Origin of the sequence: Rickettsia endosymbiont of Thecocarcelia acutangulata (assembly GCF_964263195.1) — a bacterium.
Lineage (GTDB): Bacteria > Pseudomonadota > Alphaproteobacteria > Rickettsiales > Rickettsiaceae > Rickettsia > Rickettsia felis.
The window spans coordinates 1324371-1439713 of record NZ_OZ181652.1 but is presented as its reverse complement, the minus strand read 5'-3'; the positions used below and the strand labels follow the sequence as shown (position 1 = coordinate 1439713).

Here is a 115343-nt window from a genome sequence, read left to right as displayed (position 1 = left end):
GATTTAAGTATGTTTTCTACTTCCATTATATCACTTTGCTTAATCTTGGTCAAAGTATAGAATAAAATTAGCTCTATATAATCAATGCCAATATTAACTTTAGCAAATTTAGGTAAGAGATCAGCTATCTCTTCCCATCTTTTCAATAAATCACGTTCATGAATATGCTTCATGAAAAATTGTAAAATTCCGGACCAAGCATTTTTTTTCAATTCTTTATCAGATACATCATGCACGTTTATAAGTTGATAATCATTAGTCCAAGTAGCCTTTACCAATTCACTATTTTCAAATAATTCCCATAAATTTAAAGGAACATTATATTTTTGTATGCCGTTATAAAACACTAACGGATATATGAAAGGAAATTTCTTGCTTTTTGTTGTTTTCATATGATATTCGGCAATGTTTAATATATATACTCCGAAGTAAAATGAAGAGTCGGTAGACGAAGCTCAATTTGAAAAAGAGCAAGGAGTCTGTAAGCCGAGGAGCGGAGCATATACTAAATACGTGAGCATCCGAGGTCTTATAAAGACGACATAGCCAGTTTTTCAAATTGAGCGAGTATACTTAAACAAGCGAAAAGCTATGTAATAATCAGGTGTACTTTGATGTTCTAATAATAAAAATAAGTAACCGTCTTCACTATTAAATTTAACGGAAAATAAAATATCTAATATGGATTTCTTAAGTGTTTTATCTACAAAACTATCTTTTTCCATTTTAAGAGTTTTAAAAGAAACCAAACTTTGTATATGAGGCGGTAAGTGCATTTGAAAAAACTCTTTGGCAACTATTGGATTTTCAAATGCACTACGTATAATCTCATCGTGCTTAAGATTTTTAGACATAAATGTTAATGATATACTGCACTATAAATACATCATTAATAATACTTTTACAATTATAAATTGAGGTAAATTAAGCTTTACAATTTTTGTTTATTAATCCAATATATATCACTCAAATATAAAATTCTTGTACCAGAAGATTATAAGGATAAATATATTATGTACATAGAATAAAATTGATTAGCCGAGATTTCAATAATCAATATTTTTAATTTAAGAGATATTATTAAAATAATGAAAAAACTTACCTGTTATTTTACAATTATTTTATTAACCTTTTGCGTTCAGGCTATGGGAAATAATAATGAACAAATATATAACTCAAAAGACACTAAATTTTTAGAAGGAGCTGAAGCTCTAAAATGGGCAAAAGAGCGTACTGATAAAACAGAAAAAGCTTTCCAAGCTATGCCGGAATATAAACCAATAAAAAAAGAAACAGAATCTATTTTCTATGACCAGAGAAAAACTCCATATGGTATTATACGTAAAGGTTATGTGTATAATTTTTGGATGGATGATAAGAATCCCCAAGGGTTATGGCGTAGGACGTTAGTTGAAAATTACTCTAAAGATAAACCAAATTGGGAAGTTCTAATCGATTTTGATAAATTATCCAAAAAACTCGGTAAAAATAATGTATCGAGGTGGAAGTGATTGTTTTCAAAACCCTAATCGTTTCTTAATTACCATGTCATTTGGCGGTAAGGATGAGACTTTCTTTAGAGAATGGGATTTAGAGAAAAAAGATTTTGTAAAAAATGGTTTTGAGCCAAAAACAAGTAGCGGAAAATTACTAGAAGGTAAATTTACTGTCCCTAGTTGGGTTGACCAAGATACTATTATATTTAATCCAGTTTTACATAAAGAGGAAGTTACTGACTCTTTATATCCTAACTCACTCTACATATGGAAGCGAGGAGAACCTATAGAGAAAGCCAAAAAACTATTTGAAATACCAAAGAATTATATAGGTGTATCAGCCGGTAAACTTTTATCCTATAATATTTCTTCATCTTTAATATTTATATCTGCAGATAAGGATTTTTATAATTATGATAATTATATTTTAGATACTAAAGATGAGAGCTTAAAATTACAAAAAATAAATATGCCATTAGATGCAACACCTGAAGGTTCTTTTAAAGAATATGTATTTTGGCTGCTGCGTTCCGATTGGCAATTTAAAGATAGTAATATAAAAGCAGGTTCACTTGTTGCCATACACTAAGCTGATCTTCTAAAAGAAGATAACGATAAAGCCAGCTTAAAAATATTATTTACCCCAACAGAGAAGGAAGTATTTTATTTTGTAGGAATGACTAAAGATACAGTATTTTTAACTAGCTATGAGAATGTTATTTCAAAAGTAGTAACATTTACATTAGAAAATAATGAATGGACAAAACCGGTAACTTTAAAACTGCCTTATGAAAATGCAATTTTTGGTATGTTGTCTGATGATGAGGAAGAAGATGCACTAATTACTATAGAAAATTCTATAGTTCCTCCAACTATATATTTATGGGATAAAACTCATGAATTAAAAGTTATTAGAAAGCCTTTATATCCGTTTGATAGCAAAAATTATGTTGTAGGGCAAAAGGAAGCAACAAGTTCGGATGGAGTTAAAATACCATATTTTATTGTCTATAAAAAAGGTATAAAATTTGACGGTAAGAATCCAACATTACTTGAAGCATATGGTGGTTTTCAAGTAATCAACTCTCCATATTTCTCTCGCATGGAAAATGAAGTATGGGTTAAACATGGTGGAGTGAGTGTTCTTGCTAATATCAGAGGCGGCGGAGAATTTGGTCCTGAGTGGCATAAGGCGGCTCAAGGAATAAAACGTCAAACCGGCTTTAATGATTTTATTGCAGTAGCAGAGGATTTAATAAAGCAAAATATTACTAGCCCTGAGTGTTTAGGAATTAAAGGAGGAAGTAACGGCGGATTGCTAGTAAGTGTTGCAATGATACAGCGTCCCGATTTATTTGGAGCTATAGCGTGTGAAGTACCTATACTTGATATGGTACGCTATAAAGAATTCGGAGCAGGACATTCATGGATAACTGAATATGGAGTTCCGGAAAATCCAAATGATTTAGTACATATTAAAAAATATGCACCTTTAGAAAATTTATCTTTAACTCAAAAATATCCTACTATTTTAATTACCGGTTCAGTGCTTGATCAACGTGTACATCCATGGCATGCACGAATTTTTGAATATGTACTTGAGCAAAACCCAAACATTACAACTTATTTCTTAGAGAGTAGTGATAGCGGACATGGTAGCGGTAGTGACTTAAAAGACAGTGCTAATTATTTTATCAATATCTATACATTTTTTGCAAATGCTTTGAAATTGAAGATTGATTAAATTTTATTTCATGAGGGCATTGCCTGTGTGGATCAATTTCATCTCTGTCATCCCGTGAATAAATCACGGGATCCAGTTAAAAATACTAAAATTATTAGCATTTTTTATTACTTTTTCTGGATTGCCACGTCGCTTCGCTCCTCGCAAGACATTGTTGCGTGGATACCGATGTCATTCCCGCGTAGGCGGGAATCCAGCATAAAGAGAGATAAATCGAGCTTTTAATTTCAAAAATTTGCTGTATTTATACTTTTTTTCTGGATTCCCGCTTTCGCGGGAATGATATAAAGAGCATTTACCGGTCCACGCAACAACGCCTCCTCACAATGACGATTTTGGTATCCACACAACAACATCAAAAGTTGCTCGCAATTACGGTAAAACCCTCCATACAATAATGCCGTTTTACGAAAACAATTTTCCAATTCCGCTACGTAATAGATTTTTAGGATTCATTTTACTTGCTTTTTTCATCATCTCGCTTATTTGCTTATATTGCTTTAGCAAAATATTTACCTTTTGTACTGTAGTCCCTGCTCCAGCAGCTATACGTTTTCTACGAGAAGCATTAATTATGTCAGGATTCTTACGTTCTTTCAGCGTCATAGATAAAATAATTGCTTCTTGATGTTCAATTATTTTACTATTTAATTTTGATTGATCTATTTGATCCATAATTTTACCGCTACCCGGTAACATGCTAAGTATATTTCCAAAACCTCCCATTTTTTTTATACTTCTCATTTGCTGAAGATAATCATTTAAATCAAACTTACCTTTTTTCAATTTAGCTGCTGTTTTTTCGGCTTCTTCTCTATCAACGATACTAGCTGCTTTTTCAACAAAAGAGATAATATCACCCATATCAAGGATTCGAGAAGCTAAACGTTCAGCATCAAATTCTTCTAAGTCGGTTAGTTTTTCACCGCTACTTAAAAATTTAATTGGCTTTTTAGTAATATATTTCACGCTAAGTGCTACACCGCCCTTGGAATCACCATCAATTCTAGATAAAATTAATCCTGAAATCTCTAGCTTTTCATTAAAGCTACTTGCCGTAACTACCGCATCCTGCCCTGTCATACTGTCAATTACTAGCAAAATTTCCGTAGGCTCTATTATCTTTTTTATTGCAAGAGCTTCCTCCATCATCTCTTTATCAATTTGTGTACGACCTGCAGTATCATAAATTACGACGTCATAAGCAGAAATTTTAGACTCAGCAATAGCTCTTTTGACAATATCAAGAGGTTTTTCACCTTGCACAATAGGTAATGAATTAATCTGTACTGAGTTTGCAAGTATAGCGAGTTGCTCTTGTGCGGCCGGTCTGTAAGTATCTAGGGAAACAAGTAAAACTTTTTTATTTTGATTTTTAAGTCGTAAAGCAAGCTTACTACTCGCCGTAGTTTTACCGCTCCCTTGCAGCCCTACCATTAGGAAATTTACCGGCGGCTTTGAATTTAAATTTAGCTTTATCTCACTTTCACTTGAAGCTAAGAGATTTATCATCTCTTCATGGATAATTTTGATTATCATCTGCCCAGGTGAAACAGACTTAATAACCTCCTGCCCAAGTGCTTTTTGTTTAACTACCGCTATAAAATCTTTTATAACCGGCAACGCTACATCCGACTCTAAAAGAGCCACTCTTATATCCCGCATAGCAGCATCTATTTGAGAGTCTGTCAAAATTCCTGAGCTGACTAGCTTATCAAAAATCTTCGTTAAATTTTGTGTTAAAGTTTTAAACATGTAAGTAATTTAATTTATAAAGTTCTAATATATTTTGCCCAATATGTTTTAGCAACAATATATTTTATGGTTTTATGGATAACGTGGAAAGGAACGGAGTGATATCATGCTAATTACTAAAAAACTCATTCACCACTAATATATAGCTTGTTTTTAAGTCTAAATCATAATCAACGGTATTATATATTAACTTTTTTATATCGGTAAATTTTTGTAGTAAATAGGAAGGATGCTTATTTGGCAGTTTATCAAAAATCTTATTTTCTAAATCTAGAAGCTCAATATTGACGTTAGCGGATTTTTTAAGAATTCTATTCAATAATAATAATAAATTATCAATAAAATCTAGCCATAATTCTCGGTCTTTAGTAGTAAAACGATTAATAAAATCTAACGTTTCATTATTTGCTATTGGCTGAATAAACTGAAGATATAACTCATTTATAGAATGAGGTTGAGATGAGCTAACATTAATTTTAAAGCATCTTGATCTAATTGTAGATATAATACTTGCAGCTCTTGAAGTAATTAAAAAAATGTAACTATTCTTTGGTGCATCTTCAAGAATTTTTAAGCATGAATTCGCCGCATTTAAATTCATAAGATCAGCTGCATAAATTACGGCAACTTTATAACCTGAAATTGCAGAAGTTTTACTTAAGAAATCTTGTAATTTTCTTATTTGTTCAATAGAAATATTTTTAGCATTCGATGTAGCTGAAGTTTCTCTAGCGATAAAATGATAATCAGGATTGTTTTCAAGAGGAATGCTATTCTTAAAAAGCTTTAAACATATAAATTGTTCTATATCGTTTAAAGTTTGTTTTATGTCTTCAGCTTCAATGAGCCAACTATTATGTAGCTTTCTATGCTTTAAACTAAGCTCAAGATTTTCGATTATCATTTTAAAAAGTTTATGTTTTGACTAAAAAGCTTTATTACATAGCTTTTTATGTCGCCCCTGCGAAAGTAAGAATCCGAAAATACGGCTAAAGATTAAGTATTTTGTATGTTTACCCTGCTAAATTACTATCGTATATTAAAAATTAGCTTGTTTTAGAAATTCCCGCACTTTTGCGGGAATAGCGTAAGACATATATAACTGAATTATAATAAAGCGTTTATAATCGGTAAATCAGAATCATTAATTACAGGCTTCTTTAAGTTTGCTTCCGGCTCTGAAAGTAGGCTGATTATAAGCATCTATTTTCATTTTTGCTCCGGTTTTTGGATTACGTCCCTCACGTGCTTTCCTGTGATGTATTTCAAATGAACCGAAACCTGTTATATTAATATTATGATGACCCTTAATAGCCTTTCTTATACTTTCAAGTACTAAATTCAGTGCCTTTTCAGCTTCAGTTTTCGGTATCTTGTTAGATTCTGCTATAAAATTTACAAATTCTGTTTTATTCATTTTTTTCGGTTCTTTTTTGTGATGTGTGCTCATAATGAAATCCACTCTCTTTTTATAGGTTAATATGTATTGATGTTCTTTGATAATAGAGTATATACAACTAACAAGAATATACATCAATGTGTTTTTTATGTGAGTTAATTATAACAAACTACTAGCATACTGCAAATGTCGGTTATTTACAAAGTTTTAAATATATACTTTATTATCTTAATTTGTAGAAAAATGTAGCCATTTTACATCAGTTATACTATTAAAGCTGGATATAATTAAATAATTAAAGTAATTATTTATAATAAACACATAAAAAAAACAAATGTTACTATCTGAAATTTGTATTAAACGTCCGGTATTTGCTACGGTGTTGAGTTTGGTTATTGTAGCTCTTGGAGCAATTTTTTTTACTAAACTACAAATTAGAGGAACTCCGGATATTTCAATTCCCATTATAAACGTCAATGCTTATTATGCAGGCGCCGATGCTTTATATATGGAAAAGGAAATAACGACGCGTATAGAGAAAGCTCTAAAGACAGTTAAAAATTTAGACTATATAACTTCACAAAGTTCAACCGGTGAAAGCAATATTACTTTATCGTTTCTATTATCTACCGATATTGAAGTAGCACTAAACGATGTTCGTTCTAAAATATCGGATATCACTTATATGTTCCCGCAAGATATGAAAGCTCCGGCAGTTGCAAAACTTGATGCTGACAGCTTTCCTAGTCTTTTTATAAGCATTGAAAGCGATCAATATAGAGATTTAGAATTAACAAAGATTGTTGAAGATAGTCTACAAACCCCGTTAGATAAACTTGAAAGCGTAGGACAATCACAAATTTACGGAGGTAGGGAATATATAATGAGAATAGAACCTGACCCCCAAAAATTGTATCAGCATAAAATTTCTTTATTAGAGATTGAATCTGCAATAAAAGAACAAAATAAAGATTATCCAGCAGGAACGATTAAAACAGGGATTAATAATTTTATAGTAACTCTTGAAGGTTCTTTATCTACACCGGAAGAATTTGATAATATTATATTAAAAGTACAAGGTAATAGTATAATAAAGCTACGAGATGTAGCAAAAGTATCCTTAACTTCACCTGATGAGGATATAATTTTCAGATATAACGGGAAAAGTTCTATTGCTCTTGGGCTTATAAAAGAATCAAAAGCTAACGTCATAGATTTATCAAATGAAGTAACTAAAGAACTAGAAAGAATTAAAGAATCAATGCCGAGTGGAATAAGTATGGGTATTGCATATGATGGAGCAACCCCGGTTAAAGAATCAATTTATGCAGTATTTCAAACAATTTTTGAAGCCTTAATATTGGTAGTTTTAGTCACTTATTTATTTCTTGCGTCTGCTAAAATTACCTTAATTCCGTTTGTAACAATTCCGGTATCGTTGATAGGCACTTTTAGCGTAATGTATGCTTTCGGGTTCTCTATTAACATATTTACCATGCTTGCTATGATACTTGCTATAGGTTTAGTCGTCGACGATGCGATAGTTATGCTTGAAAACATTTTTAGATATAATGAAATGGGCCATAAACCTATGGAAGCAGCTCTTCTTGCCTCTAAAGAAATTGGCTTTGCAATCATTGCCATGACTATTACGCTTGCTGCCGTATTTTTACCCGTAGGTTTTATAGAGGGGTTTCTTGGTAAACTATTTATTGAGTTCGCTTGGACTTTAGCATTTTGTGTTTTGTTCTCAGGATTTGTTGCTTTAACTTTGACTCCTATGATGTCAAGTCGTATGGTCACCAAACATAATACGGACTTACCGAAATTCTTAGTAAAGTTTAATGATATTCTACAATTTATTCAAAATAAATATATTTACTATCTAAAGCTAGCTTTTAACAATAAAAAAAAATTTGCCGCCATTATTGCTTCGTCATTTATAGTACTAATTATTAGTTTTAAATTTACTCAAAAAATTTTCGTACCTCAAGAAGATGACGGCTTTTTACAAGTTTCTCTTAAAGGCCCTGAAGGTTCTAGCTTAGAATCTTCTACTAAAGTAGTGAAAGAAGCCGAAAAAGTTCTTGCTAATTATAAAGATATATTAGGTTATCTAATGGTAATAGGTGCAGGCGGTAGCGATAATGTTTTTGGGTTCATTCCATTAAAAGATTGGAGTGAGCGTTCAAGATCCCAAGAAACTATTAAGAATATGTTAAATGAACAATTTTCCGAAATACCCGGTATGTCGATTTTCGCTATGGAGCCGCGTTCAATGGTTAGCGGTAATGCCGGTAGCCCTATTGAATTTACTATTCAAACAAATCTTGAATACGATGATTTAGATAAAATATCTCGGCAATTTGTCGATATAATGAAAGCAAACTCTCTTTTCTTAAACGTCAATAGAGATTTACAATCGGCAATGCCGACTATAAGTATAGAAGTTAATCGTGATAAGGCTTATTTATACGGAATGAATTTAGCAAATATCGGCAAAACGGTACAATATTTACTTGCAGGTCAACAAATCGGCGATTTCAGAATGGGTAATGATCTATATGATGTTACATTACAATTTAGTCAAGAAAACCGTAGCAATATTAGTGATTTTAGTAAAATTCTAATTCCGACAAAAAATAATAATATGTTACCTCTTGAGTCGGTAGCTAATATTACGGAAAAAATATCGGTAAAATCATATAGTCATTATAACAATTCAAAATCCGTTACTATTTCTTCCGACCTTGCTCCTGATGGGAAAATTGACGATGCAATTAATGAAATCAATAAAATAGCTACTAAGTTACTTGACCCTAGTAATACTATACTTGAATATATCGGTGAAATTAAACAAATGAGAGAAGCAGATAGTAATATGCTTATAACGTTTGGATTTGCTCTTATATTTATATATTTAGTGCTTGCAGCTCAATTTGAAAGCTTTAGTGATCCTTTATTAATATTGCTTGCCGTACCTTTTTCGATAACCGGCGGCGTACTTGCTCTTTGGCTTGCCGGTAATAGCCTTAATATGTACAGTAATATTGGGCTTATTACTTTAATTGGATTAATTACTAAAAATTCTATTATGATAGTGGAATTTGCCAATCAGCTAAGAGAAAAAGGAGTAAAAATTCAGGAAGCTATAATAGAATCCTCAAAACTTCGCTTGCGTCCAATTCTAATGACTACCCTTGCTGCTGTAGTCGGAGCTTTACCTCTAGTCTTTGCAGATGGAGCCGGTGCTGCTGCTCGTAATTCTATAGGCTTTGTAATAGTTGGAGGATTAAGCATCGGTACTATATTTACAATTTTTGTTATACCTGTAATATATCAAACTTTTAAGAAGGATTAATAAATTATAGAATTATAAAATTTAGTAGACATATAGCTCAAAATGAGAAATGATTATTTTATATACTCGATGAACTTCAAAAATTGGCTACGTCATTCTACAAGTTCTGCGGTGCTCACGTATTAAGTATACGCTCCGCTCCTCGCCTTGTGAACTCCTTGCTCTTTTTGAAGTTGATCTTCGTATAACTACCATTCATTTATTCGTAGTATACTAATTAACAAAAGGTTTTATATGCTAATAAATACTTCTAATAATCCGCTTATTACTACTATACATTTATTATCTTCTATAGGTGCTATAAATTGGGGCTTAGTCGGATTATTTAATTTTAATTTAGTCACACTTTTATTTGGCTCATTTCCAATTATTGTTACAATACTTTATATAATTATAGGCTTTTGTGGTGTATATTCTTTCCTTTGTTTAGGTAAGCTATTTTGTAAACCCGGAATAGAAAAGGCGAAGTAACTCTACCTTTTCGTCATTGCGAGGAGCGAAGCGACGTGGCAATCTCGTGCCAAATTCCTGAGATTGCCTCGTCGATGCTACGCATCTCCTCGCAATGACGGCTCAGGTATTCATGCGGGCAATACCTACCGGCAATGACGACTTAACAACCTCACTTGTGCTATAGCAGTTATTGCTGCTGTTTCAGCACGTAATATATTACTTCCTAAACTTACAGATTTTGTATTCTTATATGAGGCAAGAAGTTCCAGCTCATCATTAGTAAAGCCTCCCTCCGGTCCTATAATAATAGTTATATCACTATTACTAAGTGATGATAAAATGCGTAATATAGAATTTTTTTCTTTTTCATGTTCATTAGCATATAACATCAAATTATTATTCTCTTTAAGGTAATCTTGTATTGTGATAGCTTTTTCAATTATCGGGGAATTAAGACGTTCTGATTGCTCTGTTGCTTCAATAACACATTTCATTAAACGTTCAATATTTACCGATCTAAATTGACACCGCCCAGTAATTAACGGAATAATTTTAGTTATACCGAGTTGCGTAGCCATATTTATTGCAAGCATTAATTTATCTTGCTTTATTATAGCAACAGCAAGAGTTAACGCAGATTCTGTATACGGCTTTTTTAACTGTTCTTTAAGCCTAACCGATAGCTTATGCTTACCTATATCGGTAATTTGTGCTAAAAATTCTCCATCCGTACCGTTAAAGATACGCACACTATAATTTACTTTAAGACGTAGCACCGTTTTAACATAATGAATATGATCACCTGCTAATTCTATCTTGCTATTTTCAGCTAAATGACTATTAATATAGATACGATTAAATCTCATATTTATTACCATGACGAATGAAAAAGATAATAATATATCAGAAGAAGAAAATTTACAGCTAAATTCACAAAGCTTCAGACAGGATGAATTTAAGAGTAAGTCTGCGGAGCGTACTTACGTCCGTGAGCACAGACTTATCTCAAAAAATTCGCCTGTATCAAGCTTTGTGAATGACGTTGTACCAAAAGAAAAAGAAATCGGCGGCGTTAAAGGTTTAGAACCGACAAGATACGGTGATTGGCAGCATAAAGGTAAAGTAACTGACTTCTGATGGCTTTTTTCCAGCAAACAAAAATTTTACCCTATAAACCGCAAGAATTGTTTGATTTGGTCTGGGACGTAAAATCTTATCCTAAATTCTTGCCTTGGTGTTCTGCTTCTAGAGTTATTTCAGAAGATAAATATGAGATCATTGCTGAGTTAGTAATTCAGTTAAAAGGCTTTTCAGAAAAATATAACTCACGAGTTACAAGCGAAATAACGGATGATGGAATATATTTGATTAATACATTAGCTATTTCAGGACCTTTTGAATATTTAAAAAGTACTTGGCAATTTGTTCCATGCACGGCAGGAACTGAATTAAAATTCTTTATTGATTTTAAAATGAAGTCCGTAATACTGGATAAATTAATTGGTACTTATTTTACCAAAGCAACCGAAAAAATGATTATAGCTTTTGAAAAGAGAGCTAAAGAGGTTATTAAATAAAAAAGAGTAAGGTTATAGATCTATAACCTTACTCTTTAGAAAATTTTGTATTTAGTTACTAGGCAATATCAGATATATATCCTTCATCTTTCTCATCTCCTAAGATTTGAGTTTGATCATCATTAAGATTATTATAATCAAGGCTATAAAACTGCTCTTCTTGCTCTTCGCTAGTACTAGAAGTGTGGTGGTTAAATAATGCTTCATAAGCTTCATTTATTTCAGCATATTTCTGTATTTCTTTTGAAAGTTCTACTTCTTTATTTTGCATAGCTTTCTCTGTACCATGCCATAGCTTACTTGTCAAATTTGGCTTGTATTCTGCTAATTGCTTATTTTTGTAACTTTCTCTCTTTTCAACAGTTCCTAAACTTAAAGCTTTTTCAATATCGTCACTTGAATAGCCATTTTATATTAGCTGCTGAATAATACAACCATGTAAAGAAAGAATACTAGTATCTAGAACTAATTTATTTGTATATTGTCCTTTCACGCCAGGTATTTCCTGATATAACGCACGATCTGTTGATTTTACTATTTCATAACCACCATTATGTTTGTAACCAACGCCGTCTTCCGTTAAACTTAAGGTTGGCACACGAGTTATTGCATTAGATATTATCTTACCGTTTGTTCCTTCAATATATTTACCGGTAAATTTATCTACACCTTTTATCTATAGCAGTACCGTATATAAAACTTCCTAACCCCGAAACAGCCAAATATTCTTCAACCTTAGTTGCTTCATGAGCTTTAGTAAAAAGCTTTATTTGTTCATTACTATCCATAATGCCTTTTGCCCCATAACTAGTACTAAAAACAGCCCCTGTTATTAAAGGTATTTTGCTTAGCCAACTACTAGATGAAAAAAAACTACTTATTCCTGCAAGAAAACTTCCGGATGCTAGTTTTGTATAAAAACTATAATCTGCTTTTACTTTTTCTATTAAAGATAAGTAAGTAATAGGTTTATTACTTACCGAATAAATTACGTACTAATAATGTAAACATAGTTTATCTCCTTGTTTAAGTTACCATGTTTCATGGTTTTTTAAATATAACGCAAATGCACTATATAACAAAGGTAATCAAATGTCAACCTTTATTTAATAATAAGTTAATTAATGTTAATGCTTGACATTTTTTAGAAAAAACCATATTTTATGGTAATAGCGATAAAAAAGAGGTAGATATGTCTACATACAAAAATTCTAAACATATTAGCACTAAAAAACTTACTTATATAGGCTTAGACCTCGCATATAAAACAGATGATTTAAATGTTTATAATCTAGAAGCATCTAAGGTCAATGAACAATTAACAGATAGCGGCTGGGAAATACTGACTGCTTCATGTGATTATGTCAGCACTGCTAAATATGGTTATAAAGCCGTCGCATTTATAAATAAAGAAACTAAAGAAGTTCATATTGCTAGTGCCGGTACAAAATTCAATATATATGATTTACTAGACGACTTACTTATCGCTCTTCATTATTTACCTACTAAACTAACTCCACTTCAGGAATTTGTTAATGAAGTAATTAACAAATTAGGCGGCTTAAGTAAAGCCACAGAATATATTTTTAATACTAGCGGTCATTCACTTGGAGCGATAACTGCAAATTTAACTTCAGTAGAAATACATTCTCGCAACTTACATTTTAATAAATCTACAACTTTTGACAGCCCTGGCTCAAAACCGATAATTGAAAGAGGCATAGAAAAAAATTTATTTACCGGAAAAGTAACAACTCCAATAGAAGAGCTAGCTACCCATTCTAAGATATATAATGCAAAACATAATCTTATTAATATTACTAATAAGCATTTGGGAAAAACAACAATGGTACTTCCTGGTAAAAAAACAGGGCTATCACAATCAGAAGAATGGGCATCATATTTATATAATTTTGCCAAACAAAAAGTTACAAAATACTTAGGAATTAATGGAATAGTCGAAGGCTTTGAGGAAATAATAGCCGAAATCAGTAAACATGGACTTGTTAATTTTTCTGATTTAAAACAGAATATTACTTTAACCGTAGATGATTGGGAAGCAGGAATACAAGAATATGCTAAAAATACTCTAAATTTAAAAAATAATTTATATAATCAAATAGTTAAAACTGAAACCGGAGCTAATTTAGTTGGGATATATAATAATTTTCAAAGCTGCAGTCAAGAATATGCTTAGGAAGTTAAAACAACAGGAGATATAAGTGGTTATCATCTAGTATGTTAAATAAAAAAATAACATATATATAGTAAATTTATATATGTTATTTCTTATTTAGAGCAACTAAATAGATTTCCGTAGATTCGCTGCGGCTGGATGAAGGTTTAAAATGTTTCACCGTTCTAAATTCACGCTTCACTTTATTTAATAATTCATTTTCTGCACCGCCACGAAAAATTTTAGCAATAAAATGACCTGAGGGTTTTAATACTTTTAAAGCAAATTCAAAAGCTTGCTCACATAAAAGTAAGGTTCTTATATGGTCTGTAGCTTTATGACCTATGGTATTTGATGCCATATCACTCATTACTATATCAGCTTTACCATCTAAAGCCTGAATAATTAATTCTTCCGTATTTTCTTCAAAAAAGTCTTTTTGAAAAAACTCAACTCCGGCAATAGGTTCGATTTCTAACAAATCGATAGAGATTATTTTATTATTTAGGCTGTTATCCGAAGCTTTAATAAGCTTGGAAGCTACTTGACTCCACCCTCCAGGAGCTGCTCCTAGATCAACAATTTTCATGTTAGGATTAAAAAGTTTAAATTTTTCATGGATTTCAAGTAGTTTATATGTAGCTCTCGACCTAAAGCCTTCTATACGTGCTTTTGCAACATACGGATCGTTTAATTGGCGTCTAAGCCAATTACTAGAAGAGACGGTACGTTTTTTAGAAGTCTTAACTCTAACGAATTTATTTCTATAACCGCTTAAATTATTTGTCATGAAATTTTATTATTTTCTTTTGCTATTGCATCTAGTACAGAATTCACAAAACCAATCTCGTGTTCATTTAACATATCATTTGCTATGTCCGTATATTCGTTGATTACTACTTTAGCAGGAGTAGTAGGGCAAAATAATAGCTCACATATACTAACCCGCAATAAAGCTCGGAGTAAGATCGGCATATGTGCAGGATCTTTATCATTTGTTAAATGATTGTTGATAATTTCGTCTAGTTTATTAATATTTTCAAATACTGACTTTACCAGCATTTTAAAATGACTTATACTTAATGATATTTTTAAATTCTCAGGTAAATCTGTTATAGAATTATTATTTTGATAAAAAGAAAGTACATTTTGCATGATATCATCCATATCATCGTTATTTTGCAATATGTTTTGATAAATAGCTTGCACTGCTGCAATACGTGCAATCGACTTTTTATTAATTTTATTTGAACTCATAGAGAAAAGAAATTTAAAATTTAATTTTTGTTATTGCGAATGAGTATTACGTTCAGTGTCATACCGTGGCTTGACCACGGTATCCAGAAAAAAAATAAAAAAAGACTGGATTACCGCTTTCGCGGGAATGACATCGGGAACAAAACAACAACGCCCGCTCACAACAACGAAATGATATCTATAACCTTGCATATTTATACCTTAAAATAATTTATTAGTAAACTTATAAAATTTTTATGCTATCTATAATCGGATTTATTATAACCATCAGCATCTTGGTATTTATCCATGAATTTGGACATTATTGTATTGCTAGATATTTTAATGTAAAAGTTGAAGAATTCTCGATAGGTTTCGGTAAAGAACTAATAGGCATTACCGATACAAGAGGAGTTAGGTGGAAGATTTGTCTTATACCGCTTGGCGGTTATGTCAAGATTTACGGCTATGATCGCAGCCTTATGGATAAGACTAAAGAAGTTAACGAAAAAGTAGCTTTTTATGCTAAATCTTGTTTAGAACGTTTTTTAATAGTTGCGGCAGGTCCGTTAATTAATTATTTGCTTGCCGTAATAATATTTGCAGGCTTTTATTGTTACTTTGGAAAAACAGAGATTCCTCCTATAATAGGTGATGTAGTAGCTTCATCACCGGCAGCGAGAGCAGACTTAAGAGAAGGAGATAAAATTGTTAAGGTTAACGATAAATCTGTTAAAGGTTTTGGGGACGTACAGAGAGAGATATTAATTAACGGCTTTAGCTCTTCTACTTTAACTATAGAAAGAAAAAGTGAAGAATTTACCATTAATATAATGCCTCAAGAAATCATTATATCGCCTCCCGAAGAAAAGAAAATTAAGAAAACTCTTCGCATCGGTATTATAGCTAAAAATGAACCTATTCATACTAAAATAGGAATTTTAGGAGGATTTTGGGAAGCTATTAATACTACTATAGATATGTCTGCTTTAACTCTAAAAGCAATATCGCAAATGATTGTAGGAAAACGTTCATTCGATGAGATAGGAGGACCGGTAGCTATTGCTAAAGAGTCAGGAAAATCTATAGCTGGCGGAACCCAAATGTATCTATTATTTATAGCAATGCTTTCCGTTAATTTAGGATTACTTAACTTACTACCTATACCGGCACTTGACGGCGGACATTTGATATTTATACTCTATGAAGCAATTACCGGTAGATTACCGAATCCTAAAACTAAAAATATTTTATTACAGTTAGGAGCGGCAATAATAATTTTTCTTATTATAATCTCTGTTTCTAACGATATACAAAATTTATTTTCCTAAATTATAGATTTGCTTGCTCTCGTTTATATTATCTACTATAGTGGAGTACATTAATTACGTTTAAATGCACCTGCCATCCCGTGGCTTGACCACGGGATCCAGTTAGAAATATCAAGATTATTAGTATTGTTTTTTTGGATACCGTGGTCAAGCCACGGGATGACATCTAAAATACATGTACTTAAACACAGAAATTTAAATTAAATCTTAAAGAAGGTTTTAGGTGAAAATCAGATCAATTAGTAAGTTAACAATTTTATTATTAACGATTTTTTATTATCATATTTCATTAGCTGACTCTGTAATTCGTAAAATAACTATCGAAGGTAACCATAGGGTTGAGCGTTCTACTATTGAGAGCTATTTAAAGCTTAAGGTAGGAGAAACCTATAATAATTCTAAAGAAGATGAAGCAATAAAAAATTTATATGCCACCTCACTTTTTAGAAGTATAAATATGTATATAACAAATGAGGATAATCTAATAGTTAACGTTACTGAAACACCTTTTATAAGTAGCGTAGTATTTAGCGGTAATTCTAAAATCAAAACTAATATGCTCGCTAAAGAAATTTATACAATGTCTGGCGAATCTCTTAGCCAAGCTAAAATTGAATTAGATGTAAAGAAAATATTAGAAATTTATAAACGTAGCGGACGTTTTGCTACCACGGTAACACCTAAAATCGAAAATTTAGAAAATAACAGAGTTAAGGTTATTTTTGATATAGCAGAAGGACCAAAAACCGGTATTAAATATATTTATTTTAGCGGTAATGAAAATTATAGTGATTCAGAACTTAAATCTATTGTTTTAACTAAAGAATCTCGTTGGTTTCGTTTTTTAGAAAGTAACGATACTTACGATCCTGATAGAGTGGAATATGATAAAGAATTACTGAGAGAGTTTTATCAATCTGTAGGTTTTGCAGATTTTAGAGTAATTTCGGCATCGGCAGAACTCAATAATACTAAAGAATATTTCACCCTTACCTATTCCATTGAAGAGGGAGAAAAATATAGCTTCGGTAATATTACAATAGACAATAAATTAACTAATATAGATATAACACCGCTTAATAAAATTGTTAATATTAAGCAAGGCAAGGTTTTCAATATGAAAAAGGTTGATGATATAGCTGAAAAAATCGGAGAATATTTTACAGCAAACGGTTACCCTGCAGTAAATGTTTATCCGGATATAATGAAAAATGCTAGTCATACTGCAGATATTAAATTTATTATTGAGAAAACTGATAAGGTTTATATTAATAAAATTAATATTATTAATAACCTTAAAACCGAAGACCATGTTATAAGAAGAGAATTTAAAACAGAAGAAGGTGACATAATTAATCGTTCATATATTGAAAAAGGTGAGCGTAACCTTAGAAATTTAGATTATTTTGAGAAAGTAGCAATTAGCTTAGCTCCGACTAAAGCTAAAGATAAATATGATGTTAACGTTGAAGTTGATGAAAAATCTACTTCCTCTATAGGGTTTGATTTAGGATATAATACTGCTGGCGGTTTATTCGGGCGTTTCTCTTTCTTAGAGCGTAATTTAGTCGGTACCGGTAAACTACTTAATGCCGGTGTACAAGTAAGTAAAAACAGTACAAGCTATTACGGCAGTATTACCGAATCACACTTTTTAGATCGTGATTTATCACTTGGCGTAAATGCTTTTAGAAACTATACCGGACGCGGTGCTAGTGTATTAAATACAACCGATCAAAGCTATAAGTTACACTCTATAGGGGTTAAAACTTCTCTTGGCTATGAAATTAAAGAGGATTTAGGTCACGAAATAGATTATTTAATTAAACGTGATATTTTAAGTGCACCGAGTCCATCAAGCTCAATATTCTTAAATGAGCAAATGGGAAGATTTATTACTTCTGCTATAGGACATACTATTACTTATGATCAAACCGATAATAAAATTGTTCCAAAGAACGGTTATTTAGTAAGCGGCACCCAAGAATTTGCCGGCGTTGGAGGTGATAACAAATATATAAAACATGAAGTTGACAGTAAATATTATAAATCTTTCATACATAACAAACTTACTTTAAAATTATCTGCTTCCGGTGGCGATATTGCAGGGCTTGGAGGAAAAATCGTCAGAATTTCAGATCGCTTTAATTTAGGTGATTATAGCTTAAGAGGTTTTGCTAGTGGCGGCGTTGGACCTCGTGAAAAAAACACTAATGAAGGGCTTGGCGGTGAGCGATATTACACATTCTCAACAGAGCTTAATTTCCCAACACCTGTACCTGAAGAGTTTAATTTAACAGGTGCAGTATTTATGGATTTAGGAAGCGTATGGGGAGTAGGTCTAAATAAGAAACAATATCAAACTCCAAACGGTTTTTATAACGATAAATCGCTTAGAGCTTCCGTTGGTTTCGGCTTTATTTGGGTAACACGTTTTGCACCGATCAGAATGGATTGGGGCTTCCCGGTTAAAAAGAAGAAATATGACGATACGCAGCATTTCCATTTAAGATTTTCAACGCATTTATAAAAATGTTTCATTATCACCTCGTGACTTGTCTGCGTTGTTGCATGTATGCCAAATCGTCATTGCGAGGAGCGAAGCGACGTGGCAATCCAAAAAATAATTAAAAAAATTCTGATTTACAGAATTTTTTGCTGGATTGCTTCGTCTAATTACTGAGTAATTCTTCTCGCAATGACGGAAAACCAGTCCACGCAACAATACCTCACAGGAATGACATATCTCAGCCTTGCCGATGTAGCTCAGCTGGTAGAGCGGTGCATTCGTAATGCGTAGGTCTGGGGTTCAAATCCCCACATTGGCACCATTTTCTAAATAAAATTATAGCCCTATTTTGTGATAGACAGGTAGAACCTGATACACTAATAATGTGTAGAACAACGCATTCGTGTCATACCGTGATCCCTTCACGGTATCTAGAAAAATAACTTAAAATACTAATAATGATAAAAGTAAAAGAAACGGAAGTACCTACTAACTTAGAAACAATAAAAAGTTTTGAAAAATTGATTCAAGCTAGATTACCTGAAAAACATAAAGAATGGTTATTAAAATATAATGGTAAAATTATAAAATAAGGACATTAGTTATGATAGTTAACGAAGAAGAGTTTAAAAAACAACTTCTACTATATAATAAATGTAGGGCATTATGAGAATTATGATGAAGCCATGGATTGCATTATTAAAAATTTAAAAAATCCTGAAGAATTAATACAAGCTGCGGCACTTCAAGCTTTAGGAATCTTAGCATATAGGTTTAGCAATATTAAAGAAAAATTAATATTACCTATTTTGTTTAATAACTTAAATAGTAAAAGTGAAAGAATATTATATGAAACTAAGGATACTTTAAAGCAAATTACTTATCATATAATAAGTTTAAGAAGAGAAATTTATTTAGAATATTTTAAAAATAGAATTGATTTTTTTACCGAAAAAATTTTAAAAAGATATACAGATAAAGCACTAATGTACTCCTTAAATAATGAAGAAGAAAAAAAAGAGTTTATTTTAAGCTTTTGTTAAAATTCTTTAGATTATGATGAAGCGTTAGAGGTTTGTCGGTATTTTCTTGAAAAAAAAGAAAGTGAACAAATATATAAAACTGTTTTTCAAGGACTTAGTTATATAGTAATCAGATTTCAAAAAATACATTTTGATATAATATTGCCGTTTATCAAAAAATTTATAAAGTTAGATAAAAGTTGTGTTCATATTTATACAGGCTCTTTTTTAGTTAACATAGCAATTATAATACCTGAATTAAGAGAAAAAGTAATACCTTATTTAAAAGAGATACAAGCCTTAAACCATTGAATATTGCTTTATTGCACTTTTATATTCAACTTCTTAAGTCGAATAGCAGATTATGTAATAATTCGCTATTCGTATTAATTAACTATTATCTTTTTTCTTGGAGGAATATAGATTGTTTCATCTTCAGCATGCGAAATCTTTTCTAAAAGTCCGATAAAACGGTCTTTATTAGGTACTAGCTTTACTATTGCCCACCCTTCTTCTATTGATTTCTTTATACGTTCTATATCAGATTTATGCTCTGAAAAAGATATAACTTTTTGTGCTGGATTTTGCATATTGATAAATCAATTATAGTTAATATTATAGTAAATATTTTTTAATAAATCAATCACATATTTATTATTTGCTAAATATAAATAAAATGATTACCATATATTAGGTCTTGTCTACTTATATCCTAATAAATAGTTTAATTAAAAATTAAAAGTTGTACAACAATTTTTTATTTTAAACATAATTTTTATTTCACTTATTAACTTTATTTAATTTAAACTGTATAATTTAATTATGTCAAATGATAATTTACAACAGCCTGCTCTTTCTAAAAAGCAATTATTTGCTTTTTTTGGTATGGTTGTCGGGATGTTTATGTCGGTACTTGATATTCAGATTGTCGCTAGCTCATTATCCGTAATAGCTGCAGGTCTTGCTGCATCAAGCGATGAGCTTTCTTGGGTTCAAACATCTTACTTAATAGCTGAAGTTATCATTATTCCTATTACTGGCTTTTTAGCAAGGTTACTTTCTACCAGAATTTCTTATTTTATTGCAGCTCTAGGATTTACGGTTATGAGCGTATTATGTTCGCTCGCAACTAATATTGAATCAATGATTATCTTTAGAGCATTACAAGGATTTTTTGGTGGTGCTATGATACCGACGGTATTTAGTACCGTTTTTATAATTTTTCCTGCATCATAACGTCCTACCGTTACTATCTTAATCGGTCTTGTGGTAACCGTTGCCCCTACTTTAGGACCTACACTCGGTGGATATATTACGGAGATTTTATCATGGCATTTTATGTTTTTATTAAACGTCATACCTGGTATTTTCGTATGCACGGTAGTATTTTTATATGGGGATTTTGATAAACCAAATTATAAATTACTGAAAAATTTTGATTTTCTCGGTATATTATTAATGGCTTTAACGCTCGGCTTATTACAATATGTTTTAGAAGAAGGAAACAAAAAAGGTTGGCTTGAGGATAATTTAATACTATTCTTAAGTATTGCAGTAGCTTTAGGTTTTGTTTTATTAATCATTAGAGAACTAACCTTTATTAATCCAATTTTAGATTTAAAAACATTCCTTTATAAAGACTTTACCTTTGGTTGCCTTTATTCGTTCGTTATGGGTATCGGATTATACGGGGCAGTATATATATTACCGCTATTTCTCTTTACTATTGCCGGATATGATACATTACAAATCGGAGCTACTATGATGGTGACGGGCGGAGCACAATTTTTATCTGCACCGCTTGCCGGTAGGATGCTAGGACTAGGGGTAGATTTACGCCTGATGCTTATTATAGGGCTTGGAGGGTTTGCTCTCGGATGTCATTTGAATAGTTTTCTAACGCCTGATTCTAAATTTGCTGCATTTGTGCTTCCTCAATTTGTTAGAGGGCTTTCACTAATGTTTTGTTTTATACCGACTAATAATATAGTTCTTGGCAATATGCCGAAAGAAAGAGTAGGTAACGCTAGCGGGCTTTATAATCACTCGTAATTTAGGAGGAGCGGTAGGACTTGCGGTAATCAGTACTATACTTACTAATGATACTAAAATCTTTATGCAATATTTATCGGAAAATATCTCGTCTACTTCTATAATGGTATTAGAACAGCTAGATTCTTACACTGAATTATTAAGCGGGAAAGTCCTTAATCCTGAAAAAGCATCCTATTTGTTACTAGCAAACAAATTAAATAATGATGCTTTTGTATTGCAATAAATAATATATTTAATATGATAGGGCTGTTATTTGTATTTATAATGCTACTAATACCTTTTACTTCAAATATCAAATTAACCGGAAATGTTAATGCTCACTAAAATTAAATTTATATTATATTTTTCTTGGTTATTATTAGAAATATGGGAATCTGCTTTCTCGGTTATCAAAATAATTTGGCAAAGAAAGATAGAGATAGAGCCGGTTTTTGAATGGATTGACGCAGAAGGGCTAGAAGAAATCGGTGAAGTAATTTATAGTAACTCGATTACATTAACACCCGGTACGGTAACACTTGATATAAATAATAATATGCTATTAGTACATGCACTCAATAAATCATCGATTACCGACCTACAAAGAGGTAGAATGATTAAAAAAATTAAGCAAATATTAAAAACAACTTGAAGTAGAAAATGATATCAAATATAAACGCTCTAAGGTATAAAAAAGTTTTGCTTAAAGTTTCAGGGGAAGCTTTAATGGGAGACAAGCAATTTGGACATGAATATGAGGTAATAAAAAAGATTGCCAGCGATATTAAGGAGGTCATTGATTTAGGAGTAGAAGTCGCTATTGTAGTCGGAGGCGGGAATATTTATCGAGGGATCAATGCAGCACTTGTCGGTATGGACCGAGCTTCAGCGGATTATATAGGTATGCTCGCAACGGTGATTAATGCTTTAACATTGCAAAACGTTATGGAAAGCTTAGGTATCTATACAAGAGTTCTATCGGCTATTCCTATGATGAGCGTGTGTGAGCCTTATATTCGCCGCAAAGCTAAAAGACATATGGAAAAAAAACGTGTAGTAATTTTTGCCGGCGGCACGGGTAATCCTTTTTTTACAACCGATAGTGCCGCAGTACTTCGTGCAATCGAAATGAATTGCGATATTTTATTAAAAGCAACTCAGGTTGACGGCGTATATGATTCCGACCCTAAAAAAAATCCTGATGCTAAAAAATATTTCACTATTAGCTATAAAGATGTTATAACTAACAACCTGCAAGTCATGGATACGGCAGCTATTGCAGTTGCAAGAGAAAATAAATTACCTATAAGAGTATTTTCGATAAAAGAACAGGGAAATTTTGCTAGAGTAATACAAGATAAAGGCGAATATACGACAATTGAAGAATAATATATTGTAGTGTGACTCGGTTTTTCGTCATTGCGAGGAGGCCTTGTTGCGTGGGCTGGTAAAATCCACTGTGTCACCTAGTTCGCTTGACCATGGGGTCCATAAAAATAATAAACAAATACTAATAATTTTAGTATTTTAACTGGATCCCGCTACAAGCTCGCGGGATGACAATAGAAAACCGATCCATGCAACAATGTACTTGGTTCATGTACTAATAATATACAGATAAAATAAATATATGGATGAATAAATATGGACACAGAAACGTTAAAGAAAAACTTACAAGAAAAGATGGATAAAGCTCTGAAAGTTTTAGATCATGAGTTTAAAGGCTTGCGTACCGGTAGAGCTTCGGTTAATTTGCTTGATAGCGTAACCGTGGAAGCTTACGGGAGTAAAATGCCGCTTTCACAAGTTGCTTCTCTATCTACCCCTGATGCACGAACAATTAACGTGCAGGTTTGGGATAAATCTATGGTGTCCTCGGTAGAAAAAGGAATTACGATAGCGAATCTTGGCTTAACTCCAGCAACGGACAGTCAATTAATCAGACTACCAATACCAGCTTTAACTGAAGAAAGACGTAAAGAATTGGTAAAGCTCGCTCATAAATACGGTGAGGATACTAAAATTTCATTACGTAATATTAGAAGAGACGGCAATGAAGAACTTAAAAAGCTAGAAAAGGATAATATTATTGCAAAAGATGAGCATCATAGCTTATCCGAACAAGTACAAAAACTAACCGATGATTATAGTAGTAAAGTTGACTCGGCAATAAAACAAAAAGAACAAGAGATAATGACTGTTTGATTCTAATCGTCATGGCTCACAGGCATTATTGCGTAGATACCAAAACTGTCATTGCGAGCGAACGAAGTGAGCGTGGCAATCTCGTGAAGTAGTATAAAACTCCTGAGATTGCTTCGTCAAAACTTACAATTTTTCCTCGCAATGACGCCAACGCCTAAAAATACCCGAATGAAGAAAATAAAACTATGATTACAAAAGAAGAAGCACAGAAAATAGCAAAATTAACTAGATTAAAATTTGAAGAAGATACTGTAGAAAAATTTTCTGCTCAGCTTAGTACTATTATGAATATGATTGATATTTTAAATGAAATAGATTGCAAAGATATAGAGCCTTTAACTTCGGTTTCTAATATGAATGCTAGAATGCGAGAGGACGTCGTTACAAGTTCTGATTTATCAAATAATTTATTTGATAATGTAAGCGGAAATAGTGCCCAGCTTGCTAAAGAAGTAAAATATTTTATCACTCCAAAGGTTGTTGAATAATTATGACAGAACTAAACAAATTAACAGTAGCAGACAGTGTAAAAGGTCTTAAAAATAAAGATTTTACAAGTAAGGAATTAGTTAATGCACATATTAAACAAATAGAGAAACATAAAAACCTAAATGCTTATGTTACCGAAACTTTTGATTTAGCTTTAAAACAGGCTGAAGCAGCCGATCAAAATTATGCTAAAAATCAACCACGAACACTTGAGGGTATACCATTTGCCGCTAAAGATCTTTTCTGTACGAAAGGAATTAGAACTACGGCATGTTCTAATATACTGAAAAATTTTATACCTAATTATGAATCAAGCGTTACACAAAATATTTTTGATAAGGGCGGTGTGATGCTCGGCAAAACCAATATGGATGAATTTGCGATGGGTTCGGCAAATATCACTAGTTGTTTTGGAAATGTAATTAGCCCTTGGAAAGCAAATGATGATAATGCAGATTTAGTTCCAGGCGGTTCTTCAGGCGGTTCAGCTGCAGCAGTTAGCGGGTTTATGGCATCTGCTGCTCTTGGTAGTGATACTGGAGGCTCGGTACGTCAACCTGCAAGCTTTACGGGTTTAGTCGGGTTTAAACCGACATATGGTCGTTGCTCAAGATACGGAATGGTATCGTTTGCTAGCTCACTTGATCAAGCAGGGATATTTACTAGAAGCGTTTTAGACAGTAGCATTATGCTTGAAGCGATGATGGGGTTTGATGAAAAAGATTCTACTTCGATTAAAGCAGAAGTTCCAGAACTACAATCCGCTATCGGAAGTTCTATGAAAAATATGAAGATAGGTGTACCTCTTAGCCTTGGTGAAGGCGGTATTATTGAACCTGATATTATGAAAATGTGGCAGGATACCATAGAGCTACTTAAAAACGCCGGTGCTGAAATAGTTGATATTACGCTGCCACATGCTAAATACGGTGTTGCCGTTTATTACGTAATAGCACCGGCTGAAGCTTCTTCAAATTTATCTAGATATGACGGCGTTAGATACGGTCTTCGAGTAGAACGTGAAAATATGACGCTTGACGAAATGTATGAAATGACTAGATCAGCTGGATTTGGGGAGGAAGTAAAACGTCGTATTATGATTGGAACATATGTGCTTTCATCTAGTTGTATGGATGCATATTATCTAAAAGCTCAAAAAGTACGTCGTTTAGTTGCAAACGATTTTAATAATGCTTTTGCAAAAGTTGACGCCATTTTGTTACCTGCAGCACCGACCGAAGCTTTTAAGATCGGTGAAAAACAAAATGATCCGACTATTATGTATTTAAACGATTTATTTACTATTCCTGCAAGTTTAGCCGGTTTACCTTGTGCATCGGTTCCTGCCGGATTATCGGCACGAGGTTTACCTCTTGGGATGCAGATTATAGGTAAACAATTAGACGAATATAATGTTTTTAAAGTAGCATCGACAATTGAGTCAGGTGTAAAACATATTAAATTTGAGCCAAAGGGTTTTTAATTATGGCATATATTGAAGGTAATACGGGGAAATGGGAATATGTAATAGGGCTTGAAATCCATGCTCAAATTTCCTCAAAATCTAAGCTTTTTTCAGGAAGTAGTACTATTTTTGCAGCAAGTCCAAATTCGCAGGTTTCCTATGTTGATGCAGCAATGCCCGGAATGTTACCGGTATTAAATAAGCATTGTGTACACCAAGCAATTAAAACAGGGCTTGGGCTTAAAGCTAAAATAAATAAATATTCGGTATTTGATCGTAAAAATTATTTTTATGCTGATCTGCCCCAAGGTTACCAAATCTCGCAATTTTACTATCCTATAGTACAAAACGGAACTATGGAAATACCGACTAGTACCGGCGATCTTAAAACTATTCGCATTAACCGTTTGCATTTAGAGCAGGATGCGGGTAAATCTATGCATGATCAATCACCACATTACAGCTTTATCGATTTAAATCGTGCCGGTATTGGACTTATGGAAATTGTGACCGAACCTGATATATCATCACCTGATGAAGCTGCTGAATTTGTAAAAAAGCTGAGAAATTTGCTACGTTATATCGGCAGCTGCGACGGTGATATGGAAAAAGGCTCAATGCGTTGCGATGCTAATATTTCAGTAAGACGTAGCGGCGAACCACTTGGCACAAGATGCGAAATTAAAAATATTAATTCAATTCGTAATATTATTAAAGCAATAGAATTTGAAGCTAAAAGACAAGTAGATTTGCTTGAAAGCGGTGAAGTAATAATTCAAGAAACACGATTGTTTAATGCTGATAGCGGCGAAACAAAAACTATGCGTTTAAAAGAAGAAGCACTTGATTATAGATATTTTCCTGATCCTGATTTATTACCGCTTGTTATTTCCGATGAGTTAATAGACGAGCTAAAAGCAAACTTACCTGAGCTACCTGATCAAAAGATTGAAAAATATACGAAAGAATTTGGCTTAAGTAAATATGATGCCGAAGTAATAGTAGCCGATGAATCGGTTGCTGAGTATTTTGAGAAAGCAGCAAATGAATGTAACCCTAAAATGCTTACTAATTGGCTAACTAGTGAGTTATTCGGACAATTAAACAAAGCATCGATAGAAATAAATGAATGTAAAATTACTCCTAGTAACTTTGCAAAACTGGTAAAATTAATAGAAAATGATACTATTTCTGGTAAAATTGCAAAAACAGTTTTTGAAATTATGTTTGAAACCGGTAAAGCACCTGATAAAATAGTAGAGGAAAAAGGACTTGTACAAGTTTCGGATAATAACGTGCTGAACACGGTAATTGACGAGGTAATAGCTGAAAATCCTGAATCAGTAGAGGGTTATAAAAGTGGTAAGGATAAATTATTCGGTTTCTTTGTAGGCCAGGTAATGAAAAAAACCGGCGGTAAGGCTAATCCGACGCTTGTGAATCAGCTTTTAAAGGATAGGCTGGATTCTTGAAACTATTACTCCGGTAGGTATTGCCCGCGTGATAAGTTTTCCCGTCATTGCGAGCGAACGAAGTGAGCGTGGCAATCTCATGAAATAGTATAACACTTCTGAGATTGCCACGTCGATGCTACGCATCTCCTCGCAATGACAATTCGGCACATGACACATACTCAAACTTAAAACATTATTTTTTATGAAATTTCTAAAAATATTTCTACTATCTTTCTTACTAGTTTCTTGTGAAAAAAAAGAAACGGAAAAAACTTTAATAGTCGGTACTGCCGCAGATAATCCTCCTTATGAATTCATCCAAGACGGGGAAATTGTTGGGATTGATATTGATATTATAAAAGCAATAAGTGAACGTCTAAATAAAAAAGTTATTATAAAAAACTTCGACTTTAACGGTTTACTTGCAGCTTTAGTTAGTGAAAATATTGATGTTGCGGTGGCAGAGCTTTCTGTAACACCGAAGCGTTCCGAATATATCAGCTTTTCCGATAATTACGCTACTGCAAGATTTGCCATAATATATAGAACAGGCGATAATATACAAAATAGCAAAGATCTAGAAAATAAAATAGTAGGGGTACAGCTCGGTAGTGTTTTAGAAAAAAAAGCACAAGATCTATCACAGACAATGAATATTAAAGTTCATTCTTTAGCAAATCATTTAATGTTAGTTGAAGAGTTAAAAGCCAGAGTCATAGATGCTATTATTTCTGAGGAATTTCAAGGCAAAAAATTAAAAGAAAATAATTCAAATTTAGAAAGCAGTACTTTAGAAGAATTTTCATCAGATTTTGCTATAGGTATGTCTAAAAACTCAGGACTAATTAATGAAATTAATGAGGCAATCGATTCATTAAAAAAAGACGGAACCATTAACAAAATTATGAAAAAATGGCTGGGACAGTAACAGAAAGTCAATTTAAAGATACTATGAGTCGATTCCCCCAGGGAGTGACTATTATAACAACAAATTGTAATAACGAGCTTTTTGGCTTTACTGCTAGTTCTCTTACTTCTGTATCTTTAAAACCACCGTTAATATTATTTTGCCTCAATAAAAACTCTTTTAGTATAAACAGTTTTCAGAAAAGTGATAAATTCGCAGTTAGTATTTTAGCAGAGAACCAAATTGATATCTCAAAACATTTTGCTAAATCACAACCTAATAAATTTACAAAAATTGCTTATGAGCTTGGCAATAAAACCAATTGTCCTTTAATAAACGGTGCAACTTGTTATATAGAATGTAATAAATATGCTTCTTATAATGCCGGTGACCATGTTATATTTATCGGTGAAGTAATAAATACTGCTATTAAAAATGATTTAAAGCCTCTATTATATTTTCATAAATCTTATACAAATTTACAATAAATCAAACATGATTAATATCGGTCTTAGCGGTTCTACCGGTAAAATGGGAAAAACCATTACAGAGAGAATAGATAAATTTAAAGATTGTAAAATTTCAGCAAAATTTAATAGTACTAATAATTTAGATGATTTAGATAATTTTTGTAAAAATTCTGATGTAATCATCGATTTTTCTACTCCTGAAATATTAGAAAAATTAATTAATTATGCATTAAAACATAATACAAAATTAGTAATCGGAATCACAGGACTCCAGCCTCAACATTTTAAGCTTTTAGAAAAAGCAGCTCAAACTTTACCTATTTTATATTCTGCAAATATGAGTATCGGGGCTAATTTGCTCAGCTATTTAGCAAGAAAGGCAACAAAAATACTAGATGATTACGATATTGAAATTCTAGAAACCCATCACCGTAATAAAAAAGATTCACCCTCAGGAACTGCTATTATGCTTGCTGAAACGATTGCAAGCGAAAAAGGATTAAATATAGCATTTAATCGTGGTAATAGACCAAGATGCAAAAAAGAAATAGGTATTTCCTCGCTTCGTGGTGGAAATGTTCACGGTATACATGAAATATCTTTCCTAGGTGACAATGAAATAATCACTTTAAAACACGAAGCTCTGAATAAAAATTCCTTTGCCATTGGTGCAATTAAAGCTGCTATTTGGCTACAAGATAAATCACCGGCTTTATATTCAATGCAAGATATTTATAATTATAGCTTGAAAAAACAGCTCTAACAGACTATATTTTATTATGTAAATAACATAATACTAAGGTTACTTATGATCAATTATACAAAAACTTTAACTGCCACCTCAAAGAATAAAACTTTTGATGAAGGCTTAAGAAAATACATGCTTAAAGTATATAATTATATGGCTTTAGCACTTTTACTAACCGGTGTAGCGGCCGTAACGACTATATCAGTTGAACCTATTTATAATTTAATGTTTCAAACTGGTTTCGGCACTATTATAATGTTTGCTCCGCTCGGTATTGCTTTATATTTCTTTATGGGTTTCGGAAGAATGAACCTGAAAACGGCACAAATATTATTTTGGGTTTATGCCGGTTTAACCGGTATGTCGCTTGCATATTTAGCTCTTATTTATACCGGTGCCTCAATAGCTCGTACTTTCTTTATTTGCTCTTCCGTTTTTGGAGCAATGAGTTTATACGGTTATAGTACAAGTAGAGATTTAACATCTATGGGTTCATTTTTTGCAATGGGTCTTATAGGTCTTATCATTGCTTCATTAGTCAACTTGTTTCTAAAAAGCTCAGCTCTTTCTTTTACTACTTCTCTTATTGGAATAGTAGTATTTATGGGATTAATTGCTTGGGACACACAAAAGATTAAGTCTATGTATTACATGGCAGGAAACGATGAAGTAGGACAAAAGCTTTCTATTATGGCAGCCTTTACTTTATACTTAGATTTTATAAATCTTTTCCTATATTTAATGAGATTTTTAGGCAATAGAAGAGATTAATTAATATAATTCCTGCAAAGTCATGATTTATTTCATGACTTTGTTTTTTTCATTGTCATATCACGATCAAATCTATAGTACTGAATAGTTTTTAAAAAGACCTCGATGTTATATCCCCACAAAAGCGAGGACTTGTTGTATGGATACCGACTCCTCATTGCGAATGGTCAAAGCAAGTTGGCGTTGTTGCGTGGATACCAATGTCATTCCTGCGAAAGCAGGAATCCAGCATAAAGCGAGATAAATTGAGCTTTTAATTTCAAAAATTTTCTGTATTTATATAATAAATTTTTGAAGCATTAGTTAATATAATCAGGTTATTTTATATCTAAAGAAAAAACTCAACAGGAATTATTATTACAAGAGCAACTTTTTAAAGCCTTAAAAACAGAAGATACAGTATTGAATGCCAAAATCTAGAGCCTGTGAAGGCATTGCCGAATCTGTTATTGACCTTTCTAATGACCAATCCCCTACTACTGCAAGTCTATATGTTAGTCAAATGGAATTAGCCGATTTAAACACTAAGGATTTAGCTAAAGTTACAACAATAATAAAAAACTCGTTTCCAGGAGATAAACACAGGGAATTCAGAGAAATAATCGATGCACCTCTTTTACAGCATTTAGTTATGGAAGAGGCAATTGAAAGACAAGTTGGATTAGATGATAGCCGATATAATGCAGATTACAGAAAACTTGAAGAAATAAGCAATCCTAATGACCCTAAAAAAGCAATTGATGCTATGCTACGTGATAAGAGGGTGGCACAGCAAGCTGAGTTTGAGGAGAAAAGAAAAAAGGCAGCAGGAGTTTCTGCCGGTTATGTTGCTAAAGATGAGCTAGGAAATACTTTTATTTTAAAACATTTTTATAAAACTCATGCTGCATGCCAAAAAATACAAGATAATAATGCACGAAAACAGGCTATTGCTGACCGAAGAGACGGGGTACAAGAATTAATAGGCTCTACCATGTATCAATTTTTATTACATGATCGAGCACCAAAAAAAGGGCTGGTAAAAGCGGATGAAAAACACCCTGATTCACTTTATGTACGTTCTAAATTTTTTGATAATGCTGTAACACTAACAGAATTTTCCGGTTTATCAGGTCAAACTAGAGTCAAAGCTAATGATCAAAATTTAAAAAAGCTGGAAGGATTTGAAAAAGCCATAGCTGCTTGTCATATGCTGGGGGAAGTAGATTATCATGCTGGTAATTTAATGGTGCAGGATGGTAAAACAATAACCAAAATTGATCATGGTCGCTCTTTTTTAGCATTTCATAAGGATTTTGGCAGTATGATCCAATCAACAAATGAAATGTTTGTACATCCTGGAGTCGGCTACAGTGCTGCTATTAAAGCAGGTAATTTCTCATTTAGTATCGATAAATATAGCGAATCGTTAAATCAAATGATAAGTCAATTTGATGAGAAACAGATGGAAGCAATAGTTGATCAAAAAATTGATGAATTAAAAAAAGCTGGTTTTGATCCGAAAAATATTGCGTTATCCACTAATATTAAAAATTTTGATGATTTGAGGAAACACTATAAAGGCAGTATAAAAGAAAATCTTATTAATATGCAAGAAGTGGCCAAAGGAGCTGAGATAGTAACAAAATTCAGTAATGTCTCACCTGAATTTAAAAATGGCGGTTGGTTAAAGGCTTTCGCTAATTCACCTGTAAAAGACCCGGTACTCTATGCAATAAATAATAACATTACAATTGAAGGTATAGATGCTAAAGAGTGGGCGTATGAAAATAATTACCAAATTAAAACTTCTATAGGCTTGAAAAAAGAAATAATCAAGGAACAACAATGGAGCAAAGATTTAGAAGGAAAATGGAAAGAAACAGAAGTTGAGATTAAGAAAGATAAAGTAGAAGTACAAATTTCTGATCCTGTAAAATCAATGCGTACACAAGATAAATCTACCGGCAAAAAGTTGGAATCACTAATTGTTGATTTTACAAAACAGGCAACAACTAAAAACGTAACCGATAAAGAAGTAGCAAAATTCTACGACAATATAATGAAAGAGCTAAAAAAAGAAAATTATCTTACCCAGCAGGATATTGATGGTATAAAGAAAGATTTAAAATATCAGGATAATATAGAAAATACGACCAACTTATTAAATGCTAAATCTTTCAAATTAAATTCCAAAGATACTATATATTACAAGGTAGGAAATTTTTATGAAAGATAGGTTTATCTAACATTTCAAACTATTTTATGAAAAAAATTTCTCCTGAAAATTTAAATAAAATTCATGATACACAGAAGCTGATAGCAGAAAGTATAAAAATTGGCAACATATTAAAACAAAAAGGAAATCAAGGCATTCAGCCAAAAAGAGTAGAAGCGGTAAAAGAAATTGCATTCTCTAAATTACAAGCTAAAAGGGAAAATCAGAAACAAAGATAGGCATTGCCCGCGTGGATCAATTTCACCTTTGTCATCCCGTGGCTTGACCACGGGATCCAGTTAAAATACTAAAATTATTAGTATTTGTTTATTATTTTTATGGACCCCGTGGTCAAGCGAACTAGGTGACACAGTGAGTTTTACCGATCTATGCAAAAAGACCCTACGCTCCTCACAATGACGATTTAGGGGTAGCTTAGCAGCAACTATAAATTCTTATTCTTTCTCTGCATTTTTTCTAGCTGACGGTGATAGCATAATGCTTAGCTCTTTTAGAGCTTTATCTTCTACATAGCTTGGAGCGTTCATTAGTAAATCTTCAGCTTGCTGATTTAAAGGAAATGCAATTATTTCTCTTATATTAGTAGCTTCTACGAGTAGCATAACGATTCTGTCAATACCGGGAGCTATTCCGCCATGTGGTGGAGCACCAAACTTAAACGCTCTAATCATACCACCAAATCTCTTATCAACTTCCTCCTCACTATAACCTGCTATGGAAAATGCTTTATACATAATTTCCGGCTTATGGTTTCTAATAGCACCGCTGGAAAGCTCAATACCGTTACACACAATATCATATTGGTAAGCGGTAAGCTCTAATAACTCTTCAGTAGTTTTAGCATTTTCTAAAGCTTCCAAACCACCCTGCGGCATAGAAAACGGATTATGGCTAAAATCGATTTTTCCTGTTTCTTCATTTAATTCATAGAATGGAAAATCAGTAATCCAGCAGAATTTAAAGCAGTCTTTTTCTAGTAAATCAAGCTCTTCACCAAGTCTTATTCTAACCTTACCCGCAAGTTTAGCAGCTTTATCTTTTTTATCGCTAGCAAAAAATACGGCATCACCGTTACTAATACTAGCTGTAGCTTTTAGACTCTCTAATTGCTGCGGGCTTAAGAATTTTGCTACCGGTCCTTTTGCTTCACCGGTTTCACTAAACTGAATATAACCAAGCCCCCCTGCTCCTTCTGATATCACAAACTCGATCATTTTATCGAAGAAACTACGAGGCAGTACAGCTGCCTTAGGGGCAGGAATTGCACGAACAATACTACCTTTTTTGATATTCTTTCTGAAAATCGTAAAATCGGAATCTCTAAATATCTCAGTTACATCAGCAATTATAATAGGATTTCGTAAATCAGGCTTATCAGAGCCGTATTTTAACATAGATTCATTGTAAGGAATACGAACGAAAGGAGTCTCTGATACTTTCTTATCCGTAAATTTAGTAAATAAATCATGCATCACAGGCTCAATAGTACTAAACACGTCTTCCTGCGTAACAAAAGACATCTCAACATCTAGCTGATAAAACTCGCCAGGTGATCTATCGGCTCTTGCATCTTCATCCCGAAAACAAGGAGCAATTTGGAAATAACGATCAAAGCCTGATACCATCAATAACTGCTTGAATTGCTGAGGTGCTTGCGGTAACGCATAGAACTTACCCGGATGCATTCTACTCGGTACTAAGAAATCTCTAGCACCTTCAGGTGAACTTGCCGTTAAAATCGGTGTTTGAAATTCGGTAAAACCTATTCCCGTCATCAAATGACGAATATGAGAAATAATTTGTGAGCGGAGTATTATATTATTATGCAATTTCTCACGTCTAAGATCTAAAAAACGATGCTTAAGCCTTGAATCTTCCGGAGCATCTTTTTCGGTATTAATAACAAAAGGTAGAGTATCTGCAGCCGATTCAACAATAAATTCACCTGCTAAGACCTCAATATGACCCGTCGGAAGCGTATCATTAATAGTATCATTTGATCTTGCTACAACTGTACCGCTTACTGTAATTAACGACTCATAACGCAAACGGCTAGCATCCTCCATAAGCTGCGGGTTTTGATCGGTAAATACGATTTGAGTTATACCGTAATGATCACGTAAATCTATGAAAACTAGATTACCGTGATCTCTTCTTCTATGTACCCAGCCGGATAATTTAACTTCTTTCCCAACATCGGATATTTGTAATTCGTTACAATTATGAGTTCTGTATTTATGCATTTTCTACGTATATTTCTTTCCTTTATACATATACATAAAATTACAGAGTTTCGCAAATAAAAACTAAAGTTTTATCTTGCCAAAATTTTATCTTGATATTGCAGCAGCTTTTGGCTTTGATGGGAGTTGCTGATAATTTTGTTGCTCCGGTTTTACTTGATTTAACTCACCTTTAATCCATTCATATATTGCTTTCTTAGGGTTTTTAATTATCTCTGCAACATTTTCTACTAGATTTATTATTCCTTTAACTAACGATAATACATCTTTTGCTATTTCACCTATAGAATTATTACCTGCTTGTAATTTTTCTTGGTCTTTATTGGACAAATTACTACGTATGTTATTCATTCTTGATTTAAGCTCATCTTGCTCTAGCTCTTCTTTGGTAAAATGTGACTTAAGTTTTCTATCAACAATTTTTTGTTCTTCCGGAGTTAAATTTTTATATTGATTAACAAGTTTATTAACTTTTTCTTGTTCTTCCGGTAGTTTTGAAATATTTTCAGCAATATTTGGCATTTGTTTCTCTTATAAAGTTAAAACATATTAATTTTGCCCATTATATATATTTTTTAACTTTATACAAGAAAAACTTTAATAGAAATTAACCTTTGAACGCCGTCTTAATACCTAGAAAGTCTAAAAAATTTCGTAATTCTTGACGTGCAAGTACGTGTGAGCTATTAAATGCTCTATCATATTTTGCAGTTTTTAGATCAAGTAATGTTAGACCTTGTAAAAATAACTCCCTATATATTACACGTTCACTAAATCCTTCTGCGAGTTTAAAGTTAATTCTTTTAGCAAGTTTAGCTAATACATTTCCTACGCGTCTTTTATTTAATGCATCAAGATTACTTAAACGATTACGAAGTATTACCCAATCTATACTAATTCTATCACGACTAGCACGCTCCATTTTCTGCTCCCAAATCATTTGACTATATATTGATGGGCTAATAATTTCATCTTTGCTGTCAACTTTTGCTATTACGTCTAAATCTAGAAAGCTGTCATTAATCGGTGTAATAATTGTATCGGCGTAAGAATGAGCAACTCTTGATAAAGGAGTATGACTGCCTGGGGTATCAATCACTATATAATCGGCATCCTGATTATTTGCAAGTACTTCCTCAAAACTCTTTGCTTGTTCTTCCGCATCGCTTTCCGATATATGAAAATGTTTCGGTACTAATACCGGTTTATCAGGATTTTGCTGATTATATAAATCCCGATTTTTTAAATAGCTGGTTAAAGAACTTTGCCTTGAATCGGTATCAATACTTACTACCGAGCAATTTTGATAAAGCAGAGCTATTATTAGGTGCATGCAGCAGGTAGTTTTACCTGCCCCACCTTTTTCATTACCTATAACAAATATATAAGGTTTATTTATTGTGTTCATAATTATATTCAGAATAAACAAATAGCAAATAGATGACTTTTCGTCATTGCGAGGAAAAACTGTAAGTTTTGACGAAGCAATCTCAGGAGTTTGTTATTATTGCATGAGATTGCCACGCAGCCTATGGCTGCTCGCAATGACGACTCGGTTTCTACGCAACAAAGCGACTCTAGAATAACGTTAAATATATTCTTTAATGAATTTCTCAAGTAGTCTCACGCCATACCCCACTGCCCCTTTCGGACCGAGTGCTGAAGCTTTATTACTATTTGCAACACCTGCTATATCTAAATGAGCCCAATCTACCCCATCTTTAATGAAGCGTTTAATGAAATGTGCAGCCGTGCAGCTTCCGGCAGCTCCCGGTACGTTCCCTATATTTGCCATATCGGCTATGTCGGAGTTAATCATTGCATCGTACTCATCATGAAGCGGCATTCTCCAAAGTTTTTCATTAACTTCTTCCCCTACTTTTATTAACTTATCAGCTAGCTCATCATTATTGGAAAAACAACCGGCATATGTACTACCGAGTGCTACAGTTATTGCTCCTGTTAGAGTTGCAACGTCAATCACGCATTTAGGCTTAAATTTTTCTTGTGCATACCAAACGGCATCGGCAAGTACTAAACGCCCTTCTGCATCGGTATTTAAAACTTCTGCAGTTTGCCCTGACATAGTAGTTACAACGTCCCCTGGACGCTGTGCATTACCGGACGGCATATTTTCGACAAGCCCTACAACACCGACTATATTTACAGGTAATTTTTGACCTGCAACCGCAATCATAGCACCCACGACTGCTGCAGAACCTCCCATATCGTATCTCATTAAATGCATATTACTTGACGGCTTTAAGGAAATACCGCCTGTATCAAAAATCACTCCTTTACCAACCAAAGCAATAGTCGGAACATCTTTACTGCCGCCTTTATATTCCATTACTACTAATTTTGACTCGTTTTGTGAACCTTGACCGACCCCAAGTAATGCACCCATACCAAGATTTCTCATCTCACGTTCACCGATAACGTCAATATCTACTCCGAACGGTTCAAGTATATCAACTATTCTTTCGGCATAGACTTGCGGAGTTTTAATATTTGACGGTTCATTACATATATCCCTTGTAAAAAATACTGCCTCAGCAATTAGTTTTTTAACTTCAAATAACTTTATTGCTTCTGAATTATTATCGGTAAAAATCTCAATTGACTCTACTGCAAACTTTTCTGCTTCTTTTAAGGTAGTTCTATATTTATTAAATCTGTAAGAAGCAAGGAATGCACCGCTAGCAACTAAAGATACAAATGTTTGAGATGTAAACTTGCTAATTCTATTTGTAAGTTTTAAGCCGATAGTAGAAATTTTAGCACAAATTGCATTTTGTAAGATTTTACCGCCTAACTCTTCAATTTTTGCTTCAGTTAATTTTTCTTCATTCCCAAGACCTGCTATTATCAAATATCTAACCTCGCCTGATTTAATCACAGACGTAATAACTTTAATCTGTCCATATTTACCGGTAAACTGCAGTTTATTCTGAATAGTTTTAGAAATTAATCCGTGATGTTGTTGATCAAGTCCTATTAAATTACTATCAAGCTTTAACTGTTCATCAATAAAAACTACTAGGCCCTGATTAGTAGATGATTCTTCATTCACAAAATTTATGTTAAGCATACTCATTCCTTATATTACTTTTGACTTTGGATAATTCTATTTATCTTGATAAAACTTTGCAAGTATTATAATTGATTTAAAACAAAATCTCATTAAATAGCATTTGATAAATGTTAATGTTTTTTATATTTTGCTGTCGAATTAGTTAAATTTAAGTAATAATATGCCAGTACATGACATCACTTCTCATTTAATTAAGCAGAAGTATACAATGATTAAAACATCATGTGAGCTAAACCAAGATATGGATAAGATTTATAGCCTCACGCCTCATCCAATACGATATACTTGCCTTAACTATTTAAAGTTATTATCTCTACCTATATCGCTAGCATTTTATGTAACAAAGCTTTGTTTTACGGCTAATCCTGTATGGACATGGGTAGGGGTTAATATTTTGTATAAGAAGATGGATCAAGCAATAGCCAAAAAAATATTACACAGCTTACCTGACGAAATAGAAGCAGATCAAAATATACCTAAAATTGTCGAGTATGTATTTAAAAAATATGAAGAAAACCCTACATTAGCACCTCTTGTTGAACCTACATATTATACAAAAATTTTTAGCAAAGACCGGTAAATAGATTCCTAATATTCCTGCTTTTTTTAAAATAGTAAAGTTTTGGAATGAAGGAGGAATTAATTATTCTGATGAAATACAAACAAAACGAGAATTAATTGACGTTATTTATAAACAAATTGTTTCTAAAGCTTATGAAGTAGGTAAAAAAGGAGAAAAGCTTGAAATAACGGATGTGAGAGCACTTTTCCCAGAGATAAATTTTGAAGAAAAAATCAATGCTGAATCAGAAAATCTTGAAATAGAGAAAGTAGAAGTAATCAATGAAGAGCCTTTAATTTCTGAATTGCCTGTTAGACATCTTTCTAAACCAGTTTATAGAGAGGAATTTAAAGGAGATACAGAATGCAGCACCGCAGCGTATATAGACATATGTGAGGATGCAAGTCTAGGCTCGACGCCCAAATTACCTCTAGAAGCGAAGTTTGGAAAGATGTCTATTGATCAAAAACACGAGGAAGCTACGATTACTACTAATGCAAATAATGGTATTAATCCATTAGTAAACTTACTCATGTTAAAAGCTTTACATGATGGAATTTGTCAAGAGGTGCTGAAAACTTATGTTGAACATTGTTTAGCAGAAATTCAGATATCTAAAAATCAAGAAATACTTGAAAACTTCCGATATGAAGATTCTTTAGCAAGATTACAATTATACGGTAATTATGATAACAATAATACGTATATCTTTGAACAACCAGTATCTTATTTAGGTCAAACCTACGAGCATTTAACAGCACCGATTGCTTGTTATTAAAGAATCATTCCTACAAAATAAGAAAAAGCCTATAAAAACTAAGTTTTTTATAGGCTTTTTTTGTCAATAATGCGTAAAGGTTATTTTTATGAATTCCTGCTTCCGCAGGAATAATATAGAATAAAAACTATCCGATACTATAGTAACATATACGAAGATCAACTTGGAAAAGAGCAAGGAGTCTGTAAGCCGAGGAGCGGAGTGTATACTTAATACGTGAGCATCTGAGGACTTACAAAGACGACGTAGCCAATTTTTCAAGTTCATCGAGTATATTTATACATTCTCTTCATCAAGCTTTACAGCTGCTTTACGCATTTTATCCATAAAGTAACCGGTTCCGGCAGGTACCAATCGTCCAACTATCACGTTTTCTTTTAGTCCTCGTAGTTTATCTACCTTACCGGCAATAGCTGCTTCAGTTAAAACTCTAGTAGTCTCTTGGAATGATGCCGCAGAGATAAACGATCTAGTTTGCAGAGAAGCTTTAGTAATACCTTGTAATATTAATTGTGCTTCAGCAGGTTTTAAACCGTTTTTAATAGCTTTTTCATTTATCTCCTCGAATTCATGTCTATCTATTTTTTCCCCTGCTAATAAGGTAGTGCCACCTGAATCCGTGATTTCTACTTTTTGTAACATCTGACGAATAATAACTTCTATGTGCTTATCATCAATCTTTACACCTTGTAGACGATAAACGGCTTGCACCTCTTTAACAATATAATTTGCAAGAACCTCTACACCCATTACTTTTAAAATATCTTGAAGTACTGGATTACCGTCAATCAATAAATCGCCTTTTTTAACAAAGTCACCTTCGTTAACTACAACATGCTTGCCTTTGGGTACCATATACTCAATAGACATTGTTTCATCAATCGGATGTATAATAATACGTCTCTTAGATTTATAGTCTTTACCGAATTCTACTCTACCGTCAACCTCGGCAATAACTGCGTGATCTTTAGGGCGTCTTGCTTCTACAAGCTCGGCAACTCTCGGTAAACCACCGGTAATATCTTTAGTAGTGGTCGATTCTTTCGGTATACGTGCAATAATATCACCTACAGATATTTGTACTCCGTCTTCTACGCTTAAAACTGCTCCAACCGGCAAGTAATATCTAGCTTCTAAACCGTTTGATAAGGCTATAACTTCACCTTTAGCATCTAAAAGCTGTATACGCGGACGTAATTCTGCACCGCGTGAATATTGCTTTGATTCAATAATAACTTTACTCGGTATTCCGGTAGCTTCATCAGTTACGTCACGAATAGAAATACCCTCAACCATATCTTTGAATAAAACTTTACCTGATTTCTCCGTGATAATCGGTATAGTATAAGGATCCCACTCCGCTAGTTTTTGAGTTTTAATAACCATATCACCGTCATCAACAAGTAATCTAGCACCGTATGGAATTTTATGACGAGCCTTTTCATTATCGTTATTATCAAGTAATAATAATTCACAATTTCGGCTCATAACAATTTTACGTTCTTCGGAATTAATAACAACGTTACGACTTATAATTTTCACTTTTGCGTCATAGGAAGCTTCTACGGAAGAAACTTCAGCACCTTTTGTTGCCGCTCCTCCGATATGGAAAGTTCTCATTGTAAGCTGCGTACCCGGTTCACCAATAGATTGAGCAGCAATAACCCCGATTGCCTCACCCTCCGACACCAACGTACCGGTAGCAAGATCCCTACCGTAACATATGCTACATATACCGGTAGTACTTTCACAGGTTAATACGGATTTTATCATAATTCTGTCGAGTCCAGCCGACTCAATCTGCTCTAACTTTGCTTCATTAATAAGCTCGCCTTTATTGAGCATTAGATCATTAGTTACAGGATGAAATATATCGATAGCAGCAGTACGACCTAAAATCTTTTCAGCTAAAGGTACTATAACTTCTCCCCCTTCAATAACACTCTTAACTTCAATCCCTTTATCAGTTCCACAATCTTTTTCGGTAATAATACAATCTTGTGCAACGTCTACTAATTTTCTTGTTAAGTAACCTGAGCTTGCCGTTTTTAAAGCCGTATCTATTTGCCCTTTACGCATTCCGTTAGCAGAATTAAAACACTCAAATTCAGTTAATCCTTCCTTAAAGTTAGAGATAATAGGAGTTTGTATAATTTGACCGTTTGATTTGGTCATTAAACCTCGCATACCGCCTAACTGCTTAATTTGCTGGAAAGAACCTCTTGCTCCGGAGATAGCCATCATATATATAGCATTTATTTTTTGATGATTCGGATCATCACTAACCGGCGGCGTAGCAATCTCTTTCATCATGTCGTTTGCTACTCTATCGGTACATCTTGACCAAGCATCAACTACTTTATTGTATTTCTCTCCATAAGTAATTAAACCGTTTGAATATTGTTGCTCAAATTCTTTTATTTCAAGCTGAGTTTCATTGATATGAGTACTCTTAGATTCCGGTACTACCATATCGTCCATTCCAAAAGAAATACCTGAAGAACAAGCATATTTAAAACCTAGTTTCATTAGCTGATCGGCAAAAATTACTGTAGCTTTTTGACCGCAGTGACGATAAACTAAATCTATAACTAATGATATGTCTTTTTTAGTTAGTTGTTTATTAATAAACTTGAATTCTATATTAAGGTTAGAAGGCAATAATTCACCGACCATTAACCTACCGTAAGTAGTATCAATGATAACAGGGACCATTTTACCTTCGGCATTTAGCTGATTTCTACGATATTTTATCTTTGTATGAATAGTTATAAATTTATTATATAAAGCATGTTCCATCTCAGCTAAATCTGAGAACATCATACCTTCGCCTACTTCATTATCAAATGCAAGGGTTAGATAATATAAACCAAGTACTATATCTTTATCCGGTACAATAATAGGACGTCCGTTTGCAGGGCTTAAGATATTATTTGTAGACATCATAAATACCCTAGCTTCAAGCTGTGCTTCAATCGATAACGGAATATGTACCGCCATCTGATCACCGTCAAAGTCCGCATTAAACGCAGCACAAACAAGCGGATGAAGCTGAATCGCTTTACCTTCGATTAATAGCGGTTCAAATGCTTGAATACCTAATCTATGCAATGTCGGAGCTCTATTAAGTAAAACCGGATGCTCTCTTATGACTTCTTCAAGCACATCCCAAACTTCAGGTTTTTCAGCTTCCACCATTCTTTTTGCAGCTTTAATAGTCGTAGCAATACCGTACAACTCAAGCTTAGAATAAATAAACGGCTTAAATAGCTCCAATGCCATTTTTTTAGGTAAACCACACTGATGAAGCTTAAGCTCAGGCCCGACCACGATAACCGAACGTCCTGAATAGTCAACCCTTTTACCAAGTAAGTTCTGACGGAAACGACCCTGCTTACCTTTAAGCATATCACTTAATGACTTAAATGGACGCTTATTAGCATTTTTCGCTGCTCTACCTCGACGACCGTTATCAAATAACGCATCCACTGCTTCTTGTAACATTCTTTTTTCGTTCCTGACTATTATATCAGGAGCTTTTGACTCTATTAGTTTCTTTAAACGATTATTTCTATTAATTACTCTTCTATAAAGTTCATTTAAGTCCGAAGTAGCAAATCTTCCGCCGTCAAGCATAACAAGCGGTCTAATTTCAGGAGGAATAACCGGCAAAACATCCATAATCATCCATTCCGGCTTGTTTTCCGACTCTAAAAAATCCTCTACTAATTTTAAACTCTTTACTAATTTTTTCTTTTTGACTTCTGAGGAAGTGGTTTGTAATTCCTCGTATAATTCTTGCTTTAACTTTAAAAAATCAAGCTCTTTAAGCATTTGTTGTATTACTTCTGCACCTATAGAGGCAGTAAATGCATCTTCACCGTACTTATCTTTTGCTTTCTGTAATTCTTCCTCTGTTAAGAGTTCGCCTTTTTGTAAAATCGATAACCCTGGGTCAACTACTACATAATTTTCAAAATAAAGAATCTTTTCTACATCTCGCATTGTCATATAAAGAAGCGTACTAATTCTTGAAGGTAGTGACTTTAAAAACCAAATATGAGCAACGGGAGCTGCAAGTTCAATATGCCCCATTCTTTCACGTCTTACTCTAGAAACCGTAACTTCAACGCCGCATTTCTCACATGTAATACCACGATTTTTCATCCGCTTATATTTACCGCAGAGACATTCGTAATCTTTTACCGGACCAAAAATTCTTGCACAAAATAAACCATCTTTCTCAGGTTTAAAGGTTCGATAGTTAATTGTTTCAGGTTTTGTTACTTCACCGAAAGACCACGAACGTACTTGATCAGGACTTGCTATATTAATCCTTATTTGATCAAATTGTTGAGTATTACTTAATTGTCCGTAAAAATTTACTACGCTCATAAATACTTTTCCTTAAAAATTACTTGTACTCTAAAATGTCACCACGTGACTTATTCAACCTTGTTGCATGACTCGTTTATGTCATTCTTAGCAATGGCGGGAATTTAGCCATTAAAAGGTACATATACAACAAGTTTTTAAAATTAAAAGCTCGATTTATCTCGCTTTACCCTGGATTCCTGCCTATGCGGGAATGACATAAAACACTTTTCTTCAAACCATACAACAAAGCCAATACTATGCTGAACAATATACTTCGAGTAAATAAAGAGTAGGTATACGAAGGTCAATTTCAAAAAGAGCAAGGAGTCTGCAAGACGAGGAGCGGAGCGTATACTTAATACGTGAGCACCGCAGTACTTGCTAGACGACGTAGCCAATTTTTGAAATTCTACCTGAGTATACTTAACTCGAAGTTACTTCAAGCTTTACGTTAAGACATAAAGATCTAAATTCTTTTATCATAACATTAAATGATTCAGGAATGCCTGATTCAAAATTATTTTCACCACGTACTATAGAATCATAAGTTTTGATCCTACCGTTTACGTCATCCGACTTAACCGTTAACATTTCCTGTAACGTATAAGCCGCACCGTAAGCTTGTAATGCCCAGCATTCCATTTCTCCGAAACGCTGTCCACCGAAATGAGACTTACCTCCAAGCGGTTGCTGAGTTACTAAGCTATAAGGTCCTATAGAACGAGAGTGAATTTTATTATCGACTAAGTGATGCAACTTCAGCAAATATTTCTGTCCAACGGTCACTAGACGGTCAAAATATTCACCGGTTCTACCGTCAATTAATTTTACTTGTCCTGAAGGATCTTGACCGGCAAGTTTTAACATATCTTTAACGTCCTGAACTTTTGCTCCGTCAAATACAGGAGTTGCAAAATATACGCCTTTACTTACTTTATTACAGAAAGAGATAATCTCTCCTTCCGATCTTTCAAGTATATAATTAATATTCTCTCCGTATAGCTCAAGTAAGAATTTCTTAATCTGCTCAATACCTATATGTTTATTTTTATATTCCTTTACTAAGGTAGATATTTTTTTTGCTAAATTTATTGATGCCCACCCAAGATGCGTCTCTAAAATCTGCCCTATATTCATACGAGACGGAAGGCCTAGAGGGTTAAGAACGATATCTACCACAGTTCCATCTTCTAAAAACGGCATATCTTCTTCAGGTACGATACGTGAAATAACACCTTTATTTCCGTGCCTTCCTGCCATCTTATCCCCGGGCTGTAATTTATGCTTAGTTGCGATAAATACTTTTACTACTTTTAAAGCTCCCTGAGGTAAATCATCACCGCTTTGCAATTTCTCTACCTTAGTAGCAAATCTTTTATCGAGGGCATCTTTTTTCTCATCATAATGAACTTTAATTTGCTCTATTTCATTCATTACATTTGCATCTTCCACGGTAAGCTGCCAAAATTGCCCTTTAGATAAACCTTTTAGCATTTCACTAGTAATTGTTTGTCCTGCTTTTACTTGCTTAGGACCGTTAACAATTACCTGCCCTATTAAAAGCTTTTCAAGCCAACTAAACACAAAATGCTCAATAATTTCTAATTCGTCGTCTCTGTCTTTTGCTAATTTTTCAATTTGTTGTTTTTCAATAGCAATAGCTCGCTGGTCTTTTTCTACACCCCTACGAGAAAATACCCTTACTTCTACTACGGTTCCGCTAACTCCGGAAGGTACATGCAGCGATGAATCTTTTACATCAAAAGCTTTTTCCCCGAAAATAGCACGTAGTAATTTTTCTTCTGGAGTAATAGGCGATTCACTTTTTGGCGTTACTTTACCGACTAAAATATCACCGGCTTTTACTTCTGCACCTACATAAATTATTCCGACTTCATCAAGATGACGTAACGCTTCTTCACTTACATTCGGTATATCACGGGTAATCTCTTCAGGACCAAGGCGTGTATCTCTAGCTATTACTTCAAACTCTTCAATATGAATAGATGTAAATACATCCTCTTTTACTATACGTTCAGATATTAAAATTGAATCTTCAAAATTATAACCGTTCCAAGGTAAGAAAGCCACAAGCACATTTCTACCTAAAGCAATTTCACCGTTATCCGTACTAGGACCGTCAGCTATAATATCGTTTTTCTTAACGTAATGACCAACCTTAACTAAAGGCTTTTGATTTATACAAGTACTATGATTGGATTTTTGGAATTTTAATAAATTATAAATATCAACAGAAGGAGAACCGTCAATCTTTTGTTCTAGAGTTCTAATCACTATTCTATTTGAATCTACCTGCTCAACAATACCGTCATGTAATGCAAGTACTGATGCTCCGGAATCTTTAGCTACTACCCCTTCAACTCCGGTACCTACAAAAGGTGCATCCGTTTTAATTAAAGGAACGGCTTGTCTTTGCATGTTTGAACCCATCAAAGCACGGTTAGCATCATCGTTTTCTAAGAAAGGTATAAGAGAAGCCGCAACCGATACTACCTGCATAGGAGTCACATCAATAAAATCTACCTCATGCGGTTCTACCATTATAAAATTACCGCCTTCAACACGGCAATTAATAAACTCTCCTTGCAACTTTCCGTCTTTATCAACTTTAGAATTTGCCTGTCCAATTTTGTATTTACCTTCTTCAATAGCAGAAAGATATACCACTTCATCAGTTACATGCCCATCTTTAACTCTTCTATAAGGACTCTCTATAAAACCGTGTTTATTTATCCTAGCATAAGTAGCCATAGAGTTAATTAACCCGATATTCTGACCTTCAGGTGTTTCAATAGGACAAATACGACCGTAATGAGTCGGATGTACGTCACGCACCTCAAAACCTGCTCGTTCTCGACTAAGACCTCCGGGACCGAGTGCCGATAGCCTTCTTTTATGAGTTATTTCCGATAATGGATTTGTTTGATCCATAAATTGGGATAATTGGGAGGTACTAAAAAATTCTTTTACGACTGAAACTAAAATCTTGGAATTTACTAAATCATGAGGCATTACAGTATCAACATCACCTGCCGACATCCTTTCAATTACAGATTTTTCCATTCGAACTAAACCTATTCTAAATTGATTTTCTATCAATTCACCTACCGATCTAACCCTTCTATTACCTAAATGATCAATATCGTCTATGATACCTTTACCGTCTTTAAGCTCTACTAAAACTCTTACGATATTTTTAATATCATCAATTGTTAAAACCGTAACTTCCTCAGAAATATTCAGCTCTAACCTAGAATTCATTTTTATTCGTCCGACTTCTGAAAGATCATATCTTTCCGCATCAAAGAATAAATTATAAAACAAGCTTTCAGCCGCTTCTATATTAGCAGGTTCACCGGGTCTTAAAACTCTAAAAATGTCACATAATGCTGCCTCACGGTCCTGATTCTTATCAGCAAATAAGGTATTTCTTATATATGGACCGGATTGAGGATTGATTACTAATACATTAACATTTTTAATTTTAAGATCATTAATAACATTTAGCATATCGCTAGTTATCATTTCACCGATTTTTGCTAATACTTCATCGCTTGCAGGATCTCTTAAATCTTCGGATAGATATTTGCCGATTAAAGTTTCGTGAGCTACTAAAATATTGTTAAGCCCTTCCCCAAAATATTTTTTAGCCAAACGCGGAGTAATTTTTTGCCCTGCTTTCAGTAAAACATTTCCGGTATCTGCATCTACTAAATCACTTGTTAAACGATGAGCAGTAATATGCTGAGGTATAAATTTAACCGCCCAACCTTTATTTTTAACAAGCTTATAAGTTACTGAATTATAATAAAATTTTATAATTTCTTCAGTACTCATACCTATAGCTCTAAGCAAAGTAGTAGCATAAAGCTTTCTTTTTCTATCAATCCTAAAATAAATAACATCCTTAGCGTCGAATTCTAAATCAAGCCACGACCCTCTATATGGAATAACACGAGCAGAATATAAAAGCTTGCCGGAAGAGTGAACTTTTCCTTCATCATGATAAAAGAATACGCCGGGTGAACGATGCATTTGCGATACAACTACTCTTTCTGTACCGTTAATGATAAAAGTACCGTTTTTAGTCATTAATGGGATATCACCCATATATACTTCTTGCTCTTTAATCCCTTTAATTTCTCTAATACCGGTATCCTCATCTATATCCCAAATACTTAACCTTAAAGTAACTTTAAGAGGAGCAGCATAACTTAAACTTCTTTTACTGCACTCTTCTACATCATATTTTGGAGTATCGAATTCATATTTTACAAATTCTAAATTAGCAATATTGGAGGAATCTGAAATAGGAAAAATTGAGTTTAATATAGATTGTAAACCTTTATTTTTTCTTTCAGAATCTTTAATATTTAACTGTAGAAAGTTTTTTTCATATGAATTTTTTTGAATTTCAATCAAATTCGGTATATCTGCTACTAAATTTATGTGACCGAAATTTTTTCTTATTCTTCTATTATGTGACAAGGGTTGTGCTTCTATATTATCCCTTAATGAAACCATATAATCTCCTGACTGATAAAATTACTGCCCGTATTGAAGTGATTAGGTCCTATACATTTTTAATAGAATAATCATAATTATGGCTCTTTTTAGCTGTAAATCATAAGGTTTTTTGAAATAGTAATAAACTCTCCTCTCAAAAATCTTATTAATTTTTGCTTAAAAATATATCCTAATTATAATTATTAATCAAAAGTGTTCAAAACCTAGGTTCTGTATATAAAATTTAAATTATTTATATTTTAAACAGTAAAATTTTTATTGGAATAGCTACTATTTCAATAAAATGCTTATAATTTGCAGTAAAATATACTGTTTTAAATTTTTTTACATAGAACTTAAATTAAAGAAACCTAGTAAGTTTCCTATTTAGATCTTGTGTAGGCTCTGTGAACATTTCCAAAAAGATTTGATTTTGGTTATTTATTTGTTACAAAAAATTATAAGGTTTTTTTTAAATTAGGTATTATTCCTTCAAAAATCTCATTAATTTTTATTAAAAATCAATTATAAATGTTCACAGAACCTAGAAAATTTCAATAATTTAAATTTCTAGACGTATGGTACGTTAACAAAATTATTTTAATCAATAAGATTTTCAATGTAATAGTTTTAACCTATTTCAAAAAAATAACTTACATTAGCTTTAAAATAATTTTTAAACAAAAAAGCCTTATTCAAATTTAATTACTAAAATAAGGCTTTTTAGATTTTAAGAAGTTAATTTAAAGCTATAAAATATTTCATCATGTAATACAAAAAATATTAGGTCCTGTAAAAAAACTAATCTATATTTAGTTGTTTTTGATTGAAAACTACAAGATTTTTTTTGGAATAAAGATAACTGTTCCAACAAGAATCTTATTAATTTTTACTTAAAAATATCTAAAAATACGAATAATTTAATTTTTCTTTACAGAACCTAGTACAGAAATAATTATTTTAATTCAACTTTTGCTCCGGCAGCTTCTAACTTACCTTTGATTTCTTCAGCTTCTGCTTTTTTTACATTGCTTTTAATCGGCTTTGGAGCTTCATCAACTAATTTCTTAGCTTCAATTAAACCAAGACCTGTGATATCTTTCACAACTTTAATTACTTCAACTTTCTTGTCACCGGCAGCTGTTAAAACTATTTCAAACTCAGTTTTTTCAGCAGCTGCTTCAGCCGCAGAAGCTGCTGCACCGGCAGCCGCTACAGCTACAGGTGCTGCTGCAGACACACCCCATTTTTCTTCTAGCATTTTCACAAGCTCAGCTGCTTGCATTAATGTTAATGATGATAATTGTTCTTCAATTTTAGCTAAATCTGCCATAATTTTTTCCTTTTTACTTTTTTTATATTGAGAGATTACTGCATCAGGTATTTCAAAGTTAATTAAATTCTTTTTTGCTACAAATTATAAGATTTTTTTTAAAATAAGAACAATCTCCTATAAAAAACCTTATTAATTTCCACTATAAAAGCTCTTTAATTATCAATTAAAATCCCTAGTGCAGTAACCTTTAAGTTAATTTTTACTAGCATGTGCTTGTATTACTCTCGCCATACTCGAAGACGGGGCTTGTAAAACACCTACAACCTTAGTAGCCGGTGCTTGTAATAACCCAACAATTTTACCTCTAAGCTCATTAAGTGAAGGTAGCTTAGAAAGTTCTTTTATTGAATGTTCATCTAATACGTGATTATCGACTATTCCACCAATAATCTTAAGATTATCATTAGCCTTAGCAAAATTAACTACTAATTTTGCCATCTCAACCGGTTCTTTAGAATAAATAATAGCAGTAGGACCTGCAAATAAATTAGCAATACTATCAAGCCCTGTTTGATTTGCAGCTATTTTTGCTAAAGTATTTTTAACTACTTTAAAACCTGCTTCTTTAGATTTAAGTGATTCTCTAAGTGAACTCACTTGACTAACGGTTAACCCATGATAATGAGTAATAATTACGGAGGGCGATTCTTTATAAATATTTACAATATCCTCTACTGCTACCGGTTTTTCTGATCTTAACACCTTTTAATTCTCCTTTTATAACACAGCTTAATATATTTAAACTGATACAAATGCTTAAAATAACAAAACTTTTTTATTATTACTATACTACCGTTAAACGGATATAAAAATTATGCTATACTAGTTAAATCTATTTGTACCGATGCTCCCATAGTAGAAGATAAATACATTGCTTTTAAATAACTTCCTTTTAATCCGGCAGGTTTCGCTTTAATTACTGCCTCAATAAACGCATTTAAATTTTTTAATAAATCTTGGTCTGAAAAGGATAATTTTCCAAGCCCTGCATGAATTATACCTGCTTTCTCTGCTCTATATTCTACTTGACCGCTTTTAGCATTTTTAATAGCATTTTTAATATCTAAAGTTACGGTACCAAGTTTAGGGTTAGGCATTAAACCTTTTGGTCCTAAAATTCTTGCAACTGAACCTATAACTGCCATCATATCGGGAATAGCTATACATACATCAAAATTAATTTTCCCTGCTTTAATTTCATCAATAATATTTGTTGAACCTACTAAATCTGCCCCAGCACTTTTAGCTTCTTCTTCTCTTTCTTCTTTACAAATAACGGCAACTCTTACGGTTTTACCTGTACCGGCAGGTAAATTAACTACACCACGTACCATTTGATCGGAATGCCTAGGATCAATTCCAAGCTTCATAACTATTTCTAAGGTTGGATCAAATTTAACATATGATGCTGATTTTAATCGTTCAACTGCATTTGTTAAATTATATAAAGTATCTGATTTTACTTTTTCTCTAGCTTCTCTTATTTTTTTACCGCCGCTAATTTTTACGGTAACATCTTTCTTATTTGACATAATAATTAACTCCCTACCACTTCAAGTCCCATAGATGCAGCACTACCACAAATAATTTTTGTTGCTGCTTCAATATCTTTTGTATTTAAATCAGGCATTTTTAACTTTGCAATTTCACGACAATCATCCATAGTAACTTTACCTACTACGGCTTCTTTCTTAGTAGCACTAGAACCTTTAGTAATTTTAGCATATTTCTTTAAAAAATAAGAGGCAGGAGGGGTTTTTATTTTAAAAGAAAAACTACTATCTTCATAAACAGTAATTAAAGTCGGCAAAGGTACTCCTTTTTCCGTATCTTTTGTACTATTATTAAATTCATCACAAAATGTTTTAATATTAACTTTTCTTTGCCCAAGAGCCGGTCCTATAGGAGGAGCAGGAGTGGCTCCGCCTGCCGGAATTATCAAGTTAATATAACCTTTTATTGCTTTCTGAGACATTTATAAATATCCTTATTTTTCTCTTAAATTAATAGTGTATAAACTTGTCATTCCTGCGAAAGCAGGAATCTAAAATAAAATATATCTTAAAAAAAACAAGTGTTTTATAAGTTGTGCTGGATTCCTGCTTTCGCAGGAATGACATCAGCGATCTTTATTAGGCTAATAGCAACAATATACTGATTAGTATAAAAATCTAACTACCTTTAATCGTTTTTCTTTACTTGGTTAAAATTTAGTTCTATTGGAGTTGCTTTACCAAATATTAATACTGAAACTTTTAACCTATTTTTTTCTTGATCTATTTCTTCTACCGTACCGGTGAAAGTTTCAAAAGGACCGTCTGTAACAGTCACTATTTCACCAACTTCATACAATTTAGAATTCTTTGCTTCTTTAGCTTCTGCTTCCAAATTATTAAAAATATTCTGTATTTCGCTTTCCATAAGAGCTTTTGGTGTGGTCTTGCTTCCTAAAAAGCCGGTTACTCCTGGTATATTTTTTACTAAATGCCAAGATTTATCAGTCATATTCATCTTTATCAAGATATAACTCGGCATTAGTTTTTTTTCTACTTTGACATTTTTACCGCGTTTAACTTCAGAAACTCCAAAAACAGGTATTAATATATCTTCAAAAAAATCCGTCATTTTCTGTTTAGCGATTCTTCTAAGCATATCTTCTTTAATGCGTTTCTCTGCTCCTGATGCCGTATGTACTACATACCACTGCTTTACATTTTTTTCAGAAGAAGGCAATATATTATCTATACTCTGTTCTGTCACAATTTATTCCTTATACTATTTGCCTATATTAAGCAAAAGCTGCATTATGTTATGTATACTATAATCAAGCACCAAACAAATTAGGCTAAAAATAAAAACTGCTACTACCACTACTAATGTTGAAGCAACAAGCTCTTTTCTAGTTGGCCAAACTACCTTATAAGTTTCTTGTTTAACTTGTTCAAAAAACTTATAAATTTTATATTCTTTAAACATATTTTTGTTAGGTAATTTATTAGACTTCTTACAAAATTCTACTTCTAGAGGTAATTGAGGCAATGATCCAACAATGGAATTCTCACATACTAGCATGTACGCTGCGATTCGAGGTGAAGTATCTCTTTCAAATTTTTCTCTATAAGCAAACTTTGTAAAAATTCTATATTTTATAGCAAAAAAGCTCTAAACCTATAATGGCAGGAGCGACAGGCATCGAACCCGCAACCTCCGGTTTTGGAGACCGGCACTCTACCAATTGAGCTACACTCCTATCATATTTTTAATAAAAAATCAATAAATTTATTAAAAATATTTGTTATTATTAAAAAATTACTATAATAATCGGTACTTCTAATTTATAAGCTGTCACAGTAAAACAACATTTACCTTTGCAAGACATGACAGTAATTATATCTAATTAGATCCATCAATTATTTTTTAGCTTTAATAATATCAGCTACCTGACTCGGCACTTGATCATAATGAGAAAATATCATACTAAACTGAGCTCTACCTTGAGATAAAGACCTAAGCGTATTAACATAACCAAACATTTCCGCTAACGGAACATTCGCAGTAACTACTTGAGCATTTCCTCTTGGATCCATGCTTTGAATTTGCCCTCTACGACTATTTAAATCACCTATAATATCACCCATATATTCATCAGGAGTGATAACTTCAACTTTCATAATAGGCTCAAGTAATTTAGGATTACCTTTCGGCATCCCTTCTCTAAAGGCTGCCTTTGCAGCAATTTCAAACGCAAGTACACTAGAATCTACATCATGAAACGCACCGTCAACTAAAGTTGCTTTAAAATCAATCATAGGATAACCGGCAATAACACCAGTTTCTCTAATATTATTTAAACCTTTTTCAACACCCGGTATATATTCTTTAGGCACGGCACCGCCGACGATTTTACTTTCAAAGACAAAAGTTTTATTTTTATCTTCATCTTTTAGATCTTTTACCTCTTTTAGAGGCTCAAAAATAATTTTTACGCGAGCAAATTGTCCTGCACCGCCGGATTGTTTCTTATGGGTATAATCGATTTCGCAAGCTTTTGTTATAGTTTCACGATATGCTACTTGAGGAGCCCCGATATTTGCTTCAACCTTAAACTCTCTTCTCATACGATCAATGATAATTTCTAAATGGAGTTCTCCCATTCCTTTTATCACTGTTTGTCCTGTTTCATGATCCGTTGAAACTCTAAATGATGGATCTTCAGCTGCTAAACGAGAAAGTGCAAGACCCATTTTTTCTTGATCGGCTGTTGATTTAGGTTCTACCGCAAGCTCAATTACCGGCTCCGGAAATTCCATTCTTTCTAAGATTACTTGCTTATCTATATCGGACAACGTATCACCGGTAGTGGTATCTTTAAGACCTGCTAAAGCTACTATATCGCCTGCCGATGCCTCTTTTACGTCTTCACGATTATTAGCATGCATTAATAGCATTCTACCGATTTTTTCTCTTTTATTCTTCACGGTATTAATAACAGTGGTTCCTGAAGTAATTTTCCCTGAATATATTCTAATAAAAGTTAATGAGCCGACAAACGGATCATTCATAATTTTAAATGCTAAAGCTGAAAAAGGCTCAGTTATTGAAATAGGAAAATCTTTTTCTTCACCGATACTTACTTCCATACCTTTTACTATACCTATATCAATAGGCGAAGGTAGGAAATCTACTACAGCATCAAGTAAAGGCTGTACTCCTTTATTTTTAAAAGCACTACCGCATAAAACCGGATAAAATGCTGCTGAAATAGTACCTTTTCTGATTAATCTTTTAATTTCTTCTTCTGTTACTTCTTCACCTGATAAATATTTTTCCATGATCGCGTCATCTAACTCGACAACCATATCAAGTAATTTAGCAAGATATTCTTCAGCCTTGTCTTTCATATCGGCAGGTATATCTTCTTCAAAATATTCAGCACCAAGTGATTCATCTTTCCAAATCACTGCTTTCATTTTAACAAGATTAATTATACCTTTAAAATTTTCTTCAATCCCTACAGGCAACTGAATAACAAGCGGTTTTGCTCCTAAACGATCTTTGATCATTTCAACGCATCTATAAAAATCTGCTCCCATTCTGTCCATTTTATTGACAAAACACATTCTAGGAACATTATATTTATCTGCTTGCCTCCAAACCGTTTCAGACTGAGGTTCAACACCTGCTACGCCGTCAAATACTGCAACCGCACCGTCAAGAACACGAAGCGAACGCTCTACTTCGATAGTAAAATCAACGTGTCCGGGAGTATCAATAATATTAATTATCTTATCTTGCCATCTACAAGTAGTAGCAGCTGAGGTAATGGTTATACCGCGTTCTTGCTCCTGCTCCATCCAGTCCATGGTAGCACCGCCCTCATGAACTTCACCTATTTTATGCGATTTACCGGTATAATATAAAATACGTTCGGTAGTTGTGGTTTTACCGGCATCAATGTGAGCACATATCCCAATATTACGAATATGCTCAAGTTTATTTATTTTACTCATTATATACCCTACCTTATTTCATTTTTTTAGGGCTAAAATGAGAGAAAGCTTTATTAGCTTCAGCCATTTTATGAGTATCTTCTTTCTTCTTAATGGCGACGCCTCTATTATTAGAAGCTTCAAACAGCTCTTCAGCAAGTTTATCAATCATCATTTTTTCAGAACGTTTTGACGCAGCATTAATAATCCAACGGCTAGCAAGAGCATACCCTCTTCTTTCATCAACATGCGTCGGAACTTGATAATTAGCTCCTCCAACCCTAACTGAAGTTACTTCTAAATGTGGCTTCACGTTATGCATAGCATTATTAAAGGTTTGATACGGATCAACTCTATGCTTCTTTTCAATTTTATTAAAGGCTGAATAAACAATTTTCTCTGCAAGGGCTTTCTTTCCTTCTTTCATAATATTATTGATAAATCTTGACAGTAAAATACTGTTATATTTCATATCAGGTAAAATTACTCGCTTTTCGGCGGCGTGACGACGTGACATTTTATTTTTTCTCTCTAACTAATAATTTATTTTTTTGTAACTGCAACTTGTTTACGAGGAGCACCATAACGTGAACGACCTTGCTTACGCCCTTTAACTCCGGCAATATCATATGCACCGAGTACGATATGATATTTCACACCCGGAAGATCAGGAACCTGACCGCCTCTTACTAATACCCTATCATGCTCCTTTACACTATGCTTTTCACCGGGAATATATGCATTTACTGTTCTTTTATTACTTAAACGCACCGTTACAATCTTACGAAGTGCAGAGTTAGGCTTTTTAGGGGTAACGGTTTTTACAACTAGGCAAACACCACTTTTAAAAGGATTAGATTCTAAGGCAGGAGACTTGGTCTTACGAGTTTTTGACTTTCTCCCAAAACGTACTAATTGATTATATGTCGGCATTAAAAAAAATACTCCAAAAAAAACTTATATATACGATAAATAAAGGGGAAAAAATACTTCCACCCTTTATTTTAAATCATTTCTAAATACAAATTATAAGAATTTGTAAATTACACTAAATTTAAATTATAATTACTTTTTCCATAAAAGCAAGTATGTTTTAATTAACAATCATTTTTTTCTCAATTATTTTTGCTATAAAGCTGATTAACATCACTAAAATATAATAACAGCACGCAGCAATAAACATTGGAAAAAAATAATTATATGTTTCAATTGATACAATTTGTGCTCTACGCATTAAATCCATTTCTCCAAGCATAGAAATAATGGCTGATTCCTTAATCAAATTTACAAGCTCATTTACTAATGACGGAAAAATATTTTTAACTGCTTGCGGCAGAATTATATCTTTCATTATTAAAAACTTTGGAATAGCAAGAGCTTCAGCCGCTTCAAACTGCCCTTTATCAACTGCATTAATCCCCGCCCTGATTACTTCGGAAACATATGCTCCCGAATTAAGGGAAAAAGAAATAGCTCCCGCCATAAACACACTAAATTTAACGCCTATGATATAAGGTGAAGCAAAATAAATAATACTTAATTGAATTAATAAAGGAGTACCTCTGAAAATAGAAGTATAGAAATTTGCAAAAAGCCTTAAAGCACGATTCTTATTTACCTTACAAATAGCGAGCAACATCCCTATCACTAAACCGAATATAACGGCAATAACGCTATATTTTAAAGTTACTAAAGTCCCCTTTACAATAAAAAGGATTTTTGGATTAAATTTTATTAAATACTCAAACATAAATTATTATAGATTTATTCCTGTTTGGATCGGTGTTTTCGTCATTGCGAGGAGTTGCGTTAGCAACGACGCGACAATCTCAGGAATTTTATAATACTTCATGAGATTGCTTCGTCAAAACTTACAGTTTTTCCTCGCAATGACGATTTTTTAATACATCCTCTTGGCCGGTGGAATTGCACTTATCTCATCGGTTAAAGTGGTTAGCGTTACAGGTTTATAATCAAGAACTACTTTACCTGCTTCATCGATAGAGCTAAGAGTATGCTTCATCCAATCTTCATCATTACGATCAGGATAATCTTCCCTAGCATGAGCACCTCTGCTTTCTTTTCTTGCAGCTGCCGAATATACTGTCACCAAGGCCTGGTCAAGTAGATTATCTAGCTCTAAGGCTTCTACTAAATCACTATTCCAAATTAAAGATTTATCGTTAATTTTTATATCTTTATAGCCGCTTCTTATTTCGCTAATCATTCCTACTCCTTCATCTAGTACTTCTTGAGTTCTAAATACCAAAGCGTGGCTTTGCATAGTTCTTTGCATTTTAAGCCTTAAATCTGCAACTAAAATATTACCGTTAGCGTGACGGACTTTATCAAATCTATTTATAATTTTTTCAAGACTTGCCTCTTTTATAGGCTTATGGGGACTCGCTGGACTAATAAGCTCAGCTGCTTTTAAAGCACTACTTCTACCGAATACTACTAAATCAAGCAAAGAATTTGACCCCAACCTGTTAGCTCCGTGTACCGATACACAAGCAGCTTCACCGATTGCCATAAGTCCCTTTACTACGCTATTATGATTCGTACCGTCTTTGATTATGACTTGACCGTGGTAATTAGTCGGTATCCCGCCCATATTATAATGAACTGTAGGAAGTACCGGTATCGGCTCTTTAGTGACATCAACACCGGCAAAAATTTTAGCCGTCTCAGAAATACCTGGCAAACGGCTATGTAAAATCTCAGGCGATAAATGATTTAAATGCAGAAATACGTGATCTTTATGCTCACCGACTCCTCGCCCTTCACGAATCTCGATAGTCATCGCTCTTGAAACTACGTCTCTTGATGCTAAATCCTTTGCGGCCGGGGCGTAACGCTCCATAAAACGCTCTCCGTTTGCATTAACAAGATACCCCCCTTCACCTCTTGCTCCCTCGGTAATGAGACAACCGGCAGAATATATACCGGTCGGGTGAAACTGTACAAACTCCATATCTTGCAGCGGCAAACCTGCTCTAATCGCCATACCGCCCCCGTCGCCCGTACAAGTATGAGCAGACGTCGCCGAAAAATAAGCACGCCCGTATCCACCCGTTGCAAGCACTACATTATGAGCCCTAAAACAATGCAGAGTACCATCGTCTAAATTCCACGCAACTACGCCTCTACATTCACCATCTTCCATCAATAAATCAATAGCAAAATACTCAACGAAAAACTGTACTTTATGCTTTAGTGACTGCTGATATAACGTATGAAGTATGGCATGCCCCGTGCGATCTGCCGCAGCACATGTACGCTGAGCCGCTTTTCCTTTACCGTACTCCGTAGTCATTCCTCCAAAAGGACGTTGATAAATCTTTCCCTCTTCGGTTCTTGAGAAAGGTACGCCGTAATGCTCTAGCTCTAAAATCGCATCAGGAGCGTTCTTACACATATACTCAATAACATCCTGATCACCTAACCAATCAGAGCCTTTAACAGTATCATACATATGCCAACGCCAATCATCTTCGCCCATATTCCCAAGAGCCGCACTAATACCGCCCTGAGCTGCTACAGTATGACTACGAGTTGGAAACAACTTAGTTATACAAGCGGTATTTAGCCCTTCTTTAGCCATACCGAACGCAGAACGAAGACCTGCTCCGCCCGCACCTACAACTACTACGTCAAATTTATGATGAATGATATTATACGCTTTAGTCATTAAATTAATTTTTTATCTTGTATTTTGAAATGTTTGTGTCAACGTCATTGCGAACGAACGAAGAGAGCGTGGCAATCTCATGAAACAGTATGAAATTCCTGAGATTGCCGCGTCGAGGCTTCGCCTCTCCTCGCAATGACTACTTACGAAAACTTACTCATCATCAATCAAATCTAAAATTGATTTTTCACTAAATATATTGTTTTTTGCTTGATATATTCCTATACTTACAGCATCGCGTAACAATCTTAACTTTATGTTTTCTTCAAATTTATCTAGTAACATTCATCCCCTATAAAACATCGCTACTACAAAAGCTGCAATAGTCACAATACAAAATAATTGTACTATTACAATCAATGTATTACGTAATTTGTGACAACTTACATAATCCTCAATCACTACACGCATACCAAGCATTGCATGATACAACGAAATAGCCACCGTAATTAACAATGCTACTACGTTAAAAGGCTTTTTAAGCTCCCACATAATAATATTTATGTCATTATTTTTGTTAGTTAGCGTAAAATATATTAACCATATAGAACATAAAGCTAATATAATCCCCGTTACTCTTTGCAATAACCAATAATGAGAACCGCTTTTAGCAGAACCGCTATTTTTTGCTTTTACAATTTCTGCTTTAAAATCATATACCATTAATTTTCTCTAAACATATTAAGCTGTCATACGTCTTTTCGTCATTGCGAGGAGCGAAGTGACGTGGCAATCTCGTCAAATATCCTGAGATTGCTTCGTCAATTACTTACGTAATTTCCTCGCAATGACGTTTTTAATTACTACATCCACAACAATATAGTTAATAATATAGAACATACAACTACACACCAACCGGTGATATTAACTGCTTTTATAGAAAAGCCGTAACCGATATCCCAAAACAAATGCCGAATACCGTTGCATAAATGATAAAACCAAGCGTAGCTTACTGCTACTAAGCATATTTTTATAATGCAGCAATTAGCAAGTTGTAAATAATTATTGTCATATTTGCTAAGAATCAACCACCACGCCAAAATCGATACTGCAAAAAATAGAGCTACGCCGGTCATACGATGCAAAATCGACAATGTAGAACTTATTTGCGGCTTATATATACTTAAATGCGGGGAAGTCGGACGCTTATTATAAATTTCTTGTTTGGTTTTAGTCATATATTTCTAATAAATAAAAAAAGGTTATGTCATTCCCGCAAAAGCGGGAATCCAGTACTTTTAGCTGTCACCCCGTGGCTTGACCACGTGGTCCATAAAAACAATAAAAAATACTAATATATTAGTATTTTTAACTGGATCCCGTGGACAAGCCACGGGATGACATTACTATCTCTGTAACCAATGCCCTTCTGCGGGTGATAAGTCATCCGCTACTGCTCTCCTATCATCAAAGACAAAACACTCGCCTTGCCATAAATTATTTTTATTTTGTGTATCTTCTAAATATTGCAGTATCCCGCCTTTTAGATGATATACCTCTTCATAACCTATACTTTTAAGTAAGCTGGTGGATTTTTCACACCTAATACCGCCTGTACAGACCATAGCAATTTTCTTACCTTTGAGCAATTCTTGATTCTGCTGAACCCAAGCGGGAAACTGTTTAAATGTTCTGGTATTAGGATTAATTGCCGATTTAAATGTACCGACCTCTACTTCATAATCATTACGAGTATCTATTACTATAACATTTTGTTTGGTGATAAATTCGTCCCAATCTTTCGGCTCTATATATTCACCTTTAAATAAATCAACATTTAAATCTTCAACATTCATCGCTACAATCTCTTTCTTAAGTCTAACTTTCAGCTTATGAAAAGGATGAACATCACTATAATTTATTTTAACGTTAACATCTTTGGGATAGGTTAGTTTTATTAGTTCTTCAAGTACAAGATTTACATTTTCATATGAGCCTGAAAAAGAACTGTTAAAACCTTCGTTAGCTAATAAAATAGTACCTCTAACATATTTTTTTTTACCGATAAGCAAAAGTTTCGGTATCAAATTCGCCGGTTCTTCTATATTAACAAAACTGTATGCACTTAAAATTGCTATTTTTTCATTCATAAATTATTTAGGTATTATTATTGTATGGCTTGAATTTTTAACGTCATTGTGAAGCCACAACGTGGCTGAAGCAATCTCAGGACTTTTTTACTAGATTGCTTCGTCAATACTTCGTATTTCCTCGCAATGACGATAATCACTCTATATAACTTGTAACGGCACAAATACACTTGTATCGCCCCTTTCAATCAAGAGCAAAATATTTTGCTTATTCGATTTTTTTGCATTTTCATATAATTCTTCTAGCTTACTTATATTGTCTATGCTTTCCTGATTAATATTGGTTATAACTATTCCCGCCTTATCGCTCGGAATATCATATTGTTGTCTTAATTCTTCAGTCAAATTACTAAAAGTAATATTATTTTTAGTAATAGATAAATTACTTTCTTCTTTGTTTGTTATTTCTTCTTTATTGGTCTCTTCTGTAGAATCTTTGGTAACTTCTTCATTATCTGAAGTAATTTTAATAGGTAATTCAAGCTCTTTTTTATCGCGAAGTATTTTTACTTTTACTTCCTGATCAATAGGAGCATCTGCAATAATTACACGCAATTTTTTAGTATTTTTAACCGGTATATCTGCAAACTCTATTATTATATCACCTGTTTTAATTCCTGCTTTATCACCTGGACCGTCTTCTTGTACTTTAGCTACTAACACCCCCCTAGTATCTTTAAGCCCTAACCCTTCAGAAATTTCCTCGGTTAAATCTTGTATTGTTACTCCAAGGCGTCCTCTACTTACTTTTCCATCTTTCTTAAGACGTTCGATTATGGGCTTTGCAGTATTTGACGGTATTGCAAAACCAATACCTATATTAGTACCGAGCGGTGAAAAAATTGCCGTATTTACGCCTATTACTTTTTGATCCAAATTAAACATAGGACCACCAGAATTACCGTTATTAATTGCAGCATCCGTTTGAATAAAATTATCGACTATATTATCCGTATCTATATCAATATCCCGCCCTTTAGAGGAAATAATACCGCTTGTCACCGTACCACCTAGATTACCAAATGGATTACCGATTGCAATAACCCAGTCTCCTACTCTTGCATCATTTGAATCTCCAAACTCAACAAACGGTAACGGTTCCTCACTATCTATTTTTAAGAGAGCTAAATCGGTTTTAGTATCGCTACCTATTAATTTAGCCGATAATTCGGTATTGTCTGCAAGTTTTATATTAATTTTATCAAAATTTGCAATTACATGATAGTTTGTCACTATTAAACCGTTAGGCTCAATAATAAACCCTGAACCAAGCGGAACGCTTTTAGGAGTTTGATCGATTTCTTCCAAATTCAGCGGTATATTAAGCTTTTCTAAAAAATCATTAATGAAGTCTAAAGGCTTTTTTTCTTGCAGCGGATCTTTCTCAGCATTTTCCGACTTACTATTAACATATTCTATTGTTGAAATATTAACGACTGCAGGAATTAACGGCTCAACTATATCAGCAAAGCTATAACGGACAGCTTCACTTACTTTTAAAGGAGCAGAATTTATTGCCGTAAATTCATTCTCTTCTTGCTCCGCTACTTTTAAAGATTTACTATTTTCTTTTGCTAGAACAATGTTACTTGATATTAAAACTATTAAAATAAGAACTATTTTCAGGTTCATCATACTACTTAGTTAGATTTAGGTATTTTAAAACTTCCGCATCCGGTGAAATCACAAAATTAGTATCTTCTTTCTTTAAAGAATTTTTATATACTAAAAGTGATCTATAAAATTTATAAAATTCCGGATCGACGGAATAAGCGGAATTATATATTTTTGCCGCTTTTTCATCGCCGTCACCTTTGATAATTTGTGCATCTCGATAAGCTTTAGCAAGTATTATTTTACTTTCTTTATCTGCTTTTGAACGGATACGCACGCTTTCTTCCTGTCCTTCTGCTCTAATTTGGGTCGCTTCTTTTTCACGTGCCGTTTGCATACGGCGATAAATAGCCGCACTATTTTCTTTAGGTAAATCTGCTCTTAAAATTCTAACATCTACAACATCAATTCCAAAGCTTTTAGCTTCTCCGTCTACTTGATTTAAGATATTTAGCATTACATTACTACGCTCTTGACTTAAAAGACTACTTAGCGAAATTTTACCTATCACTTTACGCATTGACGATTCAAGATTACGAGTCAACCTAATTTTCACACCTTGATAATCATGTACCGTTTTATAAAACATTACGGGATTATTAATTTGGAATTTGGCATAAGCATCAACAATAACTCGTTTACCGTCAGCAGCCGTTAATTCTTTTGCCTCAACTTCAACATCTAAAAGACGTTTATCAAAAAATTCAACGTTTTGAATAAACGGGATTTTAATATTTAGCCCTGGATTTTCTATAGTTCTAACTGCTTCACCAAACTGGAATACTACAGCAAATTGGCGTTGGTCCACTGAAAATAAGGAGCTAAAAATCAGTATCAGCCCAAAAACAATTGTAAAAATTATATAATAAATCTTTTGTTGCATTTAATATTCCTTGTTGAGTTTTTATTAGCTCCGTCATTGCGAGAAGAAACTGCAAGTTTTGACGAAGCAATCTCGTGTCAAAATCCTGAGATTGCCACGCTCCTTTCAGTCGCTCGCAATGACGATTTGGTATCCACGCAGCCTACGGCTGCTCGCAATGACGAGACAGCACAGCTAATTTTTGAAGTTCATCGAGTAATAGCCATATGCGGCAGTAGTGCATTATTAATAATCGTTTTATTTGAACCGCCTAATATCTCTTCGACTACTTCTAAATATAACCTATCTCTAGTTACTTGCCTACCTATAGTATATTGTTTATAAATAGCATTAAATCTTTGGCTATCACCTTCTGCTTTTGATATAACTTCTTCTTTATAACCTTCTGCTTCTTGTATAATCTTTGCGGCCGCTCCTCGAGCTTCCGGCAAAATCTTATTATTATAGGCTTGAGCTTGATTTATTTCTTTCTCTTTATCTGCTTTTGAAGTTTGTACATCTCTATAAGCGTCTATTACTTCGGCAGGCGGTTCGGCTTTTAATAATTGTACTTTCTCAATCATAACACCGGCATTGTAACTATCCAGTATCTTCTGTGCTAATTTTTCTATTTTATAAGTAATTTCCTGCTTTTGATCGGATAATACCCACGAAATAAGAGTATTGCCTATTACTTCTCTAACAGCACTTTCTACTGTTGCTTTTACTGTTTCTTCAGGTCTTTGTACGTTAAAAATAAAATCTTCAAGATTATTAATATGCCACATTACGTCACAATTTAAAGCAACAATATTTTCATCACCTGTAAGCATTATACTTTCACCGGCAATATTTTTAGTATTATCGCCACCGCTACGTGCCGAGCTATTTGTACGATAACCAATCTCAATTCGGCGTGATTGTTTAACTTTCTCAACTATTATCTTTTCAAAAGGGGCAGGCAAATGATAATTAAGCCCGGGGTAGCCCTTACGCACAAAACGCCCAAATCTTATTACCGCTGCTTCTTCACCTTCTTTTATTTCATAAATACCCGAAGCAAGCCATAAAGCAAGCAATGCAACAACAGCTAAAATTATTGTTTTGCTATTAAAATTAAACTGGAATTGAAATTTATCAAAATTAAATTGATTTTTACGCGGTCTTGTGAATATATTATCTTCTTTATCAGAATCAAAATCTTTCCATGGGGATTTTTTTAAAATCGAGCTATATTTTTTACTAAGCATTTGCTTTTTTATATTATTTTAAAAGGATTAAGTGATTATATATATTATAGCATATAACGTCAAGTTACGAACTTAAAACAACCTTAAAAAGGAAATTTAATATGGCGGATTTACACCAAAAGCAAATTATCGATAAACTTCAGCATATTATATTTAAAGACAATACTTTTTTAAATAAAGTTATATCGGATATTATAATTAAGGGGAATAATATAGGTTTTTCTATAGATATATCAGGTAAAGACAAGTTAGAAGCCGAAGAAATAAAAACTAAAGCAATTGATAAGCTTAATGAGATTTCGGAAATAAATAAAATAACAATTGTTTTTACCGAAAGTAAACCGATGAAGAAAAAAGCTCAAAAACCAAAACATTTTATAGAAAACGTAAAAAAAATTATCTTAGTAGCGTCAGGTAAAGGCGGAGTCGGAAAATCTACAATATCGGCTCTTATTGCTCAGCAATTGAGTCTAGAAAATTACCGAGTAGGAATAGTAGATGCCGATATTTACGGTCCGTCAATTCCCCATATATTCGGCATTAACGAAGTACCGAAAACGAAAGATGGACGAATAATACCGATAACGGTAAAAAGCATCCAAGTTATTTCTATAGGCTTTTTTGTTAAAGACCATTCGGCAATTATTTGGCACGGTCCTATGGCGAGTAAGACCATTTATCAATTATTATCAGTAACAAAATGGGATAATTTAGATTATCTAATTATCGATATGCCACCGGGAACTGGTGATATTCATTTAAGCCTTTTAGAGAATTATCATTTAGACGGCGTAATAATCGTAACAACACCGCAAAAAATATCAGAAATAGATGTAATACGTTCTATAGATTTATATCAAAAACTTAATTTACCTATTTTGGGAATAATTGAGAATATGAGCTATATGTTTGAAAATAATAGCGGCGGGCATTTATCACAAAAATATAATATTCCTTTAATCACTCAAATTCCGATTATGCCGGAGATAGCCGATGCTTGCGATAAATCACTAACTCTAACAGACTTATTAACATTACCTTTAAAAGAATATTTATCATGAGAATATACGTATTGGCGGATGATAGAACAGGCAACACAAATCAGGCTATTGCACTTGCAGAAAAACTAACGGAAGAATATACAATAATTAGACTGCAGTATAATTGCTTAGCTAAGCTACCGAATTTCTTACTAAAATATTATCCTATTCATATAAAAAGTGAGCTATTGCAAGATATTATGGCAAAACCTTTACCTGATATGATAATTACCGCTGGCAGAAGAACAGCAGTTTTAGCATTTTATTTAAAAAAGAAATTTAAAGATATTAAGCTAATACAAATAATGAAGCCTAATCTCCCTTACAATACATTTGATGCCGTTATTCTGCCTTATCATGATTGCCGTGGCTTGTCCACGGGATCCAGTAATAAAAAATGCAAAAAGCTCGATTTATCTCGCTTTACGCTGGATCCCGTGGACAAGCCACGGGATGACACCGAGTACAAAAACATCATCCCTATCAATGGAGCTATCAACAACGTAACCGAAAAGTTCGCCGCTGCAAGCTTAGAACTCCAAAAATATTATCCCAATCTTAAACAATTTATTGCAGTTATAATCGGTGGGAATAATAAAAAATTTAACTTCAACGAAGATGAAGCAATTTTATTTTCTTCATTATTAAATAAAATATATACTAATCAACAAATACCTTTTTTCATTAGTTTTAGTAGACGTACACCACAAGCCGTAAAATCAATTATTAAAAATAATATACCGTCTTCCACAATTATTTATGACCCGAACGAAGACACAGGCTATAATCCTTATATAGCTATGCTTGCCAATGCAAAATATATAATCTCTACAGCCGACTCGATTTCCATGTGCAGCGAGGCAGCTTCAAGCAGCAAGCCTCTTTATATATTCTGCCCATCAAATTTTAATTCCTCAAAGCATAAGATTTTTATAAAGCAGTTAGTAGAGCAGAAAATAGCAAAAACTTTTGATGAGTCCGTAATAATGCTAGAGGAATATAGCTACAAACCCTTAAATGAAGAAGAAAGAGTAGCTGAAATTATTAAATCTTTATTAAAAAATATATGTCAAAAATAAACCTTAAACTTGAAAAATTTCGTAAAGCTTTTATGACACTTGAAGATATCTATTTAAAACCGACAACAGAAGATAGAGCTTATATTGAGGCAACGATTAGAAGATTTGAGTTTACTTTTGAACTTGCTTGGAAGTTTTTAAAAGAATATTTTTCTCAAAAAGGCACAGTTCTTCACTATCCTAAAGAAGTGATAAGGAAAGCTTTTATTACCGGTATTATAAATGATGAGAGTTTATGGATTTATACGCTTACTGATCGTAATATGACATCTCATACTTACGATAAAAAACTTGCCGATGAAATCTATAGCCGGATAAGAAATTATGTTCCTGAACTTAAGAAGTTACTAGATGCTATTGATTCAAAGATTTAATAATGCCTTGCAGTGTTTGAACTTCAGGGGAAGAGAGGCTATTGATACGTGTAAATATATTAGTGATATTTTGCTGCATAGCGGGCTTTTTGTCAGGAGCTTTGAAGAAGCCGGCTTTATCAAGTTTGCCGAATAAATTTGCTAAAAAATGCTCTATTTCTTCTTTAGTAGCTAATTTTTGAATATTATAAATATCCTCTCTAGGGGTAGAATTACGAAATAATTCATAGCATATAATAATAACCGCTTGAGCAATATTTAATGAGCTAAATTCAGTGGTGTTAATAGTGATAATCTTATTGGCAAGTGATATTTCTTCATTACTAAGCCCGTTATTTTCTCTCCCGAACATTATCCCGACTTTTGCAGAATTTGGATAATCTAAAGGCAAATTTTGTGAAAATACGTAATCTTTATTCATAGCCCTTTTAATGCAAGTAGTAGCATATAAATATTCGAGGTCTTTAATACAATCTTCAAGACTATCATAAACTTTTGCATTATCTATAATATTAACCGCTCCGACTGCATTACTAAGTGCTTGCTCATTAGGCCAGCCGTCTCTTGGAGCTACGATTCTAAGCTCATTTAAGCCGAAATTCTTCATTGCTCTTGCAGTAGCACCAATATTCTCACCCATTTGCGGGGCAACTAATATTATAACCGGATTCATTTAAACCCTCATAACATGACAAGTATAAGCGATTGCAACTGCATCAGCTTCATCAGAGTTAGTAATAACAGAAGTTCCAGGCAAAAGTAACTTTATCATATGCAAAATTTGGTCTTTCTCTGCATGCCCATAACCGGTTACGGTTTTTTTTACCGTATTTGGCTTAAACTCCCGCATATCCAAATTATATCTACCGATCAGCGACATTATTGCACCTCTAGCATAGCCGAGCTTTAACGAAGTCACGCTATTAGTATTAACAAATGTTTCTTCAATCGCCGCTATATTTGGTTGATATTCTAATATTACTTTTTCTAATGTACTGTTAATAAAGGCAAGTCTATTATGAATTTCATCTTTACTATTTGTTTTAATAATACCGCTAGCTAAATATTTCAGCTTTGCGGTATCCTTTGCAACCACCGCCCATCCAAGACTCCCAAGTGCCGGATCAATCCCAAGTACTATCATGATTACATATACCGTGTCACCCCGTGGCTTGACCACAGGGTCCATAAATAATTTTAAAAATACTGGACCCCGTGGTCAAGCCACGGGGTGACAGCTTCATATCTTCATATACTCATAAAAATCAGGGTTATTTTCCCACAGTTCACGCACCTTAACAAATAAAAATAAATGAACAGGGAAGCCAAAAAACCGCTCCATTTGCATTCGAGATTTTGCCCCTATCTCTTTGATTTTAGAGCCGTTTTTACCGAGTATTATAGTTTTATAGCTTTCTCTTGAAACTACTATAACTTGATTAATCTTTACAGATTTATTCTTAAGCTCTTCCCACTTTTCGGTTTGTACGGTTAATTTATAAGGTAACTCTTGCTGCAAATTAAAAAATAATTGCTCTCTTGTAATTTCTGCCGCAATAAAACGCATCGGTAAATCCGTTATGTCGTCTTCTGCATAAAGCCAAGGAGAAATTTTTGCTTTACCTGTTATATATTCAAGTAATCCATCAATATTTTTGCCCGATAAAGCAGAGATAGGAAAAAGCAAGCTATCAGGATGATTTTCCGTTAAAAAAGCCTTAATGTCATCTAGATATTTTGATTCGATGTCTATTTTATTCAATAAAAATATCGGAACAATATTAAGTGAGCGAAGCTTATCTAAAATATCGTGCATTACATCATCAAACGGTTTTAAACTATCGATAATTAACATTACTAAATCCGCACTATGCAAACTAGACCACGCACATCTGACCATCGCCTTCTCAAGCGTTCCTTTCGGCTCAAATATACCGGGCGTATCGTATAAAATTACCTGCGTATCTTTTAAGGTAATAATACCGGTAATAATTGACCTAGTAGTTTGAACTTTTGGGGTAACGATTGAAAGCTTCTCACCGATTATTCTGTTTAGTAAAGTCGACTTCCCGCTATTTGGTCGCCCTATTATACAGACAGATATAGTTTTTTGAGCTTGATTAATCATTTTTAAGTCTATGTAATAAGCTTCGTGCTGCGTTTTTTTCGGCTTCTTTTATAGAGTATCCTGTACCTGTTTGTTCATAATCTTTTACTTTCACAAGCACCGTAAAAGTTGATGAATGGGCTGCCCCTTCTCTTTTTATCAGACGGTATATAGGTAGGTGATGGCTACTCGCTTGAGCCCATTCTTGTAAAGCAGTTTTTGGATCATAATCCGTTAAATTCTGAATTTTTATAAATTCTGCCCATAATTTACCGATAATATTACGGGTTGTTTCAATATTACTATCAAGATATATAGCTGCAATTAAAGCTTCCGTAGCATTTTCTATATTATTAGGATTATCACGCCCGCCTGCTACTTCTTCACCATGAGTCATAATTATATAATCTTTTAAAGTGAGCTTGGTCCCAACCACACATATTGTTTCTTTGCAAACTAAATATGATCTAATTTTAGCTAAATTTCCCTCATTATAATTTGCAAAATTCTTAAATAAAATTTCCGTGACTACTAAATTTAATACAGCATCACCTAGGAACTCTAATCGTTCATAATCTTTATCATCCTTATACTCATGATGTTGTCTTAAAGACGGATGACTCAACGCTTCTATTAAAAGCTCTTTATTTTTGAAACTATAGCCTAGTAATTTTTCTAACTTCTCAAATGCTACCATTACTCATCCGTGTTATAAAGATTTCTGAAAATTCGATTTAACCTAACAGATTCAATCCATGGCTTTAACTTTAGTACTAGATTAATAACTCCTATATCATTATCCCACCAAGTTATTTTTGTTGAAAACCAAATAAATTGTGCTTTAGCAATAAAATTTTCAAACGGTACAAATCCAAGATTTACTCTACTATCATTTGACTGATCTCTATTATCCCCTAAAAAGAAATATTTTCCTTCAGGTACATAAAAAACATCCGTGTTACCGTATCTATCATTATATATAACGCCAAAAATAGGAGCAAGCTTATAAGAAAAATATGTTTTACCGTTTGGCAAAGTTTCTTTAAACTTCAAATATTTTATTCCCTCTTCGCTTATATAAGTTCCAACTTCCGTGCGTTCTATTTTTTTATCGTTAATATATATTACGTCATCAATCAATTGAATTTTATCGCCGGGTAGCCCTATTAAACGCTTTATATATCTAACATTCATATCGTTAGGCGGACGAAAAACTACAATATCGCCACACTCCGGTTCACAAGCAAATATTCGTCCTTTAAAAAGACGAATAAAATCGAAAAAAGATAAAGAATAATTACTATAACCATAACTATATTTCGTAGAAAATATATAGTCATTCTCAAGTATGGTTGCTTTCATAGAACCGGTCGGAACGGTAAACGGCTCCATAATAAGTATTCTAATAAGTAAAGCGATACATATTACAAAAGCAAAAGACCCCCACTCTTGCTTAGCTGTTTTATTAGTCTTTGATTTTGTATTATCTGTTTGCATAATCTCTTAATTATTTTAAAATATTTGTACGTGGCTTGAAAAACCTGTTCGGTGTCATCCCGTGGCTTGACCACGGGATCCAGAAAAATAACTAAAAATACTAATAATATTAGTATTTTTAACTAGACCCCGTGGTCAAGCCACGGTATGACATAGAAAAGTACTGGATTCCCGCCGTTGCTGGAATGACATCTTGATGAACGTTCATATAGCACTGGACCACCCCTTTATCCTTTCCTCAATCTCGCTTCTAAAATGGCGTATCAGTCCTTGGATCGGCCAAGCTGCCGCATCACCTAAGGCACAAATAGTATGCCCCTCTATTTCTTTTGTAACGTTAAGGAGTTCGTCTATCTCGGATTTTTGGGCATTACCTTTAACTAGCCGCATCATAACTCGCCACATCCAGCCCGTACCTTCACGGCAGGGAGTACATTGCCCACATGATTCGTGCATATAAAATTTACTAAGCCTTGCTATTGCATAAATAATGTCAGTAGATTTATCCATAACTATAATACCACCTGTACCAAGTCCGGAACCTGCGGTTCTTAAACTATCAAAATCCATATCCACTTCACATAATGACTTAGGAAGTAAAGGCACCGAAGAACCACCCGGAATTATAGCTTTAAGATTATCCCAACCGCCTCGAACACCGCCGGCATATTTCTCAATCAATTCTTTTAACGAAATTCCCATTGCCTCTTCAACATTGCAAGGCTTATTAACATGCCCCGATATGCAAAAAATCTTAGTACCGGTATTGTTAGACTTACCGATAGAAGCAAACCAATTAGCTCCTCGTCTTAAAATGGTCGGCACTACTGCAATAGACTCAACATTATTTATAGTAGTCGGGCAGCCATATAGCCCAAATCCGGCAGGAAAAGGCGGCTTTAAACGAGGCATGCCTTTTTTACCCTCTAAGCTTTCAAGTAATGCAGTTTCCTCACCGCAAATATAAGCCCCCGCCCCACGATGTAAATAAATATTACAATCGAAGCTAGATCCACAAGCATTCTTTCCTATTAATCCTTCTTTATAGGCTTCATCTAATGCACGCTGAATATTAGAGGCTTCATTATAAAACTCACCTCTAATATAGATGTAGCAATCATTTGCTCCTATCGCAAAGCTTGCAAGCAAACAGCCTTCTATTAATTTGTGCGGCTCAAACCTTAATATATCACGGTCTTTGCAAGTACCTGGCTCAGACTCGTCGGCATTTACTACTAAATAGCAAGGCTTCTCTGAATTTTTGGGCATAAACGACCATTTCATGCCTGTAGAAAACCCGGCACCGCCTCGCCCTCTAAGTCCTGATTTCTTGACCTCTTCAATAATAAACTCTCTACCTTTATCAAGCAAAGCTTTAGTATTATCCCAATCGCCTCGTTTCTTGCTAGATTTCAAATCATGGCTTTGCTGCCCATGTAGGTTAGTAAAAATTCTGTCTTCTTCTTTTAGCATAAACTATTCTCGTTATGGCTTAAAAACGTCATTGAGAGGAAAAATTGAAAATTTTGACGAAGCAATCTCGTGCCAAAATCCTGAGATTGCCAAGCAGCCTACGGCTGCTCGCAATGACGACTTAGGTATCCACACAGGCGATGCTCGCTTGCAATGACGATTTTTTACCTTTCTATTACTTTTTTATTAAACTTTCTATTAGCAAACATTGTAAGTATCGGAGCGGAGATAAAAATTGATGAATAAGTACCGGCTATTATCCCAAAAAATACAAGGACGCTAAAACTACGGATTGCCTCACCGCCAAAAAGAATAAGGGCTAAATTGGCAAGTAGTGTAGTAATTACCGTTAAAATAGTTCTTGATAAAGTCTCATTGATACTTAAATTTATAATTTCCGTGATATTTTTTTTATGATATTTACGTAAATTTTCTCTAATCCTATCATATATTACTACCGAATCATTAACGGAATAACCTATAATAGTTAACACTGCGGCAATAGTGCTTAAGTTAAAATCAAGCTTTGTCATACTCATAAACCCAAGAGCGAGTATTACGTCATGCACTAAGGCGATAAGTATACCAAGACCGAAATACCACTCAAAACGCACCCAAATATAAACCATAATAGCTAAGAAAGAGAATAGCATCGCCATAGCCCCCGCTTCTATTAGCTGCCTACCGACTTGCGGACCGACAAAATCTACCTTACGATATTCAAACTTATACGGAAAATTACTTTGCAAAGATGCTTTAATTAACTCAATATTTTTCATGAGATTTTCTTCGCTACTACTACCGAATCTAATCGATAAATCACGCTCACTACCAAAATTCTGTAAGACTACCTCGCCTATTCCAAGCTCACCTAGAACCCCCCGCATTTTTGGCAAATCAGGAGCTTGATCAAGCCTTACTTCAATAACTATACCGCCGGCAAAATCAATACCGAAATTAAATTTATATATACCGATCCAAATAAAGCTAATGAGTGATAAAATAATTGAGAAAGTGTAACTGACTTTTTTAAAGTTCATAAAATCAAAATCGATTTTATTAGGCAAAAGTCTTAAAGGATAAATTTGCATTATTAATATTTCGTTGAATAAAAGTTATATACTGCTTGTATTTCAAGAACCATCATTTTATTTTGAGAGGTGAGTACCCGCAGCCTATACTTAATAGGTGAGGATGCGAATCCTTGATAAAATGAAAGAACAATTCTTGAAAGATAAGTAGTATATTTGTATTATATAGTAAATTCAAAAAGGTTAAACGATTTTTTATGTCAGAAGTAGTAGTAAAAGAACAATTAGAGCAATATATAAGCAAAATAGAAAGATTAGAACAAGAAAAAGCTGATTTATCTCAAGAAGTAAAAGATATTTTCCAAGATGCTTCTTCACATGGATTTGATGTTAAAGCTATGAAATCTATATTAAAACTAAAGAAATTGGATAAAGATAAACTTGCCGAGCAGGATGCTATGCTTGAACTTTATAGAGATACTTTAGGGATTTGATATACTCGCTGAATTTGAAAAATTGGCTACGTCATCCTACAAGAGCTGCGGTTCTCACGTATTAAGTATACGCTGCGGTCCTCGGCTTACAGTCTCCTTGCTCTTTTCCAAATTGAACTTCGTATACCAATGCTTCATTTTACTTCAGAATATACACCATATAAGAGGAAAGTATAGAGTTGTTACTAAGTTGCCTATGTCATTCCTGCAAAAGCGGGAATGATATAAAACGATCCATGCAACAACACCGGCTCGATCGTGGATTCCAGTTTAAAATACTAAAATTATTAGTATTTTTTATTGTTTTCTGGATACCGTGGTCAAGCCACGGTATGACAACCATTATACTTAAGCTTTTGCTGCTTTGGTTTTAGCAATAGGGATATGTCTCTCTTTAATTCTAGCCGACTTACCGCTTCTTTGTCTTAAATAGTAGAGTTTAGCACGACGAACTACCCCGTATTTTACTACATCAATAGAGTGTACTATCGGCGAGTAAGTCATAAAGCGTCTTTCGACACCTTCACCATGGCTAATTTTACGTACTAAGAAAGATGAAGTAATACCGCGATTTCTTTTTGCGATAACTACACCTTTATAAGCTTGAAATCTTTCCGTTAATTTTTCCTTACCGTCTTTTTCAATCGATCTATCAATAATTTTAACAGTTACCTTAACTGTATCGCCGGCTTCAAAATCAGGAATTTTTTTATTTGCAGTAAGCTTTGAAATATTTTCCTGTTCAAAGCGGTCAATAATATTCATTTTTTTAACTCCTTAACTCTATAAATCTTTAAGTAACTCCGGACGGCGTAATTTAGTAATCATACGTGATTGCTCTTTTTTCCACTCATTAATTAGCCTGTGGTTACCAGATAATAAAACACTCGGTACAGCTCGATAATGCCAAATTTCAGGTCTTGTATATAGACCGCATTCAAGCCCACCCTTAAATTCCCCGTCTTCTTCAAAAGACTCAGAAGATAAGGTATTTTGGTTCATTAAAACACCTGGCAGTAGTCTAATTAAGCAATCGAGAATGGTGAGGGTAGGTATTTCTCCTCCGGATAAAATGTAGTCGCCTACACTAATTTCTTTAACATTATACTCTTCAATTACACGTTCGTCAATCCCTTCGTAACGTCCACATAAGAATATAAGGTTTTTATTTTTTAACATCTCCTTAGCAAAGCTTTGAGTAAAGACTCTACCGCGAGGTGAAGGATAGTAAATTTCAGCATTAGGATTTAAAGAAAGGGCATGATCTATACTACTGCCTAAAACATCAGGACGCATTATAAGCCCGTCACCACCGCCATAAGCTTCATCATCGACATTTTTATGCTTAGTTAGACCGAAATCCCGAATATTGATAACATTATATGACCAAATATTTTTATGCAGGGCTTGCCCGGCTAAAGAATACCCCAGAGTCCCAGGGAACATTTCAGGAAAAACTGTTAAGATTGTAGCATGAAGTATAAACATACGTTTAAAATATTAAACAGTACCAATTAACGCAATAAAATTATAATTTAATTATTTACCCCACCCCCCTGTCCTATAATCTTCTTTTCTTTGTTTTTTAGCAGCAGTTGTTGCACCGCTCCTAAATGCTTCAGCTTTTTGTTGATTCGTTTTATGAGCTTGATCACTTTGAAATTTTTGAAATTCTGCTTTCTTAGTGCTTCTATATAACGACTTTTTATTTTCTCTAAGCGTCTCATAGCATCTTTATCTAAACTAATACCTGCTTCTTTTGCTTGCTGCTCTATTTTTAATGCTGTCTTATAACCTGCTGCTGCGTTTTTAGCTATAACTTGCTTCTGCATAAAATTCACTCTAGAATCTTTCTTCATTGCATCATTATATGGATTTATCTTATTATTTTTAATATCCTTTATTTGTTTTTCTGCTTTCTTTTTATCAAAATCTTCCGGCATAACTTCCCTCAAAATTTAAGTTAAAAATATATCTATAGTTGTATATATTTTATTTCAAAAAAAGTTAATAAAGAAAAATAGAGGTAGAAGTAATTAAAAATTAACCAATTTGTGTTATAAAAACTTCATCACTTCCTCAGCGATGATTAGCTCTTCGTTTGTTGGCACAGCAAAAACTTTAACCTTACTATCAGATGTACTTATTAGATGCTCGTTTTTTTGGTTTTTTGTATCATCTATTTTAATGCCTAGCCATAAAAGTTTTTCGGTAATCATTTCACGTATTACAGGAGAATTCTGTCCGACACCGGCAGTAAAAATTAGACAATCAAGCCCCTCAAGGACAGCAATTAACTTACCTATTTCAAGTACAATGCGATACACGAATAAATCTATAGCAAATTTAGCATCAGGTGAGTTACTGGCAAGCAAAGTACGCATATCAGAGCTTTCACCGGACATACCGAGTAATCCTGATTTCTTATATAGTAACTCAGTTACTTCTTTCGTAATCATTTTCTCATGGTCGATAAGATATAACACTACTCTAGGATCAAGGTTGCCTGTCCTTGTACCCATCATAACACCATCAAGTACGCTAAAGCCCATGGAACTTGTTAGACTAAGACCATTTTTAATAGCACATAGACTACTACCGCTTCCTAAGTGAGCTATAATAGTCTTTGTAGGTAAATCTTCCTTTGTCATTTCTTTAAAATGGCTGCTAACATATTTATATGATAACCCATGAAAACCGTAACGAATTATCCCTTTATCATAATATTTTTTCGGTAAACCGAAAGCTTTTGTAATAGGCGGATTGGTAAAATGAAACGACGTATCAAAACATGCTATATGCGAGATTTCTTTATATTTTTGAAGAAATAAACCCAGTACCTGCAAATTATAAGGTTGATGCAAAGGGCTTAGAGGTATTAATACTGTCAAATCTTCACTAACTTTTTCATTAACAATAACCGGTTTATTAAAATTTTTCCCGCCATGGACAATACGGTGACCGGTTGCAATTAAATTGAGATTCTCTTGTTTTTTCCACCAATCTTCAAAAAGTTCAATCATCATTTCAATAGCATCTTTAATATCGGTAGCAGATTCCTGTTTTTTATTTATATGAAATAATATTTTATTGTCGTTCTTTTCTAAAAAAATATTATAAATTTTATCCTTAACTTTTTTATTCTGAATTTTAAAAATAGAAATTTTTAAACTAGATGAGCCGGCATTAGCTATTAAAATAACATCTTTCATATTATTTACCTGCTTGGATATGTAGCTTTGCCTTAGTGTGATTATAGATAAATGAAGCAAGTACACAGGAAATAACACGCATATCCATGGGATCGGCTCTACTTGTTAAAATAATAGGCACACGGGCTCCAAGAACGATACCCGCCATAACCGCTTGACCCAAATATTTTAGCTGCTTTGCAAGCATATTGCCTGATTCAAGATCAGGTACTACTAATATATCGGCATTTCCTGAAACCGAAGAACTAATACCTTTTGCTTCTGCAGCAAATAAAGATATAGCATTATCAAACGCAAGCGGTCCATCAACTATAGCATTCGTAATTTGCCCTCGATCTGCCATTTTCGATAAAGCGGCCGCATCAAGGGTGGTAGGGATTGCAGAGGTTACCGTCTCAACTGCTGACAATACCGCAACTCTAACCTGCTTATCTTCTTTGATCATATGCATTAAATCAATAGCATTCTGCACTATATCACGCTTATCTTCTAGAGTAGGACGAATATTAATAGCAGCATCAGTAATAATAAAAGGCTTTGGGAACGTTGCAACTGCCATTAAAAAAGCATGGCTTATACGGCGTTCGGTACGTAGTCCATTCTCCTTATGAACTACTGCAGACATAAGCTCATCAGTATGAAGCGCCCCTTTCATAATAGCCTCAACTTCTCTTTTCTTCGCAAGCTCTACGGCTTTTTTTGCTGCTTCGTGGCTATGCTCAACGTTAATTACTTGATAATCCTCAAGATCGACATTATTAACTTTTGCTACTGATTCAATTTTATGTTGCGGACCAATCAAGACCGGTTTTATTACATTAAATTGTGCCGCTCTAACTGCACCGAGTAATGATTCTTTATCGATTGGATGAACTACTGCAGTTTTAACAGGCTTAAAGCCGTCGGCTCTAAGTAATAGATCAATGAAATGCTTTGCTGCTTCATCAAAGTCAGGATCGTTGATTTCTTTTGGAGGAGTATAAGTAGTACCTAATTTCTTAGCTAGAATTGCATCTAAAAAAGTCTCGTTTATTATATGTTGTTTCTTCATAAACCCCTTAATAAATTAATCACTAACTTAATTAGATAATATATAAGTTAATTAATAAAGGGAAAACTAGTTATTGTTTTTAGTGGAAATTTCTTAAGTGCCATTAACGCAACAGTGTATATCGATGTCATCCTGTGGAGGCTTCCTACATGGATCGATTTTTCCATCATTGCGAGGAAATTGCATAGCAATTGACGAAGCAATCTCAGGAGTTTGTTATTATTTCATGAGATTGCCACGCAGCCTACGGCTGCTCGCAATGACGGCTCGGTACCTCCGAAAGCAATGCCTACTTCATATTTCTTAAATGATCTTCTAATTTTCTTAGTTTTCTGCCTTCATTTACTATAGGTTTTACATATTTTTCCATTTTGGCATTTTCCCTATATTTATTAATCTGATCAATCTGAGCATTGACTTCATCGGTAATAGCTTGTTTTCTATCCTCTATTTTATTTAATACTTCAGTACTATATTCATAATTTTTAACATCAGCATTAAAGTTATTAAGCTCTTCCGTAATCTTTGCGTCTACTTCAGGTCCCTGCTCAGTATCTTTGATCTTTTGTGCTATTAATGCCGGCATTTCCTCAATGTTGATATCATCTCTTTTGAAATGATCTTTAAGCTCTTTATAAGTTTGTTCTAAATTTCCTTCAGCTTTCTCGTGCATAATATCATAATGCTCTTGGCGACGAGTATATCTATCTCCTTCTATAAATTCTGCATGTTTTCTATGGGCGTTATCTATCATATCTCGCATCTGAGAATCAGTAGCTTTCTCACGCATAAATCTGTCGCCCATCATTACCGGTTCACCTTCCTCGAATAACCTACCACGCACCTCATGAATAAGCTTTCTTTGAGCTAATTCTTGATAATATTCTACATCACTCTGTCTACCTGCTTTTTCTAGTCTTGCTAGATATTCCGGTGATAATATATCTGCTTGAGCAGCTAACGTTTCCTTATTAATATGCATTTGGAGTTCTTCACGTTCCCGTGCTTTTTCATTATCTTTTAATTTTTCGCTATAAGTTCTAAGCCTTGGATCGTTATATTCAAAATCATGCCATTCGGCACTGGTTAGATTACCCTCATAAGCATCACGTAAATCTTTACCGACTATTGCAGTTAAAGCTCCTCTTTTTATTCCCGTATAACCGGCATAGAGTTTTTCACCTATACCTACACGCCTTTCTTCTTTTAATTTACGTTTTGTATCAACACGATGCTCCATCTCTTGCCAACTTCTAAGCGGTTTTATATTTTTACCGAACAGACCGACACCTCGCCCTGACATTTCTTGGTGAGCATATTTATAAGCATCTTGATAATCTTTAGTAAAGTTCGCATCGCTAGCGAGTTCACGTAAGTTAGCATCTTTTAATGACTTATCAAGCTCTCTTTTTTGTTCTTCACTTAAAGCGGCGTAATCTTTCACTCCATATTTATTTGCAGCAATTTTATCTCGAAGCTGAGTAAATTTCATTTTCGATAGTTCTTTTGCTTTTAATTCATTCCCTTTAGGTAAATTCTTTAACAATCCTGAAATACCGTTTTCATAATCAGTAATAGCATTCATTTTTACATCTTTAGAATCTATACCGTATTTTCTCTTAACCTCATTTTGTACGGCTTTATTTGCCGAAGAACCAAGAGCTTGCTTTTCAAGCCTTCCCATCATCATACCTTCAAATTTCTCGGCAAAGAACATACTAGTTTCTTCTAACTTTGCACTTACACGGGTAGTTACAGGTGCACTTACCGTCTTAGCTACATAACTTAATGGTCTATTCATTTGCTTCGCTGCAGATTCATAAGATTGCTGATTAACTTTTTGTATGTCTGTTAAATTACCTGAAGTACCGGCAATAAATTGTGCCGTCGATATAGCAGTATCGTTAAATTTACTTAGCAAATAAATAGACACAAAAATTAGTAATATCCCATCTAGTTGGACAAATTTCCCGTTTATAAAATTACTAATCCTTTTTGCATCTTTAACTAAATCTAAAAACGGTAATTCAATATAGCGTTCATCTATACACTCATACGCAGCACAATGCTTACATTTATCAGGGTCATTCTTACAAGAATCATCTACTATTATATGATCTTCGGGAACTAATATCTTTGCTTTGTGGAAATTATTTATACCTCCTTTCATTGGTACAGGGAACCACCAATAAAATATTGAATTACCAAGACTTGGATCTATATCCTCAAGAAAACCACCGAATATTTCATTTATTGGACCTAAATTAGGAAAATCATGTTTACATACCCCAAAACCAAGAGTTGAATATATTTCGGTTCTGATGATCATTGAAATAAAAGCGATACCGGCAAATAAAATTATAGGCTGTAATGCATATGATATTAATTGTCTTAACCAATTCTCAAATAACGAACGAGTTATATTAAACAACATGAAACAAATAAATATCGGTCCCATAATTATAATCATACCGATAGTTATAAGAGCGGTTAGATAGATAATAGTAGCTTTAAATATAAGAAAGAAAATAAAATATAGGGCTATTAAATATAAAATGATATATATAAAACCAAGCCAATCAACAAATAGTAAAGAAAATAATTTAGATAAAGTTTGAGGAGAAATAAGTAACCCCAGCAAACTTTGAGAACCGGGACCGGTAGCCGCAGCTTCATTAATTATTTGCAGTATTTGCTGAACCCCGTCAATAAAAAATACGAATAAATAATCATGAAAAAATGTCCAAGCTTTATCCGTACTTAATAATATTGAGACTATACTAACTTTTAATATTCTAACTATAAGTTCGACATGAGTAAGGTTTATATTACCTATTAAAAAGGAAAAGCCCGTAAACATTATATATAGAGTTAAAATAGACGAGACACTCATCCTATAACCCGGCGTATCAATTATTTGTTGATAAGTTTTCTTTATAATCCCATCCTTACCAAATAATACCCCTTTTATTAAATCCGTTAAAAATTGTAGCGGATCTGGTCTTGTATCACTAACTCCGGACTTGATTACTAATCTATATTGCCCGCTATTATCATCATAAAATTTATCTATAATCTTAAAATAAAGAGGAGATTGAGCATATTTTGACTTATCTTCACCTTTATATTGATAATTTATTCCCCCTGCTGGCAAGAATTGTCCTGTACTACTAATACTATAAAATTCATAGCCTACACTCGAAGTAAGCTCTCCTAAATGCTGAGTTATACCTTGCGGTTTACGCTGTGAATCCGGTGAAATATTGGGATCGGTATTTTTAGCGGCAATAAGAAAATAAAGCCCGACCCCGTCTGTCATTATACATGGAGGATTACTAATCATTGCGTCATTTTGATTTGCGGGATTAGGAGTACACATATCAAGTCTAGCATTATCCCAAAAAGTACACGGTTGTAGCTTAACGCAAAAAGCAGCCAAAGTAGTTGTGTTATTTTTCTGACCGTACCACGGACACCATGCAGATAACTGACCTGAAGTATTTTTATCACCAAGTATATAACTCCACGGTCTTACCATAACGGTTAAAGGATAACCATTTACTTTATAAGCACTATCACGCCATGGTGCTACCTGATCACCTTCCTGTCTTGAAATAATTTCTTCCGGATTATATCTAGAAGAGACATTGAATTTGATAAAACCGAAATCATCAGGGTCAATACAAGTATCGCCGGTACAACCGGAAAGCAGTAATAACGATGATATTAATAATGTAATAAAAATATTTTTGTTCATTTATTTTAAGTTATTTTTATATAGCGTCATTGCGAACGACCGTAGGGAGTGCAGCAATCTCATGACACAGTACGAAATTCCTGAGATTGCCTCGTCAAATTACTTCGTAATTTTCCTCGCAATGACGGCGAAAATATTTACAATTATTCTTTCCTCTCTCCTTCCTCTTTCTTCGGTACATCATTACGCTCGGCAAGGAATTTATTTGTATGCTCACCTCCTTCCGGTTTTCTAGCTTTATAATTTTGATCCATTATCTTGTCTTTGAAAACTCTAGCCGGAGCCATTGCAGCCTTTTTAATCGGTTTTGTTACCGAACCTATATCCTGCATAACGGCTCCCACAGGATCAGAACGTTCTTGATAATTTCCTGATATTCGTGCCGGTGTAACATTTGTAAGCATTCCGACTACTATATTTACAAAAGTTACTAAACCATATGACATCAAGCAATATGAATAAAATAATAAAGCCGTAGTAAATAATACTAAGAAAGTATTAGCGTTATTCGTTAGAATATTCGAGCTACTAATTTCCGGTACATCCGGTACATAGAAAGGTATTCCTGGCAAGAACGGTAATGTAAAAGAGAAATTAATCGGAATACCAAGATTTGTTAAATCAAGCCCTATTTTTATTGGTATCAGAGTATCCCAACAGGCTCTAACTACTACTTTTAAAAGCTGCTCAGATAAAACCTGATCTATCAATAAAAAGAAAATCAATAATATTGTCGGCTGCACTACATAGCTAAGCAATGTCGATATCCAATTATCAAATAAACTTTTAGTTTTTTCAAATAACATTAATATTATGAAAAACGGTGCTAATGAAATCATAACAGTTAGCCCTATGAATGCAATAACATAGCCTATTATAACTTCTAAAATAGCTCTAAAATAAGTAATAAGTGAATAAATGGTTATAATAGCGATAAATGCTAAACCATTATGTATTTGTAATAATTCAATAAATAGTAATCCCCAAATCCTACCGTTAGTATATTTATCAAATATAGGATCAATAAAACCAAAAATATTAGCTCTAGAGCTTGTAGCACCTACTACGTTAGTTACAAAGAAATCAATACCGTTAGTAAATGCACTAAAGAAGTATGTATTAAAAAAGCTCCAACTTTCTTCTCTAATTAAAAAAGCTACTATAGCTATTTTGCATATACGTGTTATTACTTCTACGGCAGTTAATTTTAATGCTCCCGCAACGAACATTAGCCCAAATATAGTAACATAAAGGGTTAATGCAGCTTTAGCTATATTCTGCACTGCAGAATTTTTAACTAACTTAATATAAAAGTTTTGACTAAAAGTTCTAAACTGATCGGTAATAGGTTTAATAGCACCGTTATATATTATATCAGAAAACCAAGTTGTACCGGTATAATTAGCATAATTTACACTAACCACCCCTTGTATATTACTATTAGGATTTACCACCCTTAACCATAAATATCCATCTTGCGGTACATCAGCCGCAAAGTTATAATCTACCGGCGTACCACGAACAGATGGATCAGGTAACGTACCATCAGATGTTATTAAATATTCTAAACTTATATTTTGCTGATCACCCGGACTAATTGAATTTGTCCCGTTACCTATTTCAACAATCATCGAATAACGACCGAAATATAAAAAATTAGCTGACCAATCATTCTTATTTATATAATCTACAAAATTAGCATAATTTGAAAAATTTCGGCTCCAATCACTCATTAAAACCGAATTACTAAACATGTTATTAACTTGCCAATCGCTAGTAAAATCCATAGTACCACCGCTAGTGGCTTGATAATATATAAAGCTACTTTGAGTGCTGCCTGAATTTACAAAACTCTGATCTCGTCTCTTAATAACCTGCCCGCCTACTTTAATTATCATCCCTCTACCTTGATCGTAATAGCAAGCAGGGCTAGTATTTATACCGGCATTAGCAGGACAAGAATTAATTAAGCCCATGAAATTCTGTACCGCTCCCGTTATCATAGGTTTGCCGACTAATGCTTCGTTACTATTTATACTTTTATATTTTGTAGCTGAGCCAGTACCGCTACACCCGCTTGGTTTATCAGGATCTCTTGAAGCATCTATAAGATCACATACCTCCTTTGCAGATGAGTAAATTATTCTATTATCAAAATTTCCAAGGTTACTTTGAGTATAAAGTGCAGAAGCAGCAAATATTGAACTATCAAGTTCCTGCGTTAAAATATTATCTAGAGTATTAGGGCTAAAAAAATTATCTTTACCAACTAAACTAATATTTACTACATCGCCGGCCTTAACTTCAATTCTCGAATTACCGTTAGAATAGTTAAAATATTTAACAGAATCAGACATTTTAGTAAATGAAAGTGCATCAAGGTCTTTATCAGGCGGTATAGCCCCAGGTGTTGCACTGTTATTGTCCGTAACAAAACGAGGAAATCCTAAAGCTTCAAACTTTGATTCAGCATATTTATAAGTTTTAATGAAAACTTGCGGCGTACTAAACCTTGGATCAATTCTATATAATACTAGATATTTTCTAGGTTCAGGAGTAATACCTGAAGTAGACCAGTTTATTTTTAACAATTTACCTTTCTCAACAGTATTACCTGTTGATTGCCAAGTTCCGGCTGTAGATAAACTAATTCCTATATTACCCTCTTTAAAACTTGTAAATTCAGGCACTTCTAAACAACCGAATAAGCTTTTTAACCCACCAAAACTGGTTGACATCCATGAAAAAGCATCATCAGCTTTAGCTGGCATCGCCATAAACAAAACTAATAAAACTAAACTCTTAAGAATTTTCATAATTTTAAATTGTTATCCAACACGTCATACCGTGGTTTTTATTTTTTGTCATTGCGAGCGACCAAAGACATTGTTGCATGGCTCAATTTCACCTCTGTCATCCCGTGGCTTGACCACGGGATCCAGTTAAAAATACTAAAATTATTAGTATTTTTATTGTTTTTATGGACCCCGTGGTCAAGCCACGGGGTGACACAGTGGGTTTTACCGGTCCACGCAACAATGACTCCTCGCAATGACGATTTTCGATTCACCCCCTATCCCCGTGCTTCAGGCTGCGGCGGTCCTTCATTTGTCTTCTCGCCCCCTTCTTTTGGCGTATTTTTCCTATTTTTCTCAGCCTGGTCTAATGTCTTATTGCGTTGTTTTAATCGTGCTTCCGCTCTGCCGGTAATACCTTGTCTTGTTTTATCATCCATTCCTATTGGACTTAATGCTTTTTGTCCTGCATCATGAGACATTCTACCACCAATTTCAGTAGCCGAAGGTCCAGCGGCACTAGTTAATTTTGCTACCATACGCCCTGAAAATTCGACATAACCATACATACCATAAGCAATAATAACTAGAGCTACGATATTTTGCATATTTACTCCCATCATACCCGACATATAATCCATTCCCCAAGGGGCAAACCAATTAATACAGAAGATAGGTACATTCAGCAATACAATAGGTAAAATAGTACCGATAAACGGAATTTTTATCGGTAAAGCACATTTCCAACAAACGCTATAACCTAAAACAAAATCTAGATAAATGGTAAATAGCTGGGTTAGCACTATAATACCTGCCATCATAACTACCGGTTCTATCATATAGCGGATCGTAAACCTCACCCAATTATCAAATAAATACCTAGTAAAATCAAATAATAAGAAACTAATAAATAAAGGGGCTATACCGATTAATATACAAGTTGCCATAAATGCCATAATATAAACGGCAACAGCTCTAAGTGCCGTAATAATTACTATACCAACCGCAATAAAAGTAATTATAAAATATATAATACCGCTAAGCCCAAGAGAAAGAAGTGAAAGTAATTGAGCGATAAAGGTTTGACTAAAAAATATTTTACTCATTACGGTATCTAAAAACATAAAAGGATTAGAAATTTTACTATTAGGATCAATAGAAGTAAATAAGCTATATCCACTCATATTAGCAATAATTGCGTCTGAAAAATTGGTAATTGCATCAAAAAGATAGTTATTGAAAAATTCAAAAGTATTACCGTTCATAAGTCCGCTAACTATCCCGATTTTTGCTATTCTAATTACTAGCTCTTTTTGGTTTATCTTAGCAAAACCAAGCAAGAACATTGCTCCGTAAGTCATCACATACAGAATTAAAATTGCTTTAATATAGGTAAAAAAGTTAGTACAGGATACGCTATCGCTAGGTTTATGACATACCATATTTTCAAAAATAGAAGTAGCAGCCCCTTGCACTTTAGTTTTAAATAAATGAAGTAACGGATTCATTACTTTAATAGCAAAACTTCCTACTGTTAAGGATGTTGAGAAATGTACTTTATAGCTACCTTCACTATCTTTATAGTCCCTTAAATTATTATTAGGATCATTTAGAATTTTCATCCATATATAACCCGCCTCATTCGCGTTAAAGTTATATTTACCTTCACTATTAACGTTAATTCCTTGAGGTGAATAGGTTTTACCGCTAGTATTCGGGTTTTCCGAAAGCTTTACTATTATGTATTGCACTCGCCCCCGATCATCAAAAGTATCGTTAAAACTATTACCGTTCTCTCTATAACATTTAGTCTGTTTAATATTTAGAACATATCCTCCCGTATTCTTACTAGCATCTTGTGAGGTGGGAGACCAAAGCCTATATTGTAAATAGCTTTTTTCAGTATTGCTATTAAAAGGTATATTATATATAACTTTATATAAATATTTACCGTCTTTATCTTTATAGTCAGCCGGTTGATCTGTATCTGCAACAAACTTAGCAAATTCTAGCTTAGAAGGCAGAGCTTGACTTACAGAACCCGCATCATTCATTTGATATATTAGTCCGGTTGGTCCTTTGCCTCCTTTACCATCCGCCGTATACCAAAATCTTCGATTCTTTTGAAAATCTCCATCCTTACATATTCCTGAAGTACAATTTACACCTCCAATATAATCTTTATCTTTTGGGTTACGATCGCTAACACTATCAGGACATCGATCATTTGGAGAAATATTAGCATTATTAGAACATTGAAGAGCTGAATAGTCGATAAATAATTTACCTATGTCGTCAGACCACGAAAATGTAAAACTCCCATCATCTAGGTAGTTTTCTGGTGCTGGGCTAGTTATATTAGCCCAAGCTGGACATTTCTCTTTACATTCTGGTATCTTATCACAATTAGTATTACAGCCGAGTGCTCCCCAGTCGCAACCTATTTGCTCAAACCAGCTAGGACACCTCCATGTGACTTTACAATTCCAATATTTTTCTTTTAACTCACAAGCACTGACATACTCACCTAAATAAAAAGAATATTTTCCACAAATCGGCTCGTAAGAAGTTTTGCCTTGGGAACAATTTTTCGTAACCTTAGTAACTTTAAAAGCATCTTCAACTGTCGCATCAGTATTAGCAAAATTAGGAGATACGGAAACTAAAACTCTATCATTAGCGTATAATTCGGCAATATTACGCCATTCATTATTTTTTGCATCCATTATTAGAGAGAGAGGCGGATTATTTGCATCGGTAATACGAGGAATCGGAATCATGTTACCTTTATCGTCTAAATTAGATTTACCAGGTCTTGTACTTTCAGTAAATTGTACATTATCTTTCGGTACATAAGCCAAACATAAACTAACCTGACCAACCACTTGTAAATTCACCGGTTGATTGTTTTCTACTAGCACCTGAGTATTTAACCATTCACCGTAACGATTAGGATCAGGAATAAGCTGAGTCGTGCCGTCGGGCAACATCTTAGAAGTGTTTACATAATTAGCATTAGCATTAAGAGTTATAGTACCGGTTATTGAATCCGATCCTCCTTTACCATCCAGAGCATATCTCATGTAGCAGCCGTCACCGACTTTTACTGCTCCTATCATACCAAGTGCTGCAAAAATAAAGCAAACTAACGTTGCTACTATAGCGAGTACTCCTAAAACTTTTAATAAGTTACTCTGCATATTCTATCATTTACCTCCACCCGAACCGCTTGCTAAATCAGCTAATCCTCCGCCTGCACCGCTTTCTGAATCCCCGCCTTGCTGCTCTCCCTCTTTACGCTTACCTCCAACATCCGGCTTATCTCCTACCGGCGGCTTACCTTGTGAAACCATGGCCGCATCCTTAAGGAAAGCTGCTCCTTTCTTTACTAAATCAACGATTTTAGTTGGACTTGCCGTTACTGCATCCATATTAGGACCGTTAGTTAAATCAGAAGCAAATCGCCCTATAGATTTAGAGAAATAATAAAAAATAACCGAAAATACTAATACGCACAAAAGTTCCGCTAAAATAGATACAACATCTCTAACAATTGATTTTATTGGGAAAAGTATCAATAAATGCTCTTCCCAACCTTCACCTGCATAATATTGTAACATTTTATATCCAAAACTTTCCTGACATTTATCTGCTCCACCGTTAGGTAGCCTTAACTCAAAAGTGCTAAATCTAATATCCCCTTTTTCATAATCATATCTAAGAAATTCGCAATTTTTAAATATTGCAGAATCATACATAGTTATTAATAAAGCTATAAAACCTGCTACTACTGCCGGCTGCAATGCACATGAAATACATACTTTTAACCACCCGTCAAAATAAGCTTTTGTACGAGTAAATAGAGCCATAGGAATGAATATAGGAGAAATATATGTCATAACGTAAATAGTAATCATGCAAACTAAATAATGCGTAATAAAATATAAAAGTATAGATAAAAATATTACAGAAAATACTAGACCTGCTGCAAGTATAATAACGTTTCCGGCCATAAAGAATCCAAACATAACGGTAAAAAATCTAAGTGCTCCTGCTTTACTTAAATCTTTCGGTCTGTCTTTTTTGCCATCAGGATCAAAATTAGGTATAGGTGTATTATTACCGCCGGGACCATTACCGACTGAATTCCCTAAAACTCCATTCGTATCTATATTATAAAGTAAATCCAAGCCAAGATAATAACCTATACGGCAATCAATCGCGTCCCATAAGCCGTAAAATTTATAACCGTCCTTATACTTTGAATTATCAAACTGACATAATCCTCTAGAACCTGCTGCATTAAAGACCATCTGTGCAAAGTCCGGTGCTGCTCCCGTCAAAAGAGGTAATCCATATTTTAACATACCGTTTTCTTTTGTCGGCTGACCGCCGCTAAAATCTAAAGGTCCAAGACCGATAGAAAAATAGGTAACAAATAAGAACTTTATTACAAAAAGAGCTATTTTTTCAGTACTTGCATATTCTTTATTTAGAACCATATTAAAGGCAAAAAACATAGTATAAAGAATTAATGCCGCACCTATAATCCTCTTTAAATAACCTTGAAACGTAGAAAAAGCTGCAAGATTAGTTATTCTAGAATTTTGATCTTGAGAGCTACAACCATTTCCGGCAAAAAATATTTTATTAAGCGTTTCGCTCAAACACTGAACTGCAAGACCGGAAAAATTAATTAACGATTGACTATAATTTGCTCCCGTATAGCAACTTTTTCCTATATTACAATTTTCATCATCAGACGGAGTAGGCGGCGGAGTAGCACTTAAAGATTTACATGCTACCGGCATCGGTCCTCTTGATGTAGGCATAACTAAACATAGATCATTATCCCATTTTTTAACCGTTAAAACGATATCCTTTAATACAGGATTTGCTCCAAGATCAGGATTATTATCAGTACTTAAATCACTAATTTTCTTAGAGTCCCCTTCATTTAAATTATATATGGTGCAAGGGCTACTACTACCTTCTATATTTTTAAAACAAAACGTTATACTAGACGCAGCTGAGTTACAATTACCTCTCAGATCTTTCATATCAATATTACGAATTATATAGCCATATGCCGTGTCCGTTTCTAAATACCCATCTGAAGTAGTCGGTAAACTAGAACATGATTCTCCAAAGCCGGCAAAGCTAGCTAAGCTTACAGACGCTATACAAACTATAATAAATATCTTTAAGGTTTTAAGAGTTTTCATTAGAACTATTATCTTTTTTTTCTGTTACTACGCCGCTTTTTACTAACTCATCCCATGTTTTTTCAGCATTTGCACGTCGTTCTGATACTTCTCCTCCTTCTTGTTCTCTTACTCTTCCTCCTCCGCTTGCTACTAGTTCACTCCATGCTGTTTCTACTTTTACACGTTTATCCCGAATCTCTGCATTTTCCCGTATTTGCTTTACTCCCGTCGGATTTTCATGTTCCTTTAAGTTAAAACTATAATCAATTACTCCTGAACCCCTACTTGTACTGTCAACTTTTTCTTGCGGTGACGTAGTAGTATTATCTTCTTTTCTGTCATTTTCTATATTTTTATTTTCTTCTACCTTTGCTTTTTCTGACTTATTAAGTTCATCAGCTAATTTATCAAATTTATTAGTTACACTATTATCTCTTTCTCTTATCTCAGTTACTACACCGCTATCGACTAATTCATTCCATTTCTTTTCTGCATTCGTACGTCGCTCCGATGTTTCTTCACCTTGCTGATCTCTTATTCTTCCTCCACCGCTTGCTACTAATTCGTTCCATGCTTTCTCTACTTCTGCATGCTTATCCCGAATCTCTGCATTTTCCCGTATTTGCTTTACTCCTGCCGGATTTTCATGTTCCTTTAAGTTAAAACTATAATCAATTACTCCTGTACCTTTACTTGTACTGTCAACTTTTTCTTGTGGAGCTGCATTATCAACTTTTTCCTGTGGAGGCGGAGTATTATCAATCTCTTTTTTACTTTCTTGATTATTATCTCTTATGATTTTTCCAACATTTTCAGTTTCAATATTACTTTGCGGTGCAGGTGTAGAAATAGAAGTTCTAATACTAGCAGGCGGTGATGAAACAGCTTCTGGAGGAGCAGGAGGAGGAGTAACAACATCTGATCTTCCTGCACTACTTACAGTTTTTGGGCTAGAAGTTGCTACGGAAGACGAAGCTGTCGGTGTTGTTACCGTAGGTGCCGACGTACCTCCGCTTGCAGCAATATTATCACTTGTTCCTCCACCTTGAGCGGCTTTTAAATCACCAACTCCTCCTCTACTTGCTATCTGATCGCCCCCCTTAGTTGCCGCACCCGCAGCAGCAAGCATTGCCATACCTGCTTTAAATATTGCTTGCGGTTTTATAGCAACATTATTAAGAGCTACTCCTTCCGTCATATCTGCAACAAATTCAGCTAGCTGACTACTAAAATTATACATCAAATACAATGTAAAACATGCCGTAACTAACGCAAGTAAAATATTTTTAATTTTCTCAAAAAGCACTTTTGGAGACATGAAAAACATTCCGGGACCCAAAACTACTCCCGATAAAAACTGGAATTTAGCAAGAAATTTATCAGTAGGGGTATCTCCCGGTTTACTATCAACGATTTCACTTACACTATCTTTTGCAAAGTTAAATGCTGAGGTAATAGGGTTATTTAACATATAACCTAAACTATTTTGACAGCTTTCTACGGCATCTTTATCAGGATATTGTGATATATCATCCCAATCATTATTAATATAAAATATCAAAACATCACGACTTGAAGTACCGCCGCTCTGTGCAAGATTTTCTATACTATTGTGAATTAACTTGCTCTTATATTGACATTTACCGTAGAAACCATAATCATATACCGAAAACATCGTAATCATAAAAGTAACTACCACCATAGGCTGTAGCAAGAACGAAATCATCAGCTTAACCCAGCTGTCAAAATAATTTCGTGTATATGTGAATAAAAACATAGGTACAAAAAGAGGAGCTAAAATACCGAGTATTACTATAGATATCATACACATAATCGTTGCATTAACCATAAAGGCAGCAACCGAAATCACAAGTAACGGATAAGAAAGAGCGAGTGACACCAACATCATATTACCGGAGATTATCGCCGGAATTAGCAAATAAATATATGGTGGAGCACTAAAACTAAAGAAATCAAAATTTAAAAAATCATGGCTTCGATAAGCATTTTCGACAAGTAACGTAGATAATATATCAAGCCCTAAATAATGAGCTACCCTACAATCTAACGCATCCCATAATGCAATATAAGAAACGGTACCGTCATAAGAAAGATTGTTAAATTTACATAAACCGGACGGAGCAGCATTCATAACCCAACTTGCTAAACCGTTTATACCGTCAAGTAAGAAAGGAAACGCCCACTGAATCATACCGTCTAGTCGGTCATACGGAGAGCCATTACCAGGGGTTATATTAATTCCTATTGAAAAATAAGTTACGAATATCATTTTCAATATAAAATTTATATACTCACTTTTTGGCGGTATTTCACCTGCAAGTAATAGTTTAAAGCCAAAAAACATAACATATAAAGTTAGAAAAGCCGTAACTATTTTATACATTCCTACTTGGAACTGAAATAATGCACTATCTTGCCTTGAAGCCAAATTAACCACTTGTTCTACATTATCAAAACTACAAACATCTTTACTAATTAGTAATCTAGCAATCATTTGCCTCATACATTCTATAAGAGGAGAAGTCATGACTACTGCAGTTTTTGAAGCATTATAAGCTTTTTGATAACATCCGCCGCCTGCTGCACTACAAGAAACTAAAGCTAAAGGATCGGTAGGCGTTTCCTTAGGATCTTCAATAAAATCCTTATCTGCTACATCCATAAAACTATTATACATGGATTTCGGAAACGGCTCTTTCATATATTTACAGCCGACAGGAACGTCTCCTGTAAATCCTTTTGTCGATACGCATATTCTATCTTTATCTTGAATAACTTTCCAATATATTACAGGGAAGCCTACATCAAATGCAAAACCGTCATCACCGGGCTTACCACTATATGGAACATAATAATCTTTCTTATTCTTTTGCCATGCTTCTTTTATATCGTCCCAAGGATCACTCCCTGTTAATACGGCTTTAGCAATAGCAAGTGCTGTTTCTGCCGCTGATTTAATATACGTTCCTGCAAGTAATGCATTACTACATAAAGCAAAGCGTAATTCTGGATTTTTAGGATCAATTCTGTTTTCACGAGTACATTGTCCCCCTGGAAAATTTCCAAAATTATTATCATAAAATAAATCATTGTCATTTATTTTAAGCTTTAGAAACGTATTCATGTATAAAACGGGAGAGACAAGATTCATTACTGCAAAAGTAAAAAACGGAGCAACAATACATGTATGAGAGAATTCACTACGCAATAAATCACCGACTCCTTGAGTTTCACAAGTTAAGCCACTTAAAGTGTCTATAATGCTATCAAGAGTATCTTTGGCATGAGTTTTAGTAACTAGTCCTAAATTTAAGGCAAAGCTTAATACTAATGTTATAAGTATGCTACGAGGAAATAATTTCATGACTAGTTACTTGCCTCGTATGAGATAGTTTTTAACGTCATTGCGAGGAAAAATTGAAAATTTTGACGAAGCAATCCAGTAAAAAATTCTAATTTACAGAATTTTTTTATTACTTTTTCTGGATTGCCATGCAGTCTACGCCTGCTCGCAATGACGACTCGGTATCCATTAAATCTATAATGTTTTAACTGCTTCATAAAATATAGGTAACCACTTATCCGGATCATTGCCGTATTTCTCTCTAATTTGATCGAGCAATATTACAGTCTCAACTCTGCCGGATAAAACACTAATTATATTATTCATACCGTCTAAGTTAACTTTAGCAACTACGGCATCTATTCCTTGTTTTATTAAAAAATAACGTGTAGTAGGGTCGGTAGTTTTAATTAAAATATATTCTCGCTGACTTAACATAAATGCACTACGATAAATATCGGTAGCTTTCAAATTAGGTAAAAAAATCTGCGTAGCTGTTTGTTGAATCAACGTATCACTAATTCTACTTTTTGCGGCATCTTCAACACTCTGCGTAGCAAATATAACAAAAGTATTTAATTTTCTCAACACTTTTAACCAATCTTTGATCTTAGGTGCAAATACTGGATTATCGATTAAAGCCCATGCTTCATCAAGTACTATCATAGTTTTCTGCCCATCTAAAGAGATATTAGTGCGATGGAAAACATATAACAATACCGGTGCAAGGCTTACAGGGTCTTTAAGTAATTCAGTCATATCAAAACCGAATACCCTTGCTTTTTGCAAATCAATATCATCTACTTCATTGTCAAATATCTTAGCATGTGAACCTTTACCAACCCACATTGCAATCCTACTTGCCAAACTATTTGGTGTATCAATACCAAGAAATGCTATAACATTACTAAGCCTTCTGTCTTTTTTCTCTAATCTAAAATTACCGCTTACTGCTTGAGATAAGATTTTATTATCTTGTGCAGTTAAACTTTCACCGTTAGAAGTTACAAGTACACGAAGCCACTCTAAAATAAATGTTCTATTCTCACTAGTATCTTCAAGCTGCAAGGGATTAAAATTACATTTTAATCCCGGATCAATTACCGTATAAACTCCGTTTAAAGCACGTATAAATATTTCTGCTCCTCGATCTTTATCAAAAAAGAACATACGAGGTTTAAATTTTTGTGCTTCCGCACATAAGAAATTCATAAGAACTGTTTTACCGGCACCAGTTGGACCGATAATTAGAGTATGCCCAACATCCCTTACATGGAAATTAAAATAAAACGGCGTACCTGAAGTAGTATCAAGTACTGTGACATATTCTCCCCAATGGTTATCTCTAATTTTACCGAGCGGATAATTATGTTGTGAGGCAAAGCTAGCCATATTAAGAGTATTTATAGTGGATTTACGTACTATATAATCCATATTTCCCGGCAACTGTCCCCAATAGCTAGGTTCCATGTTAACTTTTTCTCTAACCGGCTGAATTCCTGAATTAGAAAGCTCAACTGCTGCCATTGATAATATATCTTCCAAAGCTTTAATATTATTCGCGGAACATAAAAGCGATAAATGATGCTCACCGAAACCGATATCACCGCTAGTGGCCATATCAAGGGCCGTATTAATTTCAACAATTTGCGAAGTAGCTTTATCACCGGATTGTATCATTCTATTTTGCTGTAATTGCATTTTACCGATCGCTACGGTTCTATTAGCAAAGACAAAGCTTTGAGTCATGATAAATTCAAAAGGCATTTGCAGAAATCCATCAAAAATTCCTGCCGAAGTATTAGGTCCGTATTCAAGTATACTGATCATTCCGGCATATTTTCTGCCAAGCGGACTTCTTGCTTCAATAGTACGAGAATCAAAAAATAAGCGATGAGTCGGTAAATATTCGTCAATAGTACCACGCGGTAATGCTATAGGACTCGGTGAATCACCGCAATTGATTAAAGATGAAAGGAATTCTAAAATTTCACAATAACTACCTGACTGCGTTTGACGAACTCCAAGTAATCTTGCTCCGTAACTTCTGAATGTATTAACCACTCTAGTTGACATTTCTTGAAGATTTTCTTTCATCTCTTTCATGTCATTTCCCCAAGCGGTTTTATTAGATTTTTGTCTAAGCTTCTTTAGAAAATACTCAACTATAGCAGCACCGCCGGTATCAGGCTTATATAAAATACTAACATATAATTCGTTAAAAAATGACCTAGCACCCGCATGTTTCTTACGCCATTCCGCACCTAAATAAGTAATAAAATCATTAGGTACTTTTACGGTAGGATCATAAGTAAATTCCGTATCGTCAAATATTACTGCTTTACGTCTTCTAATAGTATGGAAATACATAACGATATTTCCCGAAGCCATATTTTTAAGTAAGGCATTTCTGATATTCTTTTTAATGTCTAAATCTTCATCATCAGCAGTTTCAAAAGAAAATCCGTTTATTTTAATAACTTGTAATAAAGAATTATCTTTTGTTAAAATAGTATTACTATCCCAATGACATTTATAAGGAATAAAATGCGAAGTTGGTCTTTCTTGTTTAGACCTTAATTCTTTAGCTGCTCTAGTTCTAAATAACTTCATTACCTCACCTGATTTAACTATTTTGATTTATTTTGTCATTGCGAGAAGAGGCAAAGCCTCGACGCAGCAATCTCAGAAATTTTATACTGTCAGCCTACGGCTACTCTCAAGGCATTGTTGCGTAGACCGGTAAAACCTACTGTGTCACCTAGTTCACTTGACCACGTGGTCCATAAAAACAATAAAAAATACTAAAATTATTAGTATTTTTAACTGGATCCCGTGGTCAAGCCACGGGATGACAGAGGTAAAACTGATCTACGCAACAACACCTGCTCGCAATGACGGTTTAACATCCACGAGAGAATGACATAAAACTCAAATATTATACGAATTTGCTCCGTAGTAAAATTTATTAGGACATTGGCTAGTTCTTGACATTTTATTTAAATATAGCTCTATGAATCTCGGTTCTTTAAAACATATAATATAAGCTACCAAATGCAAAGCAGCTGCAATGAATAAAATCATAATGCCGTTATTCCAAATAAATACTATCATCGTCATTATCATATTTAATGCAGCAAACTTAATACTTACCCCAAATATCATCGGCGGTCTAGTTAACCCTACAAATAAAAGATCGGATGCTAATGCTCCTGCCATAAAAAACCTCTATTAATTTATATTAATATCAAACATAGTTGACAATATTGAATTCGGTACTTCACTATTCACAAAATGTACGTAACCGTTATTATTTTCAAGTGCATTAACTGCTATCTTAATTAATTCTTCTTCGATGAAATTATTACTATCATCTAACATTGATTTCAATAAGTTAATATCTCGTATTTTTATATTATACGGAAATGTCTCGGATACCTGTAATATCTCATATGGCAATATTAAATGTTCCACACTTAATGCAGAAGCAATTGTTGCTACCGTTAAGTTAACATTTAATAAATGTGTTTTTTCTTGATCATCATTAGCAAATGGTGCTATCACGGGTATAATATTATTATCTTCAAAATTTAATAAAATTTCCGGATTAATCATAATAGGTTCACTTAAAAAACCAATATTTATAACATCATGATTTACAATTTTTCGGTGAAATAATTTTGACTTTTTTGCTTGCAGTAGATTAGCATCCTTACCTGAAATACCAACTGCATAACAACCTATACTATCTTAACTTTGTTACTATAAGCTTGTTAATAACTAGATAAAATTTCCATAATAATAGGATTATTTAGAGAACTATAGTCGCTTATTTTACTAATTTTCTGACTAAAATTTTCATCTATTTGTGATATTAAAGACGAACTTCGTAAATCAATATAATCATGTACTATATATATTTTAGCACCGCACATCTCAAGCAATCTAACAGATTCAATAAAAACCGTAAATAATTTATAGTCAATAATAATAGCAGCAGGTAATTTTAGAACTATTGCTTGATTCTTCAGCTCACTACTACACTTTATTATATTCTTAATTATAGCAATGTTATTTAATGAAGAAATACTATCTACCTCTTTACCTTTGAGGTTTGATGCATTTTGCCAAACTAGCTTTAAGTTCTCTTGCACCTTCTTTACTCCTACTACTTACATACATAACATTACATGAGTAGTTTAAAGTTGCAAGAAAATTCTGTGCTTCATCGTTAAGGTTTTTACGATCCGTAACTTTATCGGATTTTGTGAAAATAATTTGAAATTCTCTTTTATTTGCAAGTAATAGCTCTGCTACTTTCTTATCGTTTTCTTTTATACCTCTTCTTGAATCAATCAATAAGTTAACTAACCTTAAATTATAACTATTTCGTAAATAATAACTAATTAACACTTCCCACTGTTCTTTTACTGATATAGGAACATTAGCAAAACCATAACCGGGAAGGTCAACTATAATAAGTTTATCTGCAAGGTTAAAAAAATTGATTTGCCTAGTACGTCCAGGAGTATTAGAAACTTTAGCAAGATTTTTATTATTACATATCGTATTTATTAGGCTTGATTTGCCGATATTTGACTTACCGACAAAAGCAATTTCCGGTAATGAAAAATTGGGGATTTGATTTATATTCATAGCACCGGCTACAAATTTAGCTTGATGACGAAAAAGCTTACTGCCATCAGTCGATTTTGTATGCACTATTTTCTGAGTAGTCATAATTTGCTTTCGTATTTGATGTAATTAGGCATTGCCCGAGTGAATACCGAGTCGTCATTGCGAGGAAATTAGGTAGTAATTGTACGTACGCAATCCAGTAAAAAATTCTGATTTACAGAATTTTTTTTATTATTTTTCTGGGTTGCCATGCAAGTACTATAACTGCTCGCAAAGCATTGTTGCGTGGATACCGATGTCATTCCTGCGAAAGCAGGAATCCAGAAAATAGTATAAATACAGCAAATTTTTTGAAATTAAAAGCTCGATTTATCTCGCTTTATGCTGGATTCCCGCATACGCGGGAATGACATAAAGAGCATTTACCGGTCCACGCAGTCAATGCTTTCTCGCAATGACACAAAATGAACCATACAATAACGCTATAAATGGGTTAGAATGACATTAAAAAAATATGGTAGCGGGGGCTGGATTTGAACCAACGATCTTCAGGTTATGAGCCTGACGAGCTACCGAGCTGCTCCACCCCGCAATAATTGAAAATTAACGATTTATCTGTGTTATATTGTGATTTAGTCCAATACTATGCGAATATTGCTAATGTCATTCTTGCATAGATATCGAGTAGTCATTGCGAGCAGCCGTAGGCTGCATGGCAATCTCATGAAATAATAATGAACTCCTGAGATTGCGGACATACAATTGCCATGCAATTTCCGTAGCTTAGACGACCTTCAGTATCCACAAACAAAGCTTAACTAGCTTCTTTCTTACCACCGAAAGAAAGACCTGAGAATCTTTTATTGAAATCACTAACACTTTTGTTCGATTGATTTACTACATTTCCGGAATCTTTATTCCATGCCGGATGCTTTCTAAAATCAACATCCATTAAAATTTCACCTGTAGGATGAGTAGACATTGTTTCGAAAACATCGCTTCCTACTTTAATCAAAAACTTTTTATATTCTGGATGTATAACGCTTTTCATAATGATTTTGCCGTTTTAGTCTGAATTATTTTTTTCTTAATAGCTCTAGCGTTACTTGATAAAACATTATCATCGGCTTTTAGAATATACGCATCAAAACCGCCAGCTTTTTCTACTGAACTAATACATCTAGCATTAACCGATAATCTATATTCTCCAGCTGTTATATCACTTGTAAACTTAACTGACCTTAAATTAGGCTCAAAACGTCTTCTAGTTTTACGTTGAGAATGTGATACATTATTGCCGTATAAAACACCCACACCTGTGAGTTCGCACTTACGTGACATAAGCTAAATACCTTAAAACTTATAAAATATACTCCAAGTAAATGAAGTCATATACGAAGATCAACTTCAAAAAGAGTAATTGGTTCACAAGTCGAGGAGCGGAGGGTATACTTAATACGTGAGTACCGCAGATCTTGTAGAACGATGTAGCTAATTCTTGAAGTTCTATCTGAGTATATACAATAGATAAAAAATATAAAGTAATACTCCCCTAGTGTCAAGAGATAATTACGGTCCGTTTAGTGAAGAAATAAAGATAGGTACGATGTATTTATATGTGAAATAGGCACAAGCCAAGCCTAACATAGTACCGATAACGATTATACGGAATTTTGCAGGACTAAAAATTAAAATAACTATTCCAAGAATAATTACTATTTTTATTATATCATCTGTCGTATAAGAGCTAGAGTTTATAGCATAAACATTTAGGTTTATACCTAGAAATATTATTATACATAATAAGTTCTTAAACATTTTATACCTCTATAGGACCGGTAGTTAATCCATTTATAAATTGTTTTAAATAAGGATTATCACTATTACGCATTTCATCTTTACTACCGTACCATTTAATTTTTCCTTGATAAATCATAGCTACTTCTTTAGCTATTTTTTCGGCACTAATCATATCATGAGTTATAGTAATCGTAGTTGCCCCTAACTCTTCTTGGATTTTTATAATTAATTCGTTGATAACATTTGCCATTATAGGATCAAGTCCTGTGGTCGGTTCATCAAGAAATAAAATCGACGGTGTACTACAAATAGCCCTAGCAAGGGCTACTCTTTTTTGCATTCCGCCCGATAATTCAGAAGGGTAAAGATCAAGTATTCTAGGGGACAAACCGACGGAATTAAGCTTTGCACCGGCAAGGTCGTTTTTTTCTTTCTTAGATAATTTTTTAGTCTCGAAAGTAATATTATCACGTATATTTAAGGAGTCAAATAATGCTCCGCCTTGAAATAAAAAGCCTATACCGTCCATAATCTCAAATTTTTGTTTACTTGAGATATCTTGGATTTCTACATTATCAATAAAAATTTTACCTTTATCAGGTTTAATCAGTCCTACTATATTTTTAATTAGAACCGATTTGCCACTACCGGAACCGCCTAAAATAACTAATGAACTGCCCTTTTTTATATCCAAATCTATTCCGTCTAACACCTTATGATTAGCAAATGATTTATATAATGACCGAATTTTAATTTTAAATTCTTCCTTTGTACTCATATTTATACTTTAAAAAATAATTCGGTTATTAAATAATTACTGATTAAGATAAGGATAGAAGAATTTACTACTGCCGATGTAGTAGCTCTTCCCACTCCCTTAGCCCCTTTACCTGAATAATAGCCGCTATAACAACTTATTATAGAAATAATAAACCCAAAAACTCCTGCTTTAACAAGCCCGGAAATTACGTCAATCGGTTCTAAATACTGAAAAGTACTGGTTAAATAAGCCGTGCTATTAAAATCAAGTTTATATACCCCTACCAAATAACCGCCCATAACACCAATTATATCACCGATTAAAACAAGACAAGGCATTGTAATAATAGCTGCTATTACTCTTGGAAAAACTAAATATTTAATAGGATCGGTAGATAAAGTATATAAAGCATCTACCTGCTCCGTTACTCTCATCGTAGCTATTTCGGCGGCGATTGATGCCCCGACTCTTCCAGCTACCATTAGTCCGGCTAAGACAGGTCCAAGCTCTCTAGTCAGCGATAATACTACTACCGTTGCAATGGAACTTTCAGCCGAGAAACGAGAAAAGCCTGTATAGCTCTGTAATGCAAGTACCGCACCTGAGAAAAAAGTCGTCATCGCAACAACCGGAAGCGAGTGAAACCCGATAAATAATAATTGTCTGATTATTAAACTCAAATATAAAATCGGTCTTATGATACTGCTAAAGGCAACAAAGCTAAATAGAGAAAAACTACCTACACTTTGTGCAAACTTTATAGTACGTTTACCGACCGAATTAGCTATATTTAATAACATTTGTGTATATTTTAAAAGTTAATTGATAAACTCCATTAATTTGAAGTACCGGTATACGAAGATCAACTTCAAAAAGAGCAAGGAGTCTATAAGGCGAGGAGCGGAGCGTATACTTAATACGTGAGCACCGTAGATCTTATAAGACGACGTAGCCAATTTTTGAAGTTCATCGAGTATACATTCTTTTATACCTACTACCGAGACTAGTCAACACCTCATACCCTATAGTACCTATAATACTTGCTATTTTATCGGGCGTGCAATAATTTCCGATAATTTCCGCTTCCTGCCCTAGAAAAATATCAAGAGGTGGTAGATCGGTAACATCGATATTTATCAAATCCATCGATATTCGCCCTACTATAGGAACGCTGCGACCATTAATAAATACTTCGCCTTGATTGCTAAAATTACGACTAAACCCATCTGCATAACCAAACGGTAATGTTGCAATAACACTATCACGCTCAGTTGTAAAAGTCATATTATAACCGATATGGCTATCTAGTGTCAAATTCTGTAAATGAATTATAGGAGCTTTTAAGGTTACGGGATTCTTTGTTAAGGGATTAAGACCGTATAAGGCAGCCCCCGGTCTTACTAAATCAAAATGATAATCTTGTCCTAAAAATATGCCACCGGAATTAGCAAGGCTTGCTTTGACGTTTGGGAAATATTGTAAATAAGTTTTAAATCTGTTTAATTGCTCTAGATTATAAGGATTATCTATTTCCTCGGATATAGCTAGATGGCTTATAATATATTGTAAATCTAACCCTTTTAATAAATCACGATTATTAATTAGCTGTTCTATTTCACTATGAGATAATCCAAAACGATTAATGCCTGTGTTGAAATGCAGATAGCAAGGCAATAATCGGTTTTTCAAATTACTAAATTTTTGCCAAATTTCTATTTGTTTTAAGTTATTTAGAACAGGGGTTAAATTATATTCTATAAGCTCTAAAGCATCATGTTCAAAAACGCCGTTAAGAACCAAAATATTTACATCATTATCTAGTGCTTTGGGCGTTGTTGCATGGATACTAGAGCCGTCATTGCGAGGAGCGAAGCGACGTGGCAATCCAGAAAAATAATTAAAAAAATTCTGACTTACAGAATTTTTTACTGGATTGCTTCGTCGAATTACTGTGTAATTCTTCTCGCAATGACGGAAAACCGATTCATGCCACGAAGCTAGAGCTTTGCGTAAATTAACTCCCTCCTCGCTTGTGGCTACAAAAAAATGCCTACAATTTTCTTCTATTAAAGCTTTAGAAATTTGCACTGCTCCAAGACCGTAACCGTTAGCTTTAACGGCAGCACCGACTAATGAGGTTTTGCAAATATCTTGTAATAAAAGATAATTATTTTTTATTGCAGATAGATTTATTTCTAGAGTACACAAGCTCATAGTATATTTCTTAACTCTTTAACGATAATTGGCATTACCGGTATTATATGAAATTTTGGAGGTAAGTCACCTACTTCTATAGTATCGGTAACAAAAATATTATCTATTACCGAATTTTCAATTTTATCTTTAGAAGCGGCAGCAAGCACAGCATGAGTTATAAAAGCACTAACCGATAAAGCCGAATGTTCTTTTAAAAATCTTGCTACTTTTATGATTGTTTCGCCACTATCTATAATATCATCAATTAATATGCAATTTTTGCCCTCTACACTACCTATTATTGATATCATCTCGCAATTATTATTTATATCCCTTTCTTTGTTTATATAAGCTGAATCTATATTTAATAAATTACTAATTTTTTGAACTCGATTGATACTTCCTTTATCAGGTGCAACTATAACGAAATTGCTATAAGTTCTTAAAAACGGGATATATAAATTTATAGGTTCAAGATTAGAAATAGGAATATTAAAAAATTTCTCTATTTTATCGGAATGTAAATCAATAGTAATTACATGGTTTACTTCGAGCTTCTCTAAAAAATCTGCTATTAACTTAGCAGGAATTATATTTTGAGAATTTATATTATCTTGCCTTGCATAACCGAAATAAGGCATTACTAAAATTATTCGATTTGCTACCGCTTTTTTTGCTGCATCTACTAGCAAGAACAGTTCAATTAAGCGATCATTAACGGGCTTTGATGTGGATTGTACTATGATTACATCTTCATTATGAAATGATTCTTGAATTTCTACTTTTATTTCGGAATCATTGAAATAGGTAATTCTCAGCTCAATATATCTAATATTTAATGCTATAGCTAAACGAGATGCAAGTAACTTACTACTACTGACTGCTAGGATTTTCATGTGAGTGATGTATGTTGTTTGACGCTATTAGCAAACGGACTTTGTTGCGTAGACACCTAATCGTCATTGCGAGCAGAAGTAATACCCCTGAGATTGCTTAGTCAAAACTTACAGTTTTTCCTCGCAATGACGATTTTGGAAATGACAGCAACTTTAAGAACGACTTTCTAATTTTTGTATTAGTACCTCAAAGCCTTGATTTTTTAAAGTATCGGTAAACTCATCTTGTTGAGCCCCAATAAGACTTACACCTTCCGTAATTATATCAGAAACTTTAAAAACATCTTTTCCGTTCCCTTTCATTTCACGTACAAGATATTCTACTTTAATAGGGTCTTGCTCTTTATTACTAACGATATTCATAGCAACCATAAAATCGGTCGAGCTTAAAGGACGAACTCCTACTACTTTAGGCTGTTCACCTTTATAATCTTTTATTAAATCAGTATAAGATTTAGTAACATATTTAGAGTAAACTTTGATGAATTCCTGAACCTGTCCACCTGATAAAGTTTTTATCCCATTTCTGCCTAATGTATATTTAGCCATCCAATCAAAATCTAGGTTCTGAGACATTAACTCACGTGCTTTAGCAATTTTTACTCGCTCAGATAGCTTACTATCATTTAATATACTAGAAGCTTCATTTACTAAATTAGTAACGTAATCATTCAAACCAGCAGGCACTTTCTCGCTAGAATAAGCGGAAAACTTCATAACTAATAAAAATAAACCTGTAATAATTTTTTGCATATAATCCTCGTTAATTTAATTAATTCTTGGGTTTAGGACATTTAAAATTTTCAGGATATTGAACCGATGCTTCACGAACACGATGTAATGCTGATCTAATAGCCGCATAAGGATCGGTAGAATTCTTCATCACATAATCACTAAACGGTAATACAACATATCGATCGTTTATTTTACCAACTGCTAGTACTCCTAAGTCAAAATCATTATGAGTGTAGTACATTAATGGATTAAGAGCATAATTAGTAATTACCGAATCCGTCATATCTCTTGCGTTAGTACTACCGATTATCGGCAATACTAAATAAGGACCTGGGGCAACTCCATAATGTGCGAGGGTACTGCCGAAAGTTTGACGTTCAGAGGGCAAACCTACTTTACCTGCTACGTCAAATAAACCGCCTATGCCAAGCGTCGTGTTAATGAGAAACCGCCAAACGCTTTTCATAGTTTTATCGTAATTTAACTGAAGCCCGTAATTTACCGCCGTAAGCGGTGTATCAACATTACTGACAAAACTATTAACACGTGCTTTTACGTAATCATTCGTGATATTCTTATAACCTATCGCTAAAGGACGCAATATTATATAATCTAGTACAGAATTAAATGCAAACACTTTACGGTTAAATTTTTCGTATGGGTCGTAAACTTCCAAGCAACCGTTTTCATTTCTTCCACCATTATAGTTATATATGTCATTATCAACATATTCAAGATCAGCTCTTGCGAATAATGAGCATAGTATAATAGATAGTATAATTAAAATTCTCATTGATTTATGTTATTTTCTTACAAACAATAATACTATATTTATTGTTTTCCGCTAGTATTATTTCTTCCGAAGTTAATATAGTAAAATTATTTTTTTGTAAAATATTATTTATTTCATTCAAGTTAAAAATAAATTCTTTGCGTTTTACTGAAAATTGCGTCTTTGCGGCGTTCGATAAACAAAGGGCAAAATACCCTTGTTCACTAAGAGATGAGTATATTAAATTAAAATATTCTATTAAATTATTAGTAAACGATAATCCGCAAAAACTAAAAATAATATCAAATTTATTAGAGTTTTGTTTTAAACATTCATCGATAGCAATATTATATATTTGATCGTAAATTTTAGTATTCGGATAATATGTTTCTTGTAAATCATTCATTAAAGTAGAAATTTCTACACCGGTTAAAGTAAAACTTTCCGGAAAACGTTTTTGTATTTCATAACCTACCAGCCCTATATTACTTCCAAGTTCCAAAATAGAATAATTATCCGGTAAATAAGATATCTGCTTGAGTGTATCATTAACAAACCTATACGGGAGATGGATATTTTTATCGTTATTAAAAATAGTAGGATAATATTGTGCAGTTAAATCACGATATTTTCCCCAAATTTCCCCAGGTATTTCAGTAATATCCTTATAATTTTTCAAAAAATTTATAAATATAGCTTTATATTTTTCATTAGATTTTTCTAAATATTCTATAGCTTGTCTGTAATTATTTTTTAAAAAATAAACCCATCCGAGTTGATAATATACTTTATAATCATTAGGATTAAAAAATTTATCTACTAGTTTAAACCTAAGTAAGGCATCATTTAAATTACCTCTATATAAATGATCAAGTCCAAGCTGATAATTAGTTTCGGCTAAATGAGAGAATTTATATTTACAATCACTTATATAATTTTTAAATTCTAAAATTTTATTCTTAATAAAATTCGGTATATTTATTATAGTTAAGCAATAATGTTTGATTTTGTCTTTTATTTTACCGAGCATAGTTTAATTACTAAATTAATATTACTTACTATAATAAAGCATATCTTGATAAATTTTTAAATAAAATAATTTTATTGCGATTAAAATTGCTGTATTATCGCTTTTGTAGGTCAAAAGGGTTAAAAAACCGTCATTGCGAGGAAATTGCATAGCAATTGACGAAGCAATCTCAGGATGCTTGACAAGATTGCCACGTCGCTTCGCTCCTCGCAATGACGATTTGGTATCCATATAACAATACCTAATGCACTAATATGGACTCAAAATTATGTCAATTATTTCTACGAGACTAAATTCTATAAAACCGTCGCCGACCCTTGCAGTCGTTAAAAAAACTCTTGAACTTAAAAAAGCGGGAGTTGATATCATTGCACTTGGTGCCGGTGAGCCTGATTTTGATACGCCTGACAATATTAAAGAAGCAGCAATCAAAGCCATTAAAGACGGCATTACTAAATATACTAACGTTGAGGGGATGCCGCTTTTAAAGCAAGCAATAAAAGACAAATTCAAACGTGAAAATAATATAGATTACGAACTTGATGAAATAATAGTAAGCACTGGCGGTAAGCAAGTTATATATAATTTGTTTATGTCATCTTTAGACAAAGGAGATGAGGTAATTATTCCAGCACCCTATTGGGTTTCATATCCTGATATGGTTGCACTTAGCACAGGAACGCCTGTTTTTGTAAATTGCGGAATTGAAAATAACTTTAAATTAAGTGCGGAAGCTTTAGAACGTTTAATTAACGATAAAACTAAATGGCTTATTATTAACTCACCTAGTAACCCGACAGGTGCAAGCTATAATTTTGAAGAGCTAGAAAATATTGCTAAAGTTTTAAGAAAATACCCTCATGTGAACGTAATGTCCGATGACATTTACGAGCATATTACTTTTGATGATTTTAAATTTTATACATTAGCCCAAATAGCACCTGATTTAAAAGAGAGAATATTTACCGTAAACGGAGTATCTAAAGCTTATTCTATGACAGGTTGGCGTATAGGCTACGGCGTGGGCTCTAAAGCTTTGATTAAAGCAATGACTATTATTCAGTCGCAAAGTACTTCAAACCCTTGTTCAATAAGTCAAATGGCTGCTATTGAAGCATTAAACGGTCCTCAAGATTATATAAAGCCTAATGCTTTAAATTTTCAAAAAAAGCGTGATCTTGCTTTATCAATTTTGAAAAGAGTAAAATATTTTGAGTGCTATAAGCCGGAAGGAGCGTTTTACTTATTTGTTAAATGCGATAAAATATTTGGGCATAAAACTAAATCAGGAAAAATTATTGCAAATAGTAATGATTTTGCCGAATATTTACTTGAAGAAGCAAAAGTTGCCGTAGTACCCGGTATCGCTTTCGGCTTAGAAGGCTATTTCAGAATCTCTTACGCTACTTCTATGGAAGAGCTAGAAGAAGCTTGTACTAGGATTGAGAGAGCTTGTGGTTCTATAAATATAAAATCGTCATTGCGAGGAGATGCGTAGCATCGACGTGGCAATCTCGTCAAATATCCTGAGATTGCTTCGTCGAATTACTTTGTAATTCTTCTCGCAATGACGCTTAAAACACTATTAAACCAACAAAAAAACAATGCGGAAAGCTTTTAAAAAATTTTTAAAAAATAATAAATATGTACTTAGTATAATTACTATTTTACTATATTGGTATTTGCGTTTTGTTTATTTTACATCAAAACAGAAATTTATTTTTTACGATAACGGCAATAAGGAAAAATTCTTAAACGAACAAGGAGTAATCTTTGCATTTTGGCATAATATGCTTGCCTTAAGTCCGGCTATGTTTATAGGACATAGAAATATCTATGCTTTAATATCACCGCATTTAGACGGGAAAATTTTAAATGATCTAGTAGGAAAATTCGGTTGCAGAGTGATAGTAGGTTCTACTAATAAAAATCCAATTGGAGCTTTACGTAATATTATAGGTAAGTTATCTCAAGGTGCAAATATAATAGTCACGCCGGACGGTCCTAAAGGACCGGTATATAAAGTAAATAGCGGCATTACCGAAATTGCTTATAGATATAATAAAAAACTTATTCCTATAGTCAGCTCCACTTCTAGATGTTTCAGATTAAAAAGTTGGGATAAATTAATAATACCCCTACCGTTTGGTACCATTAAAATCATAGTTGGCTCACCTTTAGAACTCACAAATGATAAAATACAAAACCATATAAGCCTTGAAAAACAACTAGCAAGCTTAACAGAGAGTTTAAAGAAATGATGTTATTATATTATGCTTTAAGCTTTATATTATTACCTATTTATTTTATCATAATTCTTATACGTTTATTAATAGGTAAGGAAGATATAAGACGCATCCAAGAACGTTTTGCTATAGGTAAGTATCGACAAGACAACTCCTTCTTAATATGGATTCATGCAGCTAGCGTCGGCGAGTCAATGGCAGCTTTAACTTTAATAAGTAATATAAGTAAACGCTATCCTGACATTCGTTTTTTAGTAACTTCTTGGACTAACAGCTCCGCTAAAATATTAACTGCCAAATTACCTAAAATAGCAGTTCACCAATTTTTACCGATAGATAATATTATTTTTACTCGAAAATTTTTAAAAAATTGGCAACCTAATTTAGGTATTTTTATAGAATCGGAATTATGGCCGTGTACTATTAATGAAGGAGCAAGACAATGTAAATTACTGCTAGTAAATGCTCGTATTTCTGATAAATCGTTTAAAGCTTGGCTAAAAAGAAAAAGCTTCTTTCAGCTTATCCTCAAAAATTTTAGTAAAATTATCATGCAAAGCGAACGCGACTTACAAAAATTCAATGAACTTGGCATATCAGATGCAGTTAATTTAGGTAATATTAAATTTGCCAACGAAAAACTTCCAGTTAATCAAGAAGAGTTATCAAAATTAAGCTTACATTTAGACAATAGGCGAGTTGTGGTATTTGCTAGCACTCACCCCGAAGATGAAGAGGTGATTTTGCCTATAATAAAAAACCTAAAAGAGCAGTTTTTAGATTGCTATATTATCATAATTCCAAGACATCCCGAACGAGTTAAATCAATTATCGATAATTTTAAGTCACATAATTTATCCGCTACCGCTAAGTCACAAAATGATTTACCTGTTTTAAGCGATGATATTTATATAGTTGATAGATTCGGCGAAATGGGATTGTTTTTTTCCGTAGCTACAATTTCTTTTATCGGCGGTTCTTTTAAACAAGGCGGGCATAATATTTTAGAAGCGGCATATTTCTCTAATTGTATTATATTCGGTCCCGATATGAGTAAAAACACCGATATCGCTAAAGGCGTACTGCAAAATGAAGCCGCTATCCAAATCAAAAACGGTAAAGATTTACTAACCAAACTAACATATCTACTTAGCCTTAATAATTCTCTAGCACTTAAAGCTTACCGCGGGAATGCTTTAAAATTTGTTGAGGACAACCAAAAAATCCTAGATGAATATTTACAAGTAATTACGAAGTTTCTTTGATAGAATTTAACTAAAAACTCTTATTCTCCTAAAAGTTCTATAGTAAATTCGCTATCTACGTGGGCGATTTCTATAGACCCGTTATTTTCTAGTATTTTTTTATGCAAATACTTGTAATATCCACTATTTACAGGCAAAGAACATAGTTTACCTTTATAAACGTTAATGCAGGATACCATTGGTTATAAAAAATTATAGGAGTGTTTGGCAACGATAACTTATTTAATTTTCCGTCTCTACCATAATGTATCTTTAGAAAAGCAGGATCATCTTTGGACATTGAACCATCCGAATATTTTAAAATTAGAGAAAGTTCAAAAGTCCCTCCTACATCTTGAGTAGTATCAGGTAGAATCATGCTTCTAAATTCCTTAATTTTAACTATATGCTTGTTATTTAATCTTAACATTAAGGAAGTTTCAATTGTCTCTTCCAACGCAATACCACACTTATAACCGTCATCTCTTTTAAGTTCTTTTTGAATAACTTTGCGTTGAATAGGATCAGAAAATATAAATTTTTCCTTACCGTTGCTATTAAAATCACTTCCTGGACCGACAACTTCTATTTTGCCGGTTGTCACTTTATAAGCGTTTGAAAGGGTTTTAGCTCCGATTTTTGCACTATCTACCAATTTTTTTCCGTATATTTTAGCCTTTTCTCTTTTAGAGGTAGGAGTATTAGGCGGAGTTTGCTCCGAAGGATCTACAGGATTAGTTGCATTTGGTTGATTTACAGTCGTAGTACCTCGAGGGGAAGGATGTTTTGCTATATAGGTTATCTTACTTTCAGGTTCGGTGCCGAGAATTTCTATTTGTCCCGTTCCTATCTTATAGGCGTTTTCTATAATTTTGCTTCCTGTTACGGTAACTTTTACTGCTCCTTCTACTGCTTTATAACATGCATAACCGGCACATAACTCCAAGCAGTTCGGCATCACACCATCACTAGAGTTAGCTTGTCTTCTACGATGCTCTTCGGCAGCATAAATCTCTGCTGCATATTGCTCTTTTGTCCGTGACATAAAATATTCTCTGTTTAAACTAATAATAACGATTAATGTAAGACTTTCTATTATTAAGTCAATATAAATCTTTTATTATAAAGTAAAAAATCGAAAAATTATTTATTAACAGATAGCTGATTGTAGCTAGAGAGATATTATAAATACGAATTTAGAATAAGCACTTATCTAAATTCGCATTTATTGACTTTGAAAGGTAAATTTAACCCTGTGTGATGGCTGCTACTTCATCGGCGAAGTTTTTTTCTTCGTGTTCTATACCTTCACCAAGTTCGTATCTAATAAATTTGGCGATTTTAATTTCTGCACCGAGTTCTTTTTCAGCATTTTTAATTACTTCCGCAACAGTAAATTTAGGCTCAAATAAGAAATTTTGCTGAAGCAATACAACTTCAGAGAAGAATTTACGTATTCTACCTTCTACCATTTTTTCTATAATATTATCAGGCTTTCCTTCTTCTTTAGATTTTTCAAAAAATACTTTTCTCTCACGCTCTACGAGTGCTTGATCCAAGCTTGAATCATCTATACTTTGCGGGTTATTTCCTGCTACATGAACAGCAATTTGTTTAGCTAAAGCTTCTAGCTTTGCTTTATCTTTTGCATTAGATTCAAGACCTACTAATACGGAAATTTTTCCTAGATTCGGTACAACTTCATTATGTACGTAGGAACCGATTGCTCCTTCGGATATCTCTAATATATCCATACGACGTAATGTTAAATTTTCACCGATTGTAGCGATATTTTCTATAATCTCTTCTTCAACTGATTTACCGCTTTGCATTTTAGATGTTTTTAGCGTGTCTATAGTTTTTGCAATTACTGCAAGATTTGCAATATCCTTAACTAGAACCTGAAATTGCTCATTTCTAGCAACAAAATCCGTTTCGGAATTTACTTCAACCACCACTCCGGTAAGCCCATCAACTTTTGCAGCCGTTAAACCTTCAGAAGCAATACGTCCGGCTTTTTTTGCTGCCGCAGCTAAGCCTTTCTTACGCAGAAAATCTATAGCTTCTTCAAAATTACCGCTAGTTTCTATTAATGCTTTTTTGCAGTCCATCATACCTGCACCGGTTTTTTCTCTTAATTCTTTAACCGCTGCAGCACTTATATTTATTTCACTCATACCTTACTTTCTCCTTAATTATTATATTTGGCTTGGGGTGTGGCTCGAAGAACGGCCTCGGTGTCACCCCGTGTCTTGACCACGGGGCCCATAAAAATAATTTAAAATACTAGTATCGTTAGTATTTTAAGTTAGATCCCGCGATCAAGTTGCGGGATGACAGGAGAAGAAACGATCCACACAACAACATTTATGCATTATCAGAATTTTTATTTTCATCGGCATCATTTAATGCTTGCTCAAATTCTGTATTTGTCTCTTCATCAATATTTTTCGTTTTAGAGAATTTTTTAGCTTGTTTTAATTTAGAAACATTTTTAGAAGTTAACGCCTTATCTGTATGCTCCTGCATAGCTCCCATATCAACCCCTGAAGCTTTCATTGATTCTTCAAGTCCTTGTAATGCCGCATCTGCAAATAAACTACAATAAAGTCTTATTGACCTTATAGAATCGTCATTACCCGGAATCGGATAATCTACATTATCAGGATTAGAATTAGTATCGACTACTGCAACTATAGGAACATTAAGCTTTACCGCTTCATTAATTGCGATATGCTCTTTATTAGTGTCAATAACTACTAGAAGATCAGGTTTAGAATTAAGATTTCTAATACCGGCAAGAGATAGAAGTAACTTCTCTTTCTTACGGCTCATATCAAGTATTTCTTTCTTAGTATAACCCATAAGTACTTCTTCATTTTCTAAAGTTTTTTCTAACTTATTTAGTTTTTCTATTGAACCCGCAATAGTTTTCCAGTTAGTTAGCATACCGCCAAGCCATCTATGATTTACGTAATATTGTCCGCATTTTTCAGCATATTCCGCTATAATATCACTGGCCTGTATTTTAGTACTTACAAATAATATTTTACCGTCTTTTTTTACGGTTTCATATATTGTATTCAAAGCAACACTCATTAAAGCGGCACTTTGTCTTAAATCGATTATATGAACATCATCACGTTCACCATATATATAAGATGCCATTTTAGGATTCCAACGTGAGGTCTTATGACCGAAATGCACGCCTGCATCTAATAATTCTTTAATGTTAACGGCTGGTATTTTTGACATTTTTAAATTCTCCTAATTGTTAGTTTATACCTCCGTAAGATATTGTGTATATTCGTCATCCCGTGGCTTGACCACGGGATCCAAAAACAACTTATTATCATATATTTACTGAATGCCGTGATCAAGGAACTAGCATGACAGTTCTATACATGAACTAACATTATATCTTACGTGTGAATTTGCTTAAATCATAAGCCTACAAACTATATACGTATATTGCATAATTTACAAGCTTTTATTCTTTTCGCCAAATAGTAGTACCGTCAGGTTTATCTTCTAGAATTATTTTTTCCTCTAATAACTGGTTACGAATTTGATCGGCTAATAACCAATTTTTTTGTTTTTTTGCTTCCAAACGCTTATTTACAAGCTCATTTATATAGAGTTCATCCACACCGCTATTAAACCACTCATGGGGAGTCTTATTCATTAAACCAATAAAATTAGCACAAGTAATAATAGCAGAGGCGTTAAGCTGCCTTTCTTCTTCAGTTTTAGAAATAAAAACACCTTTAGCATAGTCATTAATTATTTTAACGGCAAGCGGCGTATTCATGTCATCAAGTAAGCTTTGCATGAAATTGTGAGGTAAATCTATTTTTTTTACATTAATATTTTCTATGGCTCTATACCAATAATCTAAAGTCTTTTTAGCATCTTCTATAGCTTTATCATTATAATCAAGTGGACGTCTATAGTGAGTACTTAATAAAAATAACCTTACTACCTCTCCTGAAATTTCTTTATCCATTAAATCTCTTACGGTAATAAAATTACCGAGAGATTTACTCATTTTCTCACCGTTCACCGTTAGAAAGCCATTATGTACCCAATATTTAGCATAGGTAGAATCCGGAAAAGCACATCTACTTTGTGCAATTTCATTAGTATGATGCGGGAAGATTAAATCTGCTCCGCCACCGTGAATATCAAAATTCTCACCTAAATATTTGTAGCTCATGGCTGAACATTCAATATGCCATCCAGGGCGACCGAGTCCCCAAGGGCTTTCAAAATTCATATTTGTGGATTCATTCGGCTTTGCTGGTTTCCATAACACAAAATCCTGTGGATGCTTTTTGGTTTTGCTGTTTTCTATACGCACTCCCTCAAACATTTCTTCTAAATTTCGGTTAGATAATTCCGTATAATTTGGAGCTGATAAAACATCAAAATAAACATGATTATCCGCAATATATGCATGATCTTTTGCTATTAAGCGTTCTATTATTTCGATCATTACATCAATATGCTCTGTAGCTTTCGGCTCAATACTCGGTAGTAGGCAACCTAAATATGCCATATCTGTATGAAACTCTTGTGTAACTTTATCAGTCAACTCATTAATAGTAATGCTAAGTAGCTCAGCCCTATCGATAATTTTATCGTCAACATCCGTAATGTTACGTACATATTTTACTGCCTTCTCATCGAATATTTTTATAACTATACGGTAGAGTAAATCATATACCACTACCGACCTGCTATTACCTATATGAGGATTATCGTAAACAGTCGGTCCGCATACATACATTTTTACTTTAGTCTGATCTTGAGGGTTAAAAACCTCTTTAGTACGGCTAAGAGTGTTATATAAGTGAAATTGAATTTGCATATTTTATTTACCAAAAATTGAGATGCCATTAGTATGTGATGTATTAAGCACATTTTGGTTAAAAAATCTATTAGTTAACAAAAATTAGTAATTAATAGTTTACATAAGTTAATAAACATTATATAATTCGCCTCGTTTACATTTAAAAAAATAATAACTGATCGAGGTTTGAATGAGCTTACAAAATTCCCACTCAAAAAAATATGTTTTAACTTTTTTCATGTCAACATGTTTGTTGACTAGTAGCTTTTTAAGTACAAGTGCTAGAGCGGCAGGCTTTACCCAATTAGCTAACCAAATACCAACCTTGAGCGGTCTTTCCAAAGTACAAAGAAAACAGAAATGGAATAGTTATACTTTACAAGAAAAACAAGAAACATGGAGAAGAGCAAAGTTGACACCTGATTTTGTTCAAGCAATGATTGATATGCAAACCGGTTTTACTGAAAGTGATTTATCGAGTCGCAATAACAAAACTAGACATAAAGCAAGAGAAAAAAAAGCAGAGCTTGACTTATATATTGCCGGAACGAAACAAGGCTTTAAGGAAAAAGTTGACGGGTATATTTCACAAGGAAAAATTCCTACGCCTGAAGAAGCAGCACAAAACCTTGAAATAGATTATGATGCTAAAAAAACAGATAATAAACTAGAAAAAAATCAAAATGTACGCCGTGCAGAAAAGGCTAAAAAAGCATTACTAGACCTGTATATTCACTCAATAACAACTTCAGTTAAAGAAAAAGAATACATAACTACCAGTCAAGTCCCTGAATTAGATGAACTAGAGAAAGCTCTTAATATAAGTAAAGAAGAAGCAAAACACCGTAGAACCATAATAAGAGATCAAGTTATGGCAAATGAAAGACCAAAGCTTGTACGTAGTGGTACGATTCTTACAAAAAAGGAACTACATAAACGTTTTGGTAGAGACACTACTAC

General features: G+C 33.7%; 95 protein-coding genes, 3 tRNA genes and 7 pseudogenes (2 of these 105 cut by a window edge). 33 read left to right on the top strand and 72 right to left on the bottom strand.

What is annotated here, in order from left to right; genetic code table 11:
- Both ACE38Q_RS07660 and ACE38Q_RS07655 read right to left on the bottom strand, forming a co-directional pair.
- A protein-coding gene (locus ACE38Q_RS07660) for an Rpn family recombination-promoting nuclease/putative transposase (protein WP_500191104.1) crosses the window boundary here: on the bottom strand, nt 1-392 show its 5' portion. 190 nt of this gene lie to the left of the window's left edge; the window shows 392 of its 582 coding nt (coding positions 1-392); the start codon lies at nt 390-392; its stop codon lies beyond the left edge, outside the window.
- Between the two features lie 162 nt (nt 393-554).
- Entirely contained in the window at nt 555-854 is a 300-nt protein-coding gene (locus tag ACE38Q_RS07655; RefSeq protein WP_500191102.1) for an Rpn family recombination-promoting nuclease/putative transposase, read from the bottom strand.
- Between the two features lie 234 nt (nt 855-1088).
- On the opposite strand from ACE38Q_RS07655, the pseudogene ACE38Q_RS07650 reads away from it, so the two are divergent.
- Nucleotides 1089-3240: pseudogene (locus ACE38Q_RS07650) on the top strand (prolyl oligopeptidase family serine peptidase).
- A 405-nt stretch (nt 3241-3645) separates the two neighbouring features.
- On the opposite strand, the gene ffh reads toward ACE38Q_RS07650, so the two are convergent.
- The 3 genes from ffh to ACE38Q_RS07635 form a co-directional block, all read right to left on the bottom strand.
- A complete protein-coding gene (ffh, locus tag ACE38Q_RS07645; RefSeq protein WP_500191099.1) occupies nt 3646-4995 on the bottom strand; it encodes a signal recognition particle protein in 1350 nt (449 codons plus the stop codon).
- Between the two features lie 109 nt (nt 4996-5104).
- The gene (locus ACE38Q_RS07640; RefSeq protein ID WP_500191095.1) at nt 5105-5899 is read right to left on the bottom strand and encodes a DNA polymerase III delta subunit-related protein; all 795 of its coding nucleotides are present in this window, start codon (nt 5897-5899) and stop codon (nt 5105-5107) included.
- A gap of 240 nt (nt 5900-6139) precedes the next feature.
- Entirely contained in the window at nt 6140-6445 is a 306-nt protein-coding gene (locus tag ACE38Q_RS07635; protein ID WP_500191090.1) for an HU family DNA-binding protein, read from the bottom strand.
- Nucleotides 6446-6728: 283 nt separating this feature from the next.
- Between ACE38Q_RS07635 and ACE38Q_RS07630 the strand changes: the two genes are divergently transcribed.
- Both ACE38Q_RS07630 and ACE38Q_RS07625 read left to right on the top strand, forming a co-directional pair.
- Nucleotides 6729-9755 (top strand): efflux RND transporter permease subunit, encoded by a 3027-nt coding sequence (locus tag ACE38Q_RS07630; RefSeq protein WP_500191085.1) that lies wholly within the window; start codon nt 6729-6731, stop codon nt 9753-9755.
- Nucleotides 9756-9989: 234 nt separating this feature from the next.
- Entirely contained in the window at nt 9990-10226 is a 237-nt protein-coding gene (locus ACE38Q_RS07625) for a DUF378 domain-containing protein (protein WP_040257031.1), read from the top strand.
- A gap of 125 nt (nt 10227-10351) precedes the next feature.
- Here ACE38Q_RS07625 and ACE38Q_RS07620 read toward each other — a convergent pair whose 3' ends face one another.
- Nucleotides 10352-11074, bottom strand: coding sequence for a 16S rRNA (uracil(1498)-N(3))-methyltransferase (locus tag ACE38Q_RS07620; RefSeq protein WP_500191079.1), 723 nt, complete (start codon nt 11072-11074; stop codon nt 10352-10354).
- A gap of 10 nt (nt 11075-11084) precedes the next feature.
- On the opposite strand from ACE38Q_RS07620, the gene ACE38Q_RS07615 reads away from it, so the two are divergent.
- Nucleotides 11085-11345 carry a DUF1674 domain-containing protein gene (locus ACE38Q_RS07615; RefSeq protein WP_500191076.1) on the top strand — a complete coding sequence of 87 codons (261 nt, stop codon included), beginning with the start codon at nt 11085-11087 and terminating at the stop codon, nt 11343-11345.
- Nucleotides 11345-11785, top strand: coding sequence for a type II toxin-antitoxin system RatA family toxin (locus ACE38Q_RS07610; protein ID WP_500191074.1), 441 nt, complete (start codon nt 11345-11347; stop codon nt 11783-11785). Before ACE38Q_RS07615 ends, ACE38Q_RS07610 begins: the two co-directional genes overlap by 1 nt.
- A 58-nt stretch (nt 11786-11843) precedes the next feature.
- On the opposite strand, the pseudogene ACE38Q_RS07605 reads toward ACE38Q_RS07610, so the two are convergent.
- Nucleotides 11844-12796, bottom strand: a pseudogene (locus ACE38Q_RS07605) (hypothetical protein).
- Nucleotides 12797-12977: 181 nt separating this feature from the next.
- Here ACE38Q_RS07605 and rlip point away from each other — a divergent pair.
- A complete protein-coding gene (rlip, locus tag ACE38Q_RS07600; protein WP_500191071.1) occupies nt 12978-13982 on the top strand; it encodes a secreted effector lipase Rlip in 1005 nt (334 codons plus the stop codon).
- A gap of 85 nt (nt 13983-14067) precedes the next feature.
- Here rlip and ACE38Q_RS07595 read toward each other — a convergent pair whose 3' ends face one another.
- The gene (locus tag ACE38Q_RS07595; protein ID WP_500191068.1) at nt 14068-14751 is read right to left on the bottom strand and encodes an RlmE family RNA methyltransferase; all 684 of its coding nucleotides are present in this window, start codon (nt 14749-14751) and stop codon (nt 14068-14070) included.
- Nucleotides 14748-15218: a transcription antitermination factor NusB gene (nusB, locus tag ACE38Q_RS07590; protein WP_500191066.1), complete on the bottom strand. Its 471-nt coding sequence runs from the start codon at nt 15216-15218 to the stop codon at nt 14748-14750. The genes ACE38Q_RS07595 and nusB overlap by 4 nt, the downstream gene beginning before the upstream one ends.
- A 236-nt stretch (nt 15219-15454) precedes the next feature.
- Between nusB and rseP the strand changes: the two genes are divergently transcribed.
- The 5 genes from rseP (at nt 15455) to ACE38Q_RS07565 (ending at nt 20080) form a co-directional block, all read left to right on the top strand.
- Entirely contained in the window at nt 15455-16528 is a 1074-nt protein-coding gene (gene rseP, locus ACE38Q_RS07585) for an RIP metalloprotease RseP (RefSeq protein ID WP_500191062.1), read from the top strand.
- A 223-nt stretch (nt 16529-16751) separates the two neighbouring features.
- A complete protein-coding gene (gene bamA / locus ACE38Q_RS07580) occupies nt 16752-19058 on the top strand; it encodes an outer membrane protein assembly factor BamA (RefSeq protein WP_500191057.1) in 2307 nt (768 codons plus the stop codon).
- A 225-nt stretch (nt 19059-19283) separates the two neighbouring features.
- Nucleotides 19284-19359 (top strand) — tRNA-Thr (locus ACE38Q_RS07575).
- Nucleotides 19360-19495: 136 nt separating this feature from the next.
- The gene (locus ACE38Q_RS07570) at nt 19496-19630 is read left to right on the top strand and encodes an SMI1/KNR4 family protein (protein WP_146625032.1); all 135 of its coding nucleotides are present in this window, start codon (nt 19496-19498) and stop codon (nt 19628-19630) included.
- 93 nt (nt 19631-19723) lie between these two features.
- Nucleotides 19724-20080: a hypothetical protein gene (locus ACE38Q_RS07565; RefSeq protein WP_500191051.1), complete on the top strand. Its 357-nt coding sequence runs from the start codon at nt 19724-19726 to the stop codon at nt 20078-20080.
- Nucleotides 20081-20445: 365 nt separating this feature from the next.
- Here ACE38Q_RS07565 and ACE38Q_RS07560 read toward each other — a convergent pair whose 3' ends face one another.
- Nucleotides 20446-20649, bottom strand: a complete 204-nt coding sequence (locus ACE38Q_RS07560) for a DUF2674 domain-containing protein (protein WP_011271433.1) — start codon at nt 20647-20649, stop codon at nt 20446-20448.
- Between the two features lie 232 nt (nt 20650-20881).
- On the opposite strand from ACE38Q_RS07560, the pseudogene ACE38Q_RS07555 reads away from it, so the two are divergent.
- The 12 genes and pseudogenes from ACE38Q_RS07555 (at nt 20882) to risK1 (ending at nt 33038) form a co-directional block, all read left to right on the top strand.
- Nucleotides 20882-22438: pseudogene (locus ACE38Q_RS07555) on the top strand (DHA2 family efflux MFS transporter permease subunit).
- Nucleotides 22422-22745, top strand: a complete 324-nt coding sequence (locus ACE38Q_RS07550) for a monovalent cation/H+ antiporter subunit E (RefSeq protein WP_500191048.1) — start codon at nt 22422-22424, stop codon at nt 22743-22745. The pseudogene ACE38Q_RS07555 and the gene ACE38Q_RS07550 overlap by 17 nt, the downstream one beginning before the upstream one ends.
- Nucleotides 22746-22753: 8 nt before the next feature.
- Nucleotides 22754-23482, top strand: coding sequence for a UMP kinase (gene pyrH / locus ACE38Q_RS07545; protein ID WP_500191046.1), 729 nt, complete (start codon nt 22754-22756; stop codon nt 23480-23482).
- Nucleotides 23483-23737: 255 nt separating this feature from the next.
- Nucleotides 23738-24298 carry a ribosome recycling factor gene (frr, locus tag ACE38Q_RS07540; protein WP_500191042.1) on the top strand — a complete coding sequence of 187 codons (561 nt, stop codon included), beginning with the start codon at nt 23738-23740 and terminating at the stop codon, nt 24296-24298.
- Between the two features lie 185 nt (nt 24299-24483).
- Complete coding sequence (gatC, locus tag ACE38Q_RS07535; RefSeq protein WP_500191038.1) at nt 24484-24786, top strand: Asp-tRNA(Asn)/Glu-tRNA(Gln) amidotransferase subunit GatC; 303 nt, start codon at nt 24484-24486, stop codon at nt 24784-24786.
- Nucleotides 24787-24788: 2 nt separating this feature from the next.
- Nucleotides 24789-26270, top strand: coding sequence for an Asp-tRNA(Asn)/Glu-tRNA(Gln) amidotransferase subunit GatA (gene gatA, locus ACE38Q_RS07530; RefSeq protein WP_500191035.1), 1482 nt, complete (start codon nt 24789-24791; stop codon nt 26268-26270).
- A 2-nt stretch (nt 26271-26272) separates the two neighbouring features.
- A complete protein-coding gene (gene gatB, locus ACE38Q_RS07525) occupies nt 26273-27724 on the top strand; it encodes an Asp-tRNA(Asn)/Glu-tRNA(Gln) amidotransferase subunit GatB (protein ID WP_500191031.1) in 1452 nt (483 codons plus the stop codon).
- Nucleotides 27725-27908: 184 nt separating this feature from the next.
- Nucleotides 27909-28634: an ABC transporter substrate-binding protein gene (locus ACE38Q_RS07520; protein ID WP_500191030.1), complete on the top strand. Its 726-nt coding sequence runs from the start codon at nt 27909-27911 to the stop codon at nt 28632-28634.
- Nucleotides 28619-29101 (top strand): flavin reductase family protein, encoded by a 483-nt coding sequence (locus tag ACE38Q_RS07515; RefSeq protein ID WP_500191026.1) that lies wholly within the window; start codon nt 28619-28621, stop codon nt 29099-29101. Before ACE38Q_RS07520 ends, ACE38Q_RS07515 begins: the two co-directional genes overlap by 16 nt.
- A 7-nt stretch (nt 29102-29108) precedes the next feature.
- Nucleotides 29109-29846 (top strand): 4-hydroxy-tetrahydrodipicolinate reductase, encoded by a 738-nt coding sequence (dapB, locus tag ACE38Q_RS07510; protein ID WP_500191022.1) that lies wholly within the window; start codon nt 29109-29111, stop codon nt 29844-29846.
- Nucleotides 29847-29891: 45 nt separating this feature from the next.
- Entirely contained in the window at nt 29892-30602 is a 711-nt protein-coding gene (locus ACE38Q_RS07505) for a Bax inhibitor-1/YccA family protein (protein ID WP_500191018.1), read from the top strand.
- A gap of 324 nt (nt 30603-30926) precedes the next feature.
- Nucleotides 30927-33038: pseudogene (risK1, locus tag ACE38Q_RS07500) on the top strand (T4SS effector phosphatidylinositol 3-Kinase RisK1).
- Between the two features lie 216 nt (nt 33039-33254).
- On the opposite strand, the gene aspS reads toward risK1, so the two are convergent.
- The 4 genes from aspS to ACE38Q_RS07480 form a co-directional block, all read right to left on the bottom strand.
- Nucleotides 33255-35063, bottom strand: a complete 1809-nt coding sequence (gene aspS, locus ACE38Q_RS07495; protein ID WP_500191016.1) for an aspartate--tRNA ligase — start codon at nt 35061-35063, stop codon at nt 33255-33257.
- A gap of 87 nt (nt 35064-35150) precedes the next feature.
- Entirely contained in the window at nt 35151-35585 is a 435-nt protein-coding gene (locus ACE38Q_RS07490; protein ID WP_500191014.1) for a DUF3106 domain-containing protein, read from the bottom strand.
- Between the two features lie 85 nt (nt 35586-35670).
- A complete protein-coding gene (locus ACE38Q_RS07485) occupies nt 35671-36471 on the bottom strand; it encodes a division plane positioning ATPase MipZ (RefSeq protein ID WP_500191010.1) in 801 nt (266 codons plus the stop codon).
- A gap of 180 nt (nt 36472-36651) precedes the next feature.
- Nucleotides 36652-38154: a leucyl aminopeptidase gene (locus ACE38Q_RS07480; RefSeq protein WP_500191006.1), complete on the bottom strand. Its 1503-nt coding sequence runs from the start codon at nt 38152-38154 to the stop codon at nt 36652-36654.
- A gap of 163 nt (nt 38155-38317) precedes the next feature.
- Here ACE38Q_RS07480 and ACE38Q_RS07475 point away from each other — a divergent pair.
- Nucleotides 38318-39497, top strand: a pseudogene (locus tag ACE38Q_RS07475) (palindromic element RPE1 domain-containing protein).
- Nucleotides 39498-39773: 276 nt separating this feature from the next.
- Here the strand turns inward: ACE38Q_RS07475 and rpoC are convergent.
- From rpoC to hflK, 21 genes are all read right to left on the bottom strand, one after another.
- Complete coding sequence (rpoC, locus tag ACE38Q_RS07470) at nt 39774-43892, bottom strand: DNA-directed RNA polymerase subunit beta' (protein WP_500191003.1); 4119 nt, start codon at nt 43890-43892, stop codon at nt 39774-39776.
- 405 nt (nt 43893-44297) lie between these two features.
- Nucleotides 44298-48419 carry a DNA-directed RNA polymerase subunit beta gene (rpoB, locus tag ACE38Q_RS07465; RefSeq protein WP_500191001.1) on the bottom strand — a complete coding sequence of 1374 codons (4122 nt, stop codon included), beginning with the start codon at nt 48417-48419 and terminating at the stop codon, nt 44298-44300.
- A 937-nt stretch (nt 48420-49356) separates the two neighbouring features.
- Complete coding sequence (gene rplL / locus ACE38Q_RS07460) at nt 49357-49734, bottom strand: 50S ribosomal protein L7/L12 (RefSeq protein WP_500190997.1); 378 nt, start codon at nt 49732-49734, stop codon at nt 49357-49359.
- Between the two features lie 195 nt (nt 49735-49929).
- Nucleotides 49930-50439: a 50S ribosomal protein L10 gene (gene rplJ, locus ACE38Q_RS07455; RefSeq protein ID WP_500190993.1), complete on the bottom strand. Its 510-nt coding sequence runs from the start codon at nt 50437-50439 to the stop codon at nt 49930-49932.
- A gap of 110 nt (nt 50440-50549) precedes the next feature.
- Nucleotides 50550-51269, bottom strand: coding sequence for a 50S ribosomal protein L1 (gene rplA, locus ACE38Q_RS07450; RefSeq protein ID WP_500190990.1), 720 nt, complete (start codon nt 51267-51269; stop codon nt 50550-50552).
- 5 nt (nt 51270-51274) lie between these two features.
- Nucleotides 51275-51712, bottom strand: a complete 438-nt coding sequence (gene rplK / locus ACE38Q_RS07445) for a 50S ribosomal protein L11 (RefSeq protein ID WP_500190988.1) — start codon at nt 51710-51712, stop codon at nt 51275-51277.
- A 206-nt stretch (nt 51713-51918) separates the two neighbouring features.
- Entirely contained in the window at nt 51919-52497 is a 579-nt protein-coding gene (gene nusG / locus ACE38Q_RS07440) for a transcription termination/antitermination protein NusG (protein ID WP_500190986.1), read from the bottom strand.
- 15 nt (nt 52498-52512) lie between these two features.
- Nucleotides 52513-52713 carry a preprotein translocase subunit SecE gene (gene secE / locus ACE38Q_RS07435; RefSeq protein ID WP_004996644.1) on the bottom strand — a complete coding sequence of 67 codons (201 nt, stop codon included), beginning with the start codon at nt 52711-52713 and terminating at the stop codon, nt 52513-52515.
- A gap of 198 nt (nt 52714-52911) precedes the next feature.
- Nucleotides 52912-52987, bottom strand: a tRNA-Trp gene (locus tag ACE38Q_RS07430).
- Nucleotides 52988-53147: 160 nt separating this feature from the next.
- Nucleotides 53148-55247: an elongation factor G gene (gene fusA, locus ACE38Q_RS07425; RefSeq protein ID WP_500190983.1), complete on the bottom strand. Its 2100-nt coding sequence runs from the start codon at nt 55245-55247 to the stop codon at nt 53148-53150.
- A 13-nt stretch (nt 55248-55260) separates the two neighbouring features.
- Nucleotides 55261-55743 carry a 30S ribosomal protein S7 gene (rpsG, locus tag ACE38Q_RS07420; RefSeq protein WP_004996646.1) on the bottom strand — a complete coding sequence of 161 codons (483 nt, stop codon included), beginning with the start codon at nt 55741-55743 and terminating at the stop codon, nt 55261-55263.
- Nucleotides 55744-55769: 26 nt separating this feature from the next.
- Nucleotides 55770-56159, bottom strand: a complete 390-nt coding sequence (gene rpsL / locus ACE38Q_RS07415; protein WP_500190979.1) for a 30S ribosomal protein S12 — start codon at nt 56157-56159, stop codon at nt 55770-55772.
- Nucleotides 56160-56319: 160 nt separating this feature from the next.
- Complete coding sequence (locus ACE38Q_RS07410; RefSeq protein WP_500190976.1) at nt 56320-56976, bottom strand: amino acid ABC transporter permease; 657 nt, start codon at nt 56974-56976, stop codon at nt 56320-56322.
- Between the two features lie 150 nt (nt 56977-57126).
- Nucleotides 57127-58917, bottom strand: a complete 1791-nt coding sequence (gene sdhA, locus ACE38Q_RS07405) for a succinate dehydrogenase flavoprotein subunit (protein ID WP_500190972.1) — start codon at nt 58915-58917, stop codon at nt 57127-57129.
- A gap of 153 nt (nt 58918-59070) precedes the next feature.
- Entirely contained in the window at nt 59071-59202 is a 132-nt protein-coding gene (locus ACE38Q_RS07400) for a type II toxin-antitoxin system ParD family antitoxin (protein ID WP_500190969.1), read from the bottom strand.
- On the bottom strand, nt 59203-59580 hold the full coding sequence (gene sdhD / locus ACE38Q_RS07395; protein WP_500190967.1) for a succinate dehydrogenase, hydrophobic membrane anchor protein: 378 nt from the start codon (nt 59578-59580) through the stop codon (nt 59203-59205).
- A 140-nt stretch (nt 59581-59720) separates the two neighbouring features.
- Nucleotides 59721-60095, bottom strand: coding sequence for a succinate dehydrogenase, cytochrome b556 subunit (gene sdhC / locus ACE38Q_RS07390; RefSeq protein WP_500190965.1), 375 nt, complete (start codon nt 60093-60095; stop codon nt 59721-59723).
- A gap of 168 nt (nt 60096-60263) precedes the next feature.
- Nucleotides 60264-61007, bottom strand: coding sequence for an oxygen-dependent tRNA uridine(34) hydroxylase TrhO (trhO, locus tag ACE38Q_RS07385; protein WP_500190961.1), 744 nt, complete (start codon nt 61005-61007; stop codon nt 60264-60266).
- Between the two features lie 141 nt (nt 61008-61148).
- Nucleotides 61149-62642 (bottom strand): Do family serine endopeptidase, encoded by a 1494-nt coding sequence (locus tag ACE38Q_RS07380; RefSeq protein WP_500190958.1) that lies wholly within the window; start codon nt 62640-62642, stop codon nt 61149-61151.
- A 1-nt stretch (nt 62643) separates the two neighbouring features.
- Nucleotides 62644-63504: a protease modulator HflC gene (hflC, locus tag ACE38Q_RS07375; protein ID WP_500190954.1), complete on the bottom strand. Its 861-nt coding sequence runs from the start codon at nt 63502-63504 to the stop codon at nt 62644-62646.
- Nucleotides 63505-63692: 188 nt separating this feature from the next.
- Nucleotides 63693-64733: an FtsH protease activity modulator HflK gene (gene hflK / locus ACE38Q_RS07370; protein ID WP_500190952.1), complete on the bottom strand. Its 1041-nt coding sequence runs from the start codon at nt 64731-64733 to the stop codon at nt 63693-63695.
- A 101-nt stretch (nt 64734-64834) separates the two neighbouring features.
- Here hflK and ACE38Q_RS07365 point away from each other — a divergent pair, with 101 nt between their 5' ends.
- From ACE38Q_RS07365 to ACE38Q_RS07355, 3 genes are read left to right on the top strand one after another with little or no spacing between them, the layout of a single operon-like run.
- Nucleotides 64835-65794 (top strand): Mrp/NBP35 family ATP-binding protein, encoded by a 960-nt coding sequence (locus ACE38Q_RS07365; RefSeq protein ID WP_500190950.1) that lies wholly within the window; start codon nt 64835-64837, stop codon nt 65792-65794.
- Nucleotides 65791-66852 (top strand): mitochondrial fission ELM1 family protein, encoded by a 1062-nt coding sequence (locus ACE38Q_RS07360; protein ID WP_500190948.1) that lies wholly within the window; start codon nt 65791-65793, stop codon nt 66850-66852. The genes ACE38Q_RS07365 and ACE38Q_RS07360 overlap by 4 nt, the downstream gene beginning before the upstream one ends.
- On the top strand, nt 66840-67226 hold the full coding sequence (locus tag ACE38Q_RS07355; RefSeq protein WP_500190946.1) for a nucleotidyltransferase substrate binding protein: 387 nt from the start codon (nt 66840-66842) through the stop codon (nt 67224-67226). The genes ACE38Q_RS07360 and ACE38Q_RS07355 overlap by 13 nt, the downstream gene beginning before the upstream one ends.
- Here ACE38Q_RS07355 and ACE38Q_RS07350 read toward each other — a convergent pair.
- The 6 genes from ACE38Q_RS07350 to nuoF form a co-directional block, all read right to left on the bottom strand.
- Complete coding sequence (locus ACE38Q_RS07350) at nt 67207-67899, bottom strand: RNA methyltransferase (RefSeq protein ID WP_500190944.1); 693 nt, start codon at nt 67897-67899, stop codon at nt 67207-67209. The genes ACE38Q_RS07355 and ACE38Q_RS07350 overlap by 20 nt on opposite strands.
- A complete protein-coding gene (gene ruvC, locus ACE38Q_RS07345) occupies nt 67900-68370 on the bottom strand; it encodes a crossover junction endodeoxyribonuclease RuvC (RefSeq protein WP_500191379.1) in 471 nt (156 codons plus the stop codon).
- Between the two features lie 96 nt (nt 68371-68466).
- Nucleotides 68467-69354, bottom strand: coding sequence for a GTPase Era (era, locus tag ACE38Q_RS07340; RefSeq protein WP_500190941.1), 888 nt, complete (start codon nt 69352-69354; stop codon nt 68467-68469).
- The gene (rnc, locus tag ACE38Q_RS07335; RefSeq protein ID WP_500190938.1) at nt 69347-70030 is read right to left on the bottom strand and encodes a ribonuclease III; all 684 of its coding nucleotides are present in this window, start codon (nt 70028-70030) and stop codon (nt 69347-69349) included. The genes era and rnc overlap by 8 nt, the downstream gene beginning before the upstream one ends.
- On the bottom strand, nt 70030-70830 hold the full coding sequence (gene lepB, locus ACE38Q_RS07330; RefSeq protein ID WP_500190936.1) for a signal peptidase I: 801 nt from the start codon (nt 70828-70830) through the stop codon (nt 70030-70032). The genes rnc and lepB overlap by 1 nt, the downstream gene beginning before the upstream one ends.
- A 204-nt stretch (nt 70831-71034) precedes the next feature.
- A complete protein-coding gene (gene nuoF, locus ACE38Q_RS07325) occupies nt 71035-72303 on the bottom strand; it encodes an NADH-quinone oxidoreductase subunit NuoF (RefSeq protein WP_500190933.1) in 1269 nt (422 codons plus the stop codon).
- 31 nt (nt 72304-72334) lie between these two features.
- On the opposite strand from nuoF, the gene ACE38Q_RS07320 reads away from it, so the two are divergent.
- Nucleotides 72335-72460, top strand: coding sequence for a hypothetical protein (locus ACE38Q_RS07320; RefSeq protein ID WP_500190931.1), 126 nt, complete (start codon nt 72335-72337; stop codon nt 72458-72460).
- Between the two features lie 7 nt (nt 72461-72467).
- Here ACE38Q_RS07320 and secF read toward each other — a convergent pair whose 3' ends face one another.
- A complete protein-coding gene (gene secF, locus ACE38Q_RS07315) occupies nt 72468-73394 on the bottom strand; it encodes a protein translocase subunit SecF (RefSeq protein WP_500190928.1) in 927 nt (308 codons plus the stop codon).
- A 197-nt stretch (nt 73395-73591) separates the two neighbouring features.
- Between secF and ACE38Q_RS07310 the strand changes: the two genes are divergently transcribed.
- Nucleotides 73592-73828, top strand: a complete 237-nt coding sequence (locus ACE38Q_RS07310; RefSeq protein WP_004996682.1) for a DUF2312 domain-containing protein — start codon at nt 73592-73594, stop codon at nt 73826-73828.
- Between the two features lie 348 nt (nt 73829-74176).
- On the opposite strand, the gene rplS is transcribed toward ACE38Q_RS07310, so the two are convergent.
- The 26 genes and pseudogenes from rplS to ACE38Q_RS07180 all read right to left on the bottom strand — a co-directional run bounded on the left by rplS (nt 74177) and on the right by ACE38Q_RS07180 (nt 106041).
- Nucleotides 74177-74593 carry a 50S ribosomal protein L19 gene (gene rplS / locus ACE38Q_RS07305; protein WP_500190926.1) on the bottom strand — a complete coding sequence of 139 codons (417 nt, stop codon included), beginning with the start codon at nt 74591-74593 and terminating at the stop codon, nt 74177-74179.
- Nucleotides 74594-74611: 18 nt separating this feature from the next.
- Nucleotides 74612-75316 carry a tRNA (guanosine(37)-N1)-methyltransferase TrmD gene (gene trmD / locus ACE38Q_RS07300; RefSeq protein WP_500190923.1) on the bottom strand — a complete coding sequence of 235 codons (705 nt, stop codon included), beginning with the start codon at nt 75314-75316 and terminating at the stop codon, nt 74612-74614.
- A 47-nt stretch (nt 75317-75363) separates the two neighbouring features.
- Nucleotides 75364-75771 (bottom strand): hypothetical protein, encoded by a 408-nt coding sequence (locus ACE38Q_RS07295; RefSeq protein WP_500190921.1) that lies wholly within the window; start codon nt 75769-75771, stop codon nt 75364-75366.
- A gap of 114 nt (nt 75772-75885) precedes the next feature.
- Nucleotides 75886-77040, bottom strand: coding sequence for an acetate/propionate family kinase (locus ACE38Q_RS07290; RefSeq protein WP_500190917.1), 1155 nt, complete (start codon nt 77038-77040; stop codon nt 75886-75888).
- 1 nt (nt 77041) lies between these two features.
- Entirely contained in the window at nt 77042-78091 is a 1050-nt protein-coding gene (locus ACE38Q_RS07285; protein WP_500190915.1) for a phosphate acetyltransferase, read from the bottom strand.
- Nucleotides 78092-78380: 289 nt separating this feature from the next.
- On the bottom strand, nt 78381-81848 hold the full coding sequence (locus ACE38Q_RS07280) for a TrbL/VirB6 family protein (RefSeq protein ID WP_500190913.1): 3468 nt from the start codon (nt 81846-81848) through the stop codon (nt 78381-78383).
- A gap of 143 nt (nt 81849-81991) precedes the next feature.
- Nucleotides 81992-84664, bottom strand: a complete 2673-nt coding sequence (locus tag ACE38Q_RS07275; RefSeq protein WP_500190910.1) for a TrbL/VirB6 family protein — start codon at nt 84662-84664, stop codon at nt 81992-81994.
- A 68-nt stretch (nt 84665-84732) separates the two neighbouring features.
- Nucleotides 84733-84896 (bottom strand): annotated as a pseudogene (locus tag ACE38Q_RS07270) (tRNA lysidine(34) synthetase TilS); the annotation flags it as partial.
- A gap of 25 nt (nt 84897-84921) precedes the next feature.
- A complete protein-coding gene (locus ACE38Q_RS07265) occupies nt 84922-87843 on the bottom strand; it encodes a TrbL/VirB6 family protein (protein ID WP_500190908.1) in 2922 nt (973 codons plus the stop codon).
- A 6-nt stretch (nt 87844-87849) separates the two neighbouring features.
- Nucleotides 87850-89868 (bottom strand): TrbL/VirB6 family protein, encoded by a 2019-nt coding sequence (locus ACE38Q_RS07260; protein WP_500190905.1) that lies wholly within the window; start codon nt 89866-89868, stop codon nt 87850-87852.
- A complete protein-coding gene (locus ACE38Q_RS07255; RefSeq protein WP_500190903.1) occupies nt 89855-93235 on the bottom strand; it encodes a TrbL/VirB6 family protein in 3381 nt (1126 codons plus the stop codon). The genes ACE38Q_RS07260 and ACE38Q_RS07255 overlap by 14 nt, the downstream gene beginning before the upstream one ends.
- 174 nt (nt 93236-93409) lie before the next feature.
- The gene (locus tag ACE38Q_RS07250) at nt 93410-95827 is read right to left on the bottom strand and encodes a VirB4 family type IV secretion/conjugal transfer ATPase (protein WP_500190900.1); all 2418 of its coding nucleotides are present in this window, start codon (nt 95825-95827) and stop codon (nt 93410-93412) included.
- A 318-nt stretch (nt 95828-96145) separates the two neighbouring features.
- Nucleotides 96146-96433, bottom strand: coding sequence for a type IV secretion system protein VirB3 (locus ACE38Q_RS07245; RefSeq protein ID WP_010976817.1), 288 nt, complete (start codon nt 96431-96433; stop codon nt 96146-96148).
- A 12-nt stretch (nt 96434-96445) separates the two neighbouring features.
- A pseudogene (locus tag ACE38Q_RS07240) lies at nt 96446-97368 on the bottom strand (amino acid kinase family protein).
- Nucleotides 97316-97954 carry a ribosome biogenesis GTP-binding protein YihA/YsxC gene (gene yihA / locus ACE38Q_RS07235; RefSeq protein ID WP_500190897.1) on the bottom strand — a complete coding sequence of 213 codons (639 nt, stop codon included), beginning with the start codon at nt 97952-97954 and terminating at the stop codon, nt 97316-97318. Before yihA ends, ACE38Q_RS07240 begins: the two are co-directional and overlap by 53 nt.
- 413 nt (nt 97955-98367) lie before the next feature.
- A tRNA-Met gene (locus ACE38Q_RS07230) sits at nt 98368-98444 on the bottom strand.
- 222 nt (nt 98445-98666) lie between these two features.
- The gene (locus ACE38Q_RS07225) at nt 98667-98903 is read right to left on the bottom strand and encodes a 50S ribosomal protein L31 (protein ID WP_500190894.1); all 237 of its coding nucleotides are present in this window, start codon (nt 98901-98903) and stop codon (nt 98667-98669) included.
- Nucleotides 98900-99193 carry a 50S ribosomal protein L28 gene (rpmB, locus tag ACE38Q_RS07220; RefSeq protein ID WP_004996729.1) on the bottom strand — a complete coding sequence of 98 codons (294 nt, stop codon included), beginning with the start codon at nt 99191-99193 and terminating at the stop codon, nt 98900-98902. The genes ACE38Q_RS07225 and rpmB overlap by 4 nt, the downstream gene beginning before the upstream one ends.
- A gap of 228 nt (nt 99194-99421) precedes the next feature.
- Nucleotides 99422-99670, bottom strand: coding sequence for a DUF5510 family protein (locus tag ACE38Q_RS07215; RefSeq protein ID WP_040256865.1), 249 nt, complete (start codon nt 99668-99670; stop codon nt 99422-99424).
- Between the two features lies 1 nt (nt 99671).
- The gene (locus ACE38Q_RS07210) at nt 99672-100430 is read right to left on the bottom strand and encodes an ABC transporter ATP-binding protein (RefSeq protein WP_500190890.1); all 759 of its coding nucleotides are present in this window, start codon (nt 100428-100430) and stop codon (nt 99672-99674) included.
- 2 nt (nt 100431-100432) lie between these two features.
- On the bottom strand, nt 100433-101212 hold the full coding sequence (locus ACE38Q_RS07205) for an MlaE family ABC transporter permease (RefSeq protein ID WP_500190888.1): 780 nt from the start codon (nt 101210-101212) through the stop codon (nt 100433-100435).
- Between the two features lie 166 nt (nt 101213-101378).
- Nucleotides 101379-102626, bottom strand: coding sequence for an alanine racemase (locus ACE38Q_RS07200; protein WP_500190886.1), 1248 nt, complete (start codon nt 102624-102626; stop codon nt 101379-101381).
- Nucleotides 102623-103504, bottom strand: a complete 882-nt coding sequence (locus ACE38Q_RS07195; protein WP_500190883.1) for a ribose-phosphate diphosphokinase — start codon at nt 103502-103504, stop codon at nt 102623-102625. Before ACE38Q_RS07195 ends, ACE38Q_RS07200 begins: the two co-directional genes overlap by 4 nt.
- 153 nt (nt 103505-103657) lie before the next feature.
- A complete protein-coding gene (locus tag ACE38Q_RS07190; RefSeq protein WP_500190881.1) occupies nt 103658-104257 on the bottom strand; it encodes a Tgt2/MlaC family protein in 600 nt (199 codons plus the stop codon).
- A 19-nt stretch (nt 104258-104276) separates the two neighbouring features.
- Nucleotides 104277-105032: an MlaA family lipoprotein gene (locus ACE38Q_RS07185; RefSeq protein ID WP_500190878.1), complete on the bottom strand. Its 756-nt coding sequence runs from the start codon at nt 105030-105032 to the stop codon at nt 104277-104279.
- A 4-nt stretch (nt 105033-105036) separates the two neighbouring features.
- Nucleotides 105037-106041, bottom strand: a complete 1005-nt coding sequence (locus ACE38Q_RS07180) for a methyltransferase domain-containing protein (protein WP_500190875.1) — start codon at nt 106039-106041, stop codon at nt 105037-105039.
- A 268-nt stretch (nt 106042-106309) separates the two neighbouring features.
- On the opposite strand from ACE38Q_RS07180, the gene ACE38Q_RS07175 reads away from it, so the two are divergent.
- The 3 genes from ACE38Q_RS07175 (at nt 106310) to waaA (ending at nt 109552) form a co-directional block, all read left to right on the top strand.
- Nucleotides 106310-107539: a pyridoxal phosphate-dependent aminotransferase gene (locus ACE38Q_RS07175; RefSeq protein WP_500190871.1), complete on the top strand. Its 1230-nt coding sequence runs from the start codon at nt 106310-106312 to the stop codon at nt 107537-107539.
- A 106-nt stretch (nt 107540-107645) separates the two neighbouring features.
- Nucleotides 107646-108302, top strand: a complete 657-nt coding sequence (locus tag ACE38Q_RS07170) for a lysophospholipid acyltransferase family protein (RefSeq protein WP_500190868.1) — start codon at nt 107646-107648, stop codon at nt 108300-108302.
- On the top strand, nt 108299-109552 hold the full coding sequence (gene waaA, locus ACE38Q_RS07165; RefSeq protein ID WP_500190865.1) for a lipid IV(A) 3-deoxy-D-manno-octulosonic acid transferase: 1254 nt from the start codon (nt 108299-108301) through the stop codon (nt 109550-109552). Before ACE38Q_RS07170 ends, waaA begins: the two co-directional genes overlap by 4 nt.
- Before the next feature lie 127 nt (nt 109553-109679).
- Here waaA and ACE38Q_RS07160 read toward each other — a convergent pair whose 3' ends face one another.
- From ACE38Q_RS07160 to cysS, 4 genes are all read right to left on the bottom strand, one after another.
- Nucleotides 109680-110576, bottom strand: a complete 897-nt coding sequence (locus ACE38Q_RS07160; RefSeq protein ID WP_500190863.1) for a hypothetical protein — start codon at nt 110574-110576, stop codon at nt 109680-109682.
- Between the two features lie 202 nt (nt 110577-110778).
- On the bottom strand, nt 110779-111708 hold the full coding sequence (tsf, locus tag ACE38Q_RS07155) for a translation elongation factor Ts (RefSeq protein WP_500190861.1): 930 nt from the start codon (nt 111706-111708) through the stop codon (nt 110779-110781).
- 190 nt (nt 111709-111898) lie between these two features.
- The gene (gene rpsB / locus ACE38Q_RS07150; RefSeq protein ID WP_500190859.1) at nt 111899-112786 is read right to left on the bottom strand and encodes a 30S ribosomal protein S2; all 888 of its coding nucleotides are present in this window, start codon (nt 112784-112786) and stop codon (nt 111899-111901) included.
- A 235-nt stretch (nt 112787-113021) separates the two neighbouring features.
- Nucleotides 113022-114401 carry a cysteine--tRNA ligase gene (gene cysS, locus ACE38Q_RS07145; RefSeq protein ID WP_500190857.1) on the bottom strand — a complete coding sequence of 460 codons (1380 nt, stop codon included), beginning with the start codon at nt 114399-114401 and terminating at the stop codon, nt 113022-113024.
- Between the two features lie 172 nt (nt 114402-114573).
- Between cysS and ACE38Q_RS07140 the strand changes: the two genes are divergently transcribed.
- Nucleotides 114574-115343, top strand: partial view of an autotransporter outer membrane beta-barrel domain-containing protein gene (locus tag ACE38Q_RS07140; RefSeq protein WP_500190854.1) — the 5' portion only. The gene runs 4114 nt beyond the window's last position; only the first 770 of its 4884 coding nucleotides appear in the window; the start codon lies at nt 114574-114576; its stop codon lies off the right edge, out of view.

What these genes read in the sequence shown, in the direction of transcription:
- ACE38Q_RS07215 (WP_040256865.1), bottom strand. Translation starts at nt 99,670, where the DNA reads ATGTTTAAGAACTTATTATGTATAATAATATTTCTAGGTATAAACCTA.
- ACE38Q_RS07205 (WP_500190888.1), bottom strand. Translation starts at nt 101,212, where the DNA reads ATGTTATTAAATATAGCTAATTCGGTCGGTAAACGTACTATAAAGTTT.
- waaA (WP_500190865.1), top strand. Translation starts at nt 108,299, where the DNA reads ATGATGTTATTATATTATGCTTTAAGCTTTATATTATTACCTATTTAT.
- ACE38Q_RS07195 (WP_500190883.1), bottom strand. Translation starts at nt 103,504, where the DNA reads ATGAAAATCCTAGCAGTCAGTAGTAGTAAGTTACTTGCATCTCGTTTA.
- tsf (WP_500190861.1), bottom strand. Translation starts at nt 111,708, where the DNA reads ATGAGTGAAATAAATATAAGTGCTGCAGCGGTTAAAGAATTAAGAGAA.
- ACE38Q_RS07550 (WP_500191048.1), top strand. Translation starts at nt 22,422, where the DNA reads ATGTTAATGCTCACTAAAATTAAATTTATATTATATTTTTCTTGGTTA.
- ACE38Q_RS07350 (WP_500190944.1), bottom strand. Translation starts at nt 67,899, where the DNA reads ATGAATCCGGTTATAATATTAGTTGCCCCGCAAATGGGTGAGAATATT.
- ACE38Q_RS07185 (WP_500190878.1), bottom strand. Translation starts at nt 105,032, where the DNA reads ATGAGAATTTTAATTATACTATCTATTATACTATGCTCATTATTCGCA.
- ACE38Q_RS07615 (WP_500191076.1), top strand. Translation starts at nt 11,085, where the DNA reads ATGACGAATGAAAAAGATAATAATATATCAGAAGAAGAAAATTTACAG.
- ruvC (WP_500191379.1), bottom strand. Translation starts at nt 68,370, where the DNA reads ATGATAGTACTTGGGATTGATCCGGCACTTGGGAGTCTTGGATGGGCG.
- ACE38Q_RS07620 (WP_500191079.1), bottom strand. Translation starts at nt 11,074, where the DNA reads ATGAGATTTAATCGTATCTATATTAATAGTCATTTAGCTGAAAATAGC.
- ACE38Q_RS07245 (WP_010976817.1), bottom strand. Translation starts at nt 96,433, where the DNA reads ATGGCAGGAGCATTAGCATCCGATCTTTTATTTGTAGGGTTAACTAGA.
- fusA (WP_500190983.1), bottom strand. Translation starts at nt 55,247, where the DNA reads ATGAGTAAAATAAATAAACTTGAGCATATTCGTAATATTGGGATATGT.
- rpsG (WP_004996646.1), bottom strand. Translation starts at nt 55,743, where the DNA reads ATGTCACGTCGTCACGCCGCCGAAAAGCGAGTAATTTTACCTGATATG.
- ACE38Q_RS07355 (WP_500190946.1), top strand. Translation starts at nt 66,840, where the DNA reads ATGTCAAAAATAAACCTTAAACTTGAAAAATTTCGTAAAGCTTTTATG.
- rplS (WP_500190926.1), bottom strand. Translation starts at nt 74,593, where the DNA reads ATGAATATTATTGACCGCTTTGAACAGGAAAATATTTCAAAGCTTACT.
- ACE38Q_RS07260 (WP_500190905.1), bottom strand. Translation starts at nt 89,868, where the DNA reads ATGAAAACTCTTAAAACCTTAAAGATATTTATTATAGTTTGTATAGCG.
- ACE38Q_RS07565 (WP_500191051.1), top strand. Translation starts at nt 19,724, where the DNA reads ATGGATTGCATTATTAAAAATTTAAAAAATCCTGAAGAATTAATACAA.
- ACE38Q_RS07560 (WP_011271433.1), bottom strand. Translation starts at nt 20,649, where the DNA reads ATGCAAAATCCAGCACAAAAAGTTATATCTTTTTCAGAGCATAAATCT.
- pyrH (WP_500191046.1), top strand. Translation starts at nt 22,754, where the DNA reads ATGATATCAAATATAAACGCTCTAAGGTATAAAAAAGTTTTGCTTAAA.
- dapB (WP_500191022.1), top strand. Translation starts at nt 29,109, where the DNA reads ATGATTAATATCGGTCTTAGCGGTTCTACCGGTAAAATGGGAAAAACC.
- ACE38Q_RS07360 (WP_500190948.1), top strand. Translation starts at nt 65,791, where the DNA reads ATGAGAATATACGTATTGGCGGATGATAGAACAGGCAACACAAATCAG.
- ACE38Q_RS07365 (WP_500190950.1), top strand. Translation starts at nt 64,835, where the DNA reads ATGGCGGATTTACACCAAAAGCAAATTATCGATAAACTTCAGCATATT.
- sdhD (WP_500190967.1), bottom strand. Translation starts at nt 59,580, where the DNA reads ATGGTATATGATTTTAAAGCAGAAATTGTAAAAGCAAAAAATAGCGGT.
- ACE38Q_RS07625 (WP_040257031.1), top strand. Translation starts at nt 9,990, where the DNA reads ATGCTAATAAATACTTCTAATAATCCGCTTATTACTACTATACATTTA.
- ACE38Q_RS07485 (WP_500191010.1), bottom strand. Translation starts at nt 36,471, where the DNA reads ATGAACACAATAAATAAACCTTATATATTTGTTATAGGTAATGAAAAA.
- ACE38Q_RS07380 (WP_500190958.1), bottom strand. Translation starts at nt 62,642, where the DNA reads ATGATGAACCTGAAAATAGTTCTTATTTTAATAGTTTTAATATCAAGT.
- yihA (WP_500190897.1), bottom strand. Translation starts at nt 97,954, where the DNA reads ATGACTACTCAGAAAATAGTGCATACAAAATCGACTGATGGCAGTAAG.
- cysS (WP_500190857.1), bottom strand. Translation starts at nt 114,401, where the DNA reads ATGCAAATTCAATTTCACTTATATAACACTCTTAGCCGTACTAAAGAG.
- ACE38Q_RS07190 (WP_500190881.1), bottom strand. Translation starts at nt 104,257, where the DNA reads ATGCAAAAAATTATTACAGGTTTATTTTTATTAGTTATGAAGTTTTCC.
- ACE38Q_RS07210 (WP_500190890.1), bottom strand. Translation starts at nt 100,430, where the DNA reads ATGAGTACAAAGGAAGAATTTAAAATTAAAATTCGGTCATTATATAAA.
- frr (WP_500191042.1), top strand. Translation starts at nt 23,738, where the DNA reads ATGGACACAGAAACGTTAAAGAAAAACTTACAAGAAAAGATGGATAAA.
- sdhA (WP_500190972.1), bottom strand. Translation starts at nt 58,917, where the DNA reads ATGACTAAAGCGTATAATATCATTCATCATAAATTTGACGTAGTAGTT.
- rpmB (WP_004996729.1), bottom strand. Translation starts at nt 99,193, where the DNA reads ATGTCACGTAAGTGCGAACTCACAGGTGTGGGTGTTTTATACGGCAAT.
- ACE38Q_RS07290 (WP_500190917.1), bottom strand. Translation starts at nt 77,040, where the DNA reads ATGAAAGATGTTATTTTAATAGCTAATGCCGGCTCATCTAGTTTAAAA.
- ACE38Q_RS07490 (WP_500191014.1), bottom strand. Translation starts at nt 35,585, where the DNA reads ATGCCAAATATTGCTGAAAATATTTCAAAACTACCGGAAGAACAAGAA.
- secE (WP_004996644.1), bottom strand. Translation starts at nt 52,713, where the DNA reads ATGTTTAAAGAATATAAAATTTATAAGTTTTTTGAACAAGTTAAACAA.
- hflC (WP_500190954.1), bottom strand. Translation starts at nt 63,504, where the DNA reads ATGCAACAAAAGATTTATTATATAATTTTTACAATTGTTTTTGGGCTG.
- ACE38Q_RS07170 (WP_500190868.1), top strand. Translation starts at nt 107,646, where the DNA reads ATGCGGAAAGCTTTTAAAAAATTTTTAAAAAATAATAAATATGTACTT.
- hflK (WP_500190952.1), bottom strand. Translation starts at nt 64,733, where the DNA reads ATGCTTAGTAAAAAATATAGCTCGATTTTAAAAAAATCCCCATGGAAA.
- rpsL (WP_500190979.1), bottom strand. Translation starts at nt 56,159, where the DNA reads ATGCCGACATATAATCAATTAGTACGTTTTGGGAGAAAGTCAAAAACT.
- ACE38Q_RS07285 (WP_500190915.1), bottom strand. Translation starts at nt 78,091, where the DNA reads ATGAAGAAACAACATATAATAAACGAGACTTTTTTAGATGCAATTCTA.
- ACE38Q_RS07570 (WP_146625032.1), top strand. Translation starts at nt 19,496, where the DNA reads ATGATAAAAGTAAAAGAAACGGAAGTACCTACTAACTTAGAAACAATA.
- rnc (WP_500190938.1), bottom strand. Translation starts at nt 70,030, where the DNA reads ATGGTAGCATTTGAGAAGTTAGAAAAATTACTAGGCTATAGTTTCAAA.
- ACE38Q_RS07175 (WP_500190871.1), top strand. Translation starts at nt 106,310, where the DNA reads ATGTCAATTATTTCTACGAGACTAAATTCTATAAAACCGTCGCCGACC.
- rplK (WP_500190988.1), bottom strand. Translation starts at nt 51,712, where the DNA reads ATGTCTCAGAAAGCAATAAAAGGTTATATTAACTTGATAATTCCGGCA.
- ACE38Q_RS07255 (WP_500190903.1), bottom strand. Translation starts at nt 93,235, where the DNA reads ATGAAATTATTTCCTCGTAGCATACTTATAACATTAGTATTAAGCTTT.
- ACE38Q_RS07160 (WP_500190863.1), bottom strand. Translation starts at nt 110,576, where the DNA reads ATGTCACGGACAAAAGAGCAATATGCAGCAGAGATTTATGCTGCCGAA.
- ACE38Q_RS07515 (WP_500191026.1), top strand. Translation starts at nt 28,619, where the DNA reads ATGGCTGGGACAGTAACAGAAAGTCAATTTAAAGATACTATGAGTCGA.
- ACE38Q_RS07410 (WP_500190976.1), bottom strand. Translation starts at nt 56,976, where the DNA reads ATGTTTGAGTATTTAATAAAATTTAATCCAAAAATCCTTTTTATTGTA.
- ACE38Q_RS07505 (WP_500191018.1), top strand. Translation starts at nt 29,892, where the DNA reads ATGATCAATTATACAAAAACTTTAACTGCCACCTCAAAGAATAAAACT.
- ffh (WP_500191099.1), bottom strand. Translation starts at nt 4,995, where the DNA reads ATGTTTAAAACTTTAACACAAAATTTAACGAAGATTTTTGATAAGCTA.
- ACE38Q_RS07595 (WP_500191068.1), bottom strand. Translation starts at nt 14,751, where the DNA reads ATGACAAATAATTTAAGCGGTTATAGAAATAAATTCGTTAGAGTTAAG.
- rpoC (WP_500191003.1), bottom strand. Translation starts at nt 43,892, where the DNA reads ATGAGCGTAGTAAATTTTTACGGACAATTAAGTAATACTCAACAATTT.
- gatC (WP_500191038.1), top strand. Translation starts at nt 24,484, where the DNA reads ATGATTACAAAAGAAGAAGCACAGAAAATAGCAAAATTAACTAGATTA.
- ACE38Q_RS07275 (WP_500190910.1), bottom strand. Translation starts at nt 84,664, where the DNA reads ATGAAAATTCTTAAGAGTTTAGTTTTATTAGTTTTGTTTATGGCGATG.
- ACE38Q_RS07610 (WP_500191074.1), top strand. Translation starts at nt 11,345, where the DNA reads ATGGCTTTTTTCCAGCAAACAAAAATTTTACCCTATAAACCGCAAGAA.
- ACE38Q_RS07295 (WP_500190921.1), bottom strand. Translation starts at nt 75,771, where the DNA reads ATGCCGGAAGATTTTGATAAAAAGAAAGCAGAAAAACAAATAAAGGAT.
- ACE38Q_RS07250 (WP_500190900.1), bottom strand. Translation starts at nt 95,827, where the DNA reads ATGAAGTTATTTAGAACTAGAGCAGCTAAAGAATTAAGGTCTAAACAA.
- gatA (WP_500191035.1), top strand. Translation starts at nt 24,789, where the DNA reads ATGACAGAACTAAACAAATTAACAGTAGCAGACAGTGTAAAAGGTCTT.
- ACE38Q_RS07400 (WP_500190969.1), bottom strand. Translation starts at nt 59,202, where the DNA reads ATGTTACTAGATAAATTTGAAGAAAACATAAAGTTAAGATTGTTACGC.
- ACE38Q_RS07480 (WP_500191006.1), bottom strand. Translation starts at nt 38,154, where the DNA reads ATGCTTAACATAAATTTTGTGAATGAAGAATCATCTACTAATCAGGGC.
- rplA (WP_500190990.1), bottom strand. Translation starts at nt 51,269, where the DNA reads ATGTCAAATAAGAAAGATGTTACCGTAAAAATTAGCGGCGGTAAAAAA.
- rseP (WP_500191062.1), top strand. Translation starts at nt 15,455, where the DNA reads ATGCTATCTATAATCGGATTTATTATAACCATCAGCATCTTGGTATTT.
- trmD (WP_500190923.1), bottom strand. Translation starts at nt 75,316, where the DNA reads ATGTTTATACTTCATGCTACAATCTTAACAGTTTTTCCTGAAATGTTC.
- ACE38Q_RS07265 (WP_500190908.1), bottom strand. Translation starts at nt 87,843, where the DNA reads ATGCAGAGTAACTTATTAAAAGTTTTAGGAGTACTCGCTATAGTAGCA.
- secF (WP_500190928.1), bottom strand. Translation starts at nt 73,394, where the DNA reads ATGCAAATTTATCCTTTAAGACTTTTGCCTAATAAAATCGATTTTGAT.
- sdhC (WP_500190965.1), bottom strand. Translation starts at nt 60,095, where the DNA reads ATGACTAAAACCAAACAAGAAATTTATAATAAGCGTCCGACTTCCCCG.
- ACE38Q_RS07635 (WP_500191090.1), bottom strand. Translation starts at nt 6,445, where the DNA reads ATGAGCACACATCACAAAAAAGAACCGAAAAAAATGAATAAAACAGAA.
- ACE38Q_RS07655 (WP_500191102.1), bottom strand. Translation starts at nt 854, where the DNA reads ATGTCTAAAAATCTTAAGCACGATGAGATTATACGTAGTGCATTTGAA.
- nuoF (WP_500190933.1), bottom strand. Translation starts at nt 72,303, where the DNA reads ATGCTAAAAGAAGAAGACAGAATTTTTACTAACCTACATGGGCAGCAA.
- ACE38Q_RS07200 (WP_500190886.1), bottom strand. Translation starts at nt 102,626, where the DNA reads ATGAGCTTGTGTACTCTAGAAATAAATCTATCTGCAATAAAAAATAAT.
- ACE38Q_RS07640 (WP_500191095.1), bottom strand. Translation starts at nt 5,899, where the DNA reads ATGATAATCGAAAATCTTGAGCTTAGTTTAAAGCATAGAAAGCTACAT.
- ACE38Q_RS07630 (WP_500191085.1), top strand. Translation starts at nt 6,729, where the DNA reads ATGTTACTATCTGAAATTTGTATTAAACGTCCGGTATTTGCTACGGTG.
- rpoB (WP_500191001.1), bottom strand. Translation starts at nt 48,419, where the DNA reads ATGGTTTCATTAAGGGATAATATAGAAGCACAACCCTTGTCACATAAT.
- ACE38Q_RS07180 (WP_500190875.1), bottom strand. Translation starts at nt 106,041, where the DNA reads ATGCTCGGTAAAATAAAAGACAAAATCAAACATTATTGCTTAACTATA.
- trhO (WP_500190961.1), bottom strand. Translation starts at nt 61,007, where the DNA reads ATGAATGAAAAAATAGCAATTTTAAGTGCATACAGTTTTGTTAATATA.
- era (WP_500190941.1), bottom strand. Translation starts at nt 69,354, where the DNA reads ATGATTAATCAAGCTCAAAAAACTATATCTGTCTGTATAATAGGGCGA.
- nusB (WP_500191066.1), bottom strand. Translation starts at nt 15,218, where the DNA reads ATGAGTTCAAATAAAATTAATAAAAAGTCGATTGCACGTATTGCAGCA.
- gatB (WP_500191031.1), top strand. Translation starts at nt 26,273, where the DNA reads ATGGCATATATTGAAGGTAATACGGGGAAATGGGAATATGTAATAGGG.
- rlip (WP_500191071.1), top strand. Translation starts at nt 12,978, where the DNA reads ATGTCTACATACAAAAATTCTAAACATATTAGCACTAAAAAACTTACT.
- lepB (WP_500190936.1), bottom strand. Translation starts at nt 70,830, where the DNA reads ATGCAAACAGATAATACAAAATCAAAGACTAATAAAACAGCTAAGCAA.
- ACE38Q_RS07310 (WP_004996682.1), top strand. Translation starts at nt 73,592, where the DNA reads ATGTCAGAAGTAGTAGTAAAAGAACAATTAGAGCAATATATAAGCAAA.
- aspS (WP_500191016.1), bottom strand. Translation starts at nt 35,063, where the DNA reads ATGCATAAATACAGAACTCATAATTGTAACGAATTACAAATATCCGAT.
- ACE38Q_RS07520 (WP_500191030.1), top strand. Translation starts at nt 27,909, where the DNA reads ATGAAATTTCTAAAAATATTTCTACTATCTTTCTTACTAGTTTCTTGT.
- ACE38Q_RS07225 (WP_500190894.1), bottom strand. Translation starts at nt 98,903, where the DNA reads ATGAAAAGCGTTATACATCCAGAATATAAAAAGTTTTTGATTAAAGTA.
- ACE38Q_RS07280 (WP_500190913.1), bottom strand. Translation starts at nt 81,848, where the DNA reads ATGAACAAAAATATTTTTATTACATTATTAATATCATCGTTATTACTG.
- rplL (WP_500190997.1), bottom strand. Translation starts at nt 49,734, where the DNA reads ATGGCAGATTTAGCTAAAATTGAAGAACAATTATCATCATTAACATTA.
- rpsB (WP_500190859.1), bottom strand. Translation starts at nt 112,786, where the DNA reads ATGTCAAAAATACCAGCCGTTAACATTAAAGAATTATTAGATGCAGGC.